106 protein-coding genes and 1 tRNA gene (1 of these 107 only partly in view) are annotated in these 113,370 nt (G+C 62.4%); 78 read left to right on the top strand and 29 right to left on the bottom strand.

The genetic code is table 11. The annotated features are described in order from the left end of the window. The 4 genes from fliG to motA form a co-directional block, all read right to left on the bottom strand. On the bottom strand, positions 1-709 hold the 5' portion of the coding sequence (gene fliG, locus MUU55_RS12075; protein ID WP_244761018.1) for a flagellar motor switch protein FliG. The gene continues 329 nt to the left of window position 1, outside the view; only the first 709 of its 1,038 coding nucleotides appear in the window; its start codon is at positions 707-709; its stop codon lies beyond the left edge, outside the window. A 30-nt stretch (positions 710-739) separates the two neighbouring features. After that, complete coding sequence (gene fliN / locus MUU55_RS12070) at positions 740-1,327, bottom strand: flagellar motor switch protein FliN (RefSeq protein ID WP_244761017.1); 588 nt, start codon at positions 1,325-1,327, stop codon at positions 740-742. Positions 1,328-1,389: 62 nt separating this feature from the next. After that, positions 1,390-2,334, bottom strand: coding sequence for a FliM/FliN family flagellar motor switch protein (locus MUU55_RS12065; protein ID WP_244761016.1), 945 nt, complete (start codon positions 2,332-2,334; stop codon positions 1,390-1,392). 3 nt (positions 2,335-2,337) lie between these two features. After that, positions 2,338-3,216, bottom strand: a complete 879-nt coding sequence (gene motA, locus MUU55_RS12060; RefSeq protein WP_244761015.1) for a flagellar motor stator protein MotA — start codon at positions 3,214-3,216, stop codon at positions 2,338-2,340. A 172-nt stretch (positions 3,217-3,388) separates the two neighbouring features. Here motA and MUU55_RS12055 point away from each other — a divergent pair, with 172 nt between their 5' ends. From MUU55_RS12055 to MUU55_RS11980, 16 genes are all read left to right on the top strand, one after another. Further along, positions 3,389-4,168, top strand: coding sequence for a DUF1217 domain-containing protein (locus MUU55_RS12055; RefSeq protein ID WP_244761014.1), 780 nt, complete (start codon positions 3,389-3,391; stop codon positions 4,166-4,168). A gap of 1 nt (position 4,169) precedes the next feature. Further along, a complete protein-coding gene (gene flgF / locus MUU55_RS12050) occupies positions 4,170-4,895 on the top strand; it encodes a flagellar basal-body rod protein FlgF (RefSeq protein ID WP_244761013.1) in 726 nt (241 codons plus the stop codon). A 54-nt stretch (positions 4,896-4,949) separates the two neighbouring features. After that, positions 4,950-6,305, top strand: a complete 1,356-nt coding sequence (gene fliI, locus MUU55_RS12045) for a flagellar protein export ATPase FliI (RefSeq protein WP_244761543.1) — start codon at positions 4,950-4,952, stop codon at positions 6,303-6,305. After that, complete coding sequence (locus MUU55_RS12040) at positions 6,302-6,865, top strand: flagellar protein (protein ID WP_244761012.1); 564 nt, start codon at positions 6,302-6,304, stop codon at positions 6,863-6,865. Before fliI ends, MUU55_RS12040 begins: the two co-directional genes overlap by 4 nt. Before the next feature lie 198 nt (positions 6,866-7,063). Beyond that, on the top strand, positions 7,064-7,444 hold the full coding sequence (flgB, locus tag MUU55_RS12035; RefSeq protein WP_244761542.1) for a flagellar basal body rod protein FlgB: 381 nt from the start codon (positions 7,064-7,066) through the stop codon (positions 7,442-7,444). A gap of 3 nt (positions 7,445-7,447) precedes the next feature. Next, positions 7,448-7,867, top strand: coding sequence for a flagellar basal body rod protein FlgC (gene flgC / locus MUU55_RS12030; protein ID WP_244761011.1), 420 nt, complete (start codon positions 7,448-7,450; stop codon positions 7,865-7,867). After that, complete coding sequence (fliE, locus tag MUU55_RS12025) at positions 7,864-8,193, top strand: flagellar hook-basal body complex protein FliE (protein WP_244761010.1); 330 nt, start codon at positions 7,864-7,866, stop codon at positions 8,191-8,193. The genes flgC and fliE overlap by 4 nt, the downstream gene beginning before the upstream one ends. A gap of 9 nt (positions 8,194-8,202) precedes the next feature. Next, complete coding sequence (gene flgG, locus MUU55_RS12020) at positions 8,203-8,985, top strand: flagellar basal-body rod protein FlgG (RefSeq protein WP_244761009.1); 783 nt, start codon at positions 8,203-8,205, stop codon at positions 8,983-8,985. A 23-nt stretch (positions 8,986-9,008) separates the two neighbouring features. Next, positions 9,009-9,518 carry a flagellar basal body P-ring formation chaperone FlgA gene (gene flgA / locus MUU55_RS12015; protein ID WP_244761008.1) on the top strand — a complete coding sequence of 170 codons (510 nt, stop codon included), beginning with the start codon at positions 9,009-9,011 and terminating at the stop codon, positions 9,516-9,518. Further along, positions 9,518-10,630, top strand: a complete 1,113-nt coding sequence (locus tag MUU55_RS12010) for a flagellar basal body P-ring protein FlgI (RefSeq protein WP_244761541.1) — start codon at positions 9,518-9,520, stop codon at positions 10,628-10,630. The genes flgA and MUU55_RS12010 overlap by 1 nt, the downstream gene beginning before the upstream one ends. Then, entirely contained in the window at positions 10,627-11,157 is a 531-nt protein-coding gene (locus tag MUU55_RS12005; protein WP_244761007.1) for a MotE family protein, read from the top strand. The genes MUU55_RS12010 and MUU55_RS12005 overlap by 4 nt, the downstream gene beginning before the upstream one ends. Then, entirely contained in the window at positions 11,154-11,864 is a 711-nt protein-coding gene (gene flgH / locus MUU55_RS12000) for a flagellar basal body L-ring protein FlgH (protein WP_244761006.1), read from the top strand. The genes MUU55_RS12005 and flgH overlap by 4 nt, the downstream gene beginning before the upstream one ends. Before the next feature lie 32 nt (positions 11,865-11,896). Beyond that, positions 11,897-12,421, top strand: coding sequence for a flagellar basal body-associated FliL family protein (locus MUU55_RS11995; RefSeq protein WP_244761005.1), 525 nt, complete (start codon positions 11,897-11,899; stop codon positions 12,419-12,421). Beyond that, positions 12,418-13,164, top strand: coding sequence for a flagellar type III secretion system pore protein FliP (gene fliP, locus MUU55_RS11990; protein WP_244761004.1), 747 nt, complete (start codon positions 12,418-12,420; stop codon positions 13,162-13,164). The genes MUU55_RS11995 and fliP overlap by 4 nt, the downstream gene beginning before the upstream one ends. A 237-nt stretch (positions 13,165-13,401) precedes the next feature. After that, positions 13,402-14,286 (top strand): flagellin N-terminal helical domain-containing protein, encoded by an 885-nt coding sequence (locus MUU55_RS11985; RefSeq protein WP_244761003.1) that lies wholly within the window; start codon positions 13,402-13,404, stop codon positions 14,284-14,286. Between the two features lie 255 nt (positions 14,287-14,541). After that, positions 14,542-15,507 carry a flagellin N-terminal helical domain-containing protein gene (locus MUU55_RS11980; protein WP_244761002.1) on the top strand — a complete coding sequence of 322 codons (966 nt, stop codon included), beginning with the start codon at positions 14,542-14,544 and terminating at the stop codon, positions 15,505-15,507. 82 nt (positions 15,508-15,589) lie between these two features. Here the strand turns inward: MUU55_RS11980 and glf are convergent, their stop codons facing one another. The 4 genes from glf to MUU55_RS11960 form a co-directional block, all read right to left on the bottom strand. Next, on the bottom strand, positions 15,590-16,747 hold the full coding sequence (gene glf / locus MUU55_RS11975) for a UDP-galactopyranose mutase (RefSeq protein ID WP_244761001.1): 1,158 nt from the start codon (positions 16,745-16,747) through the stop codon (positions 15,590-15,592). Positions 16,748-16,784: 37 nt separating this feature from the next. After that, the gene (locus MUU55_RS11970; protein WP_244761000.1) at positions 16,785-18,071 is read right to left on the bottom strand and encodes a DUF6250 domain-containing protein; all 1,287 of its coding nucleotides are present in this window, start codon (positions 18,069-18,071) and stop codon (positions 16,785-16,787) included. Positions 18,072-18,124: 53 nt separating this feature from the next. After that, on the bottom strand, positions 18,125-20,170 hold the full coding sequence (locus tag MUU55_RS11965) for an O-linked N-acetylglucosamine transferase, SPINDLY family protein (protein ID WP_244760999.1): 2,046 nt from the start codon (positions 20,168-20,170) through the stop codon (positions 18,125-18,127). Between the two features lie 192 nt (positions 20,171-20,362). Further along, positions 20,363-23,794: a beta strand repeat-containing protein gene (locus tag MUU55_RS11960; protein ID WP_244760998.1), complete on the bottom strand. Its 3,432-nt coding sequence runs from the start codon at positions 23,792-23,794 to the stop codon at positions 20,363-20,365. Positions 23,795-24,505: 711 nt separating this feature from the next. On the opposite strand from MUU55_RS11960, the gene MUU55_RS11955 reads away from it, so the two are divergent. The 20 genes from MUU55_RS11955 (at position 24,506) to MUU55_RS11860 (ending at position 42,563) form a co-directional block, all read left to right on the top strand. Continuing rightward, positions 24,506-25,474: a flagellin N-terminal helical domain-containing protein gene (locus MUU55_RS11955; protein ID WP_244760997.1), complete on the top strand. Its 969-nt coding sequence runs from the start codon at positions 24,506-24,508 to the stop codon at positions 25,472-25,474. A gap of 314 nt (positions 25,475-25,788) precedes the next feature. After that, on the top strand, positions 25,789-26,445 hold the full coding sequence (locus MUU55_RS11950; protein ID WP_244760996.1) for a hypothetical protein: 657 nt from the start codon (positions 25,789-25,791) through the stop codon (positions 26,443-26,445). Then, complete coding sequence (locus MUU55_RS11945) at positions 26,442-27,656, top strand: MotB family protein (RefSeq protein ID WP_244760995.1); 1,215 nt, start codon at positions 26,442-26,444, stop codon at positions 27,654-27,656. Before MUU55_RS11950 ends, MUU55_RS11945 begins: the two co-directional genes overlap by 4 nt. A 3-nt stretch (positions 27,657-27,659) precedes the next feature. Further along, a complete protein-coding gene (motC, locus tag MUU55_RS11940; protein ID WP_244760994.1) occupies positions 27,660-28,991 on the top strand; it encodes a chemotaxis protein MotC in 1,332 nt (443 codons plus the stop codon). Then, entirely contained in the window at positions 28,988-30,598 is a 1,611-nt protein-coding gene (gene fliK, locus MUU55_RS11935) for a flagellar hook-length control protein FliK (protein ID WP_244760993.1), read from the top strand. The genes motC and fliK overlap by 4 nt, the downstream gene beginning before the upstream one ends. Then, positions 30,522-31,100 (top strand): transglycosylase SLT domain-containing protein, encoded by a 579-nt coding sequence (locus MUU55_RS11930; protein ID WP_244760992.1) that lies wholly within the window; start codon positions 30,522-30,524, stop codon positions 31,098-31,100. The genes fliK and MUU55_RS11930 overlap by 77 nt, the downstream gene beginning before the upstream one ends. A gap of 281 nt (positions 31,101-31,381) precedes the next feature. Continuing rightward, positions 31,382-32,056 (top strand): transcriptional activator Rem, encoded by a 675-nt coding sequence (rem, locus tag MUU55_RS11925; RefSeq protein ID WP_117368215.1) that lies wholly within the window; start codon positions 31,382-31,384, stop codon positions 32,054-32,056. Positions 32,057-32,167: 111 nt separating this feature from the next. Beyond that, a complete protein-coding gene (locus tag MUU55_RS11920) occupies positions 32,168-33,367 on the top strand; it encodes a flagellar hook protein FlgE (RefSeq protein ID WP_244760991.1) in 1,200 nt (399 codons plus the stop codon). 43 nt (positions 33,368-33,410) lie between these two features. Then, positions 33,411-34,856, top strand: coding sequence for a flagellar hook-associated protein FlgK (gene flgK, locus MUU55_RS11915; RefSeq protein WP_244760990.1), 1,446 nt, complete (start codon positions 33,411-33,413; stop codon positions 34,854-34,856). Positions 34,857-34,859: 3 nt separating this feature from the next. Continuing rightward, the gene (locus MUU55_RS11910; RefSeq protein ID WP_244760989.1) at positions 34,860-35,918 is read left to right on the top strand and encodes a flagellar hook-associated family protein; all 1,059 of its coding nucleotides are present in this window, start codon (positions 34,860-34,862) and stop codon (positions 35,916-35,918) included. 38 nt (positions 35,919-35,956) lie between these two features. After that, the gene (flaF, locus tag MUU55_RS11905) at positions 35,957-36,310 is read left to right on the top strand and encodes a flagellar biosynthesis regulator FlaF (RefSeq protein WP_244760988.1); all 354 of its coding nucleotides are present in this window, start codon (positions 35,957-35,959) and stop codon (positions 36,308-36,310) included. Further along, entirely contained in the window at positions 36,307-36,753 is a 447-nt protein-coding gene (gene flbT, locus MUU55_RS11900) for a flagellar biosynthesis repressor FlbT (protein ID WP_244760987.1), read from the top strand. The genes flaF and flbT overlap by 4 nt, the downstream gene beginning before the upstream one ends. Further along, entirely contained in the window at positions 36,747-37,175 is a 429-nt protein-coding gene (gene flgD, locus MUU55_RS11895; RefSeq protein WP_244760986.1) for a flagellar hook assembly protein FlgD, read from the top strand. Before flbT ends, flgD begins: the two co-directional genes overlap by 7 nt. After that, positions 37,172-37,438 (top strand): flagellar biosynthesis protein FliQ, encoded by a 267-nt coding sequence (gene fliQ / locus MUU55_RS11890; RefSeq protein WP_244760985.1) that lies wholly within the window; start codon positions 37,172-37,174, stop codon positions 37,436-37,438. Before flgD ends, fliQ begins: the two co-directional genes overlap by 4 nt. A 140-nt stretch (positions 37,439-37,578) precedes the next feature. After that, on the top strand, positions 37,579-39,666 hold the full coding sequence (flhA, locus tag MUU55_RS11885) for a flagellar biosynthesis protein FlhA (protein ID WP_244760984.1): 2,088 nt from the start codon (positions 37,579-37,581) through the stop codon (positions 39,664-39,666). Next, complete coding sequence (gene fliR, locus MUU55_RS11880) at positions 39,663-40,415, top strand: flagellar biosynthetic protein FliR (protein WP_244760983.1); 753 nt, start codon at positions 39,663-39,665, stop codon at positions 40,413-40,415. Before flhA ends, fliR begins: the two co-directional genes overlap by 4 nt. 2 nt (positions 40,416-40,417) lie before the next feature. Next, on the top strand, positions 40,418-40,816 hold the full coding sequence (locus tag MUU55_RS11875; protein ID WP_244760982.1) for a hypothetical protein: 399 nt from the start codon (positions 40,418-40,420) through the stop codon (positions 40,814-40,816). Positions 40,817-41,097: 281 nt separating this feature from the next. Continuing rightward, positions 41,098-41,652 (top strand): rod-binding protein, encoded by a 555-nt coding sequence (locus MUU55_RS11870; protein WP_244760981.1) that lies wholly within the window; start codon positions 41,098-41,100, stop codon positions 41,650-41,652. 15 nt (positions 41,653-41,667) lie between these two features. After that, positions 41,668-42,036, top strand: a complete 369-nt coding sequence (locus MUU55_RS11865; RefSeq protein WP_244760980.1) for a hypothetical protein — start codon at positions 41,668-41,670, stop codon at positions 42,034-42,036. Continuing rightward, positions 42,033-42,563, top strand: a complete 531-nt coding sequence (locus tag MUU55_RS11860; RefSeq protein ID WP_244760979.1) for a hypothetical protein — start codon at positions 42,033-42,035, stop codon at positions 42,561-42,563. The genes MUU55_RS11865 and MUU55_RS11860 overlap by 4 nt, the downstream gene beginning before the upstream one ends. A 42-nt stretch (positions 42,564-42,605) precedes the next feature. Here MUU55_RS11860 and MUU55_RS11855 read toward each other — a convergent pair whose 3' ends face one another. Continuing rightward, a complete protein-coding gene (locus MUU55_RS11855) occupies positions 42,606-43,415 on the bottom strand; it encodes a WecB/TagA/CpsF family glycosyltransferase (RefSeq protein WP_244760978.1) in 810 nt (269 codons plus the stop codon). 536 nt (positions 43,416-43,951) lie between these two features. Between MUU55_RS11855 and folD the strand changes: the two genes are divergently transcribed. After that, positions 43,952-44,851: a bifunctional methylenetetrahydrofolate dehydrogenase/methenyltetrahydrofolate cyclohydrolase FolD gene (gene folD, locus MUU55_RS11850; protein ID WP_244760977.1), complete on the top strand. Its 900-nt coding sequence runs from the start codon at positions 43,952-43,954 to the stop codon at positions 44,849-44,851. Positions 44,852-44,885: 34 nt separating this feature from the next. Here the strand turns inward: folD and MUU55_RS11845 are convergent, their stop codons facing one another. Next, a complete protein-coding gene (locus tag MUU55_RS11845) occupies positions 44,886-45,914 on the bottom strand; it encodes a substrate-binding domain-containing protein (protein ID WP_244760976.1) in 1,029 nt (342 codons plus the stop codon). On the opposite strand from MUU55_RS11845, the gene MUU55_RS11840 reads away from it, so the two are divergent. From MUU55_RS11840 to MUU55_RS11810, 7 genes are all read left to right on the top strand, one after another. Further along, positions 45,915-46,091, top strand: coding sequence for a hypothetical protein (locus MUU55_RS11840; protein WP_244760975.1), 177 nt, complete (start codon positions 45,915-45,917; stop codon positions 46,089-46,091). 149 nt (positions 46,092-46,240) lie between these two features. After that, on the top strand, positions 46,241-47,581 hold the full coding sequence (locus tag MUU55_RS11835; RefSeq protein ID WP_280518950.1) for an ABC transporter substrate-binding protein: 1,341 nt from the start codon (positions 46,241-46,243) through the stop codon (positions 47,579-47,581). 163 nt (positions 47,582-47,744) lie between these two features. Further along, positions 47,745-48,752 carry a carbohydrate ABC transporter permease gene (locus MUU55_RS11830; RefSeq protein ID WP_244760973.1) on the top strand — a complete coding sequence of 336 codons (1,008 nt, stop codon included), beginning with the start codon at positions 47,745-47,747 and terminating at the stop codon, positions 48,750-48,752. A 1-nt stretch (position 48,753) separates the two neighbouring features. Continuing rightward, positions 48,754-49,899, top strand: coding sequence for a carbohydrate ABC transporter permease (locus MUU55_RS11825; protein WP_244760972.1), 1,146 nt, complete (start codon positions 48,754-48,756; stop codon positions 49,897-49,899). A gap of 29 nt (positions 49,900-49,928) precedes the next feature. Continuing rightward, complete coding sequence (gene bglA / locus MUU55_RS11820) at positions 49,929-51,584, top strand: beta-galactosidase BglA (protein ID WP_244760971.1); 1,656 nt, start codon at positions 49,929-49,931, stop codon at positions 51,582-51,584. A gap of 30 nt (positions 51,585-51,614) precedes the next feature. Then, complete coding sequence (locus MUU55_RS11815) at positions 51,615-52,706, top strand: ABC transporter ATP-binding protein (RefSeq protein ID WP_244760970.1); 1,092 nt, start codon at positions 51,615-51,617, stop codon at positions 52,704-52,706. Between the two features lie 102 nt (positions 52,707-52,808). Then, a complete protein-coding gene (locus MUU55_RS11810) occupies positions 52,809-53,219 on the top strand; it encodes a hypothetical protein (protein WP_244760969.1) in 411 nt (136 codons plus the stop codon). 196 nt (positions 53,220-53,415) lie between these two features. On the opposite strand, the gene edd is transcribed toward MUU55_RS11810, so the two are convergent. From edd to MUU55_RS11785, 5 genes are all read right to left on the bottom strand, one after another. Beyond that, positions 53,416-55,236 carry a phosphogluconate dehydratase gene (gene edd, locus MUU55_RS11805; protein WP_244760968.1) on the bottom strand — a complete coding sequence of 607 codons (1,821 nt, stop codon included), beginning with the start codon at positions 55,234-55,236 and terminating at the stop codon, positions 53,416-53,418. Positions 55,237-55,408: 172 nt separating this feature from the next. Further along, positions 55,409-56,107 (bottom strand): 6-phosphogluconolactonase, encoded by a 699-nt coding sequence (pgl, locus tag MUU55_RS11800; protein ID WP_244760967.1) that lies wholly within the window; start codon positions 56,105-56,107, stop codon positions 55,409-55,411. Positions 56,108-56,116: 9 nt separating this feature from the next. Beyond that, entirely contained in the window at positions 56,117-57,589 is a 1,473-nt protein-coding gene (zwf, locus tag MUU55_RS11795) for a glucose-6-phosphate dehydrogenase (protein WP_244760966.1), read from the bottom strand. A gap of 96 nt (positions 57,590-57,685) precedes the next feature. Next, the gene (locus MUU55_RS11790) at positions 57,686-58,969 is read right to left on the bottom strand and encodes an NAD(P)/FAD-dependent oxidoreductase (RefSeq protein ID WP_244760965.1); all 1,284 of its coding nucleotides are present in this window, start codon (positions 58,967-58,969) and stop codon (positions 57,686-57,688) included. A gap of 98 nt (positions 58,970-59,067) precedes the next feature. Continuing rightward, positions 59,068-60,507: a glutamine synthetase family protein gene (locus tag MUU55_RS11785; RefSeq protein ID WP_244760964.1), complete on the bottom strand. Its 1,440-nt coding sequence runs from the start codon at positions 60,505-60,507 to the stop codon at positions 59,068-59,070. A gap of 168 nt (positions 60,508-60,675) precedes the next feature. Here MUU55_RS11785 and MUU55_RS11780 point away from each other — a divergent pair, with 168 nt between their 5' ends. The 3 genes from MUU55_RS11780 to MUU55_RS11770 all read left to right on the top strand — a co-directional run bounded on the left by MUU55_RS11780 (position 60,676) and on the right by MUU55_RS11770 (position 64,921). Beyond that, positions 60,676-61,857, top strand: coding sequence for a BaiN/RdsA family NAD(P)/FAD-dependent oxidoreductase (locus tag MUU55_RS11780; protein ID WP_244760963.1), 1,182 nt, complete (start codon positions 60,676-60,678; stop codon positions 61,855-61,857). A 163-nt stretch (positions 61,858-62,020) separates the two neighbouring features. Further along, positions 62,021-62,158 (top strand): hypothetical protein, encoded by a 138-nt coding sequence (locus tag MUU55_RS11775; protein ID WP_244760962.1) that lies wholly within the window; start codon positions 62,021-62,023, stop codon positions 62,156-62,158. Positions 62,159-62,398: 240 nt separating this feature from the next. Further along, a complete protein-coding gene (locus MUU55_RS11770) occupies positions 62,399-64,921 on the top strand; it encodes a methyl-accepting chemotaxis protein (RefSeq protein ID WP_244760961.1) in 2,523 nt (840 codons plus the stop codon). A gap of 46 nt (positions 64,922-64,967) precedes the next feature. On the opposite strand, the gene MUU55_RS11765 is transcribed toward MUU55_RS11770, so the two are convergent. Then, complete coding sequence (locus MUU55_RS11765; RefSeq protein WP_244760960.1) at positions 64,968-65,114, bottom strand: hypothetical protein; 147 nt, start codon at positions 65,112-65,114, stop codon at positions 64,968-64,970. Between the two features lie 157 nt (positions 65,115-65,271). Here MUU55_RS11765 and MUU55_RS11760 point away from each other — a divergent pair, with 157 nt between their 5' ends. Continuing rightward, a complete protein-coding gene (locus MUU55_RS11760) occupies positions 65,272-66,144 on the top strand; it encodes a LysR family transcriptional regulator (protein ID WP_244760959.1) in 873 nt (290 codons plus the stop codon). Positions 66,145-66,197: 53 nt separating this feature from the next. Here MUU55_RS11760 and MUU55_RS11755 read toward each other — a convergent pair whose 3' ends face one another. Further along, the gene (locus MUU55_RS11755) at positions 66,198-66,437 is read right to left on the bottom strand and encodes an SMc00767 family acetate metabolism repressor (protein ID WP_023516665.1); all 240 of its coding nucleotides are present in this window, start codon (positions 66,435-66,437) and stop codon (positions 66,198-66,200) included. A gap of 96 nt (positions 66,438-66,533) precedes the next feature. Beyond that, complete coding sequence (gene aceA, locus MUU55_RS11750; protein ID WP_244760958.1) at positions 66,534-67,823, bottom strand: isocitrate lyase; 1,290 nt, start codon at positions 67,821-67,823, stop codon at positions 66,534-66,536. Positions 67,824-68,042: 219 nt separating this feature from the next. Between aceA and MUU55_RS11745 the strand changes: the two genes are divergently transcribed. From MUU55_RS11745 to MUU55_RS11725, 5 genes are all read left to right on the top strand, one after another. Further along, positions 68,043-69,458 carry a helix-turn-helix domain-containing protein gene (locus MUU55_RS11745; protein ID WP_244760957.1) on the top strand — a complete coding sequence of 472 codons (1,416 nt, stop codon included), beginning with the start codon at positions 68,043-68,045 and terminating at the stop codon, positions 69,456-69,458. A gap of 169 nt (positions 69,459-69,627) precedes the next feature. Next, entirely contained in the window at positions 69,628-70,737 is a 1,110-nt protein-coding gene (locus MUU55_RS11740; RefSeq protein WP_425314176.1) for a polyamine ABC transporter substrate-binding protein, read from the top strand. A gap of 82 nt (positions 70,738-70,819) precedes the next feature. Further along, positions 70,820-71,962: an ABC transporter ATP-binding protein gene (locus MUU55_RS11735; RefSeq protein ID WP_244760955.1), complete on the top strand. Its 1,143-nt coding sequence runs from the start codon at positions 70,820-70,822 to the stop codon at positions 71,960-71,962. Positions 71,963-71,965: 3 nt separating this feature from the next. Beyond that, entirely contained in the window at positions 71,966-72,877 is a 912-nt protein-coding gene (locus MUU55_RS11730) for an ABC transporter permease (RefSeq protein WP_244760954.1), read from the top strand. Positions 72,878-72,881: 4 nt separating this feature from the next. Next, positions 72,882-73,700, top strand: a complete 819-nt coding sequence (locus MUU55_RS11725; protein WP_244760953.1) for an ABC transporter permease subunit — start codon at positions 72,882-72,884, stop codon at positions 73,698-73,700. Between the two features lie 24 nt (positions 73,701-73,724). On the opposite strand, the gene MUU55_RS11720 is transcribed toward MUU55_RS11725, so the two are convergent. Then, the gene (locus MUU55_RS11720; protein WP_244760952.1) at positions 73,725-75,572 is read right to left on the bottom strand and encodes an AsmA family protein; all 1,848 of its coding nucleotides are present in this window, start codon (positions 75,570-75,572) and stop codon (positions 73,725-73,727) included. A 181-nt stretch (positions 75,573-75,753) separates the two neighbouring features. Here MUU55_RS11720 and MUU55_RS11715 point away from each other — a divergent pair, with 181 nt between their 5' ends. Beyond that, positions 75,754-77,706 (top strand): acetoacetate--CoA ligase, encoded by a 1,953-nt coding sequence (locus MUU55_RS11715; protein ID WP_244760951.1) that lies wholly within the window; start codon positions 75,754-75,756, stop codon positions 77,704-77,706. A gap of 249 nt (positions 77,707-77,955) precedes the next feature. Here the strand turns inward: MUU55_RS11715 and MUU55_RS11710 are convergent, their stop codons facing one another. Together MUU55_RS11710 and MUU55_RS11705 are read right to left on the bottom strand one after the other, a co-directional pair. Then, positions 77,956-79,533: an ABC transporter permease gene (locus tag MUU55_RS11710; protein WP_244761540.1), complete on the bottom strand. Its 1,578-nt coding sequence runs from the start codon at positions 79,531-79,533 to the stop codon at positions 77,956-77,958. A gap of 261 nt (positions 79,534-79,794) precedes the next feature. Next, positions 79,795-83,382, bottom strand: a complete 3,588-nt coding sequence (locus MUU55_RS11705; protein ID WP_244760950.1) for an ATP-binding protein — start codon at positions 83,380-83,382, stop codon at positions 79,795-79,797. Between the two features lie 244 nt (positions 83,383-83,626). Between MUU55_RS11705 and MUU55_RS11700 the strand changes: the two genes are divergently transcribed. Beyond that, entirely contained in the window at positions 83,627-84,076 is a 450-nt protein-coding gene (locus MUU55_RS11700; protein ID WP_244760949.1) for a phasin, read from the top strand. A 146-nt stretch (positions 84,077-84,222) separates the two neighbouring features. After that, a tRNA-His gene (locus MUU55_RS11695) sits at positions 84,223-84,299 on the top strand. A 109-nt stretch (positions 84,300-84,408) separates the two neighbouring features. Here MUU55_RS11695 and MUU55_RS11690 read toward each other — a convergent pair. Then, complete coding sequence (locus tag MUU55_RS11690; RefSeq protein WP_244760948.1) at positions 84,409-85,356, bottom strand: hypothetical protein; 948 nt, start codon at positions 85,354-85,356, stop codon at positions 84,409-84,411. A gap of 178 nt (positions 85,357-85,534) precedes the next feature. Between MUU55_RS11690 and MUU55_RS11685 the strand changes: the two genes are divergently transcribed. From MUU55_RS11685 to bcsN, 6 genes are all read left to right on the top strand, one after another. Next, positions 85,535-86,113, top strand: coding sequence for a TetR/AcrR family transcriptional regulator (locus MUU55_RS11685; RefSeq protein WP_342346054.1), 579 nt, complete (start codon positions 85,535-85,537; stop codon positions 86,111-86,113). Then, the gene (locus MUU55_RS11680; protein ID WP_244760947.1) at positions 86,110-87,036 is read left to right on the top strand and encodes a DMT family transporter; all 927 of its coding nucleotides are present in this window, start codon (positions 86,110-86,112) and stop codon (positions 87,034-87,036) included. Before MUU55_RS11685 ends, MUU55_RS11680 begins: the two co-directional genes overlap by 4 nt. Before the next feature lie 158 nt (positions 87,037-87,194). Then, positions 87,195-89,456, top strand: coding sequence for a UDP-forming cellulose synthase catalytic subunit (gene bcsA / locus MUU55_RS11675; RefSeq protein WP_244760946.1), 2,262 nt, complete (start codon positions 87,195-87,197; stop codon positions 89,454-89,456). After that, the gene (locus MUU55_RS11670; protein ID WP_244760945.1) at positions 89,449-91,824 is read left to right on the top strand and encodes a cellulose biosynthesis cyclic di-GMP-binding regulatory protein BcsB; all 2,376 of its coding nucleotides are present in this window, start codon (positions 89,449-89,451) and stop codon (positions 91,822-91,824) included. Before bcsA ends, MUU55_RS11670 begins: the two co-directional genes overlap by 8 nt. Further along, positions 91,821-93,794: a hypothetical protein gene (locus tag MUU55_RS11665; RefSeq protein ID WP_244760944.1), complete on the top strand. Its 1,974-nt coding sequence runs from the start codon at positions 91,821-91,823 to the stop codon at positions 93,792-93,794. The genes MUU55_RS11670 and MUU55_RS11665 overlap by 4 nt, the downstream gene beginning before the upstream one ends. Before the next feature lie 7 nt (positions 93,795-93,801). Continuing rightward, entirely contained in the window at positions 93,802-94,716 is a 915-nt protein-coding gene (bcsN, locus tag MUU55_RS11660; RefSeq protein WP_244760943.1) for a cellulose biosynthesis protein BcsN, read from the top strand. Positions 94,717-94,719: 3 nt separating this feature from the next. On the opposite strand, the gene MUU55_RS11655 is transcribed toward bcsN, so the two are convergent. Next, complete coding sequence (locus MUU55_RS11655; protein ID WP_244760942.1) at positions 94,720-95,601, bottom strand: LysR family transcriptional regulator; 882 nt, start codon at positions 95,599-95,601, stop codon at positions 94,720-94,722. Positions 95,602-95,705: 104 nt separating this feature from the next. On the opposite strand from MUU55_RS11655, the gene MUU55_RS11650 reads away from it, so the two are divergent. The 3 genes from MUU55_RS11650 to MUU55_RS11640 all read left to right on the top strand — a co-directional run bounded on the left by MUU55_RS11650 (position 95,706) and on the right by MUU55_RS11640 (position 99,515). Then, positions 95,706-97,202, top strand: a complete 1,497-nt coding sequence (locus MUU55_RS11650) for a CoA-acylating methylmalonate-semialdehyde dehydrogenase (protein WP_244760941.1) — start codon at positions 95,706-95,708, stop codon at positions 97,200-97,202. A gap of 140 nt (positions 97,203-97,342) precedes the next feature. Then, positions 97,343-98,434 (top strand): YjgN family protein, encoded by a 1,092-nt coding sequence (locus MUU55_RS11645; RefSeq protein WP_244760940.1) that lies wholly within the window; start codon positions 97,343-97,345, stop codon positions 98,432-98,434. Continuing rightward, positions 98,424-99,515: a M48 family metallopeptidase gene (locus MUU55_RS11640; RefSeq protein ID WP_244760939.1), complete on the top strand. Its 1,092-nt coding sequence runs from the start codon at positions 98,424-98,426 to the stop codon at positions 99,513-99,515. The genes MUU55_RS11645 and MUU55_RS11640 overlap by 11 nt, the downstream gene beginning before the upstream one ends. A 255-nt stretch (positions 99,516-99,770) precedes the next feature. On the opposite strand, the gene MUU55_RS11635 is transcribed toward MUU55_RS11640, so the two are convergent. Next, a complete protein-coding gene (locus MUU55_RS11635; RefSeq protein ID WP_244760938.1) occupies positions 99,771-100,814 on the bottom strand; it encodes a Fe(3+) ABC transporter substrate-binding protein in 1,044 nt (347 codons plus the stop codon). Between the two features lie 180 nt (positions 100,815-100,994). Between MUU55_RS11635 and rirA the strand changes: the two genes are divergently transcribed. Next, entirely contained in the window at positions 100,995-101,459 is a 465-nt protein-coding gene (rirA, locus tag MUU55_RS11630; protein ID WP_244760937.1) for an iron-responsive transcriptional regulator RirA, read from the top strand. Between the two features lie 48 nt (positions 101,460-101,507). On the opposite strand, the gene MUU55_RS11625 is transcribed toward rirA, so the two are convergent. Together MUU55_RS11625 and MUU55_RS11620 are read right to left on the bottom strand one after the other, a co-directional pair. Next, entirely contained in the window at positions 101,508-101,915 is a 408-nt protein-coding gene (locus MUU55_RS11625; RefSeq protein WP_244760936.1) for a response regulator, read from the bottom strand. Positions 101,916-102,038: 123 nt separating this feature from the next. Beyond that, positions 102,039-102,752 (bottom strand): helix-turn-helix transcriptional regulator, encoded by a 714-nt coding sequence (locus MUU55_RS11620; RefSeq protein ID WP_244760935.1) that lies wholly within the window; start codon positions 102,750-102,752, stop codon positions 102,039-102,041. A gap of 493 nt (positions 102,753-103,245) precedes the next feature. Between MUU55_RS11620 and MUU55_RS11615 the strand changes: the two genes are divergently transcribed. From MUU55_RS11615 to MUU55_RS11585, 7 genes are all read left to right on the top strand, one after another. Further along, on the top strand, positions 103,246-104,841 hold the full coding sequence (locus MUU55_RS11615) for an ABC transporter substrate-binding protein (protein WP_244760934.1): 1,596 nt from the start codon (positions 103,246-103,248) through the stop codon (positions 104,839-104,841). Positions 104,842-104,944: 103 nt separating this feature from the next. Next, complete coding sequence (locus tag MUU55_RS11610; RefSeq protein WP_244760933.1) at positions 104,945-105,949, top strand: ABC transporter permease subunit; 1,005 nt, start codon at positions 104,945-104,947, stop codon at positions 105,947-105,949. A gap of 10 nt (positions 105,950-105,959) precedes the next feature. Beyond that, positions 105,960-106,868, top strand: coding sequence for an ABC transporter permease subunit (locus tag MUU55_RS11605; protein WP_244760932.1), 909 nt, complete (start codon positions 105,960-105,962; stop codon positions 106,866-106,868). Then, on the top strand, positions 106,868-107,722 hold the full coding sequence (locus MUU55_RS11600) for an ABC transporter ATP-binding protein (protein WP_244760931.1): 855 nt from the start codon (positions 106,868-106,870) through the stop codon (positions 107,720-107,722). Before MUU55_RS11605 ends, MUU55_RS11600 begins: the two co-directional genes overlap by 1 nt. Then, positions 107,719-108,549, top strand: a complete 831-nt coding sequence (locus MUU55_RS11595; RefSeq protein ID WP_244760930.1) for a dipeptide ABC transporter ATP-binding protein — start codon at positions 107,719-107,721, stop codon at positions 108,547-108,549. The genes MUU55_RS11600 and MUU55_RS11595 overlap by 4 nt, the downstream gene beginning before the upstream one ends. Before the next feature lie 11 nt (positions 108,550-108,560). Further along, a complete protein-coding gene (locus tag MUU55_RS11590) occupies positions 108,561-109,076 on the top strand; it encodes a gluconokinase (RefSeq protein ID WP_244760929.1) in 516 nt (171 codons plus the stop codon). Between the two features lie 121 nt (positions 109,077-109,197). Beyond that, on the top strand, positions 109,198-109,542 hold the full coding sequence (locus MUU55_RS11585) for a RidA family protein (RefSeq protein WP_244760928.1): 345 nt from the start codon (positions 109,198-109,200) through the stop codon (positions 109,540-109,542). A gap of 50 nt (positions 109,543-109,592) precedes the next feature. Here MUU55_RS11585 and MUU55_RS11580 read toward each other — a convergent pair whose 3' ends face one another. Beyond that, the gene (locus tag MUU55_RS11580) at positions 109,593-110,393 is read right to left on the bottom strand and encodes a response regulator (protein ID WP_244760927.1); all 801 of its coding nucleotides are present in this window, start codon (positions 110,391-110,393) and stop codon (positions 109,593-109,595) included. A 149-nt stretch (positions 110,394-110,542) separates the two neighbouring features. Here MUU55_RS11580 and MUU55_RS11575 point away from each other — a divergent pair, with 149 nt between their 5' ends. Then, complete coding sequence (locus MUU55_RS11575; protein WP_244760926.1) at positions 110,543-110,740, top strand: NepR family anti-sigma factor; 198 nt, start codon at positions 110,543-110,545, stop codon at positions 110,738-110,740. Between the two features lie 76 nt (positions 110,741-110,816). Here MUU55_RS11575 and MUU55_RS11570 read toward each other — a convergent pair whose 3' ends face one another. Then, on the bottom strand, positions 110,817-111,077 hold the full coding sequence (locus tag MUU55_RS11570) for a YMGG-like glycine zipper-containing protein (protein WP_244760925.1): 261 nt from the start codon (positions 111,075-111,077) through the stop codon (positions 110,817-110,819). Positions 111,078-111,105: 28 nt separating this feature from the next. After that, the gene (locus MUU55_RS11565) at positions 111,106-111,261 is read right to left on the bottom strand and encodes a DUF3309 family protein (protein WP_244760924.1); all 156 of its coding nucleotides are present in this window, start codon (positions 111,259-111,261) and stop codon (positions 111,106-111,108) included. Between the two features lie 178 nt (positions 111,262-111,439). Here MUU55_RS11565 and MUU55_RS11560 point away from each other — a divergent pair, with 178 nt between their 5' ends. From MUU55_RS11560 to MUU55_RS11545, 4 genes are all read left to right on the top strand, one after another. After that, positions 111,440-111,778 carry a hypothetical protein gene (locus MUU55_RS11560; RefSeq protein WP_244760923.1) on the top strand — a complete coding sequence of 113 codons (339 nt, stop codon included), beginning with the start codon at positions 111,440-111,442 and terminating at the stop codon, positions 111,776-111,778. Positions 111,779-111,858: 80 nt separating this feature from the next. Next, a complete protein-coding gene (locus MUU55_RS11555) occupies positions 111,859-112,056 on the top strand; it encodes a CsbD family protein (RefSeq protein ID WP_244760922.1) in 198 nt (65 codons plus the stop codon). Between the two features lie 172 nt (positions 112,057-112,228). Next, the gene (locus MUU55_RS11550; RefSeq protein WP_117368344.1) at positions 112,229-112,396 is read left to right on the top strand and encodes a DUF1328 domain-containing protein; all 168 of its coding nucleotides are present in this window, start codon (positions 112,229-112,231) and stop codon (positions 112,394-112,396) included. 131 nt (positions 112,397-112,527) lie between these two features. After that, complete coding sequence (locus MUU55_RS11545; RefSeq protein ID WP_244760921.1) at positions 112,528-113,028, top strand: TIGR00645 family protein; 501 nt, start codon at positions 112,528-112,530, stop codon at positions 113,026-113,028. The last annotated feature ends 342 nt before the right edge of the window (positions 113,029-113,370 follow it).

The raw sequence follows: 113,370 nt of genomic DNA, 5'->3' as shown, positions 1-113,370 counted from the left end.
ATTCGGTCGAGACCGTTTCGAGCGAGGCCAGCATCTCGTCGACCTGCGACTTTTCCAGCTCGTTCATGAGATCGGCGACCTTGTTCGAGCCGACAGAGTTGCGTTCCGAATCCAGCGCATTGATCATCTCGATGACGCGGGCCTCGACGATCGCGGTCGCCTTGGGGCTCGCGTCCTTGAGGTTGACGGTACGGTTGATGATGTCGGCGCGCTGCGCCTCGGGAATTTCCACCAGTACCTTGGCGCCGAAGGCGGAAGGCATCATGGAAAGGATGTAGGCGATGGTCTGCGGATGCTCGTTCAGCAGGAACTTCGAGACAAAGACCGGGTCGGCGTCCTGCAGACGGTCCCAGATCGTCGATTCGAAGGCCTGGAAGGCGGCGCGGCGGCCGAGCAGGCCATCCACTTCGTCCGGCGTCAGGCCCTCCTCGAGGATGCCTTCCATCATCTTGGCATTGTCCATCAGGCCCGCGCCCTCGGTGAAGAGGTCCTCGAACTCGTTGACGAGTTCGATCAGCTCGTGCGGCGGGATGGCGCGCAGGTTCTGCGCGGCGGCAATGATCGCCTGAAGCTCGCTTTGCGTGAAATATTTCAGCAGCTTGCCGGCCACGCCCTTGCCCATGGCGAGAAGAACGGCTGCTGCCTTCTCGACCGGCGATAGCGGCGCACCAAGCGCCGTGGACGTACCGAAATTTTCGAAATCCATCATGGATTATCCTCCTGAACCCTGAATCGGGTGTCAGACCTTGCGTGTACTCTTCACTTCAATGAGTTTCACCCCGAAGCGGGTGTCGTCGTTTTCAAGAACCGTAATTTCGCCGCGGCCGATGATGCGGCCGTTGACCATGACCTCGACGGGTTCGCCGATGCGGCGATCGAGCGCGATCGTTGCACCTTCGCTGAGGTTCATCAGGCTGGAAACCTGCATCTGGGACGAGCCGAGCACGATCTGCAGATCGATCGGGATGTCCATGATGAGGTCCATGTTGGACTCCATCGCGCTGCCCGGACGGGGCGCTTCGCCGAGGTCGGCGGAGAAATCATTGCCGCCGCCGAAGTCGTTGCCGCCGCCGAAATCCGAACCGCCGAAGCTTGCGCCGCCGCCGAAATCGGAAGTTGCCGCCGCGCCGCCGAAATCGGAGCTGCCGAAATCACCACCGAAGGCCGCGAGCGGATCGTCCGTCGCGGTCAGATCGGTGCCGAGCGCGCCGGAGGCATCCTTCTGAAGAACGCCGCGCAGGTCGTCGATCGCCTGCTCCAGTTCCTGGTCGCCTGCATTGATGGAAGACATGATGTCGTCAGCGATGGGTGTTTTCTTCGGTGCCATATGACCACTATTCCATTCGAAACTTGCCTGAGGCTCGCCGCCCCGTACGCGTCATGCGTAAACTATCCGATGATGTGCTGGAGGAGCTCGTCCTCCGATCCGTAGGTATCCTTGACCCTGACCGTGTAGCGCGCGCCCGACCGGCCGAATTCGCAGACATAGAGATTGCGGCCGTTGGCGTTGACCTCGACGCGTACGTCACCTGATTCGTTGAACGGGATGATGTCGCCGGCCTGCAGGCGGCTGATCGTGTCGAGCGTCTGGGCTTCGAGCCGGATACGCGCCTCCAGCGTCACCTTCGAACGGCGGACCTGTTCGCCGAGGCGCTCGCTCCACTCGACGCGGGTCTTGGGAGCATTGGCGGCCTTCGGCGCGGAGATGGTCGATTTCAGGAGCACGCTCTGCGGAATGACGACGTGGAAGGTGGAGAGAACCGGACCGATGCCGACGGCCATGTTGACCATCGCCACAAAATCGTTCTCCGAACCGTCCTCGGTCGGCTTGCGCGTTTCGGCATTGTGCGCATGGCCGAGGAACGGCTCATAGCCGTTGGCACCCGATACGGCGGTCTTCAGCACGCTGGAAATGCGGTCGAACATCATTGCGGCCAGGTCGAGCTCGATCTTGGAAAGCGGGCGCGCTTCCGGATCCTCGATCGAATCGCTGACGGCGCCGAGCATGTTCTCGACGAGCGTGATGATCATCGGGCTGTCGCAGATCAACGTGAAGCGATCGCACCAGTCGCGCAGCGACGCGTCGCACATCGCCATCGCCCCGCCCAGGCCCTCGATCAGCGGACCGTACTTGCCCGTTTCGAAACCGGCATAGGAGACCGCGACGTCGAAGCCGAGCTCGCTTTCCAGCATGTCCGGCAGGAATTCGGCGAAGACGTCGCCCAGGGTGGCGCAGAGCTTCGAAATTGTCGCCGTGTCGCCAAGCTTGCCGGTAAGGCGCGCGAGCACGATCGGATCGAGGGACGGGGCTGCTGTCACGGTCGCTTCACTCATTGCTTAGGCCGCCTTCGTGTCGCCGCCACCGCCGGGATTCATCATTTCCTGCTCGACCGCGTCGATCGATGGGCGCTCATAGGAAGAGATGGTCTTGCGGCCGTATTCCAGCGCCACCTGCGGCACGGAACCGTTCATGTAGGCGAGCAGCGTCTGCTTGACGATGATGTAGAGGCGGTTCTGCTTCTCGCGCACGACCTTGATGTTGGTCGCGATCGGCGTGACGATCGAATAGGACAGGAAGATGCCGAGCATGGTGCCGACGAGGGCCGAGCCGATGAGGCCGCCGAGAACCTCAGGCGATTCGTTGATCTTGCCCATCGCCTTGATAACCCCGAGAACGGCGGCGATGATGCCGATGGCCGGGAAGGCGTCGCCCATGGTCGAGAGCGACTGGTAGGGCTTCATCTTGTCGCGCGTGATCGTCTGGATTTCCTCGTCCATCAGCGCCTCGATCTCGTGGGAGCGGGCATTGCCGATGATGATGAGGCGGACGTAGTCGCAGATGAAGGCCGTCAGTTCCTTGTTGGCAAGAACCGTCGGGGCCGACTGGAAGATTGGTGATTCGTCCGGATTGTCGATATGAGCTTCGATCTCGTTGCGCGACTTGGTGCGCAGATCCCGCATCAGGCTGTAAAGCACGCCGAGCGTATCGAGATAGTGGCGCTCCTTGGGAACCTTGTGCTTGAACGCTTCCATGAGCGCCTTGCCGGTTTCCTTGATCACTTTCATCGTGTTCGCCACGATAAAGCCGCCGACGCCCGCGCCGCCGATGATCATGAGCTCGAATGGCTGGTTGAGCACCTCCAGGTGCCCGCCCATGGCCATGAAGCCGCCCAGGACGCAGCCGATCGTAACGATAAGACCAATGATGATATTCATGAGCGCAGTTGTCCCAACACAATTCTGACCCTTCTGGAAATACGGTTCCAGCCTTGCGTGAGGCTGTACCTAACACCCGGTTTACGGATCAGGTTCGCGCAAGGAAAAGGCCGCAGGATTATGGCTCATAACGGGCCATCGCGCCCTCTTGCACCTTGATCGGCGGGCTATCGTGACGACCACCTATACGAGCTACCAGTTGATTTCTTCCGACCTCCAGACATCGCTGAAGCGTGTTTCGGAGCAGCCTGACGTCAAGCGCGAGACGGAATACTACCTTGAGAAGATCGGTGGCGTGAAATCGGTCGATGACTTCTTCGCCGACAGCCGCCTCTATAACTACGTGATGAAGGCGCATGGCCTGGAGGACATGGCCTATGCCAAGGCCTTCATGCGCAAGGTGCTGACCGAAGGCGTCGACAACAAGGATGCCTTCGCCAACCAGCTCACCGATACGCGCTACAAGGCGCTGGCGGAATCGCTGAATTTTGCGCGCCATGGCGAGATCGCCACGATCATGGAGAGCGCCCAGAAAGGCACCGTCGACAAATATACCCGCCAGACGCTAGAAGTCAGCGCCGGCGAGGACAACACGGGTGTTCGCCTCGCGCTCTATTTCGAGCGCATGGCGCCCTCCATCACTTCGGGCTACTCGATCATCGCGGACGATGCGATTGCACAGGTGGTGCGCACCGCCCTTCAGCTTCCGGCGGAGTTCGCAGCCACCGACATCGACCGGCAAGCCGCCTATTATGAAGACGTGTTGAAGCTCGACGAGTTCAAGGATCCCTCGAAGGTCGGCAAGTTTCTCGAGCGCTTCACCTCGATGTGGGAACTCGAAAACCCGACGGGGGGCATCGATTCGCTTGCCGCCTTCCAGCCGTCCGGCCTCATCGGCATTTCGACGGACCTGCTGCTTTCCATCAACAACCTGAAACTCGGAGGTCGCTGAGATGCAGACCGGGCTCTATGTATCGCTTTCGTCCCAGATTGCACTCGAACGCCGCCTGAACACGCTTGCCGACAACGTCGCGAACTCGACGACTGTAGGCTTCCGCGCCACCGAGGTGAAATTCAATCAGGTCGTAAGCGACCAGAAGGTGGCCGACGTCGCTTTCGTATCGCAGGGCAACGAATTCATTTCGACCCGCAGCGGTGGCATCACCGAGACCGGCGGCACACTGGACTTCGCCATCAAGGGCGATGCCTGGTTCCAGGTCGAAACGCCGTCGGGTCCGACGCTGACCCGCGACGGGCGCTTCACGCTGACCGATGCCGGTGAACTTGTGACGCTCAACGGCTATCCGGTGCTCGATGCCGGCGGCGGACCGATCCAGATCGATGCGACCAATGGCGCGATCCAGCTGAGCGCCGACGGCCAGCTCAACCAGAACGGCCGCCCCGTGGCAGCGCTCGGCCTCTTCGAGGCCGATCTGTCGGGCGGCTTCACGCGTGCCGGCAACAGCGGCATCATCTCGAAAATCCCGCCGGAACCAGTGGTTGACCGCATCGATGCGGGCGTGGTGCAGGGCTATGTGGAGGAATCCAACGTCAACGCCATCGGCGAGATGACGCAGCTCATTCAGGTCACACGCGCCTTTGAAAGCATTGCCTCGCTGATGCGCGACAGCGAGGAGTCGATGAACGAAGCGGTGCGTACGCTCGGCGGAAGCAAATAAACCATGGCGGCGGAGACCAGACCCGACGAGAGACGCATTCCCGATGGCGGGCGCATGCTGAGTGCGCTGGCCGGGGCCGTGAAGCGCTATTCCTCACCGGAATTCTCGGTCGTCCACGGCGGTCATGTGCAGACCATCGCGGCCGGCAATTACACGGTCAGCGGCCTGTCGCGCCATGTGCGGCTCGGCGAGTTCGTGGCGCACAGAAGCCCGGCGGGCATCCATCTCGGCGAGGTGGTCCGCGTCGAGCCGGATTCCGTCGTCGTCTGCCCGATCGAACCGGGCGAGCCGATCAGCATCCACGATACGGTGATCCGCAAGGGCGCCTTCCGCGTCGCACCGACGGCCTCCTGGTGCGGCCGAACGATCAACGCGCTCGGCGAACCGATCGACGGGCTCGGCCCGCTGACGCAGGGCGACGATCGCCGATCCATCTACAATTCCGCTCCGCCCTCGATGACGCGCAAGCGCGTCGAGAAGGGTTTTTCGACCGGCGTTCGCGCCATCGATATCTTCGCACCACTCTGCCTTGGCCAGCGTCTCGGCATCTTCGCCGGTTCGGGTGTCGGTAAATCGACGCTGCTGTCGATGCTCGCGCGCGCAGACGCCTTCGACAAGGTCGTTATCGCGCTGGTCGGCGAACGCGGCCGTGAAGTGCGGGAATTCATCGAGGATACGCTTGGCGACAATCTGGCGAAATCCGTCGCCGTCGTCGCGACCAGCGACGAGAGCCCGATGCTGCGCAAGATGGCGCCGCTGACCGCCGTGACGATTGCCGAGCACTACCGTGACCAGGGCGACAACGTCCTGCTCATCATCGACAGCGTGACACGCTTTGCCCACGCCATCCGTGAAGTGGCGACCGCCGCCGGCGAGCCGCCGATCGCCCGTGGCTATCCGGCCTCGGTGTTCACCGAGTTGCCGCGCCTGCTGGAGCGCGCAGGTCCCGGCGCCGAAGGCACAGGCAGCATCACGGCGATCATCTCGATCCTCGTCGACGGCGACAACCACAATGACCCGATTGCCGATTCGACGCGCGGCATTCTCGACGGCCACATCGTGATGGAGCGCAGTCTCGCGGAAGAGGGGCGCTACCCGCCGATCAATCCGCTCGCCTCCATCTCGCGTCTTGCCCGCAAGGCCTGGACGCCGGATCAGGAGAAGCTGGTGTCGCGCCTGAAGGCGTTGATCCACCGCTTCGAGGAAACCCGCGATCTCCGTCTCATCGGTGGCTACCGTCCCGGCGGTGACGCCGATCTCGACATGGCGATCAAGCAGGTACCGATCATCTACGAGGTTCTCAAACAGACGCCAGGTGAAAAACCTGCCGGCGATTCCTTCTCCGATCTTGCCATGGCGCTGAAGAATGCGGCCGGGCAGGGCGGCGGACCGGCCACGCGAAGGGGATGACAGTGACGGATTTCGATGCGGACGAAGCAGTCCAGCCCCTCAAGCGATCGGTGCGGCGCGGCTATAGCGTCGCCGACAAGGTGCTTGTCGGCACGGGCGTAATGCTCGCGGCGATGGCTGCCTTCTTTCCCTGGTATGTCTTCCTGAATCCGGAGAAATTCTCGGTGCCGGCACTTTGGGACGGTACGACCCGCAACCTGCCGGAAACGCGCGCCAAGGAGGTGGTCAGCGTGTCGCCGGCCGCGATGGTCGACGACGACAACGAACCGGCGCTCAAGGGTGTTGATCCGGTCGCGACGGCCAGTGCCACGGACGAGGGCAAGGAAACCAAGCTCGGGGTACCGGTCGAGTCGGGTCTTGACCAGCCGCTGCCGGCAAGCACCGGCTTCCGGTTGATGCATGTGGCGAATGGCCGGGCGCTGATCGAGGATGCACGTGGCATGTATATCGTGCGCGTCGGCTCGATCCTGCCGGATAACAGCCGCCTTGCGACGCTGGAACAGCGCGAGGGCGCATGGGTCATCGTGACCTCCAACGGCGACGTCATCAAGCGCAACTAAAGGCTGCGGGGTGCTCTGCCCCCCGCGGCCGATTCGGCGGTCCTGGCTTGTCCGGACCGCCCGCCCGCTCGCCGCGATGATTGCGGCTTGAGCATATTTAATCCCGGAAATACAGGTACTTGCAGCTGCGCCGTCACGGTGCAAGTCTGACGCAAGATTGGCTCCGTAGGTTCGCCTCGAACAAGGATGGAGCTTGTCATGCAACCGATACAACTGTTTGAACTGGCCTCGAAACAAGCCGATTGGCTTTCGGTCCGCCAGAGTGTCGTTGCAGGCAACCTCGCCAACGCCAACACCCCCGGGTTCAAGGCGAAGGACGTAACTCCCTTTCAGGCGGTGCTCGAGACGACGGGCATCCGCATGGCGGCGACGCAGCCGGGTCATTTCACCGAAACCGAAATGGCAAGCCGCGTCATCGAGACCAAGCCCACCGAAGAGATCGGCGTGCAGGAATCCGGCAACACAGTCGGTATTGCCGAGGAACTCATGAAGGAAGGTCAGGTCAAGCGTGACTTTGAGTTGAATGCCGGCCTCGTCAAGGCCTTTCATCGCATGATGCTGATGACAGTTAGAAGGTAAAAAATGGATCCGCTCGTAGCTTCCCTGAAAGTCGCGGCCTCGGGACTTGAGGCGCAGTCAACCCGCATTCGCATCGTATCGGAAAACCTGGCCAACGCCCGTTCGACGGGCGACACGCCCGGTGCCGACCCGTTCCGCCGCAAGACGGTGACCTTCGCCTCCGAGCTCGACCGCGCAACCGGCGCATCGCTGGTGCAGGTCGAACGCCTCGGCGAAGACGAGGGGCAGTTCTCGACGGAATACGACCCCGGTAACCCGGCCGCTGACGATCAGGGCATGGTCAAGATGCCAAACGTCAACATGCTGGTCGAAATGGCGGACATGCGGGAAGCCAATCGCTCCTATGAAGCCAACCTGCAGAGCATCAAGCAGTCGCGCGACCTGATCTCCGCGACCATCGACCTCCTGAGGGCCTCGCAATGATCGATAGCGTAGCGGGCGTTAAATCGCTCTTCTCCACCAATGGTCTTTCAGGCGTCAACGAGACGTCCAGCACCGTTTCCGCTGCCGCTGCGCAGGGAACCGGCACGGGCATGAGCTTCGCCCAGGTCATGGGCGACATGGCCACCGAGATGACGAACACGCTGAAGCTTGGCGAGACCAAGTCCTTCGAAGCCATCCAGGGCAAGGCGACGACCCGTGAAGTGGTCGATGCCGTCATGAACGCCGAGCAGACGCTGCAGACCGCCATCGCCATCCGCGACAAGGTCGTCACCGCCTATCTCGAAGTCGCAAGAATGCAGATCTGAGGACCGGACATGAAAGCCCTTGCCATCGCCGCCACCGGCATGAACGCGCAGCAAACCAATCTTGAAGTCATCGCGAACAACATCGCGAACATCAACACGACCGGCTTCAAGCGCGCCCGTGCCGAGTTCTCCGACCTTCTCTATCAGACCGAGCGTGCCGCCGGCGTGCCGAACCGCGCCAACCAGGCCGTGGTGCCGGAAGGCGCCATCGTCGGTCTCGGCGTCAAGACCGCGGCCGTGCGCAACCTGCACCTCCAGGGCGGCCTCGTTTCGACGGGCAATTCCTTCGACTTGGCGCTGATCGGCCGTGGCTGGTTCCAGATCGAGGCGGCCGACGGCTCCACGCTCTACACCCGCGCCGGCGCCTTCAACACCAATGCCGACGGCCAGCTCGTGACGCTCGACGGCTACACGGTCGTGCCCGGCATCACCGTGCCGCAGGACGCTACCGAAGTCACCGTCAGCAAATCCGGCCAGGTCTATGCGACGGTTGCAGGCCAGCAGCAGGATCTCGGCCAGATCACGCTGGCGAACTTCGTCAACGAAGCCGGCCTCGAGCCGCTCGGCGAAAACCTCTACCGCGAGACTGCGGCTTCCGGCCCGGCGAATGTCGGTGCGCCGGACGAAGCGGGCTTCGCTTATATCCAGCAGAACTACCTCGAGGCATCCAACGTCGATCCGGTCAAGGAAATCACCGACCTGATCTCGGCTCAGCGCGCCTACGAGATGAATTCCAAGATCATCCAGGCAGCCGACGAAATGGCGGCCGTGGTCAGCAAGAACCTGAGATAACAACCGACAGACACGCGGGGAACATGATGTTTCGCCTGATAGCAGCCCTTCGCAAAGCAAAGACCCTCTCGGCCTCGCGGCACGCAGCCCTTGCCGCGTCAGCCGTGCTCGTCGGTCTTTTCGCGGCCGACGCTGCGCTTGCCGATGCGCGCATGGCCGTCGTGCCGAAACGCACCATCTATCCCGGCGAGGAAATCCAGGCGGGTCTGCTCGAAGAGGTCGAGGTGACCAATCCGAACATCGTCAAGGGCTATGCCGAAAACATCGGCCAGGTCGACGGTCTCATCACGAAGCGCACCCTGCTCGCAGGCCGCGTCATCCTCGTCTCGGCGCTGCGCGAACCCTTCGCGGTATCCCGCGGCACCACCGTCCAGCTCGTCTTCGACAACGGCGCGATGATCCTGCGCGCCGCCGGTACGCCGCTTCAGGACGCGGCGATCGGCGAACTCATCAAGGTTCGCAACAAGGATTCCGGCGTGATCGTCTCCGGCACGGTCATGGAAGACGGAACCGTACATGTGGTGGCACGATGATGCAGCTTTTCCTCCGTCGCGTCGTTGCCGTTCTCGCGTGCATCATGCTTGCTACCGGCCCGGCGCTGCCGGCCGCCCGCATCAAGGACGTTGCCTCCTTGCAGGCCGGCCGTGACAACCAGCTCATTGGCTACGGCCTCGTCGTCGGTCTCCAGGGCACCGGCGACAGCATGCGCTCCTCGCCGTTCACCGAACAGTCCATGCGCGCGATGCTGCAGAACCTCGGCATCTCCATGGTCGGCACGCAGACACGCGCCAAGAACATCGCGGCCGTGCTCGTCACCGCCAACCTGCCGCCTTTTGCCAGCCCCGGCAGCCGCATAGACGTGACGGTCGGCTCGCTCGGCGACGCTTCGTCGCTGCGCGGCGGCACACTCGTCATGACCTCGCTTTCGGGCGCCGACGGCCAGATCTACGCGGTGGCGCAAGGCTCCATCGTCGTAACCGGCATCAGCGCCGGCGGCGAGGCCGCGACGGTGCAGCAGGGCGTCACCACCGCCGGGCGCGTGCCGAATGGTGCGATCATCGAGCGTGAACTTCCGTCGCGCTTCAAGGATTCGTCCGATCTCGTTCTGCAACTGCGCAACCCGGACTTCTCGACTTCAGTCGGCATGGCCGATGCCATCAACCGCTATGCGGCCGCCCAATACGGCAATCCGATTGCCGAATCGCGTGATTCGCAGTCGGTCTATATCGCCAAGCCCAAGATGGCCGACCTTGCCCGCCTGATGGCCGATATCGAAAACCTCGTCATAGAGACCGATGTGCCGGCGCGTGTCGTCATCAACGAGCGAACGGGCACGATCGTCATCGGTCAGGACGTGCGCATCTCGCCTGTCGCGGTCAGTTACGGAACACTCACCGTGCAGGTCAACGAAATGCCGAAGGTCGTCCAGCCTGAACCCTTCTCCCGCGGAGAGACGGCGGTCGAACCGAGCACCGACATCCTCGTCCAGCAGGACGGCGGGCAGGTTGCCTTGCTCGACGGCTCCAGCCTGCGCTCGCTCGTCTCGGGGCTGAACAGCATCGGCGTCAAGCCTGACGGCATCATCTCGATCCTGCAGAGCATCAAGACGGCGGGCGCCCTCCAGGCAGAACTGGTGCTGCAATGACAACCATGACCCTCTCTACCCTTGCCCGCAGGCTCGCTTTGCCGCTCGCCGGTTTCGTCATGATGGCCATTCCCGGCGCCTTCGCCGAGGAGCGCCCTGTTATCACGACCACGAATGCCAGCGCCGACGAGATTCGCGAATTCTGCACCAACATTGCCGACGCCGCGCGCGACCAGCGTTATCTCCTCCAGAAGCAGGAGCTGGAAACCCTCCAGAAGGACGTCGACGAACGCATCAGGACGCTGGAAGCCCGGCGCGCCGAATACGAAGACTGGTTGAACCGTCGCAACGCCTTCCTGAAGCAGGCGGAAGGCGGACTCGTCGAGATTTACCGCAAGATGAAGCCGGATGCGGCGGCGGCCCAGCTTGCCGAACTCAACCCGCAGATCGCTTCGGCGATCGTCATGAAGCTTCCGCCGCGCCAGTCGAGCACCATCCTCGGCGAGATGCCGGCCGACAAGGCCGCGCTGCTCACCCGTATCATCGCCGTCGCGGGCGATCCGAACACCTCAAAGGATCCGTCATGAAGAAGATCGCCTCTGCACTCGCCGTCGCGCTGGCATTGTCGAGCTGCTCCAGCCAGGCTCTCAAGGAAATCGGGAAGGCGCCGGCTATGAGCCCGATCGGCAGTGGGCTGAACTATGCCGAAACGCCGCAGATGGCGATGTATCCTAAGCAGCCGCGCACGGCGGTTGCCGGCTATTCGATCTGGAGCGACCAGCAGTCGGCGCTCTTCAAGGACTCGCGCGCCTTCAAGGTCGGCGACATCATGACCGTCAACATCCGCGTCAACGACCGGGCGAGTTTCGACAACAAGACGGACCGCTCACGGACCAACAAAAGCGGCATGAATTTCGGTATCGGCGGTTCGGGCAACAACTTCAAGGTCGATACCGAGGGCGATCTGACCTACGGCTCCTCGACCAGCACGAAGGGCGACGGTTCGACCGAGCGTGCAGAGCGGCTCAACCTGCTTGTCGCCGCCGTCGTGACGGGCGTCATCGAGAACGGCAACCTTCTGATCAGCGGTTCCCAGGAAGTGCGCGTCAATCACGAGCTGCGCATTCTCAACGTCGCCGGTATCGTCCGGCCGCAGGATGTCGATGCCAACAACCAGATCTCCTACGAGAAGATCGCGGAAGCCCGCATCTCCTACGGTGGCCGAGGCCGCCTGACCGAAGTGCAGCAGCCGCCGTGGGGCCAGCAGGCCGTCGACCTGTTCTCGCCGCTCTGACGCGGGCAAACCCAGGAAACGGGAAGAAAGACATGGCGGAAGAAGAGCAGGTCGTCGCGGAAAAGAAGCCGTCGATCGTCATAACCATCGCGATCATCGCCGTCCTGACGCTGTTTGCCGCTGGCGGCGGCTGGGTTGTGGGCAACATGCTGGCCCCGCCGCCGGCCGAAAAGCCGGCGGAGGAAGCGGCCAAGGCCGAGCCTGCCGCAGGTGGTCATGGCGAAGGCGGCAAGGCCGAGGCCGGCGAGGAAATCCCGCATATTTCGACCGCAGCCAACGGCATCGTGCTGCTCGATCCGATCACCAGCAATCTCGCCTACCCCTCGGAAAACCGCGTCCGGCTCGAGGTCGCGCTGATGTTCAAGGGCGCGGCGGACGTCAAGCTCGCCGAAGAGGTCCACCAGGACATCATGGCCTATATGCGAACGGTCACACTGCAGCAGGTGCAGGGGCCGCGCGGTTTCCAATATCTCCGGGACGACCTGCAGGAGCGGGTTGACCTCAGGTCCGAAGGGCGCGTAACCAACGTTATGTTCCGGACCTTTGTGATCGAATGATTCGAGCCCTTCTGACCTTCGTCGCCATGATAGCGATGACCGGTATGGCCTATGCACAGCAGCAGTTGCAGCTGCCGGGCAATATTCTCAACGCGCCCGTCGACGGCTCCGTCGCCTCCTGGATCATCCGCACTTTCGGGCTGCTCACCGTCCTGTCGGTCGCGCCCGGCATCCTGATCATGGTGACCAGCTTTCCGCGCTTCGTCATCGCCTTCTCGATCCTGCGTTCGGGCATGGGCCTGGCGACGACGCCGTCCAACATGATCCTTGTGTCGCTTGCGCTGTTCATGACCTTCTACGTCATGGCGCCCACCTTCGACCGGGCCTGGCAGAACGGCGTCGAGCCGCTCATCGCCAACCAGATCGACGAGACGGAAGCTGCCAAGCGGATCGCCGAACCCTTCCGTGAATTCATGGTCGCCAACACCCGCGACAAGGACATCGAGCTTTTCATCTCGCTTGCCGAGGAGCGTGGTCAGACCGTCGTCGAGAACAACGTCGCGGACCTGCGCGTCGTCATTCCGGCCTTCATGATTTCGGAAATACGGCGCGGCTTCGAGATCGGCTTCCTGGTCGTTCTGCCCTTCCTCGTCATCGATATGATCGTCGCCACCATCACCATGGCCATGGGCATGATGATGCTGCCGCCGACCTCGATCTCGTTGCCCTTCAAGATTCTGTTCTTCGTGCTGATCGATGGCTGGAACCTGCTCGTGGGCAGCCTCGTGCGATCCTTCAATTAGACCTTCTTAACCATACATCATTACCCGTCATTAACCCTGTTTTTCAATGGGTTGAATGCCCCTTGCCGGTTTAAGGACTTGGCAAGGATTGGCTGCGAGTTTTGGCATCACACGACGGGTTTGGTATCCCTCTGGATGTCTGGAGAAACCGAGTTGGCATGATGCCGAACCGCCGTAACCGGTAAGTAGTCAGTCCGGTATGTCCCCATCAGTATTTCGTTCAAAGGGACAACTAGAATGTCGAGCATTCTCACCAACACCTCTGCAATGGCAGCTCTCCAGACGCTGCGCACCATCAACAACGACATGGAAACGACGCAGGGCCGCATCTCGTCCGGCGAGCGCGTCGGCGCCGCCAAGGACAACGCTGCCTACTGGTCGATCGCCACCACCATGCGCGCGGACAACGCTGCGCTTTCCGCCGTCCAGGACGCCATCGGCCTCGGTGCTGCCAAGGTCGACGTTGCCTACAGCGGTGTTGAAGCTGCGATCGACGTCGTCAAGACGCTCAAGCAGAAGCTGGTTACCGCGACTGAACAGGGCGTCGACAAGACGAAGGTTCAGGAAGAAATCACCCAGCTCCAGGACCAGCTGAAGAGCATCGGCGCTTCCGCCACGTTCAACGGCGAAAACTGGCTTGCCGGCGGCAACGCAGAAGGCACCGTCGTCACCGGCTTCGTCCGTGGCGATGACGGCACGGTCAAGGTCACGACGGCAAGCTACGACTCGGCTACAAACGCCCTGTTCGGCGCCTACGATCCGTCCACCGGCGAAGTCGACGACAGCTCGGGCTACCTGGCCGACACGCTCGCTATCGAGCTGACGGACGCCACGACTGACGCTGAAGTCGCCGAACACCTCGACACGATCGAAACCGCCCTGACCAACCTGAGCACGGTCGGCTCGAACCTCGGTTCGCTCTCCATGCGCATCGGCCTGCAGGAAGACTTCGCTGCGAAGCTCTCCGACGCCCTCGACAAGGGTATCGGCCGCCTGGTCGACGCCGACATGAACGAGGAATCGACCCGCCTGAAGGCCCTGCAGACCCAGCAGCAGCTCGCCATCCAGTCGCTGTCGATCGCGAACTCGAACTCGCAGAACATCCTCTCGCTCTTCCGTTAATAACGGACGGGAGACGGCGGGAAGGCTGACCCCGCCAGATCCCACAAAAAGGCCGCGTCCGGAAACGGGCGCGGCCTTTTTTCGTTTTTCTTTCGCGTTAAAGAATTCCTTAACCTTATTGCGGTTTTCTAAGCCCATCGAAACGGTGGGTTAACCAAGAAACTTAACCGGTTGGCAGGCATGATGCTGACCACCGTTCCCCGGTAACATCCGGAATGCCCTTCCTCAGTCAGCCATTCAAGGGGCACGCATCTCATGACCAGCATTCTGACCAACGTCGCGGCAATGTCCGCTCTGAACACCCTGCGCTCGATCGGCAACGATATGGAAACCACGCAGGGCCGTGTTTCCTCCGGCATGCGCGTCGGTGAAGCCTCGGACAACGCTGCCTACTGGTCGATCGCGACCACCATGCGCTCCGACAACATGGCCCTTTCGGCCGTCCAGGACGCGCTGGGTCTCGGCGCCGCCAAGGTTGATACCGCCTATGCCGGTATGGAAGCCGCCATCGACGTCGTGAAGGAAATGAAGAAGAAGGTTACGGCGGCGACCGAACAGGGCGTCGACAAGGCCAAGGTTCAGGAAGAAATCAAGCAGCTTCAGGAGCAGCTGGTTTCGATCGCCTCGGGCGCTGCCTTCAACGGCCAGAACTGGCTCGTCTTCGACAGCACCGCTGCAGACGCCGTTGCCGACAAGACGATCGTTTCTGGCTTCGTCCGCGACGCTTCGGGCACCGTCAAGGTCAACACCACGACCTACACGCTCGACGAACTGACCGCCGACGGCCAGAACGTTCTGTTCGGCACGGTCGACACGTCGGACTACACGCAGAGCGCCGGCGGTATCCTCGGCTCGGCCGGTGACGACATCGACCCGACCACCAATACCTACACGATCACCGACACGGTCGTAACGCTCGACATCTCGGCTTTCGACGATGCCGAAATGGCCGAAGCGCTGAACCTTACGGAAGCCGCGATCCAGCTGATGACCAAGGCTGCCTCGCAGCTCGGCTCGATCTCCATGCGCATCGACCTGCAGGAAGATTTCGCCAACAAGCTGACGGACGCCATCGACAGCGGTATCGGCCGCCTCGTCGACGCCGACATGAACGAAGAATCGACCCGCCTGAAGGCCCTTCAGACGCAGCAGCAGCTGGGCATCCAGTCGCTCTCGATTGCCAACTCCTCGGCCGAAGGCATCCTCCAGCTCTTCCGTTAATCGGAAGACGAGGTCCAAATCCTTCGAAGATTTCGCAAGGCCCCGGTTTATCCGGGGCCTTCGTGTTTCGGGAATACGCCGCTCAGAGCGGCGCATGCAGGAAGGCCGCCATGGCGGCCCCCTCGTCTCTGCGGGCAAGATAAAGCCTTGCGGTGTCGAGTGCTTCGCGGATGGTCACGTCCATATCGAGGTAGCGGTATGTACCCAGGCGACCGACGAAGGTAACGCTCTTTTCCTGTTCGGCGCGGCCGACATAGTCGGCCAGCTGCGCCTTTTCCTCGACGAGGCGGATCGGATAATACGGGATATCCTCAGGACCGCAGGCGCGCGAAAATTCGCGGTAGCAGACGGATCCCTTGTGCTCTTCCCACGGCGAGAAGTGCTTGTGTTCGGTGATGCGCGTATAGGGCACGGCGACGTCGCCGTAGTTCATCACCGCGCAGCCCTGATAGTCGCCGTCATAGGTGAAACGCTCGAAATCCAGTGTGCGATAACCGAGCCGGCCGAGTTCGTAGTCGAAATAGCCGTCAAGCGGACCCGAATAGAAGACATGGGCGTAGCCCGCGACCTGGTCCCGCCGGAAACTCGTCTCGAGCGAAACGTGGATGTTGGGATGGTCGAGAATGCCCTCGATCATTTCCGTATAGCCGTTTTCAGGCATGCCCTGGAATTTATGGAAGAAATAGTTGTCGTCGTAGTTGAAGCGCACGGGCAGGCGCTTGAGGATCGACGCCGGAAGTTCGGTCGGCGAGCAGCCCCACTGTTTCTGGGTATAGCCCTTGAAGAACGCCTCGTAGAGATCGTTTCCGACGAAGCGCAGCGCCTGTTCCTCGAAGGTCTGAGGATCCGAGATCGTCTTGTCGGCCTGTTCTTCGAGGAAGACGCGGGCCTCGTCGGGCCGGAACGTCTTGCCGAAGAACTGGTTGATCGTGTGCAGGTTGACGGGCAGCGAGAAGACCTGGCCGCCGCTCGTCGTCTTCACTCGGTTCTTGTAGGGCATGAAGGTCGTGAAGCCGTTCACATAGTCCCACACCTCGGCATCGTCGGTATGGAAAATGTGTGGGCCGTAGACATGCACCATCACGCCGGTCGCCTCGTCGCGCACCGTGTGGCAATTGCCGCCGATATGGTTGCGCGCGTCGATGATCTCGACCTTGCAGCCTTCCTGTGCGAGTTCCCGGCCGATGACGGCGCCGGAAAGCCCGGCGCCGACGATGAGGATTTTTTCTTTCACGGTCATGCTATCCCATCCTGCGAAGTGTCTGGCCCGCGCACGCTCAGCCGGCGGCGCGCAGCACCGGCTTTTCGGTTTCCGGGAAGAGACGCGAGCGCATCAGGGCTTCATAGGCCGTGATGAGCGGTGTCGGATCCCAGCCGCGTTCCTGCGGACCGAAGCTCAGATGGCTGACGGTGAAATCGGAATAGATCGCCGAGGGGCGGCCGAGGAAGGTCGGCACGCCGATAGTGAGCGCATGTTCGTCGTCGCCCTGCGGCAGCGCCATGTGCAGAAGGTCCTGGCCCAGCCAGGCGATGAAGTTGATCGACTGCCGTTCGGTCCAGTCGACGGATGGCTGGGGGAGGGGGAGGGTGCGACCGTTTTCAACCAGGAAGTAGCCGTGCAGCTTGGCCGCACGCTCGGCGCTTTCCCAGAGCGTGCCGCCGAAACCGCCCGGCGGGTGCTCGAACTCGCCGACCGATGTCGGGATCGAGCCCGCAGCCTGCTGGAGGTAGGCGCACACCCCGTTGTTCACGACATTGGCCGAGACGATGAAATAGTGCGGGTTGGCGCGGCGGAACTGGATGTAGCCGTCGAGCTTGTCGATATCGAGATAGACGATATCGTCGTCGCATTTCAGGAAGACGGCGTCCTTGAAGTCCTCGAAGCGCGTCGCGTAATACTCGTAGGCCTGGTAGTAGGGCAGCTGCTCGTTCGGATTGCCGATATAGCGGCGCGTGCGCGCATCGACATCGCAGAGTTCGAGATCCGCGCCCCAGCCGCCGCGGATATGTACCGTAGCGCCGGCCGAGAGGTTGATTTCCGGCCAGGTGCCGATCGCGACCTCGTTGATGCGCAGGATCGGCGCGCCGGCCGCATCGATCGAGAGTGTGACCTCGTTGGGCCGGCCGGGTGACAGAATACCGGGGGTCGGTTTGCTCCACAGGGTCTGTTCGTTGCTGCGGTCGAAATGGGCCAGCTGCTCGCGGCCGATCTTGCGCAGCACCGAATGGGTGTTCTTCCAGCCGCCGCCGGCGATCTCGTAGCACTCATGCGGCCTGTCGTTCGGGACGAGGGCGATGTGCAGGTCATGGCGGATGCGGGCGCTGGTGCGGAAGGAGGCGCTGGGCGAAACGGTGCCGGCGTTCTGGTAGGGCACCTTGGAGCCCATATAGCGGGCGGGGCCGAATTCGCGCGTCACCCAGGCATGATCGTCGGCCGAGCGGGTGAAGTCCCAGATATGCCACTCGTCGATGATCCCGAGGTCCAGCGCGCGGCGAATGTATTGCGTGAGGATTTCCATCCTCGTCTGCCGTCCGGCAAAGGTCACCAGGATAACTGGGGTCATGCGATCCTCGTCGTTCAGAACGGTTCGTGTTTTAAAACGGGAAACACCGGCGGTCAGCCGGCGGCTCCCTTCCAAAGGCGGGCATCGGGTGTCAGCGGCGCGTGTTCATCCATCAGCGTCAGCTGTTCGAGGTAACGCTGCCGGTAGGCCTGTTCGCTTTCGAATTCGATGTTGGCGGCGGCGAGCTCTGCGCCGACTTCGTAGTAGACGGCGAGATTGCGCAGATCCGGCACCGGCGTTTCGCCGCGCTCGGCCTCGCCCTGCATCTGCCAGAACAGTTCCTCGAGGCGGCGGACAAGGCCGTCCATATCGCGCAGGGCGCAGGTTTCGCGCTGGTCCTGCAGGGATTGGCGGATCGCGGCCAGGCTGGCCGGGTTCTTGGCGAAGGCGATCGCCTTTGCGACGTAGTCTTCCGGCCCGTTGCAGATCAGGTCCGGAACACCAGCGGCCGAGACGATGCTGGCGCAGAAGCGCGAGGCGAAGCTCTTGCCCGGCACGGTCAGCACGGGAAGGCCCTGCGTGATCGCATCGGCGGCGGTCGAATGCGCGCCATAGGGGAAGGTGTCAAGAAAGAGATCGGCAAGGCCGATGCGGGCGAGGTGATCCGGGTTCTGCACCTTGCCGGCGAAGATCAGGCGGTCAGGCGAAACGCCGGCCTGCTGGGCCATCTGCTTGACGCGCTCGTTGACGCTGTCGTCGCCGACGAGCAGCCAGAGAACGCTGCCGGGCGTGGCAAGCAGGATTGCCATCCAGCGGGAGAAACACGAGGCCGAGATCTTCTGCATGCCGTTGAAGCTTGCGAAGACGAAGGCATCCTCAGGCAGACCTACTGCGGCGCGCGTCGGGCGGGCGTTGACGGCGCGCTTGCGGTCCACCGGCTGGTTGCAGGGGATGCGCAGAATCTTTTCCGTATAGTAGAGCTCGTTTTCCGGCGGCACGATGTAGTCGTCGGCGATCATGTACTGGTGGTACGGGCTCGCCATCGAGCCGGGGTAACCGCAGAAATTCACGATGACAGGCGCCGGCCGGTAGGCGAAGATCTTCGTGCGGGCATGTTTGGTGTAGCCGTTGACGTCGACGAGCACGTCGATCTCATCGGCGACGATCTGGCGGGCGGCATCGACATCGCTGAGCTTGGTGATGTCGCGCCAATGATCGACGGCCTGCTTGATGCGGGCCTGCGTGTGGTCGATCGGGGCCGGCTCGCCGCAATAATAGGCGAAGATCTCCACCTGCGACTTGTCGTGCAGCTCCAGCACTTCGCTGAGTGCAAAGCCGACGGCGTGCTGGCGCAGATCCGAAGAGATGTAGCCGACGCGCAGGCGCTGGCCGTTGCCGGATTTCTGGCGCACGGGCTTGCGCACGAAGCCGCGCGTCTCCGGCCGGCCGACGGTGGCGGTGCAGTAACGATGCGCCTTGGCGAGCTGGAAGAGCGGGTCGTCGGCATAGCAGGCGATGGTCATGGAGGACATGGCGTCCATGAACTGCCGGCTCGAAATGTGGAGGTTGGGCGTGATCACCGGCCACTTGACCTGGCGCATGCGCAGCGAAATCCAGTGCTGGGCGGCCTCGGTGCGATGTGGCTGCAGTTCCATCGCCTGCCAGAGGGCGGCTTCCGCCTCTTCCAGCTTGCCCGCACCCTCCAGCACACGGCCGATATGCTGGAGCACGAGATGGCGATGGTTGATCCGGTCGGGCGTGACGTCGTTGGTCGCGTCGACATAGTTGCGCCATTGCAGCACGGCCTGGCCGGTCAGTCCGCAATCTTCAAGCGTGCGGCCGAGATTGACATGGGCCTGGCCGAAATCCGGATTGATCTTGAGCGCTGCACGCAAGGCATTCAGCGTGCCCGCGGTGTCGCCGCTTTTCGAAAGCGAGACCGCGTAGTTGAAGTAGGCGAGATGCAGCAGCGGATTGGTATCGTTGAAGGCGATCCACGTCTTGTAGAGTTCGATTGCCTGCGCTGCGTGTCCGGCGGCGGCAAGGCCCTCGGCCATCTGGAAGAGTTCGGCAAGGGAAAGCTGCTGCGTGCGGGCGCGGCCCAAAACGCTGGCGAGCGTTGCGTTCGGATCGGGAACGATAGGGGTGCTGACAGTCATGGCCATCCTGCGGCAAGGCGGCCTTTCGGCCGGGCGGTTGAACGACTCGCAATGAGCTCGTTTGCCTTGCTACCGGAGTTGACTTGCGTCGGGCTTGTCGTTTGGCGCGCAAATCAGGTGTTTGCGGCCTGCCAAACGAAAAGGCGGCGCGGTTGGAGCCGCGCCGCCTCGTTTCGGTTTCCGGCGTCCTTATCAGACGTCGTTGTAAGCCGCGATGACCGCTTCGACCTGCGCGCTGGTGAGAGCGGCGATCTGCTGGCTCGTGAAGGCCTGAGCCTGCGTGGAGTCCAGGGCGGCGATGTCGGCCGTGGAGAGACCCGGCAGGGCCTTCACGTTGATCGCTGCGATCTCGTCGGTCGTGAAGGTCGCGATCTCGTCCGAGTCCATCGCATCGAGGGCGGCGGAGGAGAGAGCGGCGATCTGCGTCGAGGTCAGCGCTTCGACCTGGTCGGACGTCAGCGTTGCTACCTGAGCGGTGCTGAGGGCAGCGATCTGGGTCGAAGTCAGGGCCGCGATCTGGTCGCTGTCGAAGGATGCGAGCGCATCGGTCGAGAGGGCCTTGACCTGGTTGGCCGTCAGGGCTGCGACCTGGCCGCTCGTCAGACCATCGACCTGGGTCGAGGAGAGAACCGCAACCTGCGCCGTCGTCAGCGAGGCGACCTGACCGGTGCTGAGAGCACCGACCTGATCGGTCGAGAGGAAGGACACGATGTCGGTCGACAGGCCGGCCAGAACCTTGGTGCTGATGGCTGCGACTTCATCCGAGGAGAACGTTCCGATCTCGTCGGAGTCCATGGTGTCCAGCGCTGCGGCGCTGAGGGCTGCGATCTGCGTGCTGGTGAGCGCCGCCACCTGATCCGAATTCAGGGTCTTGACCTGATCGGTGGTGAGCGATGCGACCTGCTTGGACGTCAGGACCTCGATCTGCGTGCTTTCCAGCGACGCGACGGCGTCGGTGGTGAGCGATGCGACCTGGGTGGCCGTCAGGGCGACGACCTGGTCGGTCGACAGGCCGTCGAGCTGGTCGGAGATCAGGCTTGCGACCTGAGCCGTCGTCAGAGCGGCGACCTGAGCCGTGCTGAGCGCGGCGATCTGATCACTTCCGAAGTTGCCCAGAGCAGCCGTGGAAAGTGCAGCCAGAACCTTGGTGGAGATGGCGGCGACTTCATCCGTGGTGAACTTGGCGATCTCGTCGGAGTCCATCACACCCAGCGCTGCCGCGCTGAGGGCTGCGATCTGGGCACTGTCGAGTGCTTCGACCTGATCCGACGTCAGGGTTTCGACCTGTTCGGTGGTGAGCGAAGCAACCTGCTTGGACGTCAGCGCGGCGATCTGGTCGCTGTCGAGCGATGCGATGGCATCGGTCGTCAGCTTCACGATCTGCGTGGCCGTCAGGGCGACGATGTTGTCGCTGGTCAGACCATCGACCTGGTCGGAGGTCAGCGATGCGATCTGGGCCGTCGTCAGGGCAGCGATCTGCTTAGACGAGAGGGCGGCGATCTTGTCGCTGTCCAGGTTGGCGATCGTCGCGGTGGAGAGAGCGGCCAGAACCTTGGTGGAGATGGCGGCAACTTCGTCCGTAGTAAAGGTTGCGATCTCGTCCGAAGCCATCGTGTCCATGGCGGCGGCGCTGAGGGCTGCGATCTGGGTCGAGGACAGAGCCTGGACCTGATCGGAGTTGAGGGTCGCAACCTGGTCGGTGGTGAGGGCAGCGATCTGCTTGGCCGAGAGGGCCGCGACCTGGTCGCTGTCGAGCGAGGTGATGGCATCGGTCGACAGAGCCGCAACCTGCTTGATCGTCAGGGCTGCAATGTTGGCGCTGGTCAGGCCATCGACCTGGTCAGACGAAAGCGATGCGATCTGTGCCGTCGTCAGGGCAGCGGCCTGCTTGCTGGTGAGGGCTGCGATCTTGTCGCTGTCGAGGTTGGCGATCGTCGCGGTGGAGAGGGCAGCCAGAACCTTGGTGGAGATGGCGGCGACTTCATCCGTCGAGAAGGTTGCAATCTCCTCCGAGGTCATCGTGTCGAGGGCAACGGCGCCGAAGGCGGCGATCTGCGTCGACGTCAGGGCCTGAACCTGATCGGAGGTGAGGGCTTCTGCCTGGTCGGTGGTCAGAGCCGCAACCTGCTTGGCCGAGAGAGCGGCGACCTGGTCGCTGTCGAGCGATGCGACGGCTTCCGTCGTGAGGACTGCAACCTGCTTGGCCGTCAGAGCCGTGATGTTGGCGCTGGAGAGGCCGTCAAGCTGGTCGGAGGTCAGCACGGCCACCTGGGCGGTGGTGAGGGCTGCGAGTTGCTTGGAAGAGAGAGCGCCGATCTTGTCGCTGTCAAGGTTGGCGATCGTCGCGGTGGAGAGAGCAGCCAGGACCTTGGTGGAGATGGCAGCGACTTCGTCCGTGGTGAAGGTCGCGATCTCGTCCGACTCCATCAGGTTGAGAGCGGCGGCGCTGAGGCCGGCGATCTGGGTCGAGGTCAGAGCCTGCACCTGATCCGAGTTCAGGATGTCGACCTGAGCGGTGGTGAGGGCCGCGACCTGCTTGGCGGAGAGGGCGGCGATCTGGTCGCTGTCGAGCGAGGTGATCGCATCGGTCGTCAGAGCGGCAACCTGCTTGGCCGTCAGGGCAGCCACGCCGGAGGTCGTAAGGCCGTCGATCTGCTCGGAGGAGAGAACGCCGATCTGGGCCGTCGTGAGCGAAGCGACCTGCTTGCTCGTCAGGGCGCCGATCTGGGCGCTGTCGAAGTTGGCGATCGCGTCGGTGGAGAGAGCAGCCAGAACCTTGGTGGTGATGGCGGCGACTTCATCCGTCGTGAAGGTTGCGATCTCGTCCGAGGTCATCGTGCCGAGAGCGGCGGCGCTGAGGGAAGCGATCTGCGTGCTCGAGAGGGCGGTGACCTGGTCGGTGTCCAGGATCGCGACCTGATCGGTGGTGAGAGCGGCAACCTGCTTGGCGGAGAGGGCGGCGATCTGGTCGCTGTCGAGCGAGGTGATCGCATCGGTCGTCAGAGCGGCAACCTGCTTGGCCGTCAGGGCAGAAACCTGGCTGCTGGTCAGGCCATCGACCTGCTCGGACGTGAGCACGGCAACCTGTGCGGTGGTCAGCGAAGCGATCTGCTTGGAGGAGAGAGCGCCGAGCTGGTCGCTGTTGAAGTTGGCGATTGCGTCGGTGGAGAGCTGCGCCAGGACCTTGGTGGAGATGGCGGCGACTTCATCCGAGGAGAAGGTCGCGATTTCGTCGGAAGCCATGGCGCCGAGTGCGGCAGCGCTGAGGGCGCCGATCTGCGTCGACGTCAGGGCGTCGACCTGGTCGGAGTTCAGCTGGGCGACCTGCGCCGTGCTGAGCGCGTTCATCTGGGCCGAGGTCAGACCGACGATGTTGGTCGAGCTCAGGGCATCCATCTGCGAGAGGGTGAGGCCGGTGATGGCAGCGGCGGTGACGGCGCTGAGCTGGGTGGACGAGAACGCGGCAAGGTCGTCCGTCTCGAAAGCGGCGATCTGCGACGAGCTCAGGGCCTTGATCTGCGTGCTGGACAGCGCCGCGATGTCGGCCGTGTTGAGGTTCTGGATCGCAGTCGACGAAAGCGACTTGATCTGGTTGATCGTAAGAGATGTAACGATTGAAGTCATGAACGCGCCCTTGATGGTTGGCTGTCCACAAACGTCATGTCCCTGCGAGTCGACGTCACGGAAGGACCGGCACGGTCACTCCATGGAAGACTCAGCATGTCCTGCGCTTGCTGCAGCGTTGGACGTCCGGTCGGACCCGCTATTGCGACGCAATTCGGGTGTCCTGACGGACGATTCAATGTTTACTTGGAACATGACTCGAACGAGCCAGCGCATCGGAAGGGCATCATGCTTCCGGAGCCGTATCTCGGCTCCGATCCCTACGCCAGTGGTTGCAAGCGCCCGGATGGGTATTACTCTTACAACTAATGAAAGTTCTAAGCAGCAAGTTCTAAAAATGCGTTAACGCGATGCAACACATCCTTGCAATTTTCTTTGGTTTTTGACCTGCCGTGATACGCAAGCTTGCCGGTTTGGCACGGCTTTGTGCCACTTTCAGGCATGGTGGCCCTGCATGATAGTCGCCTAAAAGTTGAAATGGGGCATTCTTAGGTAAGAAATGGCCATCGGCTGGTAATCCTTTGTTCATGTTTATTGCTGAATCGTTAATGCCGTTAACCATTTGTTAACCATTCGACGTTAACTCTTTGTTAAGAACGATGGACTGGCGCCCAGGGCAAACGAGCGGCGCCGGACGCATGAGCACTCTCCTCGTTACCGGTCCCCGCTTACTCCGGCATGTCCCACCGACACATATTCAGGGTAAGTCCAATGACCAGCATTCTGACCAACTCCGCCGCCATGGCGGCGCTGCAGACCCTCCGTTCCATCGACAACAGTCTCGAAACGACGCAGGCGCGCGTTTCCTCCGGCCTGCGCGTCGAAACCGCCGCCGACAACGCCGCCTACTGGTCGATCGCCACCACGATGCGTTCGGACAACCGCGCGATCTCGACGGTCGCCGATGCGCTGGGTCTTGGTGCTGCGAAGGTCGACACCGCCTATACGTCGCTGGAAAATGTCATCGACGTGATGAGCGAGATCAAGGCAAAGCTGGTCGCCGCCCGCGAACCGGGCGTCGACAAGACCAAGATCAACGATGAAATCACGGAACTGAAGAACCAGCTTATCTCGGCGGCCCAGTCGGCCTCCTTCTCGGGTGAGAACTGGCTTTATAATACGGGTACGGATCCGCTCGGCACCAAATCCGTTGTTGCCTCCTTCGTTCGCAGCGCCGACGGCAATGTCAGGGTCGCCACGCTCGACTTCAATACGGAGAATTCCGTGCTGATCGATATCGAGGATCCGACCCGCGGCTATCTCACCAAGCCGATCGACCTTGCCGACGTCATGACGGATCCGCCAGCCTATGGTCCGTACGCGATCATCAATATGGACGATCTCGGCAATCCCGACGATGATACCGTGGTTAGCCTCAGGGCCGATACGACCTATGAGGAAATCGACGGCATGATCAGCGTCACGGACGCCGTGCTCAAGAACCTGACCAATGCCGCCTCCACGCTCGGCGCGATCACCACGCGCATCGAGATGCAGGAAAGCTTCGTTGCGACCCTCGGCGACGTGATCGACAAGGGTATCGGCCGTCTCGTCGATGCCGACATGAACGAGGAATCGACCCGCCTCAAGGCGCTGCAGACCCAGCAGCAGCTCGGCATCCAGTCGCTCTCGATCGCCAATTCGAGCGCCGAAAACATCCTCCAGCTGTTCCGCCAGTAAGGGCGGAAGCGTTTCGAAATCCGCCCGGCCGTTGGTCATCGGCCGGGACGGGCGGTTGGGCCGCGCGATTTGCCCTGGCGCGGCCCAACACCCTTCATCTTCATCCTCGCACAAGTTTGAACGCCTAGGTTCGGTGGCACGATCAGGAAGATTGTGCGCCTTTCGCCTCCCGGAAGGCGCTGTGTCCGTGGAGATAGGTCAGCGGTGTTGTCAGGTTCCAGTGTTTTCGAGAGCAAGCGTCATAGCGGCCCGCGGTCCATCCGCCGGGCTTCGTTTGCGTTTGCCGGGCACGCGGCGAAGCCGGGAGAGGGCGCATGAGCGCACAACTCGCCCGCTACCTGAAGGATTTCGGCGCACCACCGCGCGCCAAGGCCCCGACCTTCCAGCCGCCGAGCTTCGGCACAGAGGATGAAGGCACGATCGCTGCCGAACCTTTCGCAATGCCGCTCGCTTTGCCGCCGGTTGACGTCGAAGCCGAGCGCGCCACCGCTTTTGCAGAGGGACGCTCGGAGGCCGAGGCTGAGCTTCACGCCAAATTCGACGCCGAAATGGATGCCTTGAAAGAAGCGCACAAGGCCGAACTGGAAAACCAGCGCCTGCGCTACGAGCAGGACTATGCCAGGGCGCTCGCCGAACGCTTCTCGATGCTGACGGGCGAAGTGGCCGATGTCGTCGCCGCCCAGACCGCGCAGGTGCTTGCCCCGGTCATGAACCAGATCCTGACGAAGGGGGCCGTCGCGGATCTTGCGCGCATGATTGCCGAAGGGCTGCAGGACGGCGAAGGCGTGACGATCACGGTGAAGGGGCCGGCAAACCTCTTCGAGCAATTGAAAGCGCGTTTCGAGGACCCCGCGCCGGTCTTCCGGCATGTCGAAGCGCAGGATGTCGATCTGACGGTGGAGTATGGCGAAACCGTCCTGGTAACGCGGATGTCGGCCTGGGCTGATACCGTACGCAAGGTGCTTGCATGAGCGAAGGCGAAAATCACCACCACGGCAAGAACGAGATCATCATCGTCAAGCGCCATGGCGATCATGACGGCGACCACCATTCGGCCGCCTGGAAAATCGCCTATGCCGACTTCATGACGGCCATGATGGCGTTTTTCCTCGTGATGTGGCTCGTCAACGCGGCAAACGAGGAGACGAAGGCTTCGGTCGCCTCCTATTTCAACCCGATCAAGCTGACCGATGACAAGCCGGCCGACAAGTCGGTGAAGAAACCCGCCAACAGCGCGGAAGGCGAGGCGACGCAGGACAAGTCGAAGGAAGCCGGCCAGAAGCAGGCCGCCGGCAACGGCGCCGAGAACGGCAAGGAAGAAAGCACCTCGGCCGGCGAGGAGACGCAATATTCCGAGGCGAACTATTTCGAGAACCCCTATTCGGTTCTTTCCGAGATTGCGCAGGAGGTCGGCCAGCAGGCCAATGTGAGCGCCAAGGGCGAGGGTGGTGCTGCCACGTCCGGCCCGGCGACCGGAGCGGATGGTGGCGAGGCCTATCGCGACCCGTTCGATCCCGACTTCTGGACGCAGCAGGTGGATATTTCGAAGGCGACCAGTGCCGGCAGCGAAGGCAAGGCGAGCCAGCAGGTCGCCGTCGCCAGCGACAAGACCGTACAGGACGCGCTGGCCAAGGACGACGCCGAAAAGGCGGAAGCTGCAAAGGCCGAAAGCGAAAAGGCCGACGCCGAAAAGATTGCCGAAGAAAAGAAGACGAAGGAAGACGAAGACGCCGGCAAGCTGAAGGCCGAGATCACCAAGGAGATCGGCGCGCTCGGCAAGCTGGCGGAGGGCCTGACCGTGACGCCTGCCGAAGGCGGCCTGCTCGTCAGCCTAACCGACCAGATGGACACGCCCATGTTCAACATCGGCTCGGCGCTGCCCAAGCGGGAGATGGTGCTGGCCATGGAGAAGATCGGCAAGATCCTCGAAAGCCGTCCCGGCGCGATCGCCATTCGCGGCCATACCGACGCCCGGCCCTTCGCCGGCGGAAAGAACGACAACTGGCGGCTCTCCATGGATCGCGCGCAGAGCGCCTATTACATGCTGGTGCGCGGCGGGCTTGAGGAAAAGCGCGTGAGCCAGGTCACGGGCTTTGCGGACCGGCGCCTGAAGGTTCCGGCCGATCCGATGGCCGATGCGAACCGCCGTATCGAAATCCTCATCCAGGCCGAAGGCGGCTGATCGATGGGGCTTCTTCGTCGCCTTCTCCTGACGGGTACGGTTTTCTGCGTGGCGCTCGCCGGCGGCGCATCCGCGCGTGCCGAAGGTCTCGATGATCTCGAGCCCTACAAGATGATCCGGTCGCTGCAATATGTGCAGGACACGGTGGCGCTGGGCGATCACTCGGCCATGGAGATGCAGCGCTTCCTGCTCACCACCATCGACGACCGGCTGCGCACGGCCGAATCCTCTGTTTTCGACGATCCGCGCAACGTGGATGCGGCGCTCGTCTATGCCATGAGCGGCGGCAACCCGGAGACGCTGGAGCTTCTGATCAAGAAGGACGTCGCCGGCCATTTCGATTCCCGGCTGACGGATGCGCTGCGGGCCTATCTCTCGGGCCGTGGCACCCAGAGCGTCAGATCGCTGGCGGAAATCTTCCCGGAATACAAGCGCTCGCGCGTCGGACCGTATCTTGCTCTCGTGTCGGCCAATTCTGTCATCCGCAAGGACCCGGCGCTGGCGCTGACGTACTTCGACTGGGCCAGGCTCGTCGCGCCGGGCACGATCGTCGAGGAGGCGGCACTGCGGCGCTCCATCTTCATCACCAGCGAGTCCGGCTGGATCGACAAGAGCATGGTCTATGCGAACCGCTATGCGCGCCGCTACCTGCGCTCACCCTATGCCAGCCAGTTTGCCGATCTCTTCGTAAAACTCGCCGTCGATCATTTCGACGCGCTGAAGGAGGAGGACATTCTGGAGGTTCTGTCCTTCATGGATGTGCCGCGCCAGCGCGAGGTTTATCTGCGCATGGCGCGCCTTGCGGCGATTACCGGGAAGAACAAGCTTGCCACGCTTGCCGCCACGCGCGCCCAGATGTTGTCCGATGACGGCGAAAGCGTTCCCAAGGTTTTGGCGGATCTCTACTCGGGCCTTGCCTCGGTGCCGTCAGGCGATGTCGCCACGGCCATGGAAGCCATCGCGGCCGTTCCCGACGACAAGCTATCGCCGAAGGATCAGGCGCTGAAAGCGGCGGCGAAGGCCGTGGCCGAGGAAGTGCTGCGGGTGCCGCAGAGCGCTGCGGTGGAGAAGACCGTTCCGGAGACCCCGGTGGCGCTTCCGGCGGAGGGACAGGATTCTTCCTATGAAGGACTGAGCGAGGCTGAAACGGCCGACCGGGCAATGGATCCGCGCGCAGGCGCGCAGGAAATCCCGATCGCGGCCACCGAGCCCGAGACGGAGAAGAAAGAGCAGCAGGAGAAGGCGGGCGTCGATCCGGCTTTCGACACCTTCGTGTCGAGCGGTCGGTCCAAGCTGGACGCAATCGATGCGCTCTTGAAAGGAGAAGGCAGTTGAGCACCATCGGCAACGGTATTAACGGCGTCCTGCAGGGGCAGACGTCCTCCAAGAGCAAGGCCGCCCAGGGCAAGGCCACGGGCACTGCGCAGAAGGGCGACTTCGCCAGCACGATCGCGAACCTGCAGGGCAGGAACGGCGACGGTGACGGCGGCCGCAAGGGCGGGCGGATATCGATCGCCGCAACGAGCCAGAACCAGATCCAGACCGAACATGCCGCCGGCACGCACAAGACCGGTCAGCGGGACCTTGCCGCACTTGCCGAGGCCTTGCAGGAAGCGAGTGCCGCATCCCCCTCGAAGCAGGACGGCGCGCGTTTTGCGGAAGGGGCGGGTGCCCGTACGGACGATGCCGGCCAGCGGGCGCTTCCCGAGACCAAGACGGACGATCCGGTTGCGGACAAGGCGATGGTGCGAGACGGCGATCAGCCCGAGGCGAAGCCGGCCGACACGCCGCGGAGCGTCGACAAGCTCCTCGTAGCGTTGGAAAACGCCAAAGGCACGAGAAGCGAAAACGGGTCTTCCGTTGTTTCGGTGGACGTGAAAGACGCTAAGGACACGAAAAGTGCGTACCAGTCCGCAGACCTCGTGGATACCAAAGAGACGAAGGACGTTCGGCAGGATGGCGCAGACGCGCCTGGCAAGACCGATGTGGGCAATCTTCTGGAAATGCTGGCCGCTCCCGCTGCCATGCCGCAGGCCGTTGTAATCGGCGCTGCGGCGCAGGTCGCGGCATCCGGCGCTACGCCGGACGGGAAGGCGCCGCAAGGTGAAAAGATTGCAGCGAAGGCCGAGATGCTGGCAGCCGCTCGGGGCGAGGGGCAGGCCGCTGCGCAGTCGGACGCCACGCTGCCGGTGGAAACCGGTGACGTGTCCGAATCGGATACCGACCAACTCTTCCGGCTGATCCGCGCCGACGGCAAGGGCCGCGATCTCGACATGAGCATTTCGGGCACCGGCGAGCGCACGAGCGTGCGCGACGCCAACCAGGCGACGGCTGCGAAGGTCGAAACCGTGACCGTGCTCGAATCCCGCCGCTATATCGGTCTTGCGCAGACGGGCAATGCCGGCGCGGTGACGACGGCCATCGCGCAGGACCCGAACTGGGCGGCCTCGCTCAGCGCGACCAGCGGCCTCAGCCATTCGGAGGCGGCGGTGACCGGCAAGGTGGTCAATACGCTGAAAATCCAGATGAAGCCGGTCGATCTCGGCATGGTGACCGCGACGCTGCGGCTGCATGGCGATGCGCTCGTCGTCTCTCTGCAGGTGGATACCGCCGAAGCCTATCGCCAGCTCAGCGACGATCAGGAGAGCATCGTAAAGGCGCTTCGCGGTCACGGCTTTGCCGTCGATCAGGTGAGTGTCCAGCTGTCGCCGGTCGACCGCAGCAGCGGCCAGCAGCAGGGCGACGGTCAGACCCAGCAGCAACAGCAGCAGTTCTCCAGCCAGCCGCAGGCCCGTGAAGGCGGCAATGGCCGCCAGGGCGGCAATGGAGACGGCACACGCACTTTCGCAGGCGAAGGAACCTCCCATGACGGCACTACGTCGGAAAACGCTTCTGGCCTCGCTGGCGGCCAGCCTGTGCGCTCTGGCGGCGTCTACCTCTGATGTAAGCGCCTCCACGGGCAGCTGCGAGCGCGAAATCCTAGCGGCGGCGGCAAAGTACGACATCCCGGCCGGCATCCTCTACTCCGTCGGTCTCACCGAGACCGGCCGGAAGGGATCACTGCAGCCCTATGCCATGAACATTGAGGGCAAGGCCTATTTCGGCCGGAGCCAGGAAGAGGCGCTGCAGGCCTTCCAGGCGGCGCGGGCGCGTGGCGCCAAGCTGATCGACCTCGGCTGCATGCAGATCAATCACCATTTCCACGGCGACCAGTTTACGTCGCCGGCGGAAATGTTCGACCCGCGCAAGAATGTCGAATATGCGGCATCCTTCCTTGCGCGTCTCCACGCCAGGCATGAGACCTGGACCATGGCCGTCGCCCGCTATCATGCGGGCCCGAACAACGACCCTGCGCAGAAGCGTTATGTCTGCAGGGTGATCGCAAATCTGGTTGCGACGGGCTATGGAAGCTGGACGACAAACGCGAAAGCGTTTTGCCAGTAATTCTACTAAAAGTTGATGTTTTTGGTGCTCATCGACCTGTGTCGTAATGTGGCAGGAATGCGCCCTCTTTTGGTGCGGCAAGGCTGCTCGTTAACCTTTGTTAACTTTTCCACCGCAAAATTGTGGCGAAAGGCGTCGATAGCTACTATATGTAGGTCAAATCGGCACGCAATTCTTAATCAACTGTTAAATTCACCCAGTCACTTTCTCTAGTTGCCGGTGATTCGCCCGATTCGTACCACTGCCTGAACGAAGCACCACACTGATTCGGAGGCGGACGAATGATCGTAGTGGTTGATGAGCGCGAGCTCGTGAAAGACGGCTATACTTCTCTTTTTGGTCGCGAGGGCGTGCCCTCGACGGGGTTCGATCCCCGTGAATTCGGCGAGTGGGTGAACACCGCCGCCGATTCGGACATCGATGCGGTCGAGGCATTCCTGATCGGTCAGGGCCAGCACGGCATGGAACTGCCGCGGGCGATCCGTGATCGTTCGCAGGCTCCGGTGATCGCGGTCAGCGATACGCCGTCCCTGGAAAACACCCTTGCGCTGTTTGACAGCGGCGTCGATGACGTCGTGCGCAAGCCGGTCCATCCGCGGGAAATCCTGGCCCGCGCGGCGGCCATCCGGCGTCGCCTGAAGGCGCTCACCAATTTTACGGAGATCGGCCCGATCCGGGTGTTCTCCGACGGTCGCGATCCCGAGATCAATGACGAGATATTCCCCTTGCCGCGCCGCGAGCGCCGCATCCTGGAATATTTGGTCGCCAACCGCGGCCGCCGTCTTTCCAAGACGCAGATCTTCAACGCGATCTACGGCATTTTCGACGAGGACGTCGAGGAAAACGTGGTCGAAAGCCACATCAGCAAGCTGCGCAAGAAGCTGCGCAAGAAGCTCGGTTTCGATCCGATCGATTCCAAGCGTTTCCTTGGCTACTGCATCGATTGGCAGGGCTGAGAAAGCGCGCGATCTGGCGGGACGGCGGACCCCGGCAGATCACCTTGGCAGCCAGCTTCACGCAAGGCCCGTTTCATAGGGTCGTTGTGACGAGACGAACGGGGATTTGACATGAGCCTTTACGGTACGATGAGAACGGGTGTTTCCGGCATGAACGCACAGGCGAACCGCCTGAGCACGGTTGCCGACAACATCGCGAATGCGAACACGACGGGCTACAAGAAGGCCTCGACCCAGTTCTCCTCGCTGATTCTGCCTTCCACGGGCGGCGCCTACAATTCGGGCGGCGTGACCACGGATGTGCGTTACTCCATCTCCGCGCAGGGCACCTTCACCTACACGACGTCGTCGACGGATCTTGCCATCAACGGCAAGGGCTTCTTCATCGTCCAGGGCAGCGACGGCCAGGAATACATGACCCGCGCCGGCGCCTTCACGCCGATGGACGACGGCACGCTGCAGAACAGCGCCGGCTTCACGCTGATGGGCTATGAATATTCCTCGACCGAGGACCCGACGATCGTCGTCAACGGCTTCGACGGCCTGGGAGAAATCAACCTCTCTTCCGGCGAACTCAACGCCAAGGGCTCGGCCGAAGGTGCGCTCGACGTCAACCTGCCGTCGAATGCCGACGACGGCTACGAGAAGAAGACGTCGCTCAAGGCCTATGACAGCCAGGGCAATTCGCGTCTGATCGAATTCAACTACACCAAGGTGTCGGACAACAACTGGACGGTCGAGGCAACATACGACGGCACGTCGATCGCTGGCCCGATTGCCATGGTCTTCGATTCCGCGGGCAAGCTGACCAGCCCATCGCCAGCGATCATCACGACCACGCCCCAGACCACCGGCGGCGCGGAACTCGCGGAACTGGAAATCAGCATCGGCGGCTCCACGCAGCTCGCCTCCGACTTCGACGTTTCCAACGGCAAGATCGATGGTAACGCGGCCAGCAAGGTCACCGGCTACGAGATCAGCGACGACGGTGTCCTCTCGCTGAAATACTCGAATGGCGAACTGACCCCGAAGTACCGTATCGCGATGGCCTCGGTGCAGAGCCCTGACAACCTCAAGCCGCTGCCGGGCAACGTCTACTCGCAGAGCAACGAATCGGGCGTCGTCGTCATGGGTTACGCCGGCACCAACGGTTACGGCAGCATCATTTCGGGCGCGCTGGAAGATTCCAACGTCGATATCGCCGAAGAACTGACGAGCATGATCGAATCGCAGCGTAACTACACGGCGAATTCGAAGGTCTTCCAGACGGGTTCGGAACTCATGGAAACCCTCGTCAACCTGAAGAGATAATGCGGCCAGAACCCCGCGCGCAGTCGAGAGTTAGGTAAATCCGATGTCGCTTTCAACAGCAATGAAGACTGCTCAGTCGAGCTTCTCCAACGTAGGCCTGCAATCGGCCGTCGCGTCGAAGAACATTGCCAATGCAAGCGACGCGTCCTATGCGCGCCGGTCGGCGGTTCTCGCAACCGCCGCGACCGGGGCCTCGGTCGTCGAAACCCAGCGGGCCCAGAACGAGGCGCTGCTGAAGCAGAACCTCATCAGCATCTCCAAGTCTTCCGCACAGGATACGCTCCTGACGGGGCTGACCAGCATGAAGATGATGCTCGGCGGCGAGGACTACGAACTCGCCCCGTCCACCTATCTTTCCAAGCTGCGCGACAATCTTCAGGCGTTCGCCGACAAGCCGAACGAAGTGTCGCTTGCCGAAACGGTCATCGCCGATGCGACGGATGTCGCCAACTCGCTGAACAGCACTTCGCTTGCCGTTCAGAAGATGCGCGCCGAGGCGGATGCCGATATCGGTACGGCCGTGACGGAACTCAACCGGCTGCTGTCCGAGTTCAAGATCTACAACGACCAGGTCAAGCAGGGTACGGCCGCCGGCACCGACGTCAACGATGCGCTCGACCAGCGTGACAAGCTGCTGACGCAGATTTCGCAGATCGTCGGCGTCAGCACGCTGAAGCGCACGAACAACGATCTTGCGCTCTACACGAGCGACGGCACCGTGCTGTTCGAGACCGAACCACGCACGGTCACCTTCACGCCGACCCCCACATACACGGCTGCCGTCACCGGCAACCCGATCTATATCGACGGCGTGGCCGTCCAGGCGGGTGCGGGCGGCAATACCAGCGCCCAGGGCTCCATTGCGGCCCTTCTGCAGCTGCGCGACGAAGCCGCTCCGATTTTCCAGAACCAGCTCGATGAAATCTCGCGCGGCCTGATCTCGATGTTCTCCGAGAGCATCGAGACTCCCGCCGGCTCGGGCACGTTCGTGGATACCGACGGTCTCTTTACCTGGAGCGGTATCCCGACGGTCGGTTCGCCCGGCCTCGGCGCGGTGATCAAGGTCAATCCGGCCGTTATCACCAGCCAGGGCGGCAACGCCATGCTGTTGCGGGACGGTATCAACGACACGTTCAACATCGGCAACAATGCCAGCTTCTCGGAACTGCTGAAGAGCTATACGGCGGCTTTCGAGACGCCGATGACCTTCGACGCGGATGCGGCGATCGATACGACGGCGACGATCCTTGCCTTCTCGACCGGTTCGGTCGGCTGGCTGGAGCAGTTGCGCAGCGCGGCGACCACGGCGGGCGACGACAAGGCGGCGCTGCTTGGACGCACGCAGGAGGCGCTCCAGAATGTGACGTCCGTGAGCCTCGATGAGGAACTCGCGCTGCTGCTCGATCTCGAGCAATCCTACAAGGCGTCGGCAAAACTCGTGGCGGCGGTCGATGAAATGATCACCGCGCTTCTCCAGGCGGCAGGCTAAGCTATGAAAGCTTCTTTCGTTTCCAACATGTCCCTCCAGAACGCTATGCGCATTACGGTCGCAAGCGCGCAGAAGGAGATGCTGAAGGTCCAGGAAGAGTCCGTGACGGGCCGCCATGCGGATGTCGGTGCGGAGCTTGGCGCCAAGACCGCCCGCACGCTCAACCTTCACCGCGACCTGCAGCGCATGGAATCGCTGAAGAGCACCAACGCCTTGACGACCCAGCGCCTTGCCGCCTCCCAGGAGGCGCTCGGCCAGATGTCGACCGCGGCGAACGACGCCATGGGCGTGCTGATCGCGCTTTCGGGCATCACGTCCGCCGATCAGCTCCAGCTCGCCCAGAAAAATATCGGTGATGCGCTGTCGACCTTCACGGCCGCCGCAAACACCTCCTTCAGCGGTGAATACCTGTTTGCAGGCATCAATTCCGACGTGATGCCGTTCAACGACTATTTCCAGACGTCCCCGGTGTCTGATGCCAAGGCCGCCTTCGACGCTGCTTTCCTGGCGCATTTCACCTTCGACCAGACGGACAGCGCCGTTTCCTCCATCGATCCCGCTGACATGCAGTCCTTCATCGATTCGCTCGAGACGGACTTCATGAGCGGCGTGAGCTGGGAGAACAACTGGTCGAATGCGTCCAGCGAGAACATGAACAGCCGCATCAGCGCGTCTGAAACGGTGCAGAGCTCGACCAACACCAATGTGGCCGGCATGCGCAATATGGCGCTCGGTCTGGTGATCGGCCAGGAACTGCTGGCGCTCAACATCTCCGAGGCGTCCCGCAAGGTCGTGAGCGATGCGGCGATCGACTATATGGGGCGTGCGGTCTCCGGCATCGACGGCGAACGCTCGAAGCTCGGCATTTCGGAATCCCGCGTGAGCCAGGCCAACACCTCGCTCGATGCGCAGATCACCATCCTGAGCACCAGCATCAAGGATATGGAAGGCATCGATACCTACGAGGCGGCGACGCGTGTAACCACACTCGAATCGCAGCTCTCGCTTGCCTACACGCTCACCTCGCGGATCCAGAACCTGAGCCTGCTGAACTACCTCTGATGAACCAGAGGATACGGACACACATGAAGGATGTCTGAATGTACCAGTTTTCATATGCCGAGATCATGGAGGAGGGCGTCGCCGTCTCGAAGGATCGGGAACGGCAGGTCCTCGAGCGCTCGATTGCGCTCCTGGAAGTGGCAAACGCGGCCCGCGGCGGAAACTACGGCAAGGAAGCAGTCGAAGCCGTTTACTACACGCGCCGCGTCTGGATTCGTTTCATCGAAGATCTCGGAAATCCGGAAAACCAGCTCGATGACGAGCTCCGGGCCAATCTGATCTCGATCGCCATCTGGATTCTCAAGGAAATAGAAAAGATCCGCAAACGCGAATCCACGAATTTCCAGGGCATCATCGACATCACAACCATCATCAAGGATGGAATCAAATGAAAAGTACGCTGCGTATATCGCTGAAGTCCGGGGAACGCATTTTTGTCAACGGCGCGGTCCTCAGGGTTGATCGCAAGGTAGCGATCGAATTCCTGAACGACGTGACCTTCCTCCTGGAAAACCACGTCCTGCAGCCGGAACAGGCGACCACCCCGCTCCGTCAGCTCTACTTCATCGCGCAGATGGCGCTGATCAATCCGGAAGGCGCCGAGCAGTCGATCGCCATGTTCCGCAAGTCGGTCATCATGCTGCTGTCGTGCTTCAAGAACGAGGAAGTGCTGGCCGAACTGAAGCGCGTCGATGCGCTCGTTACCCAAGGCCGCGCCTTCGAGGCGCTGAAGGCCATCCGCGGGCTCTACCCGATCGAGGATCGCATTCTCAACAATCAGGAAATGGCACCGGCCACGATCGAGCAGATCCGTAGGGAGATCGCACCATGGTAACGCCCGTCGGCGCAACGAGCACCGCCACATCCAACCAGGCGACCTCCGGCAGCGAGGCTTCGACCGCCGAAAAGTCGGCGACCTTGAACTACGAGAGCTTCCTGAAGCTGCTCGTGGCGCAGATGAAAAACCAGGATCCGACGGAGCCGATGGATTCGGCCCAGCAGATGGCGCAGCTTGCGACCTTCTCGCAGGTCGAGCAAACCATCAAGACGAATAAGAATTTCGAAAGCCTGCTGCAGCGCACGTCGCTGCAGGAAGCCAACTCCGTCATCGGCCGCACCGTCACCAGCGAGGACGGCAAGATCACTGGTGTCGTCAAGGAAGTGACGCTATACAACGACGGCATCGTGGCGAAGCTCGATTCGGGCGAAAAACTCGTTATCGGACCGGGCGTGAAGATAAGCGAAACCAAAACGTGAATGAGGCAGACGCCCTCGATATAGCGCAGGCAGCCATCTGGACGGTCATCGTGGCCTCCGGACCGGCGGTGCTTGCCGCCATGATCGTGGGCGTCGTCATCGCCTTCGTACAGGCGCTGACTCAGGTTCAGGAAATGACCCTGACCTTCGTGCCGAAAATCCTGGCGATTTTCGTGACGATCGCCATTTCGGCCCCCTTTATCGGCGCCCAGATATCCATCTTCACCGATCTCGTCTTCTCCCGCATCCAGAGCGGATTCTAGCGCTCGTCCGGCTGCGCTTCGCGCCTTGCTGGCGTGCCTTTCCCCATCCTCGCGCAAGCTTCGCCCTGTAGGTCATCGGATGAAATGGGCGACACGTGTTTTGTGCCGCCGCCTCTCATGACGAGACGGGAAGCATAACGATGGCGCAAGTTCCGGCAATCAACCTTCCGAAGGTCAGTCCCAGCGGCCGCGATGTCGCGTTCGCCGTGGGCATCCTGACGATCCTGTCGATCCTCTTCCTGCCGATCCCGGCCTTCATGATCGACATAGGCCTGGCCTTCTCGATCGCCTTTTCCGTGCTGATCCTGATGGTTGCGCTGTGGATCCAGCGTCCGCTCGATTTCTCGTCGTTCCCGACGGTTCTCCTCATCGCGACCATGGTGCGCCTGTCTCTGAACATTGCGACGACGCGCGTCATCCTCTCGCATGGCAACGAGGGGCACGATGCGGCGGGCGGCGTGATCGCCGGCTTTGCCAGCCTCGTCATGTCCGGTGACTTCGTCATCGGTATCATCGTCTTCATGATCCTGATCGTGGTGAACTTCATCGTCATCACCAAGGGTGCGACGCGTATCGCGGAAGTCGGCGCGCGCTTCACCCTCGATGCGATCCCCGGGAAGCAGATGTCGATCGACGCCGACCTGTCGGCGGGCCTTATCGACGAGAAGCAGGCGCAGCTGCGCCGCCGAGAACTGGAAGAGGAAAGCTCGTTCTTCGGTTCGATGGACGGTGCCTCGAAGTTCGTGCGCGGCGACGCCATTGCCGGCCTTCTCATCACCGCCATCAATGTCTTCGGCGGCATCATCATCGGCTACTTCCGTCATGGCATGGAGCTCTCGGAAGCGGCCGACGTCTTCGTCAAGCTCTCGGTCGGCGACGGTCTCGTCTCGCAGATTCCGGCGCTCATCGTCTCGCTCGCCGCGGGCCTCATCGTTTCGCGCGGCGGCACCTCGGGTTCCACCGACCAGGCGGTCGTCAATCAGCTCTCCGGCTATCCGCGCGCATTGCTCGTCGCCGCCGGCCTGATGATCATGCTCGCCCTCATGCCGGGCCTGCCTTTCCTGCCCTTCATGGTGCTCGGCGGCCTCATGGCCTTTGGCGGCTGGATGATCCCGCGCCGCATCGAGGCGGAAAACCAGGCCAAGCGTGCCGCGGAAGCCCAGCAGGTCCAGGCGACTCGCGATCAGGAAAAGGACTCGGTTAAGTCGGTGCTCAAGACCGCCGAGATCGAGCTCCTGCTTGGCAAGCAGGTCTCCACACGTCTTCTCGGTGCCCATCAGGAGCTGGCGTTTCGCGTTGGCAAGATGCGCAAGAAGTTCGCCGGCCAGTACGGTTTCGTCGTTCCGGAAATCAAGGTTTCCGACGATATCGCCATTCCCGACAAGTCCTACCAGATCCGCATTCACGGCACGACGATCGCCTCCAACATCGTGCGCGTCGGCGAAGTCCTCGTCGTCACGGGCGGCGGCCGCAAGCCGAGCGTGCCGGGCGACGAGATCCGTGAACCCGCCTTCGGCATGCCGGCGGTATCGGTCCTCGAAACCTTTGCCGAGGACCTGCGCCGCGAGGGCTTCCATCCGATCGACAACGTCTCGGTTGTTCTCACGCATCTCTCGGAAGTCATCCGCAACAACCTGCCGCAACTCCTGTCCTACAAGGACGTCAAGGTGCTGATCGAGCGTCTCGATCCGGAATATCGCAAGCTCGCCGACGAGATTTGCTCGTCGCACATGTCCTATTCCGGCCTGCAGGCCGTGCTGAAGCTGCTGCTCGCCGAGCGCGTCTCCATCCGCAACCTGCATCTCATTCTCGAAGCCGTCGCCGAACTCGCGCCGCATGTGCGCAAGACCGAGCAGATCGTCGAGCATGTCCGCATCCGCATGGCGCAGCAGATCTGCGGCGACCTGACCGACAACGGTGTGCTGCCGGTGCTGCGTCTCGGCAACAAGTGGGACATGGTGTTCCACCAGGCGCTGAAGCGCGATTCGAAGGGCGAAATCGTCGAGTTCGACATCGATCCGCGCCAGCTCGAAGAGTTTTCCGAGCAGGCGACGCGGGTTATCCGCGAGTTTCTCGACCGCGGCACGCCCTTTGTACTGGTCACATCGCCCGAATCCCGCTCTTATGTGCGCATGATCATCGAACGTCTTTTTGCAACATTGCCGGTTCTCTCGCATGTCGAGCTCGCCAAGGGCATCGAGATCAAGATCCTCGGCTCCATTTCATGATCACGGACCCGCAGGGCACGGTGCTGGCGCTGTTCGCCGCCTTCTGCCGTGTCGGCGGGTGTTTCATGCTGCTGCCGGGTTTTTCCTCGGCCCGTATTTCGGTCCAGATCCGTCTCTTTCTCGCCGTCGCGGTCTCCATGGGCGTGCTGCCGATCATGTGGGATGTCATCTATCCGCGCGCCAGCGGTGATCTCGACGGCTATCTCCGCATGATCGTCTTCGAGACGCTGACGGGTGCAGCGATCGGCCTCATCGCTCGCTATTATGTTCTCGGCCTGCAGTTCGCCGGCACGGTGCTGACCATGATGATGGGGTTCAACGCACCGCCGACGCCGGATGTCCTGGAAGACACCGCGGAAAACCAGCTGACCAACCTCTTGTCCTTTGCCGGCCTGCTTGTGCTCTTCATGCTGGATTTCCACCATGTCGTCATGCGGGCATTGATCGAATCCTACAATGTCATGCCGATCGGCGCCGGCTTCAATCCGCAGAGCGCGCTGATCACGCTCACCGATACGCTCAGCCAGACCTTCATGATCATGCTGCGGCTGGCGAGCCCCTTCATTCTCTATGGTCTGGTGTTCAACATCTCCGTCGGTCTCGTCAACAAGCTTGCACCGCAGATCCCGATCTATTTCGTTTCGCTGCCCTTCATCATCATGGGTGGCCTGTTCCTGCTCTACTTCGGCATTTCCTCGCTGCTCGAGATTTTTGCAAGCGGCTTCATTCCGGTCTTCAGGGGGGAATAGCGATGGCGCAGAGCCGGTCGGAAAAGCTGAAGCGCCTCGTCACCGTGCAGCGGCATCTCGAAAAGATGGCGGAGATCGATCTTGCCAACACCACGCGCCAGCGTCAGGAGGCGGCCGAGACGATGGACGCGGTCGCCGAGGCGATCAATTCGCTGAACCCGGTGCATCGCAGCTTCTCGCGGCACTATTCCGGCCAGTACAGCCGGTTGCAGCAGCAGGACCAGATGCTGGCCAACGTCCAGCAGATGCATGAGATGCGTGTGGTGCGGGAGCGCACCAAGGGCGACCGTATGGAAGACAATATGAAGGAGGCCCGCAGCGCCGAAGAGCGCGAGGCTGCGGATGACGCCATCTACGATCTGATCGACCAGCACATCGCCTACAAGGGCGGCGACGACTGAGGTCGTTCGCAAGTCTTTGGAACGACAAGGCATTTTCGCGCGTGGCTGGTCAAGCTTGCCTCAAATTGGATTCCGGACGTGCCGCCGTCACGACTTCGTCATCCGCCACCAGCCTCCCGTAAGGTTGAGCAGCGATAGTCTCCCTCACGGACGATGAAGAGGTTTGCCGAAGCGGCTGCGATATGCAGCGCGGGTAGATCGATGTCCCGATGGTCATGAGGCCGGCGGACCGCCATGAGGACGGGTCCGGCTCGCAGGATTTACCTGAAAGGCTTTGAGACGTGGCAATTACTCCCCCCAGCGATCTGGTGCTCGACGTCGTGCGCGCTGCCGATCCGACCCAGGTTCAGGAAGCGCAAGCCAAGCTGAAATCGAACCGCGCTTCCTTCGAAGCGACAAGCCTTGCCGAAGCGGGCGCCGGATTCCAGGCCGCCGTCGGCACTATTCTCAATCGTGATTCCGCCGGCGCCACCGCGTCGTCGAACGCCGTGTCCGCCGTCGGCAGCAAGGCCGTGCCGGAACACCTGCGCAAGTTCGAGACGATGGTTCTGCAGAACTTCGTGAAATCGATGATGCCGACCGAAAGCGAGCAGGTCTATGGCGAAGGTACCGCCGGCGAAATGTGGCGCGGCATGATGGCCGATCAGCTGGGTGAAGCGCTCGGCAAGGGCGGCGGCATCGGCATTGCCGAGGCGCTCGCCAAGAAGAGCGGCATCTCGGGCGGCGCCAAGGAGAATGATCCCGACCGTATCGCCTCCGGCATGATCCAGGCCTTGCAGCGGGAAGCCTTTGCCGACCTGACGCCCGGCATCAAAGAACACAAGAAAACGGCATAAGCGGAGAACAATAAAATGGAACAGGCAAGCAACGAAATCCGAATCCGCTCTGTGCTCGGTCGGCTTGAAACCATCATCGACAACGAGAACGACAATATCGGCCACGATCCCGATTTCGATCTGCCGACGTCGAATGCCCACAAGAGCCGCTGCCTTTATGAGCTGGCCATGCTGACGCGCGACGTGCGCCCGGAAGAGGTTCCTGCCAGCTTCTCGCCGCAGCTCGGCCGCATGCGCGAAAAGCTTGCCACCAACGCCCAGCGTGTCTCGGCTCATCTCGACGCCGTGCGTGAGGTTGTTGCCATCCTGAAGAACGCGGTGCAGGACCTCGAGGCTGACGGCACCTATTCGCAGGAACAGTTCCGTCTGGGTTACGGGACATGATCAAGCTTATCGGCACCGGCGTCTGGGTCCTCGCGATCACGCTCGCGGCGGTCTATTTCTCGCTGAAGATGGCCTCGGCCCCCAAGGTCGATACGGAAGCGGCCGCGCGCGAGGCCGCGATGGAATTCGTCTCCGGCTACACGACGACATTGCCGGTCATCGGGGAAGATGGTGTCAACGGCTATCTGCTCACCAAGCTCGCCTACAAGGCGAACAAGGAGCTGGCGGCCAAGCAGGTCGTGCCGCTGCCGCAGATGATCACGGATGAGCTCTACACGCTGCTCGTCGGCAAGAAGATGATCGATGTGACCGCAACCGGCAATTTCGACCTCGAGGCCTTCAGGGGCGTCGTGAAGGAAGGCCTCAACCGCCGTTTCGGCGCGGAGGTCATTGCCGAGGTCTATGTCGAGCAAATCGACTATATCACCACCGCTTCCGTCGAGGACCCCGCGCCCAAGAAGGGCGTTACGCTCCTGAAGGGCGAGGTGCCCGAGGTGAAGCCGGCAGAAAAAAGCGGCGGACACTAGATCCGCCGCTGAGTTGAGGCAATTTTTGAAGAAGCCGGCCGCCTATCGCGTGCCGGCTTCTGCCGTTTCATCGACTGTACGCTTCACCACCATGCCGGACAGCTTGTAGCGCATGACGTGATAGAGGAAGAGGGGATTGCCGATCACATAGCGCCGCCAGAGCCGCTTGGGTTCCTGCACGAGCCGGTAGAGCCATTCCAGACGCAGTTTGCGGATACCGAGCGGCGCACGGCGCACGTCGCCAGCCACGAAGTCGAACAGAGCTCCGACGCTCAGCACCAGCCGTGCATGGCCCGGGCCGACATGGCGGTCGATCCATTTTTCCTGCGCGGGGCTGCCCATGGCGACCAGGAGGATGTCGATATTGGCCTCGCGCACCTGCTCCATGATCTCATCGGATTTCGCGCGGTCGAAGAAGCCGTCGGAAATCGGGATGAAATCGTGCCAGGGCGCATGGTGCCGGAAGTTTTCCGTTGCACGCTTCAGCGTCGAGGGCCGCGTGCCGATCAGCGCGACGCGCATCGGCTTGGTGATGTAGGTCAGCAGGGCCGGCACGAAATCCGTGCCGTTGAGGTTTGCCGGAAATTTGCGGCCATGGAAGACCATGGATGCGATATCGACGCCGTGGCCATCAGGGAAAACGACCTGGCGCTCGAGCACGGCGCGATACTCCCCGTCACGCATCATCAGGTTCGCGTTGTTGGCGTTGATGAAGGCGATCACGGTCTGGCCGAAAGGCATCGTCGCGACCTCTTCGGCAAAGGCGAAGGCGTCCGCCCAGCCGAGATCGCAGACGGGAAGGCCGAGAATGTCGCGCTGTGCGCTGACGATATTGCCTGACACGAGGTTCATGACAGGGCTCCTTGAGCGGCAACACCGCGCGTCTGGCGACCGGACCGGCCGGCCGTCATGGCTCGGCGGCTGGCGTATTCGTTGGGGAATGTGGGAAAGGGCTTCATGCTGCTCCCGCAATACTTGTGTTGCTGAAGCCGGTGTAACAAGCGCGCCTGAAAGGGCTTTTAAGGAATTCGCTAGAAGGTGATCCGGTATCTTCATGTTTTGCTAACCATATGTCCCACCTGTACTCTATCAAGCTGAAAACAATAGATTTTATTCCATTGGATGTGGCGCCGTGCCCGGCTTCGAAGCGAAAAGATTTGCAGAGGGTGCTTCAAAAAAAGACTTTTCCCGAGATTTGACGGGTTCTTTCACGCGCCCGGAAACCTCTTTCACGGGTGACAGGAAAACGGGTGTTAACGAATTGGGCCGGTTGTTTGCGAAACGGGACGCTTGAAATTATGTGTTTGGGACAGCATAGGGCGTTAAGAGGCCATCCCATCACGCGAACGCGCCCCTAAAGTGGGCGCAATTCATTCAGGGAGAGTAATGTGACCACCATTATCGATGGCAAGCAGGTTGCCGCTTCCGTCACCGACGCCGTGAAGTCCGCAACCGCGGCGCTGGAAAAGGATGCCGGTTTCAAGCCCGGCCTTGCCGTCGTCATCGTCGGTGAGGACCCTGCGAGCCATGCCTATGTCTCTGCGAAAAGCCGCATGGCCAAGGAATGCGGTTTCAACTCCATTCAGCACACACTGCCCGAGGCAACCACGCAGGACGAGCTTGCGGCCCTCGTCGAGACGTTGAACGCCGACGAGAGCATCCACGGCATCCTCGTGCAGCTGCCGCTGCCGAGGCATCTGAACTCCGATCCGATCATCCAGTCGATCAGGCCTGAAAAGGACGTCGACGGCCTGCACGTCGTCAATGCCGGCAAGGTCGCGACTGGTGATCTCGACGGCGGTCTCGTTTCCTGTACGCCGGCCGGCGCTATGGTGTTCGTGCGCCGTACCCACGGGGAAGACCTCTCGGGTCTCAACTCGGTGGTGATTGGCCGCTCCAATCTCTTCGGCAAGCCGATGTCGGCGCTGCTGCTGGCCGCCAACGCGACAGTAACGACGGCCCACTCTCGGACCAGGGACCTCGCCGGTGTCTGCCGCAATGCTGACATTCTCGTGGCCGCGGTCGGCCGCCCGGAAATGGTGAAGGCGGATTGGGTGAAGCCCGGCGCCACGGTCATCGACGTCGGGATCAATCGCATCCCGGCACCGGAAAGAGGCGAGGGCAAGTCGCGCCTCGTGGGCGATGTCGCCTATGACGAATGCGCCAAGGTGGCCGGCGTCATCACGCCGGTTCCGGGCGGCGTCGGCCCGATGACGATCGCCATGCTGATGGCCAACACCGTCATTGCCGCCTATCGCAAGGCTGGCAGGACCCCGCCGAAATTCTGATCGCCAGACCAAAAGGCGCCCACGCGGCGCCTTTTTATTTGCCTGCCGGTGCGGGGCCGGTCGAGGCGCGCACGATGAGGTCCGTTTTCCAGAGCTCCTGCTGTGGAAGGGCTTCCAGCTGCAGAATATCCGCGATCAACCGTCGCGCGATGCGCTGTCCGGCGCCGCGCAGCGATGAGCGCGTCGTCGTGAGCGGCACCATGAAATTCTCCGGCTTCAACATCGGCAACACGTCGTCATGGGCGATCAATGAGATGTCCGAGCCGAGTTTCAATCCCGCCTGGTTGATCGCGCGCACGGCGCCGAGCGCCAGGACCGTACTGGAACACAGCACGGCCGTCGGTGGCGTTGCGAGCTGCAGAAAGCGTTCCATGGCGCGAAACCCATGTTCGTCGGTCATCTGCGAGTTCGAATTGCATTCATCGCGCAGCACGAGGCCGTGCTCGGTCAATGCACGCACCGTGCCTTTCGTCCGACGAATTGCGAAGGTGAGGTGGCTCGGACCGTTGATCAGGGCGACATGCCGATGGCCGAGCTGCGCGAGCAGCCGCGCGGCATCGTAAAAGGCGCCCGTGTTGTCGATGTCGAGATAGGGATAGTCCGTCGCGATGCCCATCGAGCGGCCATGCACGACGAAAGGCGTCTTCAGCGACTTCATCATCGCGATGCGCGGATCCTTCTCGCGCATATAGGCGAGGAACAGGGCATCGACATTGCCGCTGGCCACCAGCCGCCGGCAGGTCGCCACCTCGTCCTCCGGGTGGCTCGGATTGATGACAAAGTGGAAATCGTGCTTGACCGCCTCATCGCCGAGGCCGGCCAGGAATTCGCCGAAATGCACGTCGGACTCGATGCCGTCGGCGGTCGGCATGACCAGGCCGATCGAGCCGGCGCGGCCGGTCGCAAGGCGCTGCGCGGCGCGGTTGGGGCGGTAGCCTGTCTCCCGAACGGCATCGAGAACCCGCTGGCGGGTCTCGGCATTGACTTCCGGATAGCCGTTCAGCGCTCTGCTGACGGTTGTCTGCGACAGACCCAGCAATTGCGATAACTGCTTGAGATTCACATGCTTAGCTTTCTTGAAACATTAAAAGCGCTTTGGGTGTTGTGCGTTGACGTTCCCGATTTTCTCTCCAAAGCGTTTTGGCATCTAACATCAGCAATTCCTTCCAGAAAAGCGGATTTGGTCATTTTGCGGCGCAAAACTACGCTGCACTGCATCAGGGGCGGCGTTTTTGTTTGAAATGATTTGGGGGTACTTGACGAGGGTGAGGGGGAAATGGGATGAAAGGAAATCCAAAGCGCTTTGAATTTTGGGGTATTTTAGAGAATGCCTGCCCCGGGAGGGTGGGTTTGCTATGGGAGGCAAATCACGTGAAAAAGACATTGCTGATGACGGCTGCGCTGGCGCTTCTGATGGCGGGCGGCGCTGCCGCTGCCGATTTGAAGTTCAAGCCCGGCGAGGATTCGAAATTCAACTGGCAGAGCTTTGAAGACTTCAAGAAGGGCCATGACCTCAAGGGCCAGACGCTGACCATCTTCGGTCCCTGGCGCGGCGAAGACGAAGCCCTCTTCAAGAATGTCTATGCCTATTTCGTCGAAGCGACGGGCGTCGATCTGAAATACTCCTCCTCGGAAAACTACGAACAGCAGATCGTCATCGACACCCAGGCCGGCAGCCCGCCTGATGTCGCCATCCTCCCGCAGCCGGGCCTCATCGCCGACCTCGCGTCCAAGGGTTACCTGACGCCGCTCGGCGACGAGACCCAGAAATGGCTTCTCGACAACTACGCCGCCGGCCAGTCCTGGGTCGATCTTTCGACGTACAAGGGCAAGGACGGGAATGCCGCGCTCTATGCCTTCCCCTACAAGATCGACGTGAAGTCGCTCGTCTGGTACGTGCCGGAAAACTTCGAAGACGCCGGCTACGAAGTGCCGAAGACCATGGAAGACCTGAAGGCGCTGACGGAAAAGATCGTCGCCGATGGTGGTACGCCGTGGTGCATCGGTCTGGGTTCGGGCGGCGCCACCGGCTGGCCGGCGACCGACTGGGTCGAAGACCTGATGCTGCGCACGGCTTCGCCCGAAACCTACGACAAGTGGGTAAAGAACGAGATCCCGTTCACGGATGCGTCCGTCGTCGGCGCGCTGGATGAATTCGGCTGGTTTGCCAAGAATGACAAGTTCGTCGATGGCGGCGCGGCTGCCGTGGCCTCCACCGACTTCCGCGACAGCCCGAAGGGCCTCTTCGCCTCGCCGCCGAAGTGCTATCTGCACCACCAGGCCTCGTTCATCCCATCCTTCTTCCCTGAGGGTACGGTTGTCGGCGAAGACGCTGATTTCTTCTACATGCCGCCCTATGCCAGCAAGCCGGAACTCGGCAATCCGGTTCTCGGTGCCGGCACGCTCGCCATGATCACCAAGGACACGCCGGCCTCGCGCGCCTTCATCGAATTCCTGAAGACGCCGATCGCCCACGAAGTCTGGATGGCCCAGACGAGCTTCCTGACGCCCTACAAGAGCGCCAACAAGGAAGCCTATGCCAACGGTCCGATGAAGAAGCAGGGTGAAATCCTGCTGAACTCGACGACCTTCCGCTTCGACGGTTCCGACCTGATGCCGGGCAAGATCGGTGCGGGCGCGTTCTGGACGGGCATGGTCGACTTCGTCGGCGGCAAGTCCGCGGCTGATGTCGCCGGCGGTGTCCAGAAGGCCTGGGACGCCATCAAGTAACATCCTGGCGAACCGGCGGGTTTTACCCGCCGGTTTTCCCAAGTATGCCCACATGCAGCCGGACCATGCGGTGCAAGCCGCGTGAGCGCCCCTTGTGTCTCTCAAGGTCCGGACTGCGCGTGGAAAACAGCGTCAGGGGAAGCATTCCTGGGGAGGAACTGCCATGCAGCAATTGTTATTCGCCATTTTCACGATGGTGGGGGGCGTGCTCGCCTGCGCCGCCTATTTCTTCGGAACGAACTGGCTGCTCGACAAGATTTTCCCCTCGAAAGGGATGACGGGCGCGCAGGCATCGCAAAACCTGCGCATCACCAATGCCATCAGGCCCTGGCTGTTCATGGCACCGGCGCTTTTCGCGCTCGCCATCTACCTGGTCTATCCGGTCTTCGAGTCCGTCCGGCTCGCCTTCCATGACCGCTCTGGCCAGCAGTTTGTCGGCTTCAGCAATTTCGTCTGGATGTTCAACGACGGCGAATTCCGTCAGTCGATCTTCAACAACTTCCTCTGGCTCCTCGTGGTGCCGGCGCTCTCCACCTTCTTCGGCCTTGTCATCGCGGCGCTGACCGATCGCATCTGGTGGGGCAATATCGCAAAGACCCTGATCTTCATGCCGATGGCGATCTCCTTTGTCGGCGCCGCCGTCATCTGGAAGTTCGTCTACGACTACCGCTCGGAAGGCTCCGAGCAGATCGGCATTCTCAACGCCATCGTGGTGGCCATGGGCGGCCAGCCCGAGGCGTGGATGACCATTCCCTTCTGGAACAACTTCTTCCTGATGGTCATCCTGATCTGGATCCAGACCGGCTTCGCCATGGTCATCCTCTCGGCGGCACTGCGTGGCATTCCCGAGGAAACCATCGAGGCGGCTGTCATCGATGGCGCGAACGGCCTGCAGATCTTCTTCAAGATCATGGTGCCGCAGATCTGGGGCACGATCGCCGTGGTCTGGACGACCATCACCATTCTCGTCCTCAAGGTCTTCGACATCGTGCTCGCCATGACCAACGGGCAATGGCAGACGCAGGTTCTGGCGAACCTAATGTTCGACTGGATGTTCCGCGGCGGCGGCGATTTCGGGCGCGGCGCGTCCATTGCCGTCGTCATCATGATCCTGGTCGTTCCGATCATGATCTGGAACATCCGCAACGCCACCAAGGAAATGGAGCGCTGAGATGATTGCTTCCGCCCGTTCGCCGCTCATCATCGTCGTCCATATTTCCGTCCTGTTGCTCGTCGCCCTCTGGACGCTCCCGACCGCAGGCCTGCTGATTTCCTCGCTGCGCGACAAGGACCAGCTCGCCGTCTCCGGCTGGTGGACGGCGCTCTCCACCTCCTCGCAGAACCTGACCGGTCGCGCGGCTTCGCCCGAAGCGCAGGTCGAGAAGGATGGCAAGTTCGTCATTGAGGGCAAACTCCTCGAAGGCGACACTGCCAAGGTCTCGGCCTTCGGCGTGCGTCCTTTGCAGCCGTCTGCCTTCGAAGCCGGCAAGCCCGCCGATCTGGGTGACGGCCAGACGCTCACCGTCAACGAGGACGGCAGCTACCAGATCGTCTCGCCGACCAGGATGGAAGGCACGCGCGGCCAGCGCATCTTCTATACGGCTTCCGTGCCGCCGCGCTTCACGCTCGACAACTATCGCGAAGTGCTGAACGCTGCCGGTATCGGCTCGTCCTTCATCAATTCGCTGACGGTGGCGATCCCCTCGACGATCATCCCGATCCTCGTTGCCGCCTTCTGCGCCTATGCGCTCGCCTGGATGCCGTTTCCCGGCCGGGCAATCCTGATTGCCGTCATCGTCGGCCTGCTCGTCGTGCCGTTGCAGATGTCGCTGATCCCGCTCCTGAAGCTCTATAACGGTGTCGGCGCCTTCTTCGGCGTTCCCGCGAAAACCTATGTCGGCATATGGCTCGCCCATATGGGCTTCGGCCTGCCGCTCGCGGTCTATCTGCTGCGCAACTATATGGCCGGCCTGCCGCGCGAGATCCTGGAATCCGCCCGCGTCGACGGCGCCTCGGATTTCGATATCTTCGTGAAGATCATCCTGCCGCTCTCCTTCCCGGCGCTCGCCTCGTTCTCCATCTTCCAGTTCCTGTGGACCTGGAACGACCTGCTCGTCGCCATGGTCTTCCTCGGCACGGGCAATGACGAGCTGGTGCTGACCGGACGCCTGGTGAACCTGCTCGGCTCGCGCGGCGGCAACTGGGAAATCCTCACGGCCTCCGCCTTCATCACCATCATCGTGCCCCTCATCGTGTTCTTCAGCCTGCAGCGCTATCTCGTGCGCGGTCTGCTGTCGGGTTCGGTCAAGGGCGGTTGATGTCTCCCAAGTAAACAGGAAATACCAGAATGACGACGACGTCGGATTCCACCCTTCTCATCCCGGACAAGGACTGGTGGCGTGGCGCGGTGATCTACCAGATCTATCCGCGCTCGTTCCAGGATACCAATGGCGATGGCATCGGCGACCTCAAGGGCATCACCGAGCGGCTGGCCCATGTCGCTTCGCTGGGCGCGGATGCGATCTGGATTTCGCCCTTCTTCACCTCGCCGATGAAGGATTTCGGCTACGACGTCTCCGATTATCAGGATGTCGATCCGATCTTCGGCGAACTTGCCGATTTCGATGCGCTGATCGCCGAGGCGCACCGCCTCAACATCCGCGTCATGATCGACCTGGTCCTGTCGCACACCTCCGACAAACATCCGTGGTTCGTCGAAAGCCGATCGCGCCGCACCAACCCCAAGGCGGACTGGTATGTCTGGTCGGACTCGAAGCCGGACGGCACGCCACCGAACAACTGGCTGTCGATCTTCGGCGGTTCCGCCTGGCAGTGGGACCCGACGCGCCTGCAATATTACATGCACAATTTTTTGACGTCGCAGCCGGACCTCAATCTCCATAATCCGGAGGTTCAGGACGCGCTGCTCTCGGTCGCCCGCTTCTGGCTGGAGCGCGGCGTCGATGGCTTCCGCTTGGACACGATCAACTTCTACTTCCACGACAAGGAACTGCGGGACAACCCGTCGCTCGCCCCCGAGCGGCGCAATGCGCAGACGGCGCCGGCCGTAAACCCCTATAACTACCAGGAACATATCTACGACAAGAACCAGCCGGAGAACCTGGAATTCCTCAAGCGCTTCCGCGCGGTCATGGAAGAGTTCCCGGCAATCGCCGCCGTGGGCGAGGTGGGCGACAGCCAGCGCGGTCTGGAGATCGCCGGCGAATACACGTCCGGCGGCGACAAGATGCATATGTGCTATGCCTTCGAATTCCTGGCGCCCGACCCGCTGACGCCGGCCTTCGTCGCCGAGACGCAGCATGCACTGGAAAAGGCGGCACCCGAAGGCTGGGTCTGCTGGGCCTTCTCCAACCATGACGTGATGCGCCATGTCAGCCGCTGGGGCAATGCGGTCACCGACCACGAGGCCCACGCCAAGCTGCTCGCGAGCCTCTTGATGTCGCTGCGCGGTTCCGTCTGCATCTATCAGGGCGAGGAGCTGGCGCTGCCGGAGGCGGAGCTTGCCTATGAGGACCTTCAGGATCCCTACGGCATTCAGTTCTGGCCGGATTTCAAGGGCCGCGACGGTTGCCGCACGCCGATGGTCTGGGAGAGCGACAAGCAGTCCGGTGGCTTCAGCCAGGGCAAGCCGTGGCTTCCCGTTCCAGACGTGCATCTGGAGCGCGCCGTCAGCGTGCAGGAGGGCGATGCGGCTTCGGTGCTGGCGCATTACCGCCGCTTCCTGGCTTTCCGCAAGGAGCATGTGGCGCTGGTCAAGGGCGAGATCGACTTCCAGTCGGCCGAAGGCGCGATCCTCTCCTTCGTGCGCACGCACGGCAACGAGAAGGTTTTCTGCGCCTTCAACATGAGCCCGATCGCCCGCCTTGCCGATCTTCCGGCAGGCCAGCTGGAGGTGCTCGAAGGCCATGGCTTCGGCAGCATCATGCATGAGGAAACTATCGAACTTCCGGCCTGGAGCGGCTTCTTCGCCCGCTTTTCTTGATCGGTCAAAAACTATTGGGGAGGTAAGAGCATGACAGGGCTGGTTCTCAAGGATATCCGCAAATCCTACGGCGCGGTGGATGTGATCCACGGCATCGATCTCGATATCAAGCAGGGCGAGTTCATCGTCTTCGTCGGCCCGTCCGGCTGCGGGAAGTCGACGCTGCTGCGCATGATCGCCGGCCTGGAGGAGATCACCGGCGGTGACATGACGATCGATGGCGAGCGCGTCAACGACGTGCCGCCCTCGAAGCGCGGCATCGCCATGGTGTTCCAGTCCTACGCGCTCTACCCCCACATGACCGTCTACGACAACATGGCCTTCGGCATGCGGATCGCCGGCGAGAGCAAGGAGGAGATCGACCGCCGGGTGCGCTCGGCGGGCGAAATCCTCCAGCTCACGAAGTATCTCGACCGCCTGCCCAAGGCGCTCTCGGGCGGCCAGCGCCAGCGCGTCGCCATTGGCCGCGCCATCTGCCGCAACCCCAAGGTCTTCCTGTTCGACGAGCCCTTGTCTAACCTCGACGCGGCGCTGCGCGTGGCGACCCGCATCGAGATCGCCAAGCTCAACGAGCAGATGGCCGATACCACCATGATCTACGTGACGCACGACCAGGTGGAGGCGATGACGCTCGCCGACCGCATCGTCGTGCTCTCGGCCGGCCATATCGAGCAAGTCGGCCCGCCGCTGGAACTCTATGAGCGACCAGCCAATCTCTTCGTCGCCCGCTTCATCGGCTCGCCGGCCATGAACATCATCCCGGCGAAGGTGACTGCGGCCGGTGCCGCAACCTCGGTCGAGCTGACGGGCGGTCGCGTCTCCAGCGTCGATATCCCGACGGCGGCTTCTGAAGTCGGCAAGACGGCGAGCTTCGGTGTGCGGCCGGAAGACCTGCAGATTACCACCGGCGAGGATTTTCTGTTCGAGGGCACGGTGTCCATCGTCGAGGCGCTTGGCGAGGTGACGCTGCTCTATATCGATGGTCTCGTTGCCAACGAGCCGATCATCGCCAAGATCCCCGGCATTCTCGATATCAAGCGGGGAGAAAAGGTGCGTTTCACCGCCGACAAGACCAAGCTGCACCTGTTCAATGCGGCCGGGCAGAGCTATCGCGCCGTCTGATTTCGCGTCCGAGCGGCAGGATTTAGCCCTGCCGCTCAACCCGATGTTAAGTCTTGCTCCCTACGCTTTTTTCGAAAAGTGAGAATGCCGGGGGCAGGCAAAATGGGCATGGGTCAAGTACCGCGCAACAACTACCTGAACAAGGAAGAGTCCTTCATGTATGATCGGGAAAAGAGTTTCCCGATGGAGGACACCTGTAACGAGGCGCGTATTGAGTTCACCGAGAATGGCGGCCTCGTCAATCTCGTCTCCCGCCGCGGCTTGATCGTCAAGCTGTCGCGTAGCGGTGCCGTCATCACCATGACGACGAAGTTCCAGCTACCGCGCAACTTCTATCTCGACATCGTCAGCGCCCGCCTGCCGATGATCGGCTGCCTGACCCAGCGCGTCTATCCCAATGACGTGGTGGAAGCCCGCTTCCTGCGTCTGCTGTCCGACAAGGACCTGCAGCGCATCTTCGTCTATTCGACGCACCGCAACCATCAGGGCCGGACGCTGGATATATACAGCTGAGACGAAAAGAGGGGCGAAACGCCCCTCATTTTATGTCTGCCGGTTGCCGAACTTGGTGCGACCTCTCCTCCGTCATGCTCGGGCTTGACCCGAGCATCCATCCACACGGCACGCCCTCATTTGTGGTTGTGGATCCTCGGCTCAAGGCCGAGGATGACGTTGCGGGTGTGATGCGGGTCTGCCCAAAGCTTTTGCTTTACGCGAAGAGCACGCTCGCTCCGTGATCCGCCGGACCCGCAATGGCACGGAAGGGGGCAAAGAGCTCGCGACCCATGCCGAATTCGTTACCCGAGAGATCGGCCGAGGCCTGCGGGCGGGCGGCAAATGCGGCGGCATCCACCAGCACCTCGATCGTGCCATGGGTGGCATCCAGCCGGATCCTGTCGCCGTTCTGGATGCGGCCGATCGGACCGTTGTCGACCGCCTCGGGCGTGACATGGATGGCGGCCGGGACCTTGCCGGAGGCGCCGGACATGCGGCCGTCGGTGAGCAGTGCCACGCGCTGGCCGCGGTCCTGCAAAATGCCGAGCACGGTGGTCAGCTTGTGCAGTTCCGGCATGCCGTTCGATTTCGGTCCCTGGAAGCGCACGACGGCGATGAAATCACCCGTGAGCTCGCCGGCCTTGAAGGCGGCATTGAGCTCCAACTGGTCGTGGAAGACCTTGGCCGGCGCTTCAATGACGTGGCGTTCCGGCTTGACGGCAGAAATCTTGATGACCGCCTTGCCGATATTGCCGCTCAGCATCTTCAGGCCGCCGGTCGGCTGGAAGGGCGTCTCGATATTGGCAAGCACCTTCGGGTCGTGGCTGACCTTCGGCGACTGATCACGCACGACAGCGCCGTTTTCGCCCAGCCGGGCATCGACCGTATAGGCCTTGAGGCCCTGGCCGTAGACCGTGCGAACATCGTCATGCAGCATGCCAGTCTTGAGCAGTTCCTGGATGAGGAAGCCCATGCCGCCGGCCGCGTGGAAATGGTTCACGTCGGCAAGGCCGTTCGGATAGACGCGGGCCAGCAGCGGCACGACGTCGGACAGTTCGGAAATATCCTGCCAGGTCAGAACGATGCCGGCGGCGCGCGCCATGGCGATGAGGTGCAGCGTGTGGTTGGTCGAACCGCCCGTGGCATGCAGGCCGACGACGCCGTTGACGACGGAGCGCTCGTCGATCATCTCGCCGGCCGGCGTGAATTCGTTGCCTTGCGCGGTAATGGCCAGCGCCCGCCTGGCGGCTTCCTTGGTCAGCGCGTCGCGCAGCGGCGTGCCGGGATTGATGAAGGAGGCACCGGGCATGTGAAAGCCCATGATCTCCATCAGCATCTGGTTGGAGTTCGCCGTGCCGTAGAACGTACAGGTGCCGGGGCCGTGATAGGACTTGGATTCGGCCTCGAGCAGTTCGGCGCGGCCAGCCTTGCCCTCGGCGAAGAGCTGGCGGACGCGTGCCTTTTCGTCGTTAGGCAGACCGGAAGTCATTGGGCCGGCGGGAATGAACACGGCGGGCAGATGACCGAAGGTCAGCGCGGCGATGGTCAGACCGGGAACGATCTTGTCGCAGACGCCGAGATAGACGACCGAGTCGAACATGTTGTGCGACAGGCCGACGCCGGCCGCCATGGCGATCAGGTCGCGCGAGAACAGCGAGAGTTCCATGCCCGGCTGGCCCTGGGTGACGCCGTCACACATGGCGGGCACGCCGCCCGCCACCTGCGCCACGCCGCCGGCTTCCCGGGCGGCGTCGCGGATGAGGGCTGGATAGGTCTCGAACGGCTGATGGGCCGAGAGCATGTCGTTATAGGAGGTGATGATGCCGAGGTTCGGAACGCGGTCGCCGGCGAGCGCGTCCTTCTCGGCGGGGGAACAGACCGCAAAGCCGTGCGCAAGGTTGCCGCAGGAGAGGATCGAGCGGTGCACGCCTTTGGAGATGGCGGCGCGGACGCGGCCGAGATAGGGCTCGCGGTGCGGCTTGGAGCGTTCGACGATGCGGGCGGTGATGGCTTCGATGCGTTTGTCGGCGGACATGGGAGCTATCCTGACTTCCTCGATTGCATTTTTGCACGGCAAAGCGAGCGGGAGCGCTGCGCCATCCGCGGTTGAACGGCGCCAGGCGCCGGGCATGTTCGGCTTCAGCCGGCTGGACGTACTCCAGAGCATTCAAAGCCGAAGCGATTTCGCTTCGGCGTCGGACAATGCTCTAGGGTGCCCAGTAGATATCGACAGGTGTTGCCGCGCGCCGGAGAATGGCGCGGATCGGCATGTCGGTTTCGGGGCCGTCTGCTTCTGCGGCGGCCAGAACGTCCTTCTTGCCTTGGCCTTCGATATGCAGCACCAGAAGGCGGGCATCCTGAAGGCTGGCAAAGGTGAAGGTGAGGCGGGTTTCGCCGGCACCCTCGGCTTCCATGGTGATCACGCCACGCGGTGTAGTGGCCGAGATCGCTTCCGCAAGATTGCTGCCCCGGGGGAAGAACGAAGCCGTATGCCCGTCCGTTCCCATGCCGAGGATCGCGACATCGAAGGGCGCGCCGAGCGAAGCGGCATCGGCCGAGACGATCTGTGCAGCCTCTTCCGCGCTGCCGGCATCCCGGTAGAGCGGAAGGAAATTCGCAGCTTTCGCCTTGTTCTGAAGCAGGTTCTCGCAAACGAGCAGGTGGTTCGAGCGCGGATTGTCGGCCGGTACGAAACGTTCGTCGACAAGCGTGACCGTCACCTTGGCCCAGTCGATGTCTCGGGTCGAGAGCGTCTTGAAGAAGGCCTTCGGCGTCGAGCCGCCCGACACGGCGATGGTTGCCGTGCCACGGGCAGAGATGGCGTCGGAAAGCGTCGCGGACACGCGGTCCGCCAACTCTTCGGCGAGCGCCACACCATCCTCGAATTCATGGAAATTCACGCTCATCGGGCTTCCTTACGATTCATGCCAGGTGCGGCCGTCACGCTCGATGAGCGCAATCGACTGGCTCGGGCCCCAGGTTCCCGCTGTATAGCCCTGTGCCTGCTGGCCGGTTGCTTCCCAGGCCTTGAGGATCGGATCGACCCAGCGCCACGCGGCTTCCACTTCGTCGCGGCGCATGAAGAGCGTCTGGTTGTTCCGGACGACGTCGAGCAATAGGCGCTCGTAGGCGTCGGCGTTGCGGGCGTCAAAGGCCTCGGCGAAGCTCATGTCGAGCGAGACGTTGCGCAGGCGCATGCCGCCCGGACCCGGATCCTTGATCATCAGCGACTGCTTGACGCCTTCATCCGGCTGCAGGCGGATGATGAGCTGGTTGGCTTCGATGCGGCCCGCCGAAGGGTCGAAGATCGAATGCGGGATCGGCTTGAAGGTGATGACGATCTCCGACATGCGGGCGGCAAGCCGCTTGCCGGTGCGGATGTAGAAGGGCACGCCCGCCCAGCGCCAGTTGCCGATTTCGGCCTTGATGGCGACGAAGGTTTCCGTGTTGGAGACGCCGCCTTCCAGCTCTTCCAGATAGCCCTTGACCGGGCCGCCAGCCGAGGCACCGGCCCGGTACTGGCCGCGCACCGTCAGGCGCTCGACATTGTACTGGTCGATCGGCTTCAGCGCGCGCAGCACTTTCAGCTTTTCGTCGCGCACGGCTTCGGCGTCCATGGAGGAGGGCACTTCCATGGCGACAAGGCAGAGCAGCTGGAGAATGTGGTTCTGCACCATGTCGCGCAGCGCGCCGGCCTTGTCATAGTAGCCGGCACGGCTTTCCAGGCCGACGGCTTCGGCGACCGTGATCTGTACGTGGTCGATATGGGCGGAGTTCCACAGCGGCTCATAGAGCGCATTGGCAAAGCGCAGCGCCATCAGGTTCTGCACCGTCTCCTTGCCGAGATAGTGGTCGATGCGGAAGATCTGCTCTTCGCGGAACACCTTGCCGATGGTGTTGTTCAGCTCGTTGGCGGAGGCAAGGTCGCGGCCGATCGGCTTTTCGACGACGATGCGGGTGTGCTTCGTGATGAGTTTATGGTCGCGGATCTTTTCCGAGATGTCGCCGAAGATCGCCGGCGCGACGGCGAGATAGAAGGCGCGCACGCGCTCCTTGCCCTCGTCGAGCAAGTCCTTCAGCTTGTCCCAGCCGTTGTCGGACTTGGCATCGACGGCGACATAGAACAGCCGGTCGCAGAACGTCTTGATCTGCTCGTCGTCGAATTCGCTGGGCTTGAGGTGCTCCTTCAGCGCGTCGACGGCGAACTTGCGGTATTCCGCATCTGTGAAGGCCGTACGCGACGCGCCGATGATGCGCGTCGGGTCGGAGAGCTGGCCCGCGAGCTGCCTGTGGTAGAGGGCCGGGAGGAGCTTGCGTTCCGCAAGGTCGCCGGTTCCGCCAAAGACGACATAGTCGAAGGGTTCAACAGGAATGATCTGGCTGCTCATCGGATATCTCGATCTCGTTCTGTTGTCGGGCGTTATAATCTAATCGATTTAAAAACACCAGCGTGCAACGCAACAAAATCGATGCTTCCGTGTCGATCAGAGCCTGTCGCGTAGCGCGTACCACGTCATGGCGAGAAACAGAAGTGGCGAACGGAACCTCGAGCCTCCGGGGAAGGCCGGGATTTTCAGGGCCTTCAGCTCGTCGAGTTCCGCACTGCCGCCGGTCACGTCCTCGGCATAGAGCTTGCCACAATAGTTTGACAGCATGACGCCATGGCCGGAATAACCGCCGATCGTCGTGATGCCGGGCATGACTTCGCGGACATAGGGTTTGCGCGGCATGGTGATGCCGACGGAACCGCCCCAGGCATGGGTGAGCTCGATGCCCTTCAGCTCCGGATAGACCTCCTCGATCTGCCGGCGGATCGGCGGCGTCATGTCGTCGAGATTTTCCGAGTAGGCCTCGCGCCCGCCAAACAGCAGGCGGCCGTCGCGGGTCTTGCGGAAATAGCGCACGACGAAGCGCGTATCGGCAATCGCCTCCCCGCCTGGAATGACCGACGGGAACTTGTCGAGCGGCACGGTCGCGCCGATGAAGGAGCGGATCGGCATGACGTGCGATGCCGTCTTCGGTTCGAGATTGCCGATATAGGCATTGCAGCAGATCAACGCCCGGTCGGCACGGATCGTGCCTTTCGCGGTGGTGATGACTGCCTTGCCGCCCGTTCGCTCGATTTTCAGGGCCGGGGTTTTTTCGTGCAGGCTTGCGCCGGCGGCCTGCGCCGCACGGGCGACGCCGACGACAAGTTTCATGGGGTGAATATGGCCGGTGCCGACATCGCGCATGCCGAAGAAGAAGCGTTTCGAACCGACGCGCTGTTCCGTCTCCGCCCGGTCCATATAGCTCAGATGCTTGTAGCCGAAGCGTGTCGCAGCGATCTCGATATGATCGCGAAATTCCTTCTCGTAGCTCGCCTTGTGGCTGACATTGAGCTGGCCGGGCACGTAGTCGATCTCGACGTTATGTGCGGCAGCGAAATCGTGGATGTGCTGCTTGGCGTTTTCCGCAAGATCGAACAGCGCCTTGGCGCGTTCGAAGCCGAGTTCGGCCTCGAGCGTTTCCGCGTCGGAGCGCTGGCCGGTGCCGAGCTGGCCGCCATTGCGGCCCGACGCACCGTCGCCAAAGCGGTGGGCCTCGACGAGCGTGACGCGCACGCCCTTCTTCGCGAGATTGTAGGCGGCCTGGAGGCCGGTGAAGCCGCCGCCGACAATGGCGACATCGGTCTCGACGGAGCCGTCGAGCGGGGCATATTCGGGACGGTCGCCGACACTGGCCTCATACCAGGAGACGCCGGGGGAAATCGGGCTTTGCCAGGGCATTGCGCACACTCATTCGGTCAGGAGGGTGCGGCGGCGCGCCGGGGCGCCGGCCGCTTCTCAGGGACTGATCGTTTCGGCGGCCCGGACCGCCTGAGCGCTCAGACGTTGAGCAGCAGGAACTCGCGTTCCCAGGGGCTGATCACCTGCATGAAGGTCTCGAACTCGCCGCGCTTGACGCCGGCATAGAGCCCGATGAACTCCGCGCTCAGGACCTCCGCCAGGGCCGGATCCGATTCCAGTAGGGAGACGGCTTCAAGAAGGCCGCGCGGCAGGTCGATCGACCCTTCATTGGCGGTGTCTTCCGTCGGCGGGCTCGGTTCGACCTGGTTCATGATGCCGAGCAGGCCGCAGCCGAGCGAGGCCGCAAGCGCCAGATACGGATTGGCATCCGAACCCGGCAGGCGGTTCTCGACGCGCCGCGCCGCGGCATCCGAAACCGGGATGCGGAAAGCGGTGGTGCGGTTGTCGTAGCCCCATGCATTGTTGACCGGCGCCGACATTTCCGGGGTCAGGCGACGATAGGAGTTCACATAGGGCGCCATCATGACGAGCGTCTTCGGCACATAGGCCTGCATGCCGCCGATGAAGTGGAAGAACTCCTTCGAGGGCGAGCCGTCCGGATTGGAGAAGACGTTCTTGCCCGTCTCTATCTCCACCACCGACTGGTGGATGTGCATGGCCGATCCCGCCTGGCCCTGCATGGGCTTGGCCATGAAGGTGGCGTAGATGCCGTGCTTCAGCGCGGCCTCGCGGATCGTGCGCTTGAACAGGAACACCTGGTCGGCCAGTTCGATCGGATCGCCGTGGCGCAGGTTGATTTCGAGCTGTGCCGGACCTTCCTCGTGGATCAGGGTGTCGATCTCGAGACCCTGCTTTTCCGAGAAATGGTAGATGTCGTCGATCAGTTCGTCGAACTCGTTGATGCCAGCGATGGAATAGCCCTGGCCGCCCTGGATGGCGCGGCCGGACCGGCCCTTCGGCGGATGCAGCGGATAGTCCGGGTCCTCGTTCATGGCGACGAGGTAGAACTCGATTTCCGGCGCGACGACCGGCTTCCAGCCGCGGTCGCGATACATCTGCACGACGTTCTTCAGAACGTTGCGCGGCGTATAGGGCACGCTTTCGCCTGTCGAGCCGACGATGTCGCAGATGACCTGCGCGGTCGGATCGGTCTCCCACGGCACGACGGAAAGCGTGGAAAGATCCGGCAGCAGCTTGAGATCGCTGTCACGCGGCTCATAGCGGAAATTGCCGGTTTCTTCCGGGTAGTCGCCCGAGATCGTGTGGCGGTAGAGGGCGGAAGGCAGCGCCAGCGAGGTGTTCGAGGTGAATTTCGACGACGGCATCATCTTCCCGCGCGGGACGCCTGCAAGGTCAGGCGTGATGCATTCGATATCCTCGATACCGCGGGCTCGAAGCCAGTCTGCGGCGTCCTTCCAGGTCTTTACCCCTCGTGGCACGCTGATGGAGGGAGGTACTTTTCCAGAGCGTACGGCTTTCTCGATGGTAGGGGTAACGACTTTCTTTTTGGACGGCATGACACACCGGGTTTGTTGACGATGGCGTCATCATAGCCACAGAATAGACCTTGGCTAGCTCCCCCCGGGGGGTAGAAAACGCGATTTCTGCGGTATTTTTTGTTTTTTGTGTCCCGATTGACTTTCTCGCGCGATAGCAGAAAGGAGAGGCGAACGGGGATTTTGGACGTGGCAGAACGGCGGGACGTCGTCATTATCGGGGCCGGTGCGGCAGGCATGATGTGCGCCATCGAAGCGGGCAGGCGGGGCCGCCGCGTGCTGGTGCTCGACCATGCGAAGGCACCGGGCGAGAAGATCCGCATCTCCGGCGGCGGGCGCTGCAACTTCACCAATATCCATGCCGGGCCGAAGAATTTCATTTCGGCCAATCCGCATTTCGCCAAGTCGGCGCTCGCCCGCTACACGCCGCGCGATTTCCTCGATCTCGTCGAACGACATCGCATCCCCTGGCATGAAAAGACGCTGGGCCAGCTGTTCTGCGACAATTCGGCGAAGGACATCATCGCCATGCTGCTGTCCGAGATGAAGGTGGCGGGTGCGGAGCTGCGTCTTTCGACCGTCATCACCGACATCGCACATGACGGCCATTCCTTCCGCATTGCCACGGAGCACGGCCAGATCGAGGCGGCCTCGCTGGTGATCGCCACCGGCGGCAAGTCGATCCCGAAAATGGGCGCGACGGGTTTCGCCTATCGCATCGCCGAGCAGTTCGGTCTGCCGGTGACGGAAACCCGCGCCGGCCTCGTGCCGCTGATGCTCGATCCGGCAACGCTTGCCGCGCATGAAGGCCTGCCCGGCGTCGCCGTGGATGTCATCGCCAGCCACGGCAAGACGGAATTTGCGGAAGCGGCGCTCTTCACGCATCGCGGTCTCAGCGGCCCGGCCATCCTGCAGATTTCCTCCTATTGGCGCGAAGGCGAGGAGATCTCGCTGCACATCCGCCCGGATCTCGACTTCGCAACCATCATCGCCGCCGCCCGCAAGCAGAACGGCCGGCAGGCGGTGCAGACGGTGCTTGCCGATCATATCCCCAGGAAGCTGGCGCAGCTTCTCGTCAGCGATCTCGGCATCGACGGCACGCTCGCCGAGCAGCCGGGAAAACGCATCGAGGCACTCGTGCAGAAACTGCGCGACTGGCGTTTCCGTCCGCCGGGTTCCGAAGGCTACCGTACGGCGGAAGTCACACTCGGCGGCATCGATACGGCCTCGCTCGATTCCCGCAGCATGGCGGCCAAGGCGGTGCCGGGGCTCTATTTCATCGGCGAGGCGGTCGATGTGACCGGCTGGCTCGGTGGATACAATTTCCAGTGGGCCTGGGCATCCGGCCACGCCGCTGGCCTGAATGCCTGAATTTCTCGCGCAGGAATAGCGATACGGTCTTTACCGCCCGTTAAGACCTCGCGGCGGATGCTGCGGGAATGTCGGCGTTTCCCGCATCAGGGAGGCAACATGATGTGGGCCGGCTGGCCGGATCATCCGGGGTTTCTGTTCTTGCGTAACGGAGTTTCACCGCATGTCTGAAAGACGCTGTCCCGCCCGCGCCATCGCCATGGCCGCCGCTCAGGAAAACCGCCGCCGCCTTGTTGCGATCGGTATCAATTGCGCGCTTGCCGCTCTGCTTGTCGCCGTCCTCGCCATCACCGCGCTTTGACACATTCGAACCGTCATAAATCGGTTTAAATTGGTGATGGAATTTTAAAGATTGCCGCCGATGATCCCTGCATAGGGTTCCGGAAGCCGCGTCCCATGACGGATGCATGCGGCGTGCAATGATTGCTCCCCCGGATGCGCGGCATTGCTGCCGCATGAAGTCGGTAATCCGGCGTCCGAATCCTGGGGAGGCCCTAAAAAGGGCAGGGGTGGAGCACGCCGACAACGGATGTTCCGCCAAATGTTTATTGATCGCATTCTCGCACGCTTCAAGATTCAGACGAAGGTTCTGGTCTTCATTCTGCCCTTCGTGCTCTCGATCTGCGCCGTGGGCTTTACCGGACTCTATGCGTCCGGCCTGCTGCAAGGCCGCATGGAGATTTCCAACAGCGTCCTCCAGTCGCTGAGCGGCTTCAAGGACGTCTATGCCGGCATGAACCGGTTTCTCCAGAATACCAGCGAAGAGACGCGCGATGCGGTCAACGAAAAGCTGAAGGCGCAGGTCAAGCTGCTGCGCCAGACGATGGACGGCCTGACGCCGGATGTCGATGCCTCCAAGCTCCTGGATGCCCAGAAGCAGACCAAAGATATCGAGGCCCGCATGGACGGTCTGTGGCTGCTCTACGTCAACGAGAACAGGCTGCACGACAAGATGAGCAAGAACCTCGGCACGCTGTCCAGCGAGCAGGTGAAAATCCTCGACGAGGCGACCAAGGTGCAGCGCACCGTGCGGCAGAACGAAAACGCCGCCAAGAGCATGCTGCGTGAAGCCGAGCGCCTGACGACGGCTAGCAAGTTCTTCGGCGATCTGCTCTCGGAGTTCAGTCGTGGCGCGACGCCGGAAGACCAGCTGAAGGTCATCAAGGAGCGTTTCCCCTTCATCTCGAAGACCGAGCGCTCGATCTCGACGATCCTGCCGAAGAGCCAGAAGGTCGTATCCATCACCATCCGCAACACGATCAACGAACTGGGCGGCTTCCTATCCTCGTCGGATCCGGCCGCCGTGACGGTGCCGGAAATGGCGCGCCGCGTGAACCGTTTCCGCCAGGTCACCATCCAGCTTCAGGGCGCAGCCGCAGAAAAGATGCGCGAGGCGACCCGCATTTTCGGCGAGCTCGACGAACCGATCATCAAGTCCGAAGCCGTTCTCGCCTCAACACGCAAGCTGGTCTCGTCGATCGACGACATCGAAGTGGCGGCCGTGCGCTTCCTTGGCCAGACCTCGGATGAAAATCGCGTGAAACTGCTTGGCAACCTGTCCATGCTGCAGATCGACATCAAGGGCCTGCGCGGTACGGCGAGCGGCCTGCCGTTCTTCGACAAGGTCGATGAGACGCTGACGCCGGTGCTTGAGCGCATTCAGGCCGACAGCGATGCGCTGGTGAAGATCAGCGCCCAGCGCAATGCCGATTTCGATGCCGCAGGCCAGTCCATCGATTCGATCTGGAACCTGCTCAGCCAGTTTGCCGAGGAGCAGAAGACCAGCGCCGGCACGGAGCGTGAAAAGGCCAACCAGGTCTCGGTTCTTGCGACCGTCGTCGGCGCGGCCATCGCCATTCTCGCCGGTATCGCGCTGGTCCTGACGCTGAAGGGGCCGATCGGCCAGATCACCGGTGCCATGCGCCGCCTGGCCGATGGTTTCCTCGACACCGGCATTTCCGGCGAAGGCCGTGCCGACGAAATCGGCGACATGGCCCGCGCGCTGGGCGTGTTCAAGGAAAACGCCCTGTCGAAGATCCGCGTGGAAGCCGAAAGCGAACAGCAGCGCGCCGAGGCGGATGCCGAACGCACCCGCAACGATGAAGAAAAGCAGGCGCTCGACCGGCAGATCGACTTTGCCGTGAACGCGCTTGCCGCTGGCCTTGGCCGTCTGGCTCAAGGTGACCTGTCGCGCCAGATCGAGACACCCTTCACCGGCCGCCTCGAACAGCTGCGCCAGGACTTCAACGTCTCGCTCGAGCGCTTGCAGGATACGCTCGGCCAGATCCGCAACAATGCGATGTCGATCCAGCGCAGCGGCTCCGACATGCTGCAATCGGCCGATGCGCTCTCCAAGCGTACCGAAGCGCAGGCCTCCTCGCTGGAAGAGACCGCGGCCGCCGTCGAGCAGATCACGGTGACCGTGCGCTCCTCCGCCGAACGGGCGCATGAGGCCAATGTCGTCGTCGGCGCCACCAAGCGCAGCGCCGACAGTTCCGCTTCCGTCGTCAACAACGCGATTGCCGCCATGGGCCGCATCGAGGGCGCCTCGCGCCAGATCGAGCAGATCATCGAGGTCATCGATGACATCGCCTTCCAGACCAACCTGCTGGCGCTGAATGCCGGTATCGAAGCCGCGCGTGCGGGCGAGGCCGGCAAGGGCTTTGCGGTCGTGGCGCAGGAAGTGCGCGAGCTTGCCCAGCGTTCGGCCAGTGCGGCCCGCGAGATCAAGGGCCTGATCGAGAAATCGACGAGCGAGGTCAGTGCCGGTGCGCATCTCGTGCAGGAGACGGGCTCGGTGCTCGCCTCGATCAGCCAGCAGATCGTCACCGTCAGCCAGCATGTGGACATGATGGCGACGGCCAGCCGCGACCAAGCGGTGGCGCTGCAGGAGGTCAACGGTTCCGTCAACCAGATGGACCAGATGACACAGCAGAACGCCTCGATGGTCGATCTCACGACCACCGCCAGCCGCAAGCTTGCCGGCGATGCCGACACGCTGATGATGCTCGTCGAACAGTTCCGCCTGGAGGCGGACGAACACGCGGTTTATCGCGCGGCCTGATACAGGTCGTTAAGAACGAGAAAGGCCCGGCACTGCCGGGCCTTTCTCATTTGGCGAGCCCAAAAGCCTTTGCGACACGACGGAGCCGGGTGCGCAACGGATGTTTGTCGATCAGATGGTCGAATTCGTGTCTGCGGCGTGCGTCATTCTTGGAAAGCTCGAAGAGTATGGCAAGTCCGAGCATGTCGTGCATGGCTGTCTCCTTTGAAAGGCAACGGGAAGCCGCGGCGCGGGAGGGCGCACAAAGGCTTCTGTCGGAAAGATTGGCGCCGGGCGCCTTGTTCACGGTTCGAATCTATCCTTCAAAACCGCATTCAGGTACGCCGAATTCCGTGCTATGTTTTTCATCCATGAAAGACATTTCCTGGGAATCCTATCGCATTTTCCTCGATGTCGCCCGGCAGGGTGGGTTGACAGGCGCCGCGCAGGCAATCGGCCTCAGCCCCGCCACCGTGGGACGGCGGGTGTTGCAGCTGGAGGAGGCGATCGGGCGGGCGCTTTTCTTGCGCAGCCAGACCGGCTACCGGCTGACGGGCGAGGGTCAGGCGCTGTATGAACGGCTTCTCGGCATGGAGGCGATCGCCCGCGGCGTGGAAAGCTGGCGGCAGGAGGGGCAGGGGACGAGCACCGTGCGCGTCATGGCCGGCACCTGGGTCACGTGGCTCGTCTGCGAAAACATGTCCGCCATATGCACCGGCAAGGATCCCTTCCGCCTCGATCTCTCCGTGTCCGAGCGCCGCGCGACGCTGACGCATCGCGAGGTGGATGTCGGCCTTCGCGCTGTCGAGCCGACCGAGCCGGCCCTGATCAGCCGACCGGCGGGTGACGTCGCCTATGCCCCCTATCGCCGCAAGAACGCCGGTGATGCGCTGGCCGATCGCTGGTTAGCGGTCTCGGAGGAGGATGCGGTCTCGGCCTATCTGCGCTGGCCGCATGAACGAACGGGCAATTCCGTCGCCGTCATCGTCAGCCGGCCGCGCTCGCTGCTCGATCTGGTGCGTTCCGGTGCAGGGCAGGCCGTGCTGCCGTGTTTCGTCGGCGATCTCGATCCGGATCTGGAGCGCGCGGGCGAGGAAATCCGTGAACTGCGGCATCACCAGTGGATCGTCGCCAACAGCGAGGACCGACACCGCCGCGACATCCGCACCGTCTCCGACCGGCTGTTCCGGCTCCTGAAGAGCCATGGCGATCTCTTCGCCGGCAAGAGGCCGAGCCGGACATGAAAAATCCCCGGCGCAGGGAACGCCGGGGATTTTCTTTGACTGGATGGTGCCTGTCAGCCGCGACCCTGCGTTACGATGACCGGGATCAGCAGGTCGCCCCAGTTGCCCTCGCCGCCATGGTGACGGGCGGAGCGGACGAGCTCGACCGAGACGCCGGCCTCGACCGCCTTCATGACGGACTGGTTGAGGCGGTGCAGGTCGTTGGCGACCATGCGGATCATGGCTTGCTGGTCGGGGGTCATCGCGGAAGCCTGTTCTTCAGCGCGTTCCTTGACTCGGGTCTGGACTGTCATGGCATTTCTCCTCTTATGAGCATTTGCAGGCAGGCGGTACGCCTGCCATCGCAGGAATGCGGCTCTGTTGGGGTTCTTGAAGGTTGACGTTCGGGGTTATTCGGCGGCCGGGCGGAACTGTTCGTGCTCGGTCGATTCATGCATGGCGGTCGTCGAGGACTGGCCGCCGGTGATGGCCATGGAGACGGCGTCGAAATAGCCGGTGCCGACTTCGCGCTGGTGCTTGGTGGCGGTGTAGCCGTTGATCTCGGCGGCGAATTCCGCTTCCTGCAGCTCCGAATACGCGGCCATCTGGCGCTCCTTGTAGCCGCGGGCCAGTTCGAACATGCCGAAGTTCAGCTGGTGGAAGCCGGCGAGCGTGATGAACTGGAACTTGTAGCCCATCGCACCCAGTTCGCGCTGGAACTTGGCGATCGTCGCGTCATCCAGGTTCTTCTTCCAGTTGAACGAGGGCGAGCAATTGTAGGCGAGCAGCTTGCCGGGATGGGCCTTGTGCACGGCTTCTGCGAACTTGCGGGCCTGTTCGAGATCCGGCTTGCCGGTTTCCATCCAGATCAGGTCGCAATGCGGCGCATAGGAGATGGCGCGCGCGATGCAGGGCTCGATGCCGTTCTTGACCTGATAGAAGCCTTCGACCGTGCGGCCCTTGTCCTTGTCGACGAAGGGCTGGTCGCGCTCGTCGATATCGGAGGTGAGCAGTTTCGCGGCCTCGGCATCGGTGCGGGCGACGATCAGCGTCGGGACGCCCATGACGTCCGCGGCGAGGCGCGCGGCATCAAGGTTGCGGATATGCGCGGCGGTCGGGATCAGAACCTTGCCGCCGAGATGGCCGCACTTCTTTTCCGAGGCCAGCTGGTCTTCGAAGTGAACGCCGGCGGCACCCGCCTCGATGAAAGCCTTCATGATCTCGAAGGCGTTGAGCGGGCCGCCGAAGCCGGCTTCGGCGTCGGCGACGATCGGGGCAAACCAAGTGTCGACCGAAAGGCCGTTGCCTTCCGCCGTCTCGATCTGGTCGGCGCGCTGCAGGGTACGGTTTATGCGCTTGGCCAGTTCCGGCGCGGCATTGGCCGGATAGAGCGACTGGTCGGGATACATGGCGGATGCCGTGTTGGCATCGGCGGCGACCTGCCAGCCCGAGAGATAGATCGCCTTCAGGCCGGCGCGGACCATCTGCATGGCCTGATTGCCCGAGAGTGCGCCGAGCGCGTTGACGAAATCTTCCTCGTGGATGAGCTTCCAGAGGCGGTTCGCACCGTTTTCAGCCAGCGTGTGGCGGATCTGGACCGAGCCGCGCAGCTTCTCGACCGTCTGCGCCGTATAGGGGCGTTCGATGCCGTCGAAACGGCCTCTGGGTGCGCTCGGAACGAGATTGTAAAAATCGGTCATAGTATCCTCCAATGCGATGTCTCGGGATCGGGCTGGTGTCATATCGTTGCCCGATTTCATGTGACAGTATTTACATCGCAGCGCACAATAGGGCGAGAGAAAACCGGAAAATCAGCGGGATAATCGGGTAATGATGTCTTGTCTTTGACAGTTTCGATATGTAAAAAAGTAAAGATTGTAAATTCAGTAATCAGGCAATCCGTGTAAAGGATGTGACATATGGCGGAGAACAAGATCTTTGCCGGGCCGAAAGTCCGGCGCATCCGCAACACGCTCGGCCTGACCCAGACGGCGATGGCCGAGGGTCTGTCGATCTCGCCGTCCTATCTCAACCTCATCGAGCGCAACCAGCGCCCGCTGACGGTGCAGCTGCTGTTGCGGCTCGCCTCCGTCTACAAGGTCGATCTCGATGATCTCCAGGGCGAGAGTGCCGGCCATGCCCGCCAGCTGCGCGAGGTCTTTGCCGATCCGCTGCTCTCAGGCGAACTGCCGGGCGATCACGAGCTGGTGGAAATCGCCGACGCCGCGCCGAATGTCGCAAGCGGCATCGTCAAGCTCTACCGCGCCTATCGCGAGCAGGCCGCCCGCCTGACCGACCTTGCCGACCTGCTCGCCCGCGAGGGGCATGCCACGACGCTTGCCGGCACGCTGCTGCCGATGGACGAGGTGCGCGACAAGCTGGAAGGGCGGCCCAACTATTTCGGGGCAATCGAGGAGGCGGCCGAGCGGTTTCATGCGGCGCTGGCGCCCGGCGACGACCTGGCCAACGCCCTCAAGGGCTGGCTGCGCAAGGAGCACGGCGTCGTGGTGCGCGCGCTGCCGGTCCACACCATGCCGAACCTGCGCCGCCGCTTCGACCGGCACTCCATGCGCCTCTTTCTTTCCGAGCGCCTGTCGCCCTTCGATCAGCTGCGCGAGATCGCCATGGAGACGGTGCAGCTTGCGCTTCAGGACGAAATCTTCGCCGAACTCGACCTGCTTGCCTTCTCGACGGCGGAGGCGAAGCGCATCGCCCGCTTCGAACTGGCGCGCTACGCCGCCCATGCGCTGATGATGCCCTACGAGGCCTTCCATACGACGGCACAGCGCGTGCGTTACGATGTCGATGTGCTGCGCTCGCGCTTCGGCGTCTCCTTCGAGCAGGCCGCGAACCGGCTGACCATGTTGCAGCGGCCGGGCAAGACGGGCGTGCCCTTCTTCATGCTGGAGATCGACAATGCTGGCCACCGTTTCCGCCGGGCGGGCGCGCAGGGCTTTCCACAGGCGCGTTTCGGCGGTGGCTGTCCGAAGCTCGGCGTGCATTCGGCCTTCTCCCAGCCGGGGCAGATTCTTGTCGACCGCGTCGAGATGCCCGATGGCGGGGCGTTCCTGACGGTGTCGCGCACGCTGGAAGGGCCGCAGGGCACCTTCGGCGAGCGGGTGCGTCGCACCGCGCTGCTGCTGGGCTGCGATGCCGCCCATGCGGAGGAGACGGTCTATGGCGAGGCGGTGCGGCGCGATGGCACTGTTGCGGTCGGTACGGCCTGTCGATTGTGCGAGCGGCAGGGCTGTCTGGCGCGTGCGGAGCCCCCCGTGACTCGTCCGCTCGGGCTCGATGAAATGGTCGCAGGTCTCAGCCTTTTCGACTTCCAGTAAATTTCTGCTTGATTTCCGTCGCCGATAGGTTTTGAAATCTGATAGGAATGGGAACAATGTGATATCAAAATTCACTCTCTGTTTGCGTAGAATGCAGCTTGTCGCCTCCCGAAAAACAACCATAATCGGCGACTGTTCTTCCTACGAACTCATAGACCCGCGAAAGAAACTGGGAGATAAATCAATGATAAGACGTATTCTTTTGGCGACGGCTGCTCTGGGCGCTATCCTTGGTGCCGGCAGCGCGCTTGCGCAGGAAAAGGTGGTCAACGTCTACAACTGGTCGGATTATATCGATAGCTCGATCATCGACGACTTCACCAAGGAAACCGGCATCAAGGTCGTCTACGACGTCTACGATAGCAACGAAATTCTTGAAACGAAGCTGCTCGCCGGCGGCACGGGCTATGACGTGGTCGTGCCGACCAACACCTTCCTGCAGCGCCAGATTTCTGCCGGCGTCTATCAGAAGCTCGACAAGTCTAAGCTGCCCAACCTGAAGAACATGTGGGACATGGTGGCTGAGCGCATGCAGCCGTTCGACCCTGGCAACGAATATTCGATCAATTACATGTGGGGCACGATCGGCATCGGCTATAACAAGGCCAAGATCAAGGAAGCGCTCGGCACCGACCAGATCGACAGCTGGAACGTGATCTTCGATCCGGCCAATGCCGAAAAGCTCAAGGATTGCGGCATCAACCTGCTGGATTCCCCGACCGACATCATTCCGGTCACGCTTGCCTATCTGGGTCTCAACCCCGACAGCCATGATCCAGCCGATATTGCAAAGGCCGAGGAAGCCCTGCAGAAGATCCGGCCGTTCGTTCGCAAGTTCCATTCGTCGGAGTTCATCAACGGTCTCGCCAATGGCGACATCTGCATCGCGGTCGGCTGGTCGGGCGATATCTTCCAGGGTCGCGACCGCGCGGACGAAGCCAAGAACGGCGTCGAGATCGGCTATGCTATCCCGAAGGAAGGCACGCAGATGTGGTTCGACCAGATGGCGATCCCCGCCGACGCGCCGCATGTCGAAGAGGCCCACGCCTTCCTCGACTATATCATGCGCCCGGAAGTCATCGCCAAGGCATCGACCTACATCCACTATGCCAACGGCAACAAGGCGGCACAGGCCGTGATGCCGGAAGAGATCGTCAAGGACACGACGATCTATCCGGATGACGAGACGCTGAAGAAGCTCTTCACCAACACAACACTCGATCCGAAGACGCAGCGCCTCTTCACGCGCACCTGGACCAAGATTGTGACCGGCCAGTAACCGGTCCAAAGCGAATTGCCCGGAAGCCTCTTCCGGGCAATTTTCTTAAGAGCTGCCTAAAAATAAGAGATGGGGACAGGCAATGAAATCTCTCGGCAATATCCGTCGTTCCTTCGCACCGTGGACGGATCCGGACGCAAAACCGTATATAACGTTCCGCAATGTCACGAAGAGGTTCGGCGATTTCACGGCCGTCGATGATCTCACGCTCAACATCTATCACCGCGAGTTCTTCGCCCTGCTGGGCGCCTCGGGCTGCGGCAAGTCCACGCTTCTGCGCATGCTGGCCGGCTTCGAGCGTCCGACTTCGGGCGAGATCATCCTCGACGGCCAGGACATTGCCGGCATCCCGCCCTACAAGCGGCCGGTCAACATGATGTTCCAGTCCTACGCGCTCTTCCCGCACATGACGGTCGAGAGTAATATCGGCTTCGGTCTTCGCCAGGACGGCATGCCCAAAAACGAGATCGCCGAGCGCGTCACCCAGATGCTCAAGCTCGTGAAGCTCGAAAAATTCGCCAAGCGCAAGCCGCATCAGCTCTCCGGCGGCCAGCGCCAGCGCGTGGCGCTCGCCCGTTCGCTCGCCAAGCGCCCGAAGGTGCTGCTGCTCGATGAGCCGCTCGGCGCGCTCGACAAGAAGCTGCGCGAGGAAACCCAGTTCGAACTGATGGACCTGCAGCAGGAACTTGGCCTGACCTTCGTCGTCGTGACCCACGACCAGGAAGAGGCAATGACCATGGCCGACCGCATCGCCGTCATGAGCCACGGCAAGGTCATCCAGGTTGCGACGCCGGCGGAAATCTATGAAGCGCCGAATTCCCGTTTCGTGGCCGACTTCATCGGCGACGTGAACATTCTCGACGGCAAGGTTTCGGCCAGCGGCAATGGCAAGATCGAGCTGGCGGTCGCCGAAGGCTTCACCATCCGCACTGCTGCGGGTAGTGCGCCGCCTGCCGGCTCCGCCGCCGGTTTCGCCATCCGCCCGGAAAAGATGAAGGTCACGCGCGCCGCCCCCGCCGACGCATCGGTCAATGCCGCGCAGGGCGAGATCTGGGATATCGGCTATCTCGGCGATATGACCGTATTCTACGTCAAGCTCGACAGCGGCAAGGTGGTGAAGGCCTCCATGCTGAATGCCCAGCGCGAGGTCGAGGACCCGATCGCCTATGATGAGAAGGTCTGGGTCTCCTTCGGCGAGACCGCCGGCGTCGTCTTGAAGGATTGACCGATGAACAAGCTCGGCTCCGCCCTCTTCAGCCGCCTTGTCATCATCATTCCCTATGCGTGGCTGCTGTTTTTCTTTCTCATTCCCTTCTTCATCGTCTTCCGCATCTCGCTCTCGACGACTGCCATCGCCCAGCCGCCCTACGAGCCGGTCTTCCGTTTGTCGGATGGCATTGCCGGCATCTGGGGAAAGATCGGCCAATTCAGCTTTGACAACTATATCTGGCTGACGCAGGACTCGCTCTATCTCAACGCCTACCTGTCTAGCCTCTGGATCGCCGGTGTTTCCACGCTGATCACGCTGCTGATCGGCTATCCCATCGCCTATGGCATGGCGCAGGCGCCGCGCACACTGCGTCCGACGCTGCTGATGCTGGTCATCCTGCCGTTCTGGACGAGCTTCCTGATCCGGGTCTATGCCTGGATCGCGATCCTCAAGCCCGAGGGACTGCTCAACCAGTTCCTGCTCAGCATCGGCGTCATCGACCAGCCCCTCATCATCATGAACACCAACTGGGCGATTTATATCGGCATCGTCTATTCCTACCTGCCCTTCATGGTGCTGCCGCTCTATTCCGCGCTGGAGAAGATGGACAACACGCTGATCGAGGCGGCACAGGATCTTGGCTGCCCGCAGATCTCCGCCTTCTGGAAGATAACCTTCCCGCTCTCCATTCCCGGTGTGGTGGCAGGCTGCATGCTCGTCTTCATTCCGGCGGTCGGCGAGTTCGTCATTCCCGATCTTCTCGGCGGATCGCAGACCCTGATGATCGGCAAGACGCTATGGAACGAATTCAACGCAAACCGCGACTGGCCGGTTTCGGCTGCCGTCGCGACCATCCTGCTCCTCATCCTGGTCGTGCCCATCGTGTTCTTCCAGAATGCGCAGGCCAAGGCCGAAGAGCAGGGGAGATAAGCCCGTGAACACCTGGTCCCGTTTCAATATTGTGTCTGTCGTTATCGGCTTTTCGTTCCTCTATCTGCCGATCGTGCTGCTGGTGGTCTTCTCCTTCAACGAGTCCAAGCTCGTGACGGTCTGGGCCGGTTTCTCGATCAAATGGTACGTCTCGCTGTTCCAGAACCAGGGTCTGATGGACGCCGCCTGGGTGACGATCCGCGTGGCGCTGATCTCGGCAACGGTCGCAACCGCGCTTGGCACCATGGCGGCGCTTGCGCTCACGCGCTACACCCGCTTCCGCGGCCGACTGCTGTTTTCCGGCATGGTCTATGCGCCGCTTGTCATGCCCGAGGTCATCACCGGCCTGTCGCTGTTGCTGCTCTTCGTCGCCATCGGCTTCGACCGCGGCTTCGTGACCGTCACGCTCGCGCATATCACCTTCTCAATGTGCTTCGTGACGGTCGTGGTGCAGTCGCGCCTGCTCTCCTTCGATCGCTCTATCGAGGAGGCCGCGATGGACCTCGGCGCAACGCCGGTGAAGACCTTCCTGGAGGTGACGCTGCCGGTCATCGCGCCGGCTGTTCTGTCCGGCTGGATGCTGGCGCTGACGCTGTCGCTCGACGACCTCGTCATCTCCTCGTTCACGTCAGGCCCCGGTGCCACGACGCTGCCGATGAAGATCTACAGCCAGGTGCGTCTCGGCGTGACACCGGAAATCAACGCGGCCTGCACCATCCTCATCGGCTTCGTCGCCATCGGCGTCATCATCGCCTCGATCATGACGAAGCGGCGCGAGGTGCAACGCCAGCGTGACGAACAGGCGGCCTTCGCAGGCCGCTGAGCATTCCGGGAAATCTGGACGAAATTACTGGCGGGGCTGCTGCCCCGTCAGGATCGAAACCGGCGAGATCACCGGCTCCGGCCAGGAGCCGCCGACGAAGAAGCTGACCGCCGGATTGACCACGGTCGCATCTGCCTGCGGGCGGTCCGCAAGCGTCCCGGCCAGCGCCAGGCTTGCCGAGCGATAGGGGATCATGCCGGACAGCGTGAGGAGCTTCTCATTGCCTTCGATTTCCGCCTTGGTCAGTTCTGCGATGCCGCGATCGAGCCGCGCCTCGAGATCGGCGCGCACGAAATCGAAGGCGCCGTCGGCGGCCTCGGAGTAATTGAAGAAGGCGTTTTTCGCCACCATGTCCTCGAAAGCCCGCCGATCGAAATGGGTAAGCGTGCCCGGTCCCATGCGCAGACGGAACTGGCCGGACATATCGGACACCGTGGTGGCCCAGAGCGCCTCGTCCGTCGAAAGCTCGAAATCGGCCGACCCGTGGCCCGACGGCAGCGGCCCCGGCAAGGCAAGTGTGCTGACGATCGCGCCGATATCGACATTGCTCAGGGACATCTGCAGGCGAGCTCCGCCCTTGAAACCCTGTTCGTTAAGCGCGATGCGGCCGGTCATGCGACCGTCGAGAAGGGTGCTGTCGCCGACGTCGAACGACGCGCGGCCGTTTTCTATGCGCATGCCCGCCGCGAGGTTTTGCAGCGAAAAAGGCGCGAAATCTGCCGTTTTGGCGGAAAGCCGGATGTCCATGCCGAACTGGTGCAGGAAGGCTGTGTCGAAGGGGGCCGCAGTTTCCTCGGTGCCCGGCAAGGGTGAAAAGGCCGTCAGGAGCGCTTTGAGGTCGATATGGTCGAAGGCGAGCGTTCCGCCGATCTGCGGCACGCCGTCGGGTGGCAGATTGACATCAAGCACGCCGCTCGCCTCGGCATTGTCGAGCGCGAGTTTGACGCCCTCGAGCTTCGCCGAGTAACCCGCCGTCGTCACCTTCGCCTTGACATTCACTTGCCCGACATTACCGATGGCGGAAATTTCCTTGCCCTGCCAGGCGAGGAGATGGGCGAGCGAGGGTGTCGAAAGCTGCATGGTGCCGGCGACGAAGGCGGCATGTGAAAGGTTGGCCATCCCCTCGAAGTTGATCGTTGCCGGATTGGCGGACAGGCTCGTGCGGGCATTGGCGTTGCGCCCGGCCAACAAGGCCAGCGGCTGGTCGCAGCCGAAGGCCCAGCGCGTCATCTCGCCGTTGACGATGCCGGAAAGGGAGAGGTCCATCGGCTGGCGGAGCGACGGCCAGGTGACGGTGCCGTTGATGTCGGAGACGCTATAGGTCTTGGACGCGCCTGTACTCGCGACGTCAAGAACGCCGTCGGTGATGGTGATCGTGCCGAGGCGTTCGCTTGGCATGGCGGGGATCGCCTGGCCCTCGGGTGCCGAAGCTGTCGCGTCGATCGCCTGTGTGAGCCAGCCGTCATGTTTCCAGTTGAAGACGCCCGTTGGGCTCCAGCCGACGCGGACGGTCGGGCGTACCAGTTCCAGGTCACTGAAAACAGGCTGCCCGCGCACGGCGCCGATCAGGTCGAAGGTTGCAGAGACGGCCTCGATGGAAGCCAGCTCCTCGCTCTTGCCGTTCACTGCCGGACTGGTGATGCGGACGTTCCCGAGCGTCACGCGCGGATAGGGCCAGAAGGAGAATTCCGGCGCCTTGCCGAGCTGCACGTCGGCGCCGGTCCATGCCTCCAGAGTTTCCTCGATAGAATCGCCCACCGTATCCGTCTGCAAGAGGAAGGGAAAACCGACACGCAGGCCAAAAAGCAGGACGAGCGCGACAAGAATACCCCGCACCAGGTGCTTCGATCGGATGAAACGGGACGGGGTCATTCGGTACGGATCCTCTGCCGTCAGCTCTCATATGGGCTCGCGCGATGGGGATAGGCGCTCGAGGCGAAGAAATCAAATGCTGCCATGGCGGAATTGCGTTCGCCCGTGCCGCGAACCGGCCGCCGACGCTTTATATTGCGACGCAACATGCTATAGGAATTGCGATGGAGTGGAGGAAAGAATGACGTCAGAATTGCCCCTGTGGGAACCTTCGGCCGACATGCTGGCGACAAGCCCAATGGCCCTTTTCATGAAGGCGGCCTCCCGCCTCGCCGGCCGGGAGCTTGAATCCTACGACGCGCTTCACGCATGGTCCGTCGACGACCGTGCTGTCTTCTGGACCGCGATCTGGGACGAATGCGGCGCGATCGGCGAAAAGGGCGATACGGCGCTGGAGAACGGCGAGCGCATGCTGGAGGCCCGTTTCTTTCCCGAGGGGCGCCTGAACTTCGCAGAAAATCTGCTCAAGAAGACCGGTGCCGGCGATGCCATCGTCTTCCGTGGCGAGGACAAGGTTTCCTATCGCTGGTCATGGGATGGGCTTCGCGCCCGCGTGTCGAAGCTGCAGCAGGCCTTTGCCGCCATGGGGATCGGTGAGGGCGACCGGGTCGCCGCCATGATGCCGAACATGCCGGAAACCATTGCCTGCATGCTCGCCGCCGCCTCGCTCGGCGCCATCTGGTCCTCCTGTTCGCCCGATTTCGGCGAACAAGGCGTGCTGGACCGTTTTGGCCAGATCACCCCGAAACTCTTCATAGCTTGCGACGCCTACTGGTATGCAGGCAAGCTGCAGGACGTCTCGGCGAAGGTTAAGGCCGTTGCCGGCAAGCTCGGCGTGCCGGTTCTCGTCGTACACTATGCCGGCGATGCGGATACGCTCGCCGACACCCTGCCGGATGGCCGTACGCTCGATGCGCTGACGGCGCCTTACGAGGCAAAGCCGCTCACGTTCGCGCAGCTTCCTTTCCGGCACCCGCTCTACATTCTCTTCTCGTCCGGTACGACGGGCGTGCCGAAATGCATCGTGCACTCGGCCGGCGGTACGCTGCTACAGCACCTAAAGGAACACAGCCTGCATTGCGGCCTCGTGGAGGGCGACCGGCTGTTCTACTTCACCACCTGCGGCTGGATGATGTGGAACTGGCTGGTTTCGGGGCTGGCCGTCGGTGCCACGCTCTGCCTGTTCGACGGCTCGCCTTTCCATCCTGACGGTAACGTGCTGTTCGATTATGCGCAGGACGAGAAATTCGCCGTCTTCGGCACCTCGGCGAAGTATATCGACGCCGTGCGCAAGGGTGGCTTCACGCCGCGCACGACGCACGATCTGTCGAGCCTGCGTCTCCTCACCTCCACCGGCTCGCCGCTGTCGCCGGAAGGTTTTTCCTTCGTCTACGAGGGCATCAAGACCGACGTACAGCTCGCCTCCATCTCCGGAGGTACGGATATCGTCTCCTGCTTCGTGCTCGGCGTTCCCCTGAAGCCCGTCTGGCGTGGCGAAATCCAGGGTGCGGGCCTCGGCCTGGCCATGGATGTCTGGGACGAGGACGGCCATCCGGTGCGTGGAGAGAAGGGCGAATTGGTCTGCACCAAAGCCTTCCCCTCCATGCCGGTCATGTTCTGGAACGATGCCGACGGTGCAAAGTATCGCGCCGCCTATTTCGAGCGTTTCGACAACGTCTGGTGCCACGGCGACTTTGCCGAATGGACCAGCCACGACGGCATCATCATCCACGGCCGCTCGGATGCGACGCTGAACCCCGGCGGTGTGCGCATCGGCACGGCGGAAATCTACAACCAGGTCGAACAGCTCGAAGAGGTCGTCGAAGCCCTCTGCATCGGCCAGGACTGGGACGACGACGTGCGTGTCGTGCTCTTCGTGCGCCTCGTCCCCGGTAAGGTTCTGGACGAAGCGCTGGAAAAGACGATCAGAACCAAGATCCGCACCGGCGCCTCGCCGCGGCATGTCCCGGCAAAGATCGTTCAGGTTACGGATATTCCACGCACCAAATCCGGCAAGATCGTCGAGCTTGCGGTGCGCGAGGTCGTGCACGGTCGGCCGGTGAAGAACAAGGAAGCGCTCGCCAATCCGGACGCGCTGGACCTTTTTGCCAATCTCGCGGCGCTCCAGTCCTGAGCGCCGCCGGTATTAACGATTTTTGCCCGGCCGCATTAACCAAACACACGAAGTTGTGAACAAAAGGTTTGTGCCGGAACGGGCCGGGTAAGGAATTGTTAATCCGCAATGACGCAATGTCGTCCCAACTTGAGCGCGCCCGATGTGTGGGCGTTCCGGTCGCACCCGACCCCGATGGCATGAGGCCGTTCACTCTCGCTTTTGTTGGACAGCATTCAAACTATCGGGGCGGCCTATGCCGCCCCTTTTTTATCTGCTCGTCTTGTCCAGCGCACGCGATACGAGAAACACCGGAATGAGCCCGACCGCGACGATGATGATCGCGGGCACGCCGGCATCCTCCACCTTCGCCCGCGAGGCATCCTCATAAACCAGCGTGGCCAGCGTGTTGAAGTTGAACGGGCGCAGCATGATCGTCGCCGAGAGTTCCTTCATCGTCTCGATGAAAACGAGGAGGGCGGCTGTCAGCGTTGCGGGGCGCATCATCGGGATGAGCACGGTCCACAGTGTCTGGCTGCTGGTCCGCCCCAGCGTACGGGCGGCCATGTCGAGATGCGGCGAGAGCTTGTGGAAGCCGGCATCGATCGTTCCCTCCGCCATCGTCAGGAACCTCACCGTGCAGGCATAGATGATGGCAAAGCCGGTGCCGGAAAGAAGCAGGCCCGTCGAAATGCCGAGATTGGCGCGCAGGAAGGCATCCACCGCGTTGTCGAAGTTTGCGAGCGGAATGAGCACGCCCATGGCCAGCACCGTGCCGGGCACGCCATAGCCGAAGGACGCGAAACGCCCGGCCGCGCTGTTGAGGCGTGAACGGGTCGTGCGCGCGGCATAGGCGAGCAGAAAGGCGAGCAGCACGGCGACGATGGCTGTCAAGCCGGAGACGAGCACGCTGTTCCAGAGTGCCGAGATGAGCCGTGTCGAGGCGAACTCCTCCAGCCGGCGGGCGGCGTACCCACCCAGCACGCAAACCGGAATGGCGAAGCCGATGAGGGGGGGCGTGAGGCAGGCGAGGCTCGCCGCCCATTTCTTCCAGCCATTCAGCCGGAGGCGCACGGAATCATGCACCGCAGCCGTTGTCTTCTGGCTGGCGAAGCGTTGCCGACGGCGGGCGGCGCGTTCCACCATCATCAGGCAGACGACGAAGACCAGCATCACGCAGGCGATCTGTGCGGCCCCGGCAAGGCTGCCGCGATTGAGCCATGTGTCGAAGATCGAGAATGTCAGCGTCTGCACGCCGAGATATTCGACGGCGCCGATATCGTTCAGCGTTTCCATGGCGACGAGCGTCAGTCCCACCATGATCGCCGGCCGCGCCATGGGAATCTGGATCCGCGCGAAAACCTTGAGCGGCCCGGCACCGAGCGTGCGCGCCACATCCGCCGCCGCGCGGCCCTGCATGAGGAACATCGAGCGGGCGGCGAGATAGATATAGGGATAGAGCACGCTCGACAGCACGAGCATGGCGCCGCCGGTGGTGCGCACCTCCGGAAACCAGTAGTCGCGGCTCGTTTGAAAGCCGAAGAGGCCGCGATAGGCTGTCTGCACCGGACCGGTGAAGGAGAAGAATTCCGCAAAGGCATAGGCGCCGAGATAGGCGGGAATGGCGAGCGGCAGGACGAGCAGGCCAGACAGGACCCGCCGGCCGGGAAAATCGCAGCTGGCGACCAGCCAGGCCGTGATCACGCCGGTAACCGTGGTCAGGGTGGCGACGCCGGCCAGCAGGACGAGCGTGCGCAGCGTCGCGCGCGGAATGACGTTGCTCAGGAGATGCGGCCAGTCGTTGATGCCACCCGTTGCCGCGATGACGACGATGGCGATCGCCGGCATCAGTACGATTGCCGCGGCCAGCACCGCAGAGGCAGAGAGAACCGGATGGCGGGCCGCACCCGAGCGGCGATGCACGCGCGGCGCGCTTTCGGACTGGACCTGCAAGACATTCCCTCGACGATGCGGCGATCCAGTCTGGATCGCCGAAAGGCGTTTTGTCGGTCCTAAAGCATTTTCCAACCAAGGGAAATCATTTGGCGGGACACAAATGCGGGAGGTAAGGGCAGACGACGTATGACCGGCATCCCTTCCCTTTCGGCGTCAATCCGCCAGCACGCGCGGCGAGGGGAAGCTCACCTCGACCAGTGTGCCTTCGTTCGGTGTGGAGCTGATCGAAAAATTCGCCCGGTTGGCATCGACCATCGCCTTGGTCAGCGGCAGACCGAGGCCGGTGCCGTCGCCGCGCTTGCGCGCGCCGGTGGTCACCTGACGGAAGGGCTTCATCGCCTGTTCCAGCTCGCTGCGCGTCATGCCCACGCCCGTGTCGCGGATGCGAAGCACCACGCTGCCATTCGCCTCATAGGCGGTGGAGACGACGATCTGCCCGCCCGAGGGCGTGAAGCGGATGGCGTTCGACAGGATGTTGAGCGCGATCTGCTTGATGGAGCGCAGGTCCGCAACGATCTGCGGCACATTGTTGGAGAGCGAGGTACGGATGATGACGCGCTGGCCATTGGCCTGCGGCTGCACCAGCGAGACGGCTTCCGAAATCGTTTCGTTGAGGCCGACGGCGGTGAATTCGAGATCCATCTCGCCCGCCTCGATCTTGGAAATGTCGAGCAGGTCGTTGACGATATCGAGCACATGGCGGCCGGATCGGCCGATATCATTGGCATATTCGATGTAGCGCGGATGGCCGATCGGCCCGAAACGCTCCGTCGCCATCATGTCGGAAAAGCCGATGATGGCATTGAGCGGTGTGCGGATCTCGTGGCTGACACGGGCGAGGAAATCGCTCTTGTGGGCGTTTGCCGTCTCGGCGGCGCGCTTGGCGCTGCGCAGCTCTTCTTCCGTGCGCTTCCACTGGGTAATGTCGCGAATGACGGCGCAGAAGCCGGATGACGAGGAGAGGCGGCCCATCGTCATGAAGAGCGGAATGAAGCCGCCGGCCGCCTCGCGGCCGATGACCTCGCGACCGTCGTTCAGCACGCTCGCGACGCCGTGGCCGGAGAGGCCGGCGAGATAATCCAGCACGGCCTTCTGGCTTTCATGGGCAAACAGCATGGCGAAGGGTCGGCCGCGCGTCTCGTCCTCGTCATAGTTGAAGAGGGCGCTGGCCGAGCGGTTCATCGAGCGGATGTCGCCATCCTGACCGACGACCACGACGCCGTCGGTCGCAGTTTCGAGGATCGAACGCAGCTCGCCGATCTCGACGCGGAGCGCCGCGACAGCCGCCTGGTCGGCCGTGTCGCCCTCGGTCTCAACCACCGGCACGGGCGTGGTTTCGACCAGAGCCAGCGGCGGTTTTTCGTGGGCGGGTGTCAGCGCCAGCATCAGGGCTGTGCCGTCTTCCCAGCGGATCGACTGAAGGCGCGCGCGCACGGCACTCGTGCTTTCGCCATCGGCATGGCGCAGCGCCATGGTGCCGTCGCCGTCTTCGGTTTCTTCGTCCGGGGCGGCCAGCAGGATATCCAGCCCACCGGAGGCTTCGAGATCCTCCAGGCTGCGATAGCCGCTGAAGCGGAAGAATTCCGGATTGGCATGGATCAGCCGGTCGCCGACATGCACGAGCAGCGCGACGGGCAGGGCATCGACGACAGTTGCGGTCAGGCCGTAGTCCATCTGCGTGCGCGGCGGCGCGATGGCCGTGCGCTCGCCGGCATGGTCCTCAGGCAGCAGGTCATCGGCATGCGAGCCGACTTCGAGGCCGGGCATCTCCGTTTCGGTCTCGTCCGTGTCGATGAAGACCGCATCGACGGTATCCTCGTCGTCGCCAGCCTGATCCCCCGAGGCGGTAAGGGTGTTTTCGGATGTTTCCTTCGCAGCATCATCGGCCGGCCGATCTTCCGGCTTGCGCTTTCCGAAGGACTCGCCGAGCTGGCGGGCGATTTCGCGGAACGCGGCCTGCTCGCCGGTCGACAGACCGTCGAACAGGCCACCGCGATTGCGCCGGGTCTCGAGCTGCACCACCTTGTCGGAATGACGGCGGTTGGGTGTCTCCACCAGGCGCAGCGCCGGGCGCTCGCCGCGAAAGGCGTCCGTCTCGTCGGTCGGTTCCGTATCGACGGACGCTTCGGCCGGCTTATGGTTCTCTTCGGCAGGGGAGGGCGCGTCGATCTCGATGACGGTTTCTTCCGGTGCCGCTGGTATTTCGTCCGCCTCAACCGCGTCCGGCCGTTCGGCTTCGGCGGCCGGGATCTGGTCGATCGGATCGACAGTCGCCTCTTCCTGCGTCTCGGCAATCACGCCAAGCGTCAGGCCACGGGCATGGACATCCTCGATGGCATCGGCGATGCGCACGATGCCGAAGCCACGAAAACCGTCGAATTCACGGTTGCGGGAATAAGTCGGCAGCGCCGCGAGATCGACCGGCACGACAAGCGAGGTGCCTTCGACCGGCCAGTGGATCGTCTTGCCGGACCACGTGTCGCGACGGCGCAACAGGTCACCGATCTTCCCATCCTGATCAAGATCGAAGCGTGCGGCGACATCGCCGAAACGCTCACCGGAAATCGCTGCGGCCTGCGGGCCGACAGCCGTGGCGAACTCTTCCGAAATCTCGCTGAACCGGCCTTCTGCGTCGATCTTCCAGACGAAGCGGATCGGTCGGCCCTGCCGGTTGAAAACAAAACCGGAAGCGCTCTTGCTGGTCTCGTTCGTCGTCGCGGCGGCGGTTTCCTCTTCCGCGGGTTCGGGGGAGAACTCTTCCGGCGGAGCGGCGGGCCTGTCTTCAGAAGAAGTGTCCGCAAATCCGGCGATTGCTTCCCCGGCTTCGCCAGCAGGCTGTGACGGCGTCCCGTCGACCACGGCGTCTTCGACGCTTCCGGTCGTGTCAGCGCCCGCCATGCTTTCCGGCTCAGCCTCGCTCGCGAGTGGCGCGGGTTCCATCTCCGCAGCCTCGGTTGCCGGCTCGTCCTGCGTCGGGATTGCTTCGGCGGCCGAAGGCTCAACCTCGTTTTCCGGCTCTATCCCGTTCTGCACGGCAGCGGGAGCGGCTTCCTCTTCATCCGGGTCGAGATGCCCGAGGATTGTTTCGACGGCAAACAGCAGGTGCAGCGCCGGATCGCTGGAAATGCGGCCGATTGCGGCGGGCAAGTGCCCGCGACCCGTCGCGACCGGGCGCTTGACGAGATGCTCGGCGCTGCGGCCGGCCGCTTCCACGAGGGCGCGTCGTGTTTCGATGCTGATGGCGAGGCGGTCGAAGCCATCGGAGCCGGCAATCACGGTGCCTTCTTCGTCGAGCACGGCCATGTGCGTGTCGGGATCGTCGAAGCCGGCGAGCATGGCGGCGGCCGTCTCTTCCTGGCTCTGGCGGTTGCCGGCGACCGGAGCATGGAAGAGAATGGCCTCATCGCCGGGGCGAATGATGACGGCCTCGACGGTGGCTGTGACGGGTATGCTGCGAAAGCCACTGCCGATGCGCATGACGAAGCTGCGGCGGTCGCCGGGCGCCTGCACCTGTCGGGCAGTTGCGGAAAGCTGGCGGAAGGCGACGTCGCCACGATCCGGACCGGCATCAAGGAAATCGTAGATGTTCTCCTCGCCGAAGAGTGCCGCACCCCGGCCGTTCGACCAGAGAACCCGGCTCATGTCTTTCGAAAACAGCACGACGGCCTCGCCCCGCGCGAAGGGCAGGCGCACCCGCTCGTGGACGGCAACGTCGATAAAGGGATACTGCTTTGCGGACATGTTCAGGCCTGTATCTGGCTTCCGGCGTCCCGGTTTTCAATTAACGCTTTATTAATAGCCGCGCTCCCCCGGAGGGTCCAGCGCCGGGGTCTGAAAGCCCGCGGCTTTCGGGCGGAAGGGTTAACGCCTCCAAGGTTTATTGTGCAGCGCACAAAATTGTTGCAATGCGAAAGAAGATCGCTTATATAGACGTCATCCAAGAACACGGCGCCTCTGGAGAGGGCCAAACCAAGGAGCGCATACCATGGCTACCAAGAAGACCGACGACGTATTCTCGATCGCTTCCATCGATCCGTCCAAGATTTCCGAAAGCTTCCGCGACTTCGCCGAAAAGGGCGCAGCCCAGACCAAGGAAGCCTACGCCAAGATGAAGGAAGCCGCCGAAGACGCGACCAAGACCGTTGAAGCGACGCTCGAAAGCGCGCAGGCCGGCTCCGTCGAACTCGGCCTCAAGGCCATCGATGCGCTGCGCACCAATGCCGAAAACTCGCTTTCGCACATGGAAGCGCTGCTCGGCGTGAAGTCCGTTGCCGAACTCTTCGAACTGCAGACCGCTTTCCTGCGCAAGCAGGCGGAAGTCGCCGTCGAGCAGGCCAAGTCCCTTCAGGAAACCTCCAAGAAGGTTGCCGAGAAGGTTTCGGCTCCGGGCAAGTCGGCCGCTGAAAAGGCCATGAAGTCCTTCAAGGCTGTCTAAGCCCGAGATGGCGCGGGTTTCGACCCTGTGATAGAATGGCCGGGTGATCGTCCGGCCATTTTCGTTTGTGCAAGCCGATAAAAAACGCTTGAAAAATGGTGCGGCTGCCCGTATGTGACGCACCAAGCGCGGACGACGCGCCCTGTGCGGTTGTAGCTCAGTTGGTTAGAGCGCAGGTTTGTGGCACCTGAGGTCGGTGGTTCGACCCCACTCAACCGTACCATTCCTCTCTCCTGATAAGTTGTTTCGATAGGACTTATCGGGAGAGAGGAATATTCTTTCAGCTGTACCTTTTCCCTTCCTTATCCTGATCCGATAGTCGCGCCGGGCTGTCAGTCGCCCCAGCTCACGAATTTCAGTGTCGCGTTGCCATTCATCTTGTAGCCGACGACCGCGCAGCTATTTTTCGCGCGGACGGGTGCCGCACCCTTCAGCACCAATGTGTGCCAGCCCTCCTGCCGTCCCGCCACCTCGTAGGGCGCCGGCTCGCAGCCTTTCTTGAAGACATAGGCCGTGCCCTTGATCGTCGCCCTGTCATCATAGGGATCCCATGACGCGCTGGCTTTGAACAGCAGCGTGCCGGCCTTCACCGTGCCCGCGATTTTTGCCTTGGGCTTTTCGTAGATGATCGTGCCGGCACCGGGATCGATGCGGACATCGGAGCCGTTGTGGTCGAACAGGCTGCGCATGTCGACGGCATTGCCGGCCTCGAATGAAGCGGTCTCGACCTGTGTCGTCTCGCCGTCGCGTGGTGCGACACTCGATTTGTCCGTGATCCACGGTGCGGCGTCGGCGAAAAGCTGCTGGTTGCCGTCGCAGACTTTCCAGGGGCGATATTCGCCGCGATCATAGCGATGGATCGGGAAACAGAAGCCGGGGCCGGTCATCTCGACGTCCGGCAGCCCACCCGTCTCGCGGGGGTGGAAGATCAGCTCCTGCGTATTGTCGGCCGCAATCAGCATTGTCCAGTTCCCGCCGGTCTTGGTCAGGAGAAAAACACTCTGGCCGGTCATGCCGTAGCAACTGGTGACGCCGTTGCCCAATTTGGCGGGAGAACTGCTGACAAGCACCTCGTTGACACCGTCGGCATCGATATCGCGCTGCGTGGCAATGTAGGCGACCGTCGTGTCGGCAGAGGTCACACATTCCGCGATGCCACTCTCCTTCTCTCGTGTCGTGACGATCTGAACGGCCGCATCGACATCGGTCTGAGGCCAGTCGGCCGCCACTGCGGGCAGGGTCGTGGCGAAAACGGCGGATGCGGCAAAAATGAACTTCATGAAAGTTGCTCCTGTCATTGCCCTCAGGGTTGTAGGGCGCGGGTGTTGCGACCCTGTTGACGCATCTGCTGCAAGTTTACCGATCTGCACATCGCGGTAATGAAAACACCCCGCGCCAGCGCAGCCCTTGACAAAGATCGAAATTAGGTAGATCGGTCTACATAATAATGAGGTGCGCATGATGAGCGAACGGATATCGGCGCGGGAGCGGTTGCTGAAGGCGGCTGCGGAGCTGTTTTATCGCGATGGGGTGGGGGCGACGGGGATCGATACGATCACGGCTCATGCGGGCGTCGCCAAGATGAGCCTCTACAACAATTTCGCTTCCAAGTCGGATCTGGTGAAGGCCTATCTCGATGCGCGACTGGAGGAGTGGCACGTTCTCTATCGCGAGCGCCTCGCCACGGCCGTGACATCGCGCGAAAAACTGCTCGCCGTCTTCGATTCCTATGTCGATCATGCCGAGCTCGCCTATGGCTGGGGCTTTCGCGGCTGCGGGCTGCTCAATGCCGCCGCCGAGCTGCCCTTCGGCGATGCCGGCCGGGCGACGGTCGCCTTCCAGAAGGACGAGGTCGAGCAGCTGTTCAAGGATTATCTGCGTCAGATGAAGCCGGAGCGCGATGCCGCGATCGACGAGACGGCCGAGCATCTGTCCTTCGTGCTGGAAGGCGCGATGGCCCGCGCGGGTCTCGACGGGCATGATGGGCGGCTGAAGGCGGCGCGCCGGATCGCCATTTCGATCGTGGACCAGCTATGACCGCTTCCGATCTCGCCTTGCCCTTGCGCCGGCCGAACCGGTTCGCGGCGCTTGCCGTTCTCATCCTCCTCGAAGCCGCGCTCGTCGTGTGCTGGAGCGCCGGCTTCATCGGCGTGCGCTTTGCCAGCGATCATGCGCCGATCTTCCTGATCCTGCTGTGGCGTAGTCTGGTGTCCGGCCTCGTGCTCCTGCCTTTCGCGCTCACCATGGGGCCGAAGATCCGGGGGAGGGACGTGCTCTTTCAGATGCTGCTCGGCGCGCTTGCCATGGCCGGTTATCTCTCGGGTTTCGCGCTGGCGATCGGGCTTGGCGTGCCGACCGGCCTCGTCGCGCTGATCACCGATATGCTGCCGCTCGCCGTCGCCTTCCTGTCCTGGCCCATTCTGGGACAGGCGCTGACGGGGCGGCAGTGGGGCGGTTCCTTCATCGGGCTAGCCGGCGTCATCATCGCATCCGGCGGTTCGCTCGATTGGGGCAATGTTCCGCTCTGGGCCTATGGATTGCCCGTGCTCGGCACGCTGTCGCTGGCGTTGGCCACGCTTTTGCAGAAGCGTAGCGCGGTCAATGCCATGCCGGTTTACCAAAGCCTCTGCTTCCAATGCCTGTCGGCGGCCGCGATTTTTTCCGTGCTCGCCTGGCATGAAGGCGGCGTGTCGCCGGTGATGGACCGCGGCTTCATCGGCGGCATTCTCTGGCTGGTCTTCGTCGCCACCTTCGGCGCCTGGAGCCTCTACTACCTCGCCTTGCGTAAATCCTCGCCGGCGCGGGTGACAGCGATCCTCTATCTCAGCCCGCCGGTCACGATGATCTGGGCCTTCCTGATGTTCGGCGAGCCCCTGTCTTGGGCCATGGCGCTCGGCCTGCTCGTCTCGCTCGGCGGCATCGTGCTGGTGGCGCGGGCGCGGCCGGTGCTGCATGACTAAGCGGTTGTAAACCCTTCATTTACCACGCCTGCGGCTGCGGTCCCGATTTGGCACTGTATTAGGAATCCGTTGACCAATGAATCCCTAGGGTCATCCCGTTCTCATGACGGGAACCGGTCCGCATGACGCGCTGCCGCGATGCAAATGGGGTTCTTCAAATGCACATGACGTGCGTCAAGTGGCTGGCGATTCCCGCTGGCATGATCGGGCTGTTCCTTCTCTGGCTGCCACTCAGCCTCCAGGCCCAGCTTATTTTGAGTTTCGCCGTGCTCGGCGTGATGTTCCTGGCGATGACACGCCCCGAGAACACCACCCTGCGGCTCGTCACCTTCATCTTTGCCGGCATTCTCGCCATGCGCTACGCCTTCTGGCGGACCACCGAGACCTTGCCGAGCATCTACGAACCGCTGAATTTCATTCCCGGCCTGATCCTCTATCTCGCCGAGATGTATTGCCTCGCCATGCTGGCGATCAGCTTCTTCATGCTGGCCGATCCCTTGAAGCGCAAGGCGCCGGAGCTTGGCGATGCCGCCGATCTTCCGACCGTCGACGTCTTCATTCCGTCCTATAACGAGGAGCCTGAGCTTCTGGCCGGCACGCTCGCCGCCGCCAAGTCGCTGCACTATCCCAAGGACAAGCTGACCGTCTATCTGCTCGACGACGGCGGCACCGAGGCCAAGCGCAATCACAAGGATCCGCGCATTTCGATCGCCGCCATCCGCCGGCACGAACAGCTGAAGGCACTCTGCGCCTCGCTCGGCGTCGTCTATCACGCCCGCAAGCAGAACGACCATGCCAAGGCCGGCAATCTCAACGAGGGGCTGAAGGTCTCGCATGGCGAACTCGTCGTCGTCTTCGATGCCGACCATGCACCTGTGCGCGAATTCCTGCGCGAGACCGTCGGCTATTTCGCCAAGGACAAGAAGCTCTTCCTCGTCCAGACGCCGCACTATTTCCTGAACCCGGATCCGCTGGAAAAGAACCTCCAGACCTTCGCGCGTATGCCGTCCGAAAACGAAATGTTCTATTCGATCCTTCAGCGCGGGCTCGACAAGTGGAACGCGTCGTTCTTCTGCGGCTCGGCGGCGGTGCTGCGGCGTTCGGCGCTGTCTTCGGCGAACGGTTTCTCCGGCCAGTCGATCACCGAGGATTGCGAGACAGCGCTCGCGCTGCATTCCAAGGGCTGGCACAGCCTCTATGTCGACAAGCCGCTGATCGCCGGCCTGCAGCCGGAGACTTTCGTCTCCTTTATCGGCCAGCGCGCCCGCTGGTGCCAGGGCATGCTGCAGATCCTGATCCTGAACCGTCCGTTCCTTGCCAGGGGCCTGACGCTTTCCCAGCGCATCTGCTACGCGGGCATCAACCTGTTCTGGCTGTTCCCGCTGTCGCGTCTCGCCTTCGTCTTCTCGCCGCTGCTCTACATCTTCTTCTCGCTGGAGATCTATCAGGCGAACATTCTCGAATTCGCCTCCTATGCGGTGACCTATCTCATCGGCTCCTTCGCCATGCAGAGCTATCTCTACGGCCGCGTGCGCTGGCCCTGGGTCTCCGAACTCTATGAATATGTCCAGTCGGTGTTGCTCTTCGGCTCGATCGTCTCCGTCGTGCGCAACCCGCGCAAGCCGACCTTCAACGTGACGGCAAAGGGCCAGACGCTCGACCGCAGCATGCTCTCGCCCTTGGCACGGCCCTATTTCATCATCTTCTTCGTTCTGCTCGCGGCCGCCCTTTACTCCGGCTACCGCTTCCTGACGGAGCCGGTCGCGACCGAGCTTCTGACCATCGTCGCCGGCTGGAACCTCATCAATCTCGGCCTTGCCGGGGCCGCTCTCGGCGTCGTTGCCGAACGCCGCGAACTGCGCCGCAACCAGCGCCTGCCGGTCAAGCGCCATGCTTTGATGAGGGTCGATGGCAAGCTGAAGAACATCATCATCCAGGATGCCTCCTCGGGCGGCATCTCGGTGGAATTCGTCGAACAGGCGCCGGCAATCGATCTCGATACACCGCTGGAAGCGACGATCCAGCTGCGCCGCGCCGGCCAGATCATCGCCTTCGACGTGATCTCCCGTTCCAGCCGCGGCGAGGGCGAAGGCGCCGTCTACGGCTTCGCCTACAAGGAGCGCACGCCGGAAACCTTCATGGCGATCGCCGAACTGATGTTCTCCGATCAGGCGGTGTTGCAGGAGCGACTGTCGCGTCGCCAGATCCGCCGCAGTTTCTTCTGGGGCACCTCGCGCTTCGCGCTCTGGAGCATCCGCGAGACGTTGCGGGCGCTGCGCTACTCCGCCGGCCTCATCCGCGAGGGGGCCGTGACCTCCGCCGCCGACGCGCCGATCACCGTCAAGGACAACAATGCCCAGATCCCCGGCCGTGCTGCAGAGCTGCCGCCGGTCCTCACAGGAGCCCAGGCCTATGGCTAAGACCCCTCTTCTCGGAACGCTGGGCCTTGCCCTCCTCATCGCCTCGGCTGGTGCCGGCCGAGCGGAAGGGCTGGTTGCCGATGCCGTCAAGCCGCTGCTGGAAGGCACCGCGCTGTCCGGTCCCGCACTCTCCGGCGGCCTGCTGCCGCAGCCGGTCGAAGTGAAGGCCGAAAAGGCGAAAGCCGTTGCCGCCGGCGCCATGCTGGTGCCCTTCGAGCAGTCGGCGGATGCCTTTACGCTGTCGGGCGAGGACGATGTCGCGACCTTCACCTTCGCGCTCGACGGGCCGCAGGTCTCGGCCGGCGGCACGCTGAACCTCGCCTATATCAATGCGGTCTCCGTCCTGCCCGATACCGCGAAGATGGATATCGAGGTCAACGGCCGCGATGCCGGCAGCTTCGCCATCGCCTCGCCGAACGGTGTGCTGACGGAAAAGATCGCCGTTGCCCCGGATCTTCTGAAGGCTGGCCGCAATGTGGTGCGCGTGCGCGCCCGCCAGCACCATCGCGTCGATTGTGCACTGGATGCGACCTATGAGCTCTGGACGAAGCTCGATCCTGCGCAAAGCGGTTTCGCCACGGCGGCGTCCTCGGCGTTTACGGATTTCGACAGCCTGCTGTCCGTTCGCCGCAATGCCGCGCAGCGCACGGATGTGCGCATCGTCGTGCCCGGTGCTCTCAGCGCTGAGGCGCTGAACGAGGTCGCACCGGTCCTGCAATCGCTGATCCTCTTCCTCAACCGAGACGATGTGACGGTCTCGGTGGATGACAAGCCGGGCACCGGTCCGGGCATCGATCTCGTCATGGCCATGGACCGCGCCGGCGCTGCCACACTCGCAAAGCTCGGCATTGCCAATGCACCGCGCGGGCTCTCCGTTCAGGCTAGTGCAGATGCGGACCGCGCGCGCGTCGTGCTGCGCGCCGCCAATCTCGGTGATATCAATGCCGCCGTCCTGTCCGCCGTGAAGGGGCCGATGGCCGATGGGCTGAAGACGGGTGTCTTCGAAAAGGGCAGGGGTGCTCTCGTCGTCGACGCCGGCGAACGGCGCATGCTGAAGGAAACGGGTTACGAGACCCGCGTCTTCTCCGGCCGCCTGTCTCGCACCGATTTCACCGTCGACATGCCCGCCGATTTCTATCCGGCGGAATATGCCACGCTCGACCTTCGCCTCCACGCCGCGACCTCGCCGGGGCTGGAGCAGACCGCGCAGCTTCTGGTGCGCGTCAACGACAAGGTCGTGAAGAGCTACCCGTTCCGCAACCGCGAGGGCGAACAGTTCGACGGCAAGCGCATCGAACTGCCGCTTCGTGCCTTCCATCCCGGCGCCAACCGCGTCGAACTGCTGGCCGAGCTGCCGACGGCGGCCGATGCCGCCTGCCGGCCGGAGGAGCGTGACGATGGCAAGCCGCGCTTCATCCTGCTCGACACGACGGCGATCGAGGTGCCGGCGCTGGCCCGCATCGGCCGGCTGCCGGATCTCGCGGCCCTTGCCGGCAAGGCCTATCCCTATGGCGGCGGCAAGCCGTTCGACCTGGTGATCGACCGTGCCGATGGCCAGTCCGCGGCCGCCGGCCTCACCATGCTGTCGCGCCTCGCCCTTTCCGCCCGCGCGCCGCTGACGGCGAAGATCGCCATCGGCGCCCCCTCCGAAGGCACCGGCCGCGATGCGCTCGTCGTCTCCTCGCAGAACGATTTTGCCGACCTCGGCACCTCCGGCAAGGCAGCCTTCCCGGATGCGGACGAGGTCACGGCCTCCGTTGCCGATCTTCTGAAGCCCGATCCGGTGCACACGGCGTCGGTTTCCGACGGTGCCGCCGGTACCGGCAACGACACCGCCGACCTGTTGCAGGCCTTCCACAATTCGACGGCGGCCGAGGAGGACGACCTGTCCTTCGGGTCGCGCGCGCAGCTCTGGTTCTCCGCTGCCTCGCGCAGCTTCGGCCGCTGGCTGAGCTATGAGGGCGACAACACGGCACGGGTCGCCCCGCATGGCGAGGGGGCATTGGTGACGCTGTCGCAGATGCGTTCCCCCGATGGCCTCGCCACCTGGACGGTGATCCAGGCGAACTCGCCGCGCGATGTCGATGCCGGCGTGCAGCGACTGGTCGAGCCCGCCGTGTGGCGCGACCTGCAGGGCGGCACGGCGACCATCGAGACGGCAAGCCTGTCGCTCGTCAGCCTTCCGGCCGCCGACCGGTATGTCGCCGATCTCGCCGATCGCAGCCCCGGCAACCTTCGCCGCGTCGCGGCCGCCTGGTTTTCAGATAATTTCCAGATCTATGTCGTGCTCGTGCTCGCCTGCCTCGGCCTCTTCGCCGCCTGGCTTGGCCTGACGGTGCCGCGCAAGGGCGTGAGGTCCGATCGATGAAACCCTCCCTTTTCCTCACCGCGCTGCTGCTCGGCTCCTCGGCGCTCTCTCCGCTGGCTTTCGCGGAAGAGGCCAAGTCCGGCCCCGGCGAAGTCGAGCTGGCCGCGCTCTACTATTATGCCGAACAGAAACAGCAGGACCGGCTCGAGGCCGAGACGAACCGGCTGAGGCTGAAATATCCCGATTTCGTCGTGCCTGCCGATGTCTATGCGCCGGTGGCGCAGCAGGTGGATGAAACCGCGCTCTGGGCGCTCTACGAGAAGAACGATTTCACCGGCATCGCCGCCGAGATCGGCCGCCGCCAGACGGAAAATCCGCAGTGGAGCCCGAGCGAGGACTTTTCCGGCAAACTCGCCCGCCGCCAGCAGCGCGTCGAGATGATGGCCGCCACCGCGCGCAAGGACTGGATGGGCGTCATCGAAGCGGCCAAGACCCTGGACCCGTCGACCGAAACGGAGGTCGATCTCGTCTGGATGCTGCTCGACGCCTATGCCGAAACGGGCGCCAAGGACGCGCTGACCAATGTCTATCGCGGCCTGCTGTTCCGCGAGGGCGACAAGCGGCTGCCGGATGCGCAGATCCTGACCACGCTGCAGAAATCGACGCGCGATTTTTCATCGGACGATGTGCGCAAGGCGATGGGCGTGCTCGCCACCTCGCCACTGTTGCAGGCCGGGTTGCAGCCCGTCGAGCTCGACCTGACACGCAAGGACGTCGCCGATTTCAACGCGGATGAGAAGCGTCAGACGCCGATCGCCGAAGGCGAAGTCGCCAAGCTGCGCGCGGCGGCCGAGAAGGGGGATCGCCTCGAGGATCTCTCGCTGCTCGGCTGGTACGATCTGAAGCTGAAGGCGCCAGAAAGTGCCGAGCGCTGGTTCAAGGCCGCGCTTGCCAAGCGCCGCGACGAGGAGAACGCCAAGGGCCTCTATCTCTCGCTTGCCGCCGAAAACAAGCAGGAAGAGGCCTATGCGATCGCCGAGGATTATATCGTGGAATTCTCCGACGATCCGGAATTCCTGATGAACGCGCTGTCGCTGCGCTTCTCGAAGCCCGATCAGCCGGATGCGGACGTGAAGACGGTGACGGCCTATAGCAACGCCATCCTTGCGACTTCCGACGCCGACCATGCGGAAATCCTCGCTTGGTACGCCTATAATTCCAGCCAGTTCGAGGCGGCGAAAGCCTGGTTCGAAAAGTCGCTGGATTGGGAAAGTGCGCCGGTGCGCGTCAAGGGGCTGGCGCTGAGCCTGCTGCGTCTCGGCGCGAAGAAGGATTATGCCGCGCTGGAGGATGAATACCGCGATGTTTATCCGGAGATGTGGGCCGAGATAAAGGTTGCCAAGCCCCCGAAGGGCCGCCGCAGCGTGGCCGTCGAAATGCCTGATACCACTGCGTCGTCGTCCGCTGGCGGTGGCGGGACGAGCTACCTCGCGCATTTCAAGGCCAAGCGCTACAGTGCCTGCGTCAAGGATGTCTCCGCCCAGGAAGCGCGCGGCAAGGTTTCAGCCGATGCCATGCTGATCAAGGGCTGGTGCTATCTGGAACTCAGCCGTCTGGCCGATGCGCGCAACGCTTTCGAAGCCGCGCTGAACAACAGCCGTACGCAGCAGGACGCCGCCTATGGCGCGGCCCTCACGTTGCTGCGCGGCCGCCTGACGGACGATGCCGAAGCCATGGTCGCGACCTATCCGATGTCGGAGAAACGCGAGCGCGAGGTCCGGGCCGAAATCTACTGGCAGCGCGCCCGTTCGGCCTTCGATCACAAGCAGTATCAGAATGTCCTGGATGCCTTGAACGCCCGCGCCAGCCTCGTTGCCGAACCGGCGGATCTCAGCCAGCTGCGCGGCTGGTCCTATTACCATCTCGGCAATCGCGGGCAGGCAAAGGCGGTCTTCGCCCGCCTGAACATGCAGTTCTACGATCCGGCGACGGCCGTTGGCCTTTCCGCATCCACCGTTACCCTGCGATAGGATTCTCATGCGCTGGCTCATTCCTGCCATTCTGCCTCTTCTCGTCGCCGGCTGCGCTTCCACCGTGCACGATCCCTTTCTGGAAACCGGCGCCATCCATCCGGATGCGCCGCCGATCTCCACCGAGGTCTCGCCGGATTTCGCCGTCGCCTACCTGCCCTTGGTATCGGGTCGTATCCAGAGCGTGCGCCAGACGGCGCGCAGCGGTTTCTTCGAGCAGGCCATCGTCTATTCCAACGCCACGGCTTCGGCGGGTGAGAATGTGTTGACCGTGCGGGTCGGCCAGCCCTCCGAGGGCATGACCTTCCTGCGCGCCCCGACACGCCGCGCCATCGTCGCCGAGATGCAAAAGGCGCTGCCCGGTGTTGCCATGCGGATCAGCGACGTGCCGGGCCAGAACGGGCAGGGCGTCTATGGTTATGCGACCGGCCCGCTCGGCACCTTCGGAAGCTGCCTCTATGCCTGGCAGTTCGCCAAGCGCGTTTCGGCCGAGCGCGTAGGTGCCCATGCGGCGCAGGTGCGCCTGCGCTTCTGCCACCCGACGATGTCGCAGGAGCGCATCGCCGCCGTCATGGGTGGGTTGCGTATGAAGCCGGTGACGCGCAACACGTTCGACATGCTGCAATATGCCGGCGGCAGCGGTCACGCGCAGAGCCAGCCCGTGCTGGTTCGTGCGGAACCGGTCGTGGTGGTCGATGACAGCGTCGAGATCGCGCCGCGCCGCACACCGAAGCGCCGGGTCGTGATGGAGGAAAAGCCGGCGGAGGAGCGGATCGTCATCCGCAATGCCGTGCGTGTTCCGCTGCCGGGTGAGGAGACGGTGAAGGTCACCGTTTCCGAGGAGCCGGTCGAGAAGCCGAAGACAAGGGCTAAGAGCGCGCTGGTGCCGATGCCGGGGACCGTCGCGCTCAACGTGGAGTGATCGTCACAGGAAGATGGCATGCTCCTGTCGTACGAGTTCCTGCACGAATTCGGCGACGGTGCGCACGCGGGTGAGGTCGCGTGCGCTTTCGTGCCATGTCGTCCAGTAGGCGCGGCGGATCGTGTTGTCAGGCAAAACGCGCACCAGCTCCGGATACTGCCGGGCTATATAGTCATGCAGGATGCCGACGCCGGCGCCGGAGCGCACGGCCTCCGTCTGGCCGGTGGCGCTGGATATCTCGAAGCTCGCATCCCAGCTGCGCATGATCTCGCCGGTGAAGTTCAGCGAGGCCGTGAAGATCAGGTCCTCCACATAGCCGACGCGGCGATGGGCCTTCAGGTCCTCGACCGTATCCGGCGTACCGTTTTCCGCGAGATAGTCACGGGAAGCATAAAGGCCGAGCGTATAGTCCGTCAGCTTCGACGAGACGAGCCGGCCCTGTTCCGGCCGCTCCAGCGTGATCGCAATATCGGCCTCGCGCTGCGAAAGCGAGAAGGAGCGGGGCACCGGCACGAGCTGGATTTTCAGTTCCGGGTGTCGCGCCGTCAGCCGCCCGAGGCGTGGTGCGAGGAAGGACACGCCGAAACCATCGGGAGCACCGACCCGCACGGTGCCGGCAACCGCGGTGTCGATGCGGCCGATGCTCGCCTGCATCGCCAGCATCTCTGTCTCCATCCGCTCGGCGGCCCGCAAGAAGGCTTCGCCCTCGGCGGTGAGGTCGCAGCCATTGGTCCGGCGGATCAGCAGACGGGTCTTCAGCGCCTCTTCCAGCGCGCTCACGCGGCGGCTGAGCGTCGCGTGGTTGACGCCGAGGCGGCGCGACGCGGCCAGGATCTGGCCGGTGCGGGCAACGGCGAGGAACATGCGGGCGTCATCCCAGTTCATGCCACCTCCGACTTTAATTTTTGCACAACGGTTCCTTACAGGAGGTGATTGTGTTGTGCAAATTGAAGTGCGATCATCGCCTCATAACCACGGAGGACTCCCCAATGTACCAGATCGGCCATTTCATTCACGGCAAGCAGGTGCCCGGCACCAGCGGCCGCACCGCCAATGTGTTCAACCCGGCAACGGGTGAAGTTCAGGCGCAGGTCGCGCTTGCCAATGACGCCGATCTGCAGGCCGCCATCGACAGCGCGCTTTCCGCGCAGCCGAAGTGGGCCGCCACCAACCCGCAGCGCCGTGCCCGCGTCTTCATGAAGTTCGTCGAACTCCTGAACACGCACATGGACGAGCTGGCCGTGCTGATCTCGAAGGAGCACGGCAAGACGGTCGAGGACTCGAAGGGCGACGTCATCCGCGGCCTGGAAGTCTGCGAATTCGTCATCGGCATCCCGCATCTCATGAAGAGCGAATTCACCGAAGGCGCCGGCCCGAACATCGACATGTATTCGATCCGCCAGCCGGTCGGCATCGGTGCGGGCATCACGCCGTTCAACTTCCCGGGCATGATCCCGATGTGGATGTTTGCGCCCGCCATCGCCTGCGGCAACGCCTTCATCCTGAAGCCTTCCGAGCGCGACCCGTCGCTCCCGATCCGCCTTGCCGAACTGATGATCGAAGCCGGTCTGCCGGCAGGCATCCTCAATGTCGTCAACGGTGACAAGGGTGCGGTCGACGGCATCCTGGCGCATCCGGACATCGCTGCCGTTTCCTTCGTCGGCTCCACGCCGATCGCCCGCTACGTCTACGGCACGGCTGCCTCAAACGGCAAGCGCGCCCAGTGCTTCGGCGGCGCCAAGAACCACATGATCATCATGCCCGACGCCGACCTCGACCAGGCCGCCAATGCCCTGATGGGCGCCGGCTACGGCTCGGCCGGCGAGCGCTGCATGGCGATCTCGGTTGCCGTTCCGGTCGGTGAGGAAACCGCAAACCGCCTCATCGAAAAGCTCACTCCGATGATCGAGAGCCTGCGCATCGGCCCGTACACCGATGACAAGGCCGACATGGGCCCCGTCGTCACCAAGGAAGCCCAGACGCGCATCCTCAGCCTCATCGACAAGGGCGTCGAGGAAGGCGCCAATCTTGTCGTCGATGGCCGCGGCTTCAAGCTGCAGGGCTACGAGGACGGCTATTTCGTCGGCGGCTGCCTGTTCGACAACGTCACGCCGGATATGGACATCTACAAGACCGAAATCTTCGGTCCGGTTCTCTCGGTCGTTCGCGCCAAGAACTACGAGGAAGCGCTCGATCTGCCGATGAAGCACGAATACGGCAACGGCGTCGCGATCTACACCCGCGACGGTGATGCGGCCCGCGACTTCGCCAGCCGCATCAACATCGGCATGGTCGGCGTCAACGTTCCGATTCCGGTTCCGCTCGCCTACCACTCCTTCGGTGGCTGGAAGTCCTCATCCTTCGGCGACCTGAACCAGCACGGCACGGATTCCATCAAGTTCTGGACCCGCACCAAGACCGTGACGAGCCGCTGGCCGTCGGGCATCAAGGACGGCGCCGAGTTCGTCATGCCGACGATGAAGTGATCCTCCCGAAGGATTGACCAAGGAAAGGGCTCCCCGGCGGGAGCCCTTTTGCATTGTCAGTTTTTTGTGCTTTGCGAAGAATAGGCCGCAAGTGCGGTTCGTTACTCCCTCGTGCTTTTTGTATTTTGAAGGGGGCAACCATGTCTTTGGCAGGATCGCCGCAACCCGCAGGGCAGGCGGGCGGCTTTCATCGCGTTACATTTACCGGCCGCGCGTCGGAATATTTCGGCATCTGGATCGTCAACGTTCTCCTGACGATCCTGACGATCGGCATCTATTCCGCCTGGGCGAAGGTCCGGCGCAACCGCTATTTCTTCGGCAATACCGTGCTGCTCGGCCGGTCCTTCGAGTATCATGCGAGGGGGCTGCAGATCCTCATCGGCCGTCTCATCGTTCTCGGCGGCTTCATCGTGCTGAACGTCATCGCCGCCGTCCTGCCGGTCCTCGTTCTCCTGCCGACACTGGCCGTGCTGATCGCGCTGCCGTGGCTCGTCGCCAAGGGGCTGCGCTTCAGCGCGCGTGTCACGAGCTATCGGAATGTGCGCTTCGATTTCGTCGGCGGTGCGGGCGGGGCCTTCAAGGCCTTCATTCTTGGCGGTTTTCTGGCCATCATCACGCTCGGCATCCTCACGCCGCTCGCCAGCCGTTGGGTTTCGCGCTATATCGGCACGAACCTGCGCTACGGTGGCAAGGCCTTCGATACGGACCCGAAACTCGGCCCGCTCTACAAGTCCTGGTTCCTGTCGTTCCTGATCGCCATCGTCGGCCTCGGCATCGTCGCCCTTCTGGTCGTCGCGAACCTCTCGCTCATCCTGCCGATGATCGAGACACCCGGCTCGCTGACGCCAGAACAGCAGATCCCGCTCGTGATCAGCGCTGTCATCGGCTACATCGTGCTCTTCGCGACGATGGGCATTGCCGGCCTGTTCTACAGGGCGGGCGTGCGCAACATCGCCTGGTCGGCGGCAACCTTCGACGGCAAACACCAGCTGATGAGCGACCTGTCGCGCACCCGCTACACCTGGATCGCCATCAGCAACGTCATCGTCACGCTTCTCACCTTCGGTCTGATGCGACCCTGGGCGGCGGTGCGCATGGCGCGCTATACCTGGGAACACACAGGCGTTACCTTCATCGGCGACGTCGGCGAGCTGTTCAGCACGCTGGAGGCTCAAGGGTCGGCCGTCGGGGCAGAGTTCATGGACTTTGAAGGTTTCGACTTTGGCTTCTGAGAATGCAACCACCACCGGCGGGGCCATCGCCAATGGCGACTGGCATCCCGCCGGCTCCAGCCGCTCGGTCGAGGCGCGCCTCATCGAGCGTGCCGGAGAGGTCGCCGCGCTGTCGTCGGGGGCTGACAAGCCGCTCGCCGGCGCGGGCCTTTCCTGGATCGAGATTTCCAGCCGCGTCGGCTCCATCCCGCGCCGGGTGACCTTTCCCGATGGTTCGGTCTTCGAGACCTGGGACAATGACGGCATCGACCGCTTTCTTGCGGCGCGCGGCAAGGGCGGGGCAGGGTTGGTGCACTGGCTGGAGCAGTTCCGCCTGCGCCTCATCGTCATCGTGCTCGCGGCCTTCGTGCTCGGCGGCATGGTCTATCGCTGGGGCGTGCCGGCGCTGGTCGAGGTTGCCATCCTCACCACGCCGCCGATCGTGCCTGAACTGATGTCGCAGGGCACGCTGCAGACACTCGACACGACGACTTTTTCGCCGACCAAGCTCTCCGAGGACAAGCGCAAGGAGATATCCGACGGCTTTGCGCGCATCGCCGCCCAGTCGCCGCGCGGGGCCGGCGCCTATACTCTGAATTTCCGCGATGGCGGCTTCATCGGGCCGAATGCCTTCGCGCTGCCGGATGGCACGCTCGTCGTCACCGATCAGCTCGTCGAGATGGCCGGCAAGGACACGGAGATGGTCGTCGGCGTGCTGGCGCACGAGATCGGCCATGTCGAACTCGAGCATAGCCTGCGGCAGCTCTACCGCGCCGCCGGCATGACGGGTCTCATCATGCTGATCGCCGGCGATGTCGGCTCCAGCGTCGAGGACGTGCTGGTGCAAGGCGGCGGTCTTCTCGCACTCTCCTATTCGCGCGATGCCGAGAGCGCGGCCGACCGCCGCTCGGTCGAGCTGATGGCCAAGGCCGGCTACGACCCGACGGCGATCGCCCGCTTCTTCACGCTGCTGGAGGAAAAGCTCGGCGACAAGTCGGATACCAATATTCTCTCCACGCATCCCGGCACGCCGCAGCGCAAGAAGGAGATCACGGATTACGCCCGGATCATCTCCGGCCAGTCGGATCCGGATTTGCAGTAGGAGAGATGGCGGCCCTGGTGCTGTTTGGTGTTTCTTTGCCTCCCACCCCTCTGTCGTCATCCTCGGGGCAAGACCGAGGATGACGACAGAGGGGTGGGAGCTTGAGGCGGGGAAGCAGGCTTGTGGCCAGGAGCTTCGGGGACCTGAAGCGAGGACACCGCCGGGTCCACCAGCGACAGGATCCGCTAAGCGCGACAAATGAAAACGGCGGCCCTAAAGCCGCCGTTTCCGTGTTTGCCTTGGGAGGCCAGGGTATTACTGCGACGGGCCGTCGTTGTAGCCGACCTTGTCGACCAGCTCGGATGCCTTCTTGCGGTTGGCCGCGATGTCGACGAGGGGCAGCGTGTCGGCCTTCAGCGTGCCGAAGGACTTGACGACCGCGGAGGGCTCGGCACCCGGCAGGACCGGATATTCGTAGACCTGCTCGGCATAGATCTGCTGCGCGTTGCCGGCCGACAGGAATTCCATCAGCTTTACCGCGTTGTCCTTGTTCGGGGCGTTCTTGGCCATGGCCATGCCGGAGACGTTGACATGGGAGCCGCGGTCGTTGGCATTCGGGAAGAGCACCTTGATGGCGGCCGCCCATTCCTTCTGCTCCGGCTCCTTCTCGTTGGTCTGCATGAGGCCGACATAGTAGGAGTTGCCGAGCGCGAGATCGCATTCGCCGGCGAGGATAGCCTTCGCCTGATCGCGATCGCCGCCGTCCGGCTTGCGTGCGAGATTGTTCTTGAGGCCGGTCAGCCACTTCTCGGCTTCGGCTTCGCCATGGTGGGCGATCATGGAGGCGGTGAGGCCGACATTGTAGGAATGCTGGCCGTCGCGCGTGCAGATCTTGCCCTTCCATTTCGGGTCGGCAAGTTCCTCATAGGTGATCTCGTTCTGTGCGACCCGGTCCTTGGAGGCATAGACGACACGCGAGCGGGTGGTCAGGCCGAACCAGTTGCCGTCGGGGTCGCGATACTGCGAGGGGATATCCTTGTTGATGACATCGCTTGCGACCGGCTGCGTCACGCCGCCGTCCTTGGCTTCGGTGAGGCGCGAGATATCGACCGTCAGGATGACGTCTGCTGGCGAATTGGCGCCTTCGGCCTGGATGCGTTCCACGAGACCCTTGTCGAGGAAGAGCACATTCGTGGTGATGCCGGTTTCCTTGGTGAATTCATCGAGCAGCGGCTTGATCAGGTCCGGCTGCCGATAGGAATAGATGTTGACTTCACCGTTTGCAAAAGCAGGCGCGGCAACGGCCAGGCCGACGGTCGAGAGGGCAAGGGTGGCGAGAGACGTCTTAAGCAGTTGCATCGGGTCCTCCTGGTGCAATTTAATCTTTACTGCCAAAGTCGTCTTTATCGGCTTGCCCCTTCCAGTCAACCGTGCGACCACTGCCATAACATGAATGTGATTTTCCGCTTTTTGGAATTGTTCTAAATCTCGATCTGTCCTATATGTGATGGAACCTCAAAATCGGATTCGGAGTTCCCGATGCGTCTGACGAAACAAACCAACTATGCCGTGCGCATGTTGATGTACTGCGCGGCGAATGGTGAAAAGCTCAGCCGCATCCCCGAAATCGCCCGGGCCTATGGGGTCTCCGAACTGTTCCTGTTCAAGATCCTCCAGCCGCTGACCCGCGCCGGCATCATCGAGACGGTTCGCGGCCGCAACGGCGGCGTGCGTCTGCCGAAGCCGGCAAGCGAGATCACCCTGTTCGACGTCGTGCGTGTAACGGAGGATTCCTTCGCCATGGCCGAATGTTTCGAGGCGGGTGAAGTCGAGTGCCCGCTGGTCGATAGCTGCGGGCTCAATTCTGCGCTGCGCAAGGCGCTCAACGCCTTCTTCGAAGTGCTGCAGCAGTACACGATCGACGATCTCGTCAAGGCGCGCCCGCAGATCGGCCTGCTGCTTGGCCTGGAGACCGCGCCGATCGTGCAGCAGCCGGCGGCCTGACGCCGGCTTTCGCCGGTTCAGCTTTTAAAGCGGGCACGTCGCGTACGGTTACTCCCCGGCGCTGACGTCCCGCTTTACATATTCCTGCAGAATGAATTCGATGGCCGTCGGGTCGAGTTCGGCCTTGTCGATGCGGAAGTCGACGCCGTAGTCGTCGATCTTCTGGAAATAGGCGTCGCTGATCGACGACGAGATGACGCCGACCGGTCCGATATAGCCGTTGCGGCGCAGTTCCGGCACGGTCTCGCGGAAGTCCGCCTGCGGCTGGAGCCGATTGTCCATCAGGATCATGTCCAGCGGCCCGCCGCTTGCCCGGATGAAATCCAGCGCACCCTCTACCGTTTCGACATAATGCAGCGTGATCGCATAGCTGGCGACCTTGCGCATCAGCGCGCTGAGGATGACGTTTTCCGCGGGATCGTCATCGACGAGCAGGATATGCACGGGTGCTGTCATGGCGGTAGGTGAACCTGATTGCATTGAACGAATGGGCCGCGCCCGAGATTACTGTCATCCAGCCCGTGCGCATTAACAAGTCCCTAACTCTACTATCGCAGCGTTACGAGCCTGTTTGTGTGGTTACTGTATGATCTGTTCGCGGATCGCCTTGGCCACCATCTGCGTGCGGTTGACCACATCGAGCTTCTTCAGGATCGTCGCCGTGTGCGAATTCACCGTGTGCTCGGAGACCGATACGATGAGGGCGATCTCGCTTGCGGTCTTGCCGTAGGAAATCCAGCGCAGGATTTCCGTCTCGCGGGGGGTCAAGCCCATGCCCGCCTTGTTGGCGAGCACCTGGCGGTGGAAATAGTCGAAGGCGCAATTGGCCTCGTAGCAGATTTCGTAGTGCTCGTTGCGGGCAATGTCGTCCCCGTCGCCGAGGAAGAGCACCACGTAGCGCATGCCGTTCACTGAATGCACTGGAATGGACAGCGCCATGTCGAAGCCGATCTGGTCGAGAAAATCGGAGCCGTCGCGCGAACCGTTCTCGAAATGATCGGCGCTGCGCCAGACGGTCGAGATCGTCGACTTGTAGAAGCTCTTGAAGAGGGTTGAATCGTTGAGGCGGTGGCGCTTGTCATAGGCTTCCGCCAGCCCTGCCGGCAGATCGTGCAGCATCAGGCGCATCGCGAGCTGGCTCGTCTCGTGCTCATTGGTGAGCTGCAGCACGCCGAAATGCTCGAAGTCGTAGCGCAGCGCCATGGTGTGAAATATGCGAAAGAAGTCTACGCGATTGAGAGCCTTCTCAAGATCGCCTTCGAAATCGTATCGCCGGTAATGTCTGTTCAACACGGGCACGTGGTCTCCACCCCCAGAATCCACAAAGGGAATCTAGCGTCGCAATCTCTGGCGGCAAAGGGCTTTGCCCGACAATTTCGCGATGGGAGAGGGATATTTTTGCGGAAAAATAGCCAAGCCTTTGGAAACAAAGGCTGAAAACGAAAGTGAGGCTGCCCTTTTCTTTTTTGCCTCATTCCGCCGCCACGGAGTGAAGCAGAAAAGGGCAGCCCCTCTTGCCTCGTTGTCCTGATATGACACGCGCCCTGCGTCGCCGCTATCAGGGGTGGTGGGGATTGACCGGGTGACGGTGCTGATTCGTTCCGCTTTTAAAGCGGTTTCGAATGCTGTGGAGAATAAAGTTCTGCAGATTTTTCCGATTGGACAAATTTGTTTGCGGACTTATTGCAATCGAGCGGCAAATGTCGTTCCATCCGCGCAAGCCGGGGCTGGAAATGCACCCGAGCTCGCAACAAGAGAACAAAAAAGCAAACCTGGGAAGCTCACTATGAAAAAGCTGACTACTCTTCTCGCGGCGACGGCGGTCGTCTCGCTGATGTCGACGGCCGCCTGGTCGAAGACCTTCGTTTATTGCTCGGAAGCGTCGCCGGAAGGCTTTGACCCCGGTCTCTACACGGGCGGCCAGACCTTCGATGCCGCAGCCCACACGGTTTACAACCGCCTGGTGGAGTTCAAGCGCGGCACGACCGAACTGGAGCCTGCGCTGGCTGAGAGCTGGGAAATTTCTGCCGACGGCAAGGAATATACCTTCAAGCTGCGCAAGGGCGTGAAGTTCCAGACGACCGAATATTTCACACCGTCGCGTGAGCTGAACGCCGACGACGTGATCTTCTCCTTCGAGCGCCAGTACAAGGCCGACAATCCGTGGAACAAGTACGTTCCGGGCGCCTCCTGGGAATACTTCGCCGGCATGGGCCTGCCTGATGTCATCGACAAGATCGAAAAGGTCGACGACCTGACGGTCAAGATCACGCTGAAGCGCCCGGAAGCGCCGCTGCTCGCCAACCTCGGCATGCCCTTCATCTCGATCGTCTCGAAGGAATATGCCGACAAGCTGCAGGCTGACGGCAAGATGGAGCTGATGAACCAGCAGCCGCTGGGCACTGGTCCGTTCACCTTCGTCGCCTACCAGCCGGATGCCGCCATCCGCTACAAGGCCAACCCGGACTACTGGGGCGGCGCGCAGAAGATCGACGACCTCGTCTTCGCAATCACGACCGACGCTGCCGTTCGCGCGCAGAAGCTGAAGGCCGGCGAATGCCACCTGATGTCCTACCCGAACGCCGCCGATGTCGCCGAGCTGAAGGCTGATCCGAACCTGCACGTTTCCGAGCAGGCCGGCCTGAACGTCGCCTACCTCGCCTACAACACGCTGGTTCCGCCGTTCGACAAGGTCGAGGTCCGCAAGGCCCTCAACATGGCCGTCAACCGCCAGGCCATCGTCGACGCCGTCTTCCAGGGTGCGGCAACCGTTGCCAAGAACCCGATCCCGCCGACCATGTGGTCGTACAACGATGCCGTCGAAGACGACAAGTACGATCCGGATGCGGCCAAGAAGATGCTCGAAGACGCCGGCGTCAAGGATCTCAAGATGAAGATCTGGGCGATGCCGGTTGCCCGTCCGTATATGCTGAACGCCCGTCGCGCAGCTGAACTGATGCAGGCCGACCTCGCCAAGATCGGCGTTACCGCCGAGATCGTCTCCTACGAATGGGCCGAATACCTGAAGCTCTCGTCTGCCAAAGACCGCGACGGCGCGGCCATCCTCGGCTGGACGGGCGACAACGGCGACCCGGACAACTTCCTTGACACCCTGCTCGGTTGCGATGCCGTCGGCGGCAACAACCGTGCACAGTGGTGCAACAAGGAATTCGACGACCTGATGACGAAGGCGAAGGAAACCTCCGACGTCGCAGAACGCACCAAGCTCTATGAAGAGGCCCAGATCATCTTCAAGCGCGAAGCGCCCTGGAACACCCTCGACCACTCGCTTGCCGTCGTTCCGATGAGCAAGAAGGTCTCGGGCTTCGTCCAGTCGCCGCTCGGTGACTTCGTCTTCGACGGCGTGGACATTGCCGAGTAATATCGGTTAATACGACGACCGCACGCCGCCAAGAGCGTGCTATGGCCGGCGGCTCGAAGACATTCGGGCCGCCGGTTTTTCAAAAAAGAAGGGATTGGCTCCCATGTTGCGCTTTATCTTCGGACGGCTTGCCGTCCTGATACCCACGTTTATCGGGGTATCGTTGATCGCGTTCTCCTTCATTCGACTTCTGCCGGGCGATCCGGTCATGCTGATGTCGGGTGAACGCGTGATGTCGCCGGAACGGCACACCGAGCTCATGCACCAGCTCGGCCTCGACCGGCCCATGTACGTCCAGTATTTCGATTATCTCGGCGGTCTCGTGACAGGCGACTTCGGTTCGTCGATCGTGACCAAGCGGCCGGTGCTGGACGACTTCCTGCAGCTCTTCCCGGCAACGCTTGAACTGGCGCTCTGCGCGATCATCGTCGCGGTTCTGCTCGGCATTCCGGCTGGCGTGCTTGCCGCTGTGAAACGGGGGACCTGGCTCGACCAGTCGATCATGGGCGTCGCGCTCATCGGCTATTCGATGCCGATCTTCTGGTGGGGCCTGCTGCTCATCATCTTTTTCTCCGGCTATCTCGGCTGGACGCCGGTCTCGGGACGCATCTCGCTGATGTATTTCTTCCCGCAGGTCACCGGCTTTATGCTGATCGATAGCCTGATCTCCGGACAGGCCGGCGCCTTCAAGTCGGCGGTAACCTACCTGATCCTGCCGACCATCGTGCTTGCGACGATCCCGCTTGCGGTCATCGCGCGCCAGACGCGCTCGGCCATGCTCGAGGTGCTCGGCGAAGACTATGTCCGCACCGCGCGCGCCAAGGGTCTCTCGCCGTTCCGCGTCATCGGCGTGCATGCGCTGCGCAATGCGATGATCCCCGTCATCACGACGATCGGCCTGCAGGTCGGCGTGCTGCTCGCGGGCGCCATCCTCACCGAGACGATCTTCTCCTGGCCGGGCATCGGCAAGTGGATGGTCGATAGCGTCTTCAAGCGTGACTATGCCGTGGTGCAGGGTGGCCTGATGCTGATCGCCGCCGTCATCATGATCGTCAATCTCGTGGTCGACCTGCTTTACGGCTGGATCAACCCGCGCATCCGGCACTAGGAGACGGCCCATGAGCACTGTTCAAAACACGGCCGAAACCAAGACGGTTGGTTCGCCGCCGTCGGGCCTTTCCGAATTCTGGTTCTACTTCTCGCGCAACAAGGGCGCCGTCATCGGCCTCTTCGTGTTCCTGATCATTCTGTTTGTCGCTGTCTTCGCGCCCTTCGTGGCGCCGCACAATCCGAGCGCCCAGAACCGCGAACTCCTTCTCATGCCGACCATCTTCCAGGAAGGCGGCAGCTGGGGGCACATTCTCGGGACCGACGCCGTCGGCCGCGACATCCTCTCGCGCCTTATCTACGGCGCGCGATTCTCGCTCTTCATCGGTCTCGTCGTAGTGACGCTGTCGGTGGTCTCGGGCGTGCTGATCGGTCTGGTCGCCGGCTATTTCCGCGGCAAGGTCGATACGTTCATCATGCGCATCATGGATATCATCCTGGCGTTTCCCTCGCTGCTGCTGGCGCTCGTGCTGGTGGCTGTGCTGGGGCCGGGGCTGGTCAACGCCATGATCGCCATCTCGCTCGTCAACCAGCCGCATTTCGTGCGCCTGACGCGTGCGGCTGTGATGACCGAAAAGTCGAAGGATTATGTCGTCGGTTCGAAGGTTGCAGGCGCCGGTACCATGCGCCTGATGTTCCTGACGATCCTGCCGAACTGCCTGGCACCGCTGATCGTTCAGGCGACGCTCGCCTTCTCGGCGGCGATCCTCGATGCGGCGGCCCTCGGCTTCCTCGGCATGGGCGCCCAACCGCCGACGCCGGAATGGGGCACGATGCTGGCCGAAGCGCGTGAATTCATCCAGCGCGCCTGGTGGGTCGTGACCTTCCCCGGCCTTGCCATCCTCATCACCGTGCTTGCCATCAACCTCATGGGTGACGGCCTGCGCGACGCCCTCGATCCCAAACTGAAGAGGTCGTGATGTCGCTTCTCGAAATCAAAAACCTCACCGTCGAATTCCAGACGGCCTCCGGCCCCTTCCGGGCGGTGGATGGTGTATCCCTGAAGGTCGACGAGGGCGAAGTCCTTGCCATCGTCGGTGAATCCGGTTCGGGCAAGTCCGTCTCCATGCTCGCAGCCATGGGCCTTCTGCCCTGGACGGCGAAGGTGACGGCCGACGTGCTGACCTTCAACGGCCGCGACATGCAGGCCATGTCGGACAGCGACCGTCGCAAGATCATCGGCAAGGATATTGCCATGATCTTCCAGGAGCCTATCGCCAGCCTCAATCCGTGCTTCACGGTTGGCTTCCAGATCGAGGAAGTGCTGCGCATCCACACGGATCTGGGCCGCAAGGCGCGGCGTGACCGGGCCATCGAACTCTTCCAGTCGGTCGGTATTCCGAACCCGGAAGAGCGCCTCGGCCACTTCCCGCACCAGATGTCGGGCGGCCAGTGCCAGCGTGTGATGATCGCCACCGCTCTGGCCTGCAACCCGAAGCTTCTGATCGCCGACGAGCCGACCACCGCGCTCGACGTGACGATCCAGAAGCAGATCCTGGATCTTCTCATGAAGCTTCAGGACGAGCACGGCATGGGCCTCATCATCATCACCCATGACATGGGCGTCGTCGCCGAGACCGCCGATCGCGTGATCGTGCAGTACAAGGGCCGGCAGATCGAGCAGGCCGATGTGCTCTCGCTCTTCTCCGAACCCAAGAGCGTCTATACCAAGGCGCTGCTTGCCGCCTTGCCGGAAAATGCCACCGGCGGCCGTCTGCCGACGATCACCGAAAAGCTGACCGACGCCGAGATTTTTGCGGGAGCCGTTCGATGACCCCAGTTCTCGAAGCAAAGAACCTCAAGCGCGACTACCATATTCCCGGTAGTCTCCTGAAACCTGCCAAGACCGTTCACGCCGTCAAGGGCGTGAGCTTCAAGGTCGAGCAGGGCAAGACACTCGCCATCGTCGGCGAAAGCGGCTGCGGCAAATCCACCGTTGCCCGTATGGTCACGATGATCGATCCGATCACGTCAGGCGAAATGCTGATCGATGGCCGCAAGGTCGACATCGCCAGCGAGCCGCTGACGTCCGAAATGCGCAGCAAGGTGCAGATCGTCTTCCAGAACCCCTATGGTTCGCTCAATCCGCGCAAGAAGATCGGCGATATCCTCACGGAACCGCTGGTCATCAACACGAAGGTGCCGGCAGACGAGCGGCGCGACCGCGCCATGGCCATGTTGAAGAAGGTGGGCCTGGAAGAGAAGCATTACGGGCGTTACCCGCATATGTTCTCCGGCGGCCAGCGCCAGCGCGTGGCGATTGCCCGTGCGCTGATGCTCAATCCGCGCCTTCTGGTGCTCGACGAGCCGGTTTCCGCACTCGATCTTTCGGTGCAGGCCCAGGTGCTGAACCTGCTTGCCGACCTGCAGGACGAGTTCCAGCTGACCTACGTCTTCATCAGCCACGACCTCTCGGTCGTGCGCCACATCGCCAATGATGTGATGGTGATGTATTTCGGTGAGGCCGTGGAGTACGGCAGCCGCGACCAGGTCTTCGAAGACCCGCAGCACAGCTATACGAAAACCCTCTTCGCCGCGACGCCCCGCGTCGATGTGGACGCCATCCGCGCCCGCGTCGAACGCCGCAAGCGCGTCGCCTGAGGTTTGACGCGATGACGAACGCCCGCGCGATCGTCGTCATGGGCGTTTCCGGTTGCGGCAAGACCTCGGTCGCCGAGGGCCTTGCCGCAGCCCTTCCCGCCGCCTTCATCGAGGGCGATAGCCTGCACCCCGCCGCAAATGTAGAGAAGATGTCGAAGGGCATCGCGCTCGACGACGCGGACCGCTGGCCTTGGCTCGACATTATCGGTCGCGCTCTCTCCGACGCGCTCGCGCAGGACGAGAGCATCGTCATTTCCTGTTCGGCCCTGAAAAAAATCTATCGCGACCATCTGCGCGCCGCCGCCGGTGGCAACCTTTCCTTTGTCTTCCTCAAAGGGAGCCGCGAGCTTCTTCTAGGCCGCATGACCGCCCGGCGCGGCCACTTCATGCCGGCGAGCCTTCTCGACAGCCAGCTCGCGACGCTGGAGGATCCCACCGGCGAGCCCGGCGTTGTGACCGTTGATATCGATGCGTCCATCCAGCAGATCGTCGATGGCGCGCGCGAGCAGCTTGCCGCTGGCGCGTAATCGGCGGCGGAATTTGCGCATGACCACTGGCGCCCAGCCCTTCCGCCCCCTATAGACGACGGGCCTGCCGGCAATTGCTTGCGGGTTTCCCGAGAGATCTTCGACCTGACAGGAACGACACATGGACATCAAACGCTTTGAAACCGGCCCCCGCATGAGCGGCGCCGTCGTGCACAATGGCACCGTATATCTGGCCGGTCAGGTCGGTCAGGCCGGCTCCGACGTGACCGAGCAGACCAAGCAGGCACTGGCCGAAGTCGATCGCCTTCTGGCGCTGGCCGGCACGGACAAGACCCGCATCCTCTCCACCCAGATCTGGCTTGCCGACATGGCGGACTTTCCGAAGATGAACGCCGTCTGGGACGCCTGGGTGCCGCAGGGCCATACGCCCGCCCGCGCCACCGGTGAATCCAAGCTCGCGACGCCGGATTACCTGGTCGAAGTCATCGTCGTCGCTGCGCTCTGAGCATAGGCACACGACAGAAATGAAAAGGCCCGCTTTCGCGGGCCTTTTTGTTATGCGGACTTTGCCAGCCTTGCCTGTTCGTCGAAGAACAGCGCCTGACTGATCAGTGCCTTCACCATATCGGGGTTGAACGGCTTGGTGACTAGGAAGGCGGGTTCCGGCTTTTCGCCGGTCAGGAGCCGCTCGGGGAAAGCGGTGATGAAGATCACCGGAATCGTGCTGTTCTTCAGGATGTCGTTGACCGCATCGATGCCCGACGAGCCATCGGCAAGCTGGATATCGGCCAGCACCATGCGCGGCGCGGTGCGGTGGTAAAGCTCGACCGCCTCCGAGTGGGTGCGCGCGATGCCCGTCACATTGTGACCCAGACCCTTCACCATGTCCTCGATGTCCATGGCGATCAGCGGCTCGTCCTCGATGATCATGATATCGGTCGCGACCTGGCTGGAAATGTCGCGCGAAGCTTGATCGAGCAGTTCGCCGAAATGCTCTTCCGAAACATCGAGGATGTCGGCGCCCTCGGCGATGTCGAATCCTTCGACGGCAACGAGCAGGAAGGCCTTGCGCTCGGCTGGTGGCAGGTTGGCGAGATTTGCGGCAGCCTGACGTTCCCAGCCGAAGGGCGAGGTGTTTTCCGGCAGTGTCACATCAAGGTTCTCGAAGAGTGTGCAATAGAGCCTGTAAAGCGCGATCCGGTCGCTACGCCCTGCCGGATAAAGCGAGATATCGGCAACGAGCGCTTCCAGCATGGCGGCCACATAAGCGTCGCCGGACGTCTGGGATCCCGTGACGGCACGGGAAAAACGCCTGAGATAGGCGAGATGCGGTGCGATACGGGTGGAAAGTGACATGGAGTTCTCCCTGAATATGTTCCGCATCGGAACCGTTTCCGCTAGAGTTCATTGTGCGGAAACCTATTGGTAGCATGCTAAATCTGACTTGCTATTGGGAATTTCGGGCAAAAGGAAGATAGCGGGCGGCACGCGATGGAAACAAGAGCATGATCGAGCCCAGCAAAGACAAGAGACGTGGCAGCGGCAACGCCCCCGCCAAGGCTGCCTTTGACCCGAACGGTCCGGTTGGCCGGAAGCTGAAATCCTTCTACGACGTCATCGAAACCGAGCCCGTCCCGGATCGGCTGCTCGATCTCCTGGAAAAGCTCGATGAAGCCGAGCGGAAAGCCAGCGGCGATCCCTGAACGCATTCGATATTCCCTGCCTACAACGTGAAGAAACGGGCCTGGAGGCCCGTTTCGTTTTTCAATGCCTTACCGGTTAACGGCAACGGGCCTCGTAGCGGCGACCATGACGGTCGCGGTAGATGCAGTATCCACTGCGATCCGAGCGGGCGATGAGGTACCCGGCGGCCCCGCCCACGGCGGCACCCACGAGCGCTCCGCCTGCACGGCCCGTTACGGCACCGCCGATGATCGCCCCGGACGCTGCGCCGATCGCGGTGCCGCGTTCGGTCTGGCTGCACGCGGTAAGCGTCACCGTGGACGCGACGAGGGCAAGCGCGATGATGGTGTTCTTCATGGTTCCGGCTCCTGGCTGGCTCTGGTTGTCAGATGCGTCCCATCAGGACAAGGACGAGGAGGATGAGGACGATCAGGCCCAGCCCGCCCGACGGGCCATAGCCCCAACCCCGGCTGTATCCCCAGTTCGGTAGCGCACCGACGAGGAGAAGGATGAGAATGATGAGAAGAATGGTGCCGAGCATCTGCGCTTCCTTTCACGTCCGCTTCGCAATCGAGCGATGGCCCGAAAACGGTTCGGCGCGCAATTTGTTCCCGAAAATGTGACAGGCGCGCCATTCGCCACCGGCGGAACCTTTTTGCCTGTCTCTCCATTTTCCGGCCGTCAGATGCATGCGCAAACCGATGATCAGGGAGAGTGAAATGGAACACATCGCCGCATTCATGCTTCTCATCGGCTGCAACGCCGGCAGCCTTTCCTGCGAGGAGCTTCCCGCGCCGCAGGTCGCTTTCGAATCCATGGAAGAGTGCGTGGGCGCCCTGCCGGTCGCACTCGGTGGGGCCGGCGCCAAGGGGCGCATTGTGCATGCCCGCTGTGCCGCCATCGATCCGGCCTGGGTCGAGGAGGATGTCGAGATCAGCTGGCGCATGAGCCGCGAAAAAGGGCTGGAGATCGAGATCCGCGAGACTGCACCTCCGGCGGATGGCATGCTCGTCGCCGAAAATGCGCATCCGGCAGAGGTTGCCGCGCGCCTGCACTGAAAATCCTGGAACATTTCCCGGGGTGCAGGATTTCTCTTACCGTCAACGCCACGCGTTCAACGAACAGAAAGGACAGCGACATGAATTGGGACATCATCGAAGGCAAGTGGAATGAATACAAGGGCAAGGCCCAGGCTCAGTGGGGCAAGCTCACCGATGACGATCTCGACGTGATCAACGGTCGCCGGGTCGAGCTTTCGGGCAAGATTCAGCAGCGTTACGGCCTCGCCAAGGAGGAGGCCGAGCGGCAGATCGACGACTGGGAGCGCCGCCACTAGGCAGGCCGCCAACCGCGTAAATCTCCGCTCATACCGCCGTAGCCGAAAGGCCGCGGCGGTATCGTTTTGTGAAGAAGAAAAAACACTGCCGATGTCTTTCTTTACCGCAGGCGAACCGGAACCTTTTTCAACGCCGGCCGTTTCTCCTGCGATATAAAGAAGGAGTTCAAAAATGCTCTACTATGCTGTGGTCTTTCTCGTCATTGCTCTGGTCGCCGGCCTGCTCGGCTTCGGCGGCATCGCCGGCGCTTCCGCCGGTATTGCGCAGATCCTGTTCTTCGTCTTCCTGGCCCTTCTGGTCCTGTCGCTTGTCGCGGGCCTGTTCCGCCGGGCGCGATAAGACGGATTTCATCCCCTGACAAAAGGGCGGCGTTTCAACGCCGCCCTTTTTCTGTACGCCGCTTGGTCTTGCGGGCGACATGGGCATTGGTTAATCAACCATTGACTAGCCGAATCCCTGGAGCCTTTCAGATGAAATCCCTCGAACTCTTCGTCGAACGCATCATCCTGTCGAGCCGATGGATCCTCGTGGTCTTCTATCTCGGTCTCGTCGCCGCGCTCGCCGTCTATGCCGTGTCGTTTCTCTACAAGTTCCTCAAGGTGGCAAAGAACGTCTTCGTCTATGACGATGCGCAGATGATCCTTGCCATGCTCGGCCTGATCGACGCCGCGCTGGTCGCAAGCCTCATCCTGATGGTGATGATCGCCGGCTACGAAAATTTCGTCAGCCGTTTCGACGAGGCGGAGCAGGATGTCTCCTTCCTCGGCAAGCTCGATTCCGGCAGCCTGAAGATCAAGGTCGCCTCGTCCATCGTGGCGATCTCGTCGATCCACCTGCTGCAGGTCTTCCTCAATGTGCAGCAATATACCGACGGCCGCCTGATGTGGCTGACGCTGATGCACCTGGCCTTCGTCGTCTCGGCCGTGCTGCTCGGTTTTCTTGAGCAGATCATGGGCAAGCTGAAGGGCTGATCCATCGCGAAAGCGAAAAGGGAAGGGCGCCGCGGAGATCCGCTGGCGCACTTTTTTGTCCGCCCTGAGTCAAGCGAAAGATTGCCGGTGTCCCCGACATTCTCGTTATGCACCGGGCCGTTTGGGTGTTTTCACAGGGGAGGGAAGGCGTTCCGGTATGTAGGTACCGCATGGCGAGCGTTTCGTGCGATGATTTCCCGGTCGAAAGGGGCATTCTGGCCCAGTTCAATCCGAGGAACTTAAAATACTCCAACAAAATCAATCCCTTGTCGATTTTCTCTTTTTTTATGAAATCGGCTGTTGACGCCCAGAATGAGTGGGCCTATAACCCGGCCATCGAAC

Source organism: Shinella curvata, from assembly GCF_022899935.1.
Taxonomy (GTDB): domain Bacteria; phylum Pseudomonadota; class Alphaproteobacteria; order Rhizobiales; family Rhizobiaceae; genus Shinella; species Shinella curvata.
Note: the sequence above shows the minus strand (reverse complement) of the source record. Positions and strands in the feature narration are given on the sequence as shown.

Excerpts from the sequence above, each read along its gene's own strand:
- fliN (WP_244761017.1), bottom strand. The coding sequence starts at position 1,327 with ATGGCACCGAAGAAAACACCCATCGCTGACGACATCATGTCTTCCATC.
- MUU55_RS12065 (WP_244761016.1), bottom strand. The coding sequence starts at position 2,334 with ATGAGTGAAGCGACCGTGACAGCAGCCCCGTCCCTCGATCCGATCGTG.
- motA (WP_244761015.1), bottom strand. The coding sequence starts at position 3,216 with ATGAATATCATCATTGGTCTTATCGTTACGATCGGCTGCGTCCTGGGC.
- flgF (WP_244761013.1), top strand. The coding sequence starts at position 4,170 with ATGCAGACCGGGCTCTATGTATCGCTTTCGTCCCAGATTGCACTCGAA.
- fliI (WP_244761543.1), top strand. The coding sequence starts at position 4,950 with ATGCTGAGTGCGCTGGCCGGGGCCGTGAAGCGCTATTCCTCACCGGAA.
- MUU55_RS12040 (WP_244761012.1), top strand. The coding sequence starts at position 6,302 with ATGACAGTGACGGATTTCGATGCGGACGAAGCAGTCCAGCCCCTCAAG.
- flgB (WP_244761542.1), top strand. The coding sequence starts at position 7,064 with ATGCAACCGATACAACTGTTTGAACTGGCCTCGAAACAAGCCGATTGG.
- flgC (WP_244761011.1), top strand. The coding sequence starts at position 7,448 with ATGGATCCGCTCGTAGCTTCCCTGAAAGTCGCGGCCTCGGGACTTGAG.
- fliE (WP_244761010.1), top strand. The coding sequence starts at position 7,864 with ATGATCGATAGCGTAGCGGGCGTTAAATCGCTCTTCTCCACCAATGGT.
- flgG (WP_244761009.1), top strand. The coding sequence starts at position 8,203 with ATGAAAGCCCTTGCCATCGCCGCCACCGGCATGAACGCGCAGCAAACC.
- flgA (WP_244761008.1), top strand. The coding sequence starts at position 9,009 with ATGATGTTTCGCCTGATAGCAGCCCTTCGCAAAGCAAAGACCCTCTCG.
- MUU55_RS12010 (WP_244761541.1), top strand. The coding sequence starts at position 9,518 with ATGCAGCTTTTCCTCCGTCGCGTCGTTGCCGTTCTCGCGTGCATCATG.
- MUU55_RS12005 (WP_244761007.1), top strand. The coding sequence starts at position 10,627 with ATGACAACCATGACCCTCTCTACCCTTGCCCGCAGGCTCGCTTTGCCG.
- flgH (WP_244761006.1), top strand. The coding sequence starts at position 11,154 with ATGAAGAAGATCGCCTCTGCACTCGCCGTCGCGCTGGCATTGTCGAGC.
- MUU55_RS11995 (WP_244761005.1), top strand. The coding sequence starts at position 11,897 with ATGGCGGAAGAAGAGCAGGTCGTCGCGGAAAAGAAGCCGTCGATCGTC.
- fliP (WP_244761004.1), top strand. The coding sequence starts at position 12,418 with ATGATTCGAGCCCTTCTGACCTTCGTCGCCATGATAGCGATGACCGGT.
- MUU55_RS11985 (WP_244761003.1), top strand. The coding sequence starts at position 13,402 with ATGTCGAGCATTCTCACCAACACCTCTGCAATGGCAGCTCTCCAGACG.
- MUU55_RS11980 (WP_244761002.1), top strand. The coding sequence starts at position 14,542 with ATGACCAGCATTCTGACCAACGTCGCGGCAATGTCCGCTCTGAACACC.
- glf (WP_244761001.1), bottom strand. The coding sequence starts at position 16,747 with ATGACCGTGAAAGAAAAAATCCTCATCGTCGGCGCCGGGCTTTCCGGC.
- MUU55_RS11970 (WP_244761000.1), bottom strand. The coding sequence starts at position 18,071 with ATGACCCCAGTTATCCTGGTGACCTTTGCCGGACGGCAGACGAGGATG.
- MUU55_RS11965 (WP_244760999.1), bottom strand. The coding sequence starts at position 20,170 with ATGACTGTCAGCACCCCTATCGTTCCCGATCCGAACGCAACGCTCGCC.
- MUU55_RS11960 (WP_244760998.1), bottom strand. The coding sequence starts at position 23,794 with ATGACTTCAATCGTTACATCTCTTACGATCAACCAGATCAAGTCGCTT.
- MUU55_RS11955 (WP_244760997.1), top strand. The coding sequence starts at position 24,506 with ATGACCAGCATTCTGACCAACTCCGCCGCCATGGCGGCGCTGCAGACC.
- MUU55_RS11950 (WP_244760996.1), top strand. The coding sequence starts at position 25,789 with ATGAGCGCACAACTCGCCCGCTACCTGAAGGATTTCGGCGCACCACCG.
- MUU55_RS11945 (WP_244760995.1), top strand. The coding sequence starts at position 26,442 with ATGAGCGAAGGCGAAAATCACCACCACGGCAAGAACGAGATCATCATC.
- motC (WP_244760994.1), top strand. The coding sequence starts at position 27,660 with ATGGGGCTTCTTCGTCGCCTTCTCCTGACGGGTACGGTTTTCTGCGTG.
- MUU55_RS11930 (WP_244760992.1), top strand. The coding sequence starts at position 30,522 with ATGACGGCACTACGTCGGAAAACGCTTCTGGCCTCGCTGGCGGCCAGC.
- rem (WP_117368215.1), top strand. The coding sequence starts at position 31,382 with ATGATCGTAGTGGTTGATGAGCGCGAGCTCGTGAAAGACGGCTATACT.
- MUU55_RS11920 (WP_244760991.1), top strand. The coding sequence starts at position 32,168 with ATGAGCCTTTACGGTACGATGAGAACGGGTGTTTCCGGCATGAACGCA.
- flgK (WP_244760990.1), top strand. The coding sequence starts at position 33,411 with ATGTCGCTTTCAACAGCAATGAAGACTGCTCAGTCGAGCTTCTCCAAC.
- MUU55_RS11910 (WP_244760989.1), top strand. The coding sequence starts at position 34,860 with ATGAAAGCTTCTTTCGTTTCCAACATGTCCCTCCAGAACGCTATGCGC.
- flaF (WP_244760988.1), top strand. The coding sequence starts at position 35,957 with ATGTACCAGTTTTCATATGCCGAGATCATGGAGGAGGGCGTCGCCGTC.
- flbT (WP_244760987.1), top strand. The coding sequence starts at position 36,307 with ATGAAAAGTACGCTGCGTATATCGCTGAAGTCCGGGGAACGCATTTTT.
- flgD (WP_244760986.1), top strand. The coding sequence starts at position 36,747 with ATGGTAACGCCCGTCGGCGCAACGAGCACCGCCACATCCAACCAGGCG.
- flhA (WP_244760984.1), top strand. The coding sequence starts at position 37,579 with ATGGCGCAAGTTCCGGCAATCAACCTTCCGAAGGTCAGTCCCAGCGGC.
- fliR (WP_244760983.1), top strand. The coding sequence starts at position 39,663 with ATGATCACGGACCCGCAGGGCACGGTGCTGGCGCTGTTCGCCGCCTTC.
- MUU55_RS11875 (WP_244760982.1), top strand. The coding sequence starts at position 40,418 with ATGGCGCAGAGCCGGTCGGAAAAGCTGAAGCGCCTCGTCACCGTGCAG.
- MUU55_RS11865 (WP_244760980.1), top strand. The coding sequence starts at position 41,668 with ATGGAACAGGCAAGCAACGAAATCCGAATCCGCTCTGTGCTCGGTCGG.
- MUU55_RS11860 (WP_244760979.1), top strand. The coding sequence starts at position 42,033 with ATGATCAAGCTTATCGGCACCGGCGTCTGGGTCCTCGCGATCACGCTC.
- MUU55_RS11855 (WP_244760978.1), bottom strand. The coding sequence starts at position 43,415 with ATGAACCTCGTGTCAGGCAATATCGTCAGCGCACAGCGCGACATTCTC.
- MUU55_RS11840 (WP_244760975.1), top strand. The coding sequence starts at position 45,915 with ATGCTTAGCTTTCTTGAAACATTAAAAGCGCTTTGGGTGTTGTGCGTT.
- MUU55_RS11835 (WP_280518950.1), top strand. The coding sequence starts at position 46,241 with ATGACGGCTGCGCTGGCGCTTCTGATGGCGGGCGGCGCTGCCGCTGCC.
- MUU55_RS11830 (WP_244760973.1), top strand. The coding sequence starts at position 47,745 with ATGCAGCAATTGTTATTCGCCATTTTCACGATGGTGGGGGGCGTGCTC.
- MUU55_RS11825 (WP_244760972.1), top strand. The coding sequence starts at position 48,754 with ATGATTGCTTCCGCCCGTTCGCCGCTCATCATCGTCGTCCATATTTCC.
- bglA (WP_244760971.1), top strand. The coding sequence starts at position 49,929 with ATGACGACGACGTCGGATTCCACCCTTCTCATCCCGGACAAGGACTGG.
- MUU55_RS11815 (WP_244760970.1), top strand. The coding sequence starts at position 51,615 with ATGACAGGGCTGGTTCTCAAGGATATCCGCAAATCCTACGGCGCGGTG.
- MUU55_RS11810 (WP_244760969.1), top strand. The coding sequence starts at position 52,809 with ATGGGCATGGGTCAAGTACCGCGCAACAACTACCTGAACAAGGAAGAG.
- edd (WP_244760968.1), bottom strand. The coding sequence starts at position 55,236 with ATGTCCGCCGACAAACGCATCGAAGCCATCACCGCCCGCATCGTCGAA.
- pgl (WP_244760967.1), bottom strand. The coding sequence starts at position 56,107 with ATGAGCGTGAATTTCCATGAATTCGAGGATGGTGTGGCGCTCGCCGAA.
- zwf (WP_244760966.1), bottom strand. The coding sequence starts at position 57,589 with ATGAGCAGCCAGATCATTCCTGTTGAACCCTTCGACTATGTCGTCTTT.
- MUU55_RS11790 (WP_244760965.1), bottom strand. The coding sequence starts at position 58,969 with ATGCCCTGGCAAAGCCCGATTTCCCCCGGCGTCTCCTGGTATGAGGCC.
- MUU55_RS11785 (WP_244760964.1), bottom strand. The coding sequence starts at position 60,507 with ATGCCGTCCAAAAAGAAAGTCGTTACCCCTACCATCGAGAAAGCCGTA.
- MUU55_RS11775 (WP_244760962.1), top strand. The coding sequence starts at position 62,021 with ATGTCTGAAAGACGCTGTCCCGCCCGCGCCATCGCCATGGCCGCCGCT.
- MUU55_RS11770 (WP_244760961.1), top strand. The coding sequence starts at position 62,399 with ATGTTTATTGATCGCATTCTCGCACGCTTCAAGATTCAGACGAAGGTT.
- MUU55_RS11765 (WP_244760960.1), bottom strand. The coding sequence starts at position 65,114 with ATGCACGACATGCTCGGACTTGCCATACTCTTCGAGCTTTCCAAGAAT.
- MUU55_RS11760 (WP_244760959.1), top strand. The coding sequence starts at position 65,272 with ATGAAAGACATTTCCTGGGAATCCTATCGCATTTTCCTCGATGTCGCC.
- MUU55_RS11755 (WP_023516665.1), bottom strand. The coding sequence starts at position 66,437 with ATGACAGTCCAGACCCGAGTCAAGGAACGCGCTGAAGAACAGGCTTCC.
- aceA (WP_244760958.1), bottom strand. The coding sequence starts at position 67,823 with ATGACCGATTTTTACAATCTCGTTCCGAGCGCACCCAGAGGCCGTTTC.
- MUU55_RS11745 (WP_244760957.1), top strand. The coding sequence starts at position 68,043 with ATGGCGGAGAACAAGATCTTTGCCGGGCCGAAAGTCCGGCGCATCCGC.
- MUU55_RS11735 (WP_244760955.1), top strand. The coding sequence starts at position 70,820 with ATGAAATCTCTCGGCAATATCCGTCGTTCCTTCGCACCGTGGACGGAT.
- MUU55_RS11730 (WP_244760954.1), top strand. The coding sequence starts at position 71,966 with ATGAACAAGCTCGGCTCCGCCCTCTTCAGCCGCCTTGTCATCATCATT.
- MUU55_RS11720 (WP_244760952.1), bottom strand. The coding sequence starts at position 75,572 with ATGACCCCGTCCCGTTTCATCCGATCGAAGCACCTGGTGCGGGGTATT.
- MUU55_RS11715 (WP_244760951.1), top strand. The coding sequence starts at position 75,754 with ATGACGTCAGAATTGCCCCTGTGGGAACCTTCGGCCGACATGCTGGCG.
- MUU55_RS11710 (WP_244761540.1), bottom strand. The coding sequence starts at position 79,533 with ATGCCGGCGATCGCCATCGTCGTCATCGCGGCAACGGGTGGCATCAAC.
- MUU55_RS11705 (WP_244760950.1), bottom strand. The coding sequence starts at position 83,382 with ATGTCCGCAAAGCAGTATCCCTTTATCGACGTTGCCGTCCACGAGCGG.
- MUU55_RS11700 (WP_244760949.1), top strand. The coding sequence starts at position 83,627 with ATGGCTACCAAGAAGACCGACGACGTATTCTCGATCGCTTCCATCGAT.
- MUU55_RS11690 (WP_244760948.1), bottom strand. The coding sequence starts at position 85,356 with ATGAAGTTCATTTTTGCCGCATCCGCCGTTTTCGCCACGACCCTGCCC.
- MUU55_RS11685 (WP_342346054.1), top strand. The coding sequence starts at position 85,535 with ATGATGAGCGAACGGATATCGGCGCGGGAGCGGTTGCTGAAGGCGGCT.
- MUU55_RS11680 (WP_244760947.1), top strand. The coding sequence starts at position 86,110 with ATGACCGCTTCCGATCTCGCCTTGCCCTTGCGCCGGCCGAACCGGTTC.
- bcsA (WP_244760946.1), top strand. The coding sequence starts at position 87,195 with ATGCACATGACGTGCGTCAAGTGGCTGGCGATTCCCGCTGGCATGATC.
- MUU55_RS11670 (WP_244760945.1), top strand. The coding sequence starts at position 89,449 with ATGGCTAAGACCCCTCTTCTCGGAACGCTGGGCCTTGCCCTCCTCATC.
- MUU55_RS11665 (WP_244760944.1), top strand. The coding sequence starts at position 91,821 with ATGAAACCCTCCCTTTTCCTCACCGCGCTGCTGCTCGGCTCCTCGGCG.
- bcsN (WP_244760943.1), top strand. The coding sequence starts at position 93,802 with ATGCGCTGGCTCATTCCTGCCATTCTGCCTCTTCTCGTCGCCGGCTGC.
- MUU55_RS11655 (WP_244760942.1), bottom strand. The coding sequence starts at position 95,601 with ATGAACTGGGATGACGCCCGCATGTTCCTCGCCGTTGCCCGCACCGGC.
- MUU55_RS11650 (WP_244760941.1), top strand. The coding sequence starts at position 95,706 with ATGTACCAGATCGGCCATTTCATTCACGGCAAGCAGGTGCCCGGCACC.
- MUU55_RS11645 (WP_244760940.1), top strand. The coding sequence starts at position 97,343 with ATGTCTTTGGCAGGATCGCCGCAACCCGCAGGGCAGGCGGGCGGCTTT.
- MUU55_RS11635 (WP_244760938.1), bottom strand. The coding sequence starts at position 100,814 with ATGCAACTGCTTAAGACGTCTCTCGCCACCCTTGCCCTCTCGACCGTC.
- rirA (WP_244760937.1), top strand. The coding sequence starts at position 100,995 with ATGCGTCTGACGAAACAAACCAACTATGCCGTGCGCATGTTGATGTAC.
- MUU55_RS11625 (WP_244760936.1), bottom strand. The coding sequence starts at position 101,915 with ATGACAGCACCCGTGCATATCCTGCTCGTCGATGACGATCCCGCGGAA.
- MUU55_RS11615 (WP_244760934.1), top strand. The coding sequence starts at position 103,246 with ATGAAAAAGCTGACTACTCTTCTCGCGGCGACGGCGGTCGTCTCGCTG.
- MUU55_RS11610 (WP_244760933.1), top strand. The coding sequence starts at position 104,945 with ATGTTGCGCTTTATCTTCGGACGGCTTGCCGTCCTGATACCCACGTTT.
- MUU55_RS11605 (WP_244760932.1), top strand. The coding sequence starts at position 105,960 with ATGAGCACTGTTCAAAACACGGCCGAAACCAAGACGGTTGGTTCGCCG.
- MUU55_RS11600 (WP_244760931.1), top strand. The coding sequence starts at position 106,868 with ATGTCGCTTCTCGAAATCAAAAACCTCACCGTCGAATTCCAGACGGCC.
- MUU55_RS11595 (WP_244760930.1), top strand. The coding sequence starts at position 107,719 with ATGACCCCAGTTCTCGAAGCAAAGAACCTCAAGCGCGACTACCATATT.
- MUU55_RS11590 (WP_244760929.1), top strand. The coding sequence starts at position 108,561 with ATGACGAACGCCCGCGCGATCGTCGTCATGGGCGTTTCCGGTTGCGGC.
- MUU55_RS11585 (WP_244760928.1), top strand. The coding sequence starts at position 109,198 with ATGGACATCAAACGCTTTGAAACCGGCCCCCGCATGAGCGGCGCCGTC.
- MUU55_RS11580 (WP_244760927.1), bottom strand. The coding sequence starts at position 110,393 with ATGTCACTTTCCACCCGTATCGCACCGCATCTCGCCTATCTCAGGCGT.
- MUU55_RS11575 (WP_244760926.1), top strand. The coding sequence starts at position 110,543 with ATGATCGAGCCCAGCAAAGACAAGAGACGTGGCAGCGGCAACGCCCCC.
- MUU55_RS11570 (WP_244760925.1), bottom strand. The coding sequence starts at position 111,077 with ATGAAGAACACCATCATCGCGCTTGCCCTCGTCGCGTCCACGGTGACG.
- MUU55_RS11565 (WP_244760924.1), bottom strand. The coding sequence starts at position 111,261 with ATGCTCGGCACCATTCTTCTCATCATTCTCATCCTTCTCCTCGTCGGT.
- MUU55_RS11560 (WP_244760923.1), top strand. The coding sequence starts at position 111,440 with ATGGAACACATCGCCGCATTCATGCTTCTCATCGGCTGCAACGCCGGC.
- MUU55_RS11555 (WP_244760922.1), top strand. The coding sequence starts at position 111,859 with ATGAATTGGGACATCATCGAAGGCAAGTGGAATGAATACAAGGGCAAG.
- MUU55_RS11550 (WP_117368344.1), top strand. The coding sequence starts at position 112,229 with ATGCTCTACTATGCTGTGGTCTTTCTCGTCATTGCTCTGGTCGCCGGC.
- MUU55_RS11545 (WP_244760921.1), top strand. The coding sequence starts at position 112,528 with ATGAAATCCCTCGAACTCTTCGTCGAACGCATCATCCTGTCGAGCCGA.